Below are 109437 nucleotides of genomic sequence, written 5' to 3'. Positions count from 1 at the left end.
CAAAGTAATCGAAATGATTATTACATCCAACTTTTTCCTATAGCTGCGGTCTGCTAAGGTCTGCGCATAGCGGAGGAGGACTGGCCGGAGAAGGCGGAAAATGGGTGCGGAAGCACCCGACGAATCCGCCCCGGCATGTTATCCTTCCCGCATGAAGCCTGACCGTTCGCAATCCCCCGCGTTTTCGCGTGGGGAAGACATTCGCGATCAACAATGAAAGGGAGATTCAAATGGACGGTAGCAATCCCAAGGCCAGCGGCTGCCCCGTTGCCCACGGCACCACCAACTTCGGCCAGCGCTCGAACAGCGACTGGTGGCCGAACCAGCTGAACCTGCGCGTTCTGCACCAGCACACGATGAAGGAAAGCCCCTTCGGCCATGACTTCAACTACGCCGAGGAATTCAAGAAGCTCGACCTCGATGCCGTGAAGGCCGACCTCACCGCGCTGATGACCGACAGCAAGGATTGGTGGCCGGCCGACTACGGCCACTACGGCGGTCTCTTCATCCGCATGGCCTGGCACGCCGCCGGCACCTACCGCACCGCCGATGGTCGTGGCGGCGCCTCGACCGGCAACCAGCGCTTCGCGCCGCTGAACTCCTGGCCCGACAACGGCAACCTCGACAAGGCCCGCCGCCTGCTCTGGCCGATCAAGAAGAAGTACGGCAACAGCCTGTCCTGGGCCGACCTCTACGTCCTTGCTGGTAACGTCGCCATGGAATCCATGGGCTTCAAGACCTTTGGCTTCGCCGGCGGCCGCGAAGACATCTACTCGCCCGAGGAAGACATCTACTGGGGTGCCGAAACCGAGTGGCTCGCCACCTCGGACCAGGAAAACAGCCGCTACTCCGGCGATCGCGAGTTGGAAAACCCGCTCGCCGCCGTGCAGATGGGCCTGATCTACGTCAACCCGGAAGGCCCCGACGGCAATCCCGACATCGAAGCGTCGGGCCGCGACGTGCGCGAGACCTTCGCCCGCATGGCGATGAACGACTATGAAACCGTGGCGCTGACGGCGGGCGGGCACACTTTCGGCAAGATGCACGGCAACGGCCCCGCAGATGCTGTTGGCCCCGAGCCGGAAGCCGCGCCGATCCACCAGATGGGCCTCGGCTGGATCTCGTCGCACGGCAAGGGCCACTCGGAAGACACCATCACTTCCGGCCTCGAAGGTGCGTGGAAACCCAACCCGACGACCTGGGACATGGGCTACCTCAAGGTGTTGTTCAAATACGAGTGGGCGCTCAGCAAAACGCCCGCCGGCGCGCATATCTGGATCGCGCAGGACGTCGAGCCGGAAGACATGGTGGTCGATGCGTTCGATCCCAACAAGAAGCACCCGCCGGCGATGACCACGGCCGACATGTCGATGCGCTACGACCCGATCTATGGGCCGATCGCGCGCCACTTCCTCGAGAACCCGGAGGAGTTCGCCGACGCCTACGCCCGCGCGTGGTTCAAGCTGACCCACCGCGACATGGGCCCCAAGTCGCGCTACCTCGGCAAGGAGGTTCCCGCCGAAGACCTGATCTGGCAGGATCCGATTCCGGCGGGCAAGCCGCTGACCGACTCGCAGATCGACAAGCTCAAGGGCGCGATCCTCGGCTCTGGCCTCAGCGTCGAAGAGTTGGTGCAGACGGCCTGGGCCTCGGCCTCGACCTTCCGCAACTCCGACAAGCGCGGCGGCGCCAACGGTGCACGCATCCGCCTTGCCCCGCAGAAGGATTGGGAAGCGAACCAGCCGGAGCAGCTGGCGAGGGTTCTGGGCGTGCTCGAAGGCATCCAGTCGGACGCCGATTTCGACGTTTCGCTCGCCGACCTGATCGTGCTCGGCGGTGCGGCGGCGATCGAGAAGGCCGCCGATGACGCGGGCTTCGACGTGACGGTGCCGGTCACCACCGGGCGCGGCGACGCGACCGAGGAGCAGACCGATGTCGAGGGCTTCGAGCCGCTGGAGCCGGAGGCCGACGGCTTCCGCAACTGGGCGCGCACGAAGTTCACCATCCCGGCCGAAGAGATGCTTGTCGACAAGGCGCAGCTTCTCGGGCTGACCGCGCCGGAAATGACGGTGCTGGTGGGCGGCCTGCGGGTGCTCGGCAACAACGTCGGCGGCTCCAAGCACGGTGTCTTCACCGACAGCGTGGGCACCCTCACCAACGACTTCTTCGTGAACCTCGTCGACATGGACACGGAGTGGAAGCCGCTGGACGAGGATGGCGACGAATTCGAAGGCCGCGACCGCGCTTCCGGCGATGTGAAGTGGACCGCCAGCCGAGTCGACCTCGTGTTCGGCTCGAACTCGCAGCTGCGCGCGCTGTCGGAAGTCTATGCCCAGGACGACGCCAAGGAAAAGTTCGTGAACGATTTCGTCGCGGCCTGGACCAAGGTGATGGACGCCGACCGCTTCGACCTCGCCTGATCCGGCGAAACCCGGCCCGGACGCTGGTTCTGCCGGCGTCCGGGTGCACAAATCCCGAGCGGCGCCTCTTCCCCGGATGAGGCGCCGCTTCGCGTTTTCAGCCCTGCCCGATCGGAAAACCGGTTGATCCCATGCGGTATCTGGCCGATCACAGGGCCGAGAGCGTTGCGCCATGCGCGAACCGCGCGGCGCAAACAGGTGGGGGGACCAGGGATGACAAGGATTGCCGATCTGCTCATGCGGGCAACCCTTACGCTGTGCATCGCCTTGCTAGGGCTGATGTTTGCAACCCAGATCATCGTTGTCTTCATGCGATACGTGATGGGCGTGGGCTTCCTCGAATTGCAGGATCTCGTCACCTATTCCTTCTCCGCCATCGTCGTGCTCGCGATCCCGCTGGCGATGCAGCGCGACCGCCATGTGCGCGTCGACATCTTCCGCGCCGGCTATTCCGCGCGCACCAACCGCCTGATCGACCGCGCCGGGCATCTTGTCTTCACCCTCCCGGTCTTCGGCTTGATGCTCTACAACGCCTGGCCCCACGTTGCCCGGTCATGGGCGATCTTCGAGGGCTCGCGTGAAACCGGCGGGCTGGGCGGCCTGTTCCTGGTCAAGACCATGGTTCTGGTGATGTGCGGCCTGATCATCCTGCTCGCGGTGATCGAGATCGTCCGGGGGCGCAACGGCAAGGAGGGGCACGATGAGCCCTGAACTTCTCTGGCTCGTGGCGATGACGGTCGCGGTGCTTGCCGGGATCCTTTCGGGCATCCCGGTGATGCTGGTGATCGCCGGCGTGCCCACCGCCGTGGCCCTGCTCGCAAGCCAGGCTGGCCATTTCGATCTGGGCTACTTCGGCGCGGTGCCGCAGCGCGTGTTCGGCACGATGCAAAACCCCCTTCTCATCGCCGTGCCGCTCTTCGTGCTCGTCGGCGTTCTGCTTGACCGTTCGAAGCAGGCCGAACGGATGCTGACCAACATCAACCGGCTGTTCGGCGGCACCCCCACCGGGCTCGCCTTCTCGGTGATCGTCGTGAGCGCGCTGATCGCGGCGTCCACCGGCATCATCGGCGCGACGATCGTGATGCTCGGCACGATCAGCCTGCCCACCCTGCTGCGCGCCGGGATCGACAAGCGCACCTCGTCGGGGCTGATCTGCGCCTGTGGCACGCTGGGCCAGATCATCCCGCCCTCGATCGTGCTGATCCTGCTCGGCGACCAGGTGTCCAACGCCTATATCGAGGCGCAGCAGGCGGTGGGCAACTTCGCACCGGAGCCGGTAACGGTGGGCGACCTTTTCGCCGGCGCGATGCTGCCCGGGTTGATGCTCGTCGCGCTCTACGCGCTGTACGTGGCATGGCGGCTCCGCGCGACGAAGCCGCCGCAGGCGGTCGAACCGCCCCCCGGCCCCGACATGTCGCTCGCCGATACGCTCGCGGGCATCCTGCCGACGCTGGCTCTCATCATTTCGGTGCTGGGCTCGATCCTGATGGGCCTTGCCACCCCGACCGAGGCCGCCGGGGTGGGCGTCGCCGGCGCGATGCTCGTTGCCGCGGCCCAGATCTCGGCCCGCCTGCGCTGGATTGCGCTGGCAACCGCGACGCTGGCCCTGGCCCTGCTCGCCGCCAGCCACTACGGCCTTGTCGGCGTCGAGTTTACCGCCGGCCTGCTCGTCGCGACCCCCGGCACACTCGTCGCCGTGGGCCTCCTCGGCCTTCTGGGCGCGGGCCTTCTCGCGGCGGCGATCGCACTCGTGAGAGCCAGGATCCTGATACCGGCGATCACCGAAACGCTCACCGTTTCGGGCATGATCTTCGGCATCATCATCGCCGCGAGCATCCTCTCGCTGGTGTTTCGCGCGTTCGGCGGCGACGAGATGGTTGCCGATGTCATGCACAACCTGCCCGGCGGCGCATGGGGCATGCTGGCGATCACCATGCTGGTGGTTTTCCTGCTCGGCTTCATCCTCGAATTCGTCGAGATCATCTTCATCGTCATCCCGATCATCGGCCCCGTCCTGCTGCAGGCCGACATCGACCCCGTCTGGTTCGCCATCCTGATCGCGATGAACCTGCAGACGTCCTTTCTCACTCCACCCTTCGGCTTTGCGCTGTTCTATTTCCGCTCGGTTGCACCACGGAGTCTGACCACCGGCGATATATATCGGGCCATCGTGCCCTTCGTCGTGATACAACTCCTCGCAATCGCCATTCTCGCCATGTTTCCCGCGTTGGCGACATGGCTTCCCGGCGTCCTGTTCTGACCGGCAGGGCGCGCCGCTTCCAACAGGAGGATACCATGAAGCGTCGTGACTTTCTGAGAACCGGGGCCCTCGCGGCCCCCGCCGCGGCCCTCGCCGCCCCCGCCATCGCCCAGGGCAAGATCGAGTGGCGCCTTCCCACCTCCTTCCCGGCGCAAGCTCCGGGCGTGGGCACCAACGCCACCACCTTCGCCAAGCGGGTGGAAGAAATGACCGACGGCCAGATGAGCCTCAAGGTATTCTCGGCCGGGGAACTGGTGCCGCCCTTCGGCGTCGAGGACGCCGTCGAACAGGGCACCGCCGAAATTGGCCATTCCACGCCCTATTACGCCGCCTCGAAAAACTCGGCGGTGCATTTCTTCTCGGCCGTGCCCTTCGGCCTCACCGCCGCCGAAACCACCGGCTGGCTGCGCTACGGCGGCGGGCAGGAGTTGTGGAACGATCTCTATGCCCAGCGCAATCTCGTGCCGCTCTACTCGGGCAATTCCGGCGTGCAGGCGGCGGGCTGGTTCAAGACGCCGATCGACAGCCTCGACGATCTCGCCGGGCTCAACATGCGCATTGCCGGCCTTGGTGGCGAGGCCATGCGCAAGGTGGGCGTCAATGCCATCCTGATGCCGGCGCAGGAGATTTTCCCGGCCTTCCAGTCGGGCGCGATCGACGCCGCCGAATGGGTCGGCCCGCTGCTCGACCAGGCCTTCGGACTTCAGAAGGCGGCCAACTACTGCTACATGCCCGCCTTCCACGAGCCCTCCGCCGGCCTGGAAGTGGTGGTCAACAAGGACGCGTGGGACAGCCTGCCGGCCAACCTCCAGGCGATCCTCGCCAACGCGGCCGAAGCGGCGGCCACCGAAACGCTGGCCCAGTTCGAGTATTTCAACGCCACCGCAATGCAGCAACTCAAGGACGCAGGCGCCGAGTTCCGCATCTTCCCCGACGAGGTTGTCGCTGCGCTGAAGACGGCTTCGGCGGAGGTGATGGAAGAGAACGCGGCCAAGAACCCCGACTTCGCCATGGTGAAGGAAAGCTACGACGCCTTCCTCGCGCTCGCGCGCCCCTACGGCATCGCGGTGAAGGCCCCGATGTTCGCCCAGCGCGCCTGAGGCGCTCAAGCACAAGGCGGCGAGGGAAAGGCTCCCTCGCCGCCCACAGCGCAAAAGCCGCCACGGCTTGCGACCAATTGGCGGATTGAGCCGCCGATCCCCGCCGCCTACTCCTTGATTCAGAAACCGACGCGGGGAGAAAGCACCCGATGCAGGCGCGCGGCCTGATATCGTTACACGCCATCGCGGGCCCGATCGCCCGCGTCGCCGCGCTGTTCGCGATGCTGGTGCAATTCGCGTTCTACGCCGACCATATCGGCGCGATGGCGGCAAAGGCCACGGGCAGCGGCGCGCCCGACGCCCGCTTCGGGTTTCTCGAAATCTGCACCGGCAACGGCATCGAGGTGATCGCCATCGGCGACGGGCCGGTTGATCCCGCACATGCGTGCCCGATCTGCGAAAACGCCTCCGTCATGGCCTTTGGCGAGCCGCCCGCCATGGCGCTGCCCGGCTTCGCACTCGTCCCCCTCGACATGGCCTGGGAATTCGCGCCCGGCGCGGATACCGCCGCCTTGCGCTTCCCCGGCAACCGGCCGATCCGGGCACCGCCTGCCATGCGTTCCTGACCCTTAGAGGGTCCGTTTCTTCGTCCCGGCGACCCGCCCGGCCCACAGCACCCGGTCACGGGGCGCCAACGGCGAAGCCTTTTCAGACAACACGCAAGATCACGGCCAGACCGCCCGGGGTTCCCCCGAGCGGCGCCGCGACATCGCGAAAGGAACGCATGATGCAACGACGCCATTTCCTTCTCACCGCCTCGACGGGCACGCTCTTCGCCGCCAGCGGCGCGGCCAACGCCCAGATGCAGACCCCGTGGGACTGGACGGCCGAGAACGGCCCCGCCAGTTTCCTCAAGGTCGATACCGCCCCGCTCGAAAACGAGTTCGAGAAATATCCCCGCTGCCCTTATTGCGGCATGGTGCGCCAGCAGTGGAGCCACACCCGCCACCTGATCGTCTACGACGACGACACCGTCGACGGCACCTGCTCGCTGCATTGCGCCGCGATCAGCCTGTCGATCAACATGGATCGCGGGCCGAAGACGATCTACGCCGGCGATGCGGGCGCGGAAGCTGAGTTCAAGCCGCTCGCCGATACGGCGGAAATGGCCTACGTCATCGACCCCGCCAAGCCGGGCACGATGACGGCGACCTCGAAATGGGCCTACGGCGATGCCGCCAAGGCCGAGGCGGCCGCCGCCGGAGCCGAGGGCGCGCGCGTTGTGGGCTTCGACGACGCCCTGCGCGCGGCCTTCGCCGACATGGCCGAGGATACCATCCGCATCCGCGCCCGCCGCGCCGAGCGCAAGGCGCGCGCCGCTTCCGGCGACTGAGCCAAGCCCGCCGCCCCGGACCATGCCCCGGGGCGGCCCCTTCCCTGAACGCGAGGATTGACCATGTGCCAATCACCCGATCACCGCGCCGACCGTCGGCGCCTGCTTGCCACGCTCTCCTCCGCCGCGCTGGTGGCGGGCGTTGGGCTGGCCCCCCGCTCCGTCCGCGCCGCCGCCGCGCCGATGGACCTGCCCCCGCCCGGCCCGCGCGATACCTGCCCGGTCTGCGGCATGTTCGTCGCCAAGTATCCCGAATGGGTCGCCACCGTGCTGTGGGACGACGGCGAGGCGGTGCATTTCGACGGCGCGAAGGACTTCTTCAAATACCTCGACGACCTCGAAAAATACGCTCCCGGCCGCAGTCGCGACCAGATCGCCGGCATGGGGGTGACGGAGTATTACGGCCTCGCACTGGTGGCGGCTCAGGACGCGCTCTATGCCATCGGTTCCGACGTGCTCGGCCCGATGGGGCACGAACTGGTGCCACTGATGACGGAAGCCGACGCCACCGACTACATGCGCGACCATCGCGGCGAACGGCTCGTCACCTTTGGCGATGTCACCGGCGAGATGCTCACCGGCCTCGATGCCGGCCGCTTCGAATGACCGCGCGCGCCCGGTTCAGGCGCTCCAGCATCGCCTTTGCGCTGCTGGGTGCCGGCGCGGCGGGGCTTGCGCTCGCGGCCCTGCACGCGGGGCTTTCGCAGACTCCCGGTCAGGCGCGCATGGAAGCTTCCGCCGCGCTGGTGCGCCACGTCGGGCTGACCGATCTCGCGCTGTTCACCGAGGCGCGCTACACCCGCCACCCGGCGATGGCCGACCTCCATTCGCCGTTTCAGGACAATCCCATGGCCTTCGAGCATTTTCCCTCGGGCACCTTCGCACCGCTCAACCGCAATTTCGGCCGGGGCACACTCGGCTTCGATGAAAGCGAGGTTGCGCGATGACCCCCGCCTTCCGCCGCCAGCGCGCGCTGGCCGATTACACCCTCGCGGCCCTCGCCCGCCGGCGCGGCAAGAACATCGGACTCGTGGCGATCTATGCCCTCGTCGTTTTCGTCGTCGCTTCGGCGCTGCTGTTTTCCTCGGCGCTGCGCCACGAGGCCGACACGGTGCTGGCCGAGACCCCCGAGCTCATCGTGCAGAACCTCGTGATGGGCCGGCACGACATGATCGAGGGCAATGCCATCGCGGCGCTCGCGGGCATTCGCGGCGTCACCCGCGCCAAGGGCCGGCTCTGGGGCTATTTCTACGACAGCGTCAACGGCGCGAATTACACCCTGATGGTGCCGCTCGATCCCGAACGCGCGCTGGCCCCCGGCGAGGCGATGATCGGCGAGGGCGTGCCCCGCGCGCGGGGGATGTTCTGGGATACCGCGCCCTTGTTTCTCAGCCGCCAGCCCGGCGACCTCGTGCGCTTCGACGTGGTGGAGCGCCTGAGCTCCGAAAGCGCCCTCGTCTCGACCGACCTCATCTTGCTGAACGAGGCGGATTTTCGCGATTTCTTTCGCCTGCCCGACGGGGTTTATACCGATATCGCCGTGACGGTGCGCAACCCGCGCGAGATCGAAACCATCATGTCCAAGGCGGGCAGGCTTCTGCCCGAGGCGCGCTTCATCACCCGCGACGACATCTCGCGCACCTACCAGAAGCTGTTTTCGTGGCGCGAGGGCATCATGGTCGCGCTCGCGGCAGCCGCGTTGCTGGCCTTCGCCATCTTCGCCGCCGAGAAGGCCTCGGGCCTGTCGGCCGAAGAGGCGCGCGAGATCGGCATTCTGAAGGCGGTGGGCTGGAACATGACCGACGTGATCGCGATGAAGCTATGGGAGGGCGCGCTGATCTCGGTGGGTGCCTTCCTGATCGGCACGCTGACGGGTTATCTGCACGTCTTCGCCTTCAAGGCCGGGCTTTTTGCGCCGATCCTCAAGGGCTGGTCTGTGATCTACCCCGATTTCGCGCTCACCCCACGGTTCGACGGGGTGCAGATCGCGGCACTCTTCCTGATCACGGTGCTGCCCTATACCGCCGCCACCCTCGTGCCGGTCTGGCGCGTCGCCGCCGCCGACCCCGACCAGGTCATGCGCTGAAAGGCCCCCGGACATGATTTCGCTTCACGCCGTCACCAAGCTCTACAACGAAGGCCGCCCCGGCGAGGTGCGCGCCGTCGACAACGTCAGCCTCGAGATCGAGCGCGACGCGGTCACCGTGTTCAAGGGCCCCTCGGGCAGCGGCAAGACCACGCTGCTCTCGATCATCGGCTGCATGGCGCGGCCCAGTGCCGGCCGGGTATTGATCGACGGCCGGCTGGTTTCGGGCCTGCCCGAACGCTTCCTCACCGAGGAGCGGCGCAGCACCTTCGGCTTCGTGTTCCAGCGGTTCAACCTGATCCGGGGGCTGAGCCTGCTTGAGAACGTCACCCTCCCGGCGGCCCCGCTGGGGGAAGACCCGCGCGAGGTCGAGGCACGGGCGCTCGCACGGCTCGAGGCCCTCGGCCTCGCGGGCAAGGCCGCCATGCCGGTGGAATACCTCTCGGGCGGCGAAACCCAGCGCGCCGCCATCGCCCGCGCGCTGATCAACGACGCGCCGATCCTGATCGCCGACGAGCCCACCGCCAACCTCGATACCGAACTCACCCACCGTTTTCTCGACATCGTCGGCGCGCTGCGCGACGAGGGCCGCACCGTGATCATGACCAGCCACGACCCGCGGATCTGGCAGGCCGATCACGTCAACGCGGTGATCTCGATGCAGGACGGGCGGATCGTGGGAGAATACGCATGATCTTTCAAACCCCGATCCTCGCACTCCTGCTCGTCTCGGCGTTGGCCAGCGCGGTGGCGCTGTGGAGCGGCTGGTTCGCCCTGCGGGTGCTCAGGCGCTGGAACCTCGCCAGCGGCAGCCGCGAGCAGTTGCGGCTCGAACGCGCGACCGAGCTTGTCTCCACCCTGTTTCGCTTCGTGATGCTGGCCGAACTGGCGGCGCTGGTGCTCTTCGTGTTCAACGCCGACCGCATGGCGCCACTCTTCGTCGGCGCAATGTGCGCGGTGGGCACGCTCAGCGCCAATGATTGGGGCTTTCCCGCGCTCTACCTCAAGATCGCGGTATTCTTCGCCGCCTCGGTCTGGCTGATGCTCGACCACGCCGACCGGCTCGGGCGCGACTACCCGCTGACGCGGCTGAAATACGGCGCCATCCTCGCCATCGCACCGCTGGTGGTGGCGAGTGCAGGCGTGCAACTCACCTATTTCCTCAACCTCGAAACCGACGTGATCACCTCCTGCTGCTCGAAGGTGTTCACCGAGGTCAACGACGGTATCGCGGCGGAGATGACCGGGATGGACCCGGGCCTGGCGCTCTGGCTTCTCGCCGGGGCCGGTCTGGCGGTGGCGCTCACCGGGGGCGCGAGCCTGTGGCGGGGGCGAGGCCACGGCGCCTTCGCGCTGGCGGGCGGCGCCTTCTTCCTCGTCGCCCTGGCCGCCATCGTCTCGGTGATCTCGCTCTACGTCTACGACCACCCCAACCACCATTGCCCGTTCTGCATTCTAAAACCCGAATACGGCTATGTCGGCTACGCGCTCTACCTGCCGCTGTTCACCGCCACCGCACTCGCGCTCGGGGCGGGCGCGATCCGTCCCTTCGCGCGGATCGACAGCCTGAAGGCCGCCCTGCCGGGCATGTTGCGGCGGCAAACACTCAGCGCGCTGATCGGGTTCGGCCTGTTCGGCGTGGTGGTGCTGTGGTCGATCTGGCGCTCACGGTTGATCCTGTTCGGATGACCCCCCGCCCGCTTCACGGCATGGGCTTTTGTTCCGCAGCGATGGCGGGGATCTCGGTGCGCTCCTCCTCCGGCGCGCCGGTCAGCAGATCCACCGCCCGGTCGGCCGCATCCTGAAAGGGTTCAAGCACGAGGTCGGCCCCGGCCTCGAACAGGTCCTCGGTATCGCGCGCATAATGCGAGGCGACCGCGATCCGGCCACGAAACCCGGCGCTGCGGGTCAACTGGATCAGCGTGGTGCGTGCGTCTTCGTGGCTGAGGCCGGTGACGTGGATCGGCACCGTGGACACGATCCACTCGGCTTTGGAGAGCGGCAGTTCCGCCACGAATTCCGGGTCGGTCGCATCGCCGAACTCAGTTTCCAGCCCCAGCTCGCGCCAGCGCCGCACGGCTGTCGGGTTGAAATCTACCCCCAGCACCCTCACCCCGCGCTTCTTCATCCGCATCCCGATGGCGGTGCCGTAGCGGCCAAGACCGAACAGGATGGCGCCGTAACTCTCGCCCCTGTGGCTGCTCGCCTCATTCGGTTCGCGCGGCGTGCCGCGGCGTTCGAAAACGCCGAGCAAGGGCTCGAACACCACGAACAACTGGTGCGAATAGGTGATCATGTAGGTCGAGGCGGCGATGGTGACGAGGCCGACCATGGTGACGAGGCCGAGCGCGTCTTCCGCCACGTGGCCGAGCGATACCCCCATCGCCACGAAGATCAGGGAAAACTCGCTGATCTGCGCCACCGTCAGGCCGGCGAGAAAACCGGTGCGCTTGCGGTAGCCCATCGCCCCCATGATCGCGAGCACGATCAGCGGGTTGCCGATCAGCACGAAGAGCGAAAACACCACCGCCCCGGTGACATGCGCGCCGAGGAGCGAAAGATCGAGCGTCGCTCCGAGCGCGATAAAGAAGAACAGCAAGAGAAAGTCGCGCAGCGGCGCGAGCCGGGCGGCGATGGTTTCGCGGTAGGGTGTGGAGGCGAGCGAGATCCCGGCAAGCAGGCCGCCGACCTCCTTGCCGAGCCCGACCACGTCGCCGATCGCGGCGAACATCGCGGCCTGGGCGATGGCGAAGATCACCAGGAGTTCCGGCGCGCGGGCGAGCCGTTCGGTGAGCGGGTTGGCGATGTAGCGCACGAACACCACCACCAGCGCGACCATGGCGATGCCCGAGCCCAGCACCGACAGCACCGATCCGCCGCCATGCCCGTCGGCCGCCGCGCCGATGCCGATGGCCGAGAGCACGATCATGGCGAGCACGACGACGAGATCCTGCACGATCAGGAAGCCGAGTGCGATCTGGCCGTGCAGCGAATCGATCTCGCGCTTGTCGGACAGCAGTTTCACGATGATGATGGTGGAGGAGAAGGTCAGCGCGACCGCAACGTAGAGGCTGGTGACGTGGCCAAGCCCCAGCGCGAGGCCGATCAGGTAGCCGAAGATCGAGGTAAAGGCGACTTGGCCAAGCCCGGTCATGAGCGCGACCGTGCCGAGCGAGCGGATCAGTTTCACGTCGAGCTTGATGCCGACGAGGAACAGCAGAACGGCGATGCCCAGCTCCGAAAGCAACCCGATCTGAGCGTCGGAGCGCACCACGTCGAAGGCCGAGGGGCCGGCGATGAGGCCGACGGCAATGAAGCTCACGATCAGCGGCTGTCGCAGGGCAAGGCCAACAAGCCCGATCAGCGCCGCCATGACCAGTAGCGCGGCGACTTCACCGAATGCGCTGTGAACGATCAGTTCCATGACGTCTCCTGCCGCCGCGTCCTCAGCCCCCATTCGCAGGTCCGCCCCTCCGGCGCCACGCCGCCGCGAACCCCGCTTTTCATTGCGAATGATACGGCAGTCTGGTTGATTGGGACAGGGCAAGCCGGAGCAGAACCCCGTTTTCCGACGCGGTGACGCAGCCTATGCCCGCTGAGAAGGGAACGCGATGAAGACGATCATGCTGGCAACGGATTTTTCCGAGCGATCCGACCGGGCCTTGCGCCGCGCCGCGTTGCTCGCCCGTCGGTCGGGAGCGAAAATGACCCTGGTTCATGTCGTCGACGACGACCAGCCGCGCCACATCATCGAGAATGAAAAGGCCGGGGCCACGTCGCTCCTGCGCGAGATGACCGCGACGCTGCGCAGCCACGACGGCGTTGACTGCGACGCGCGGGTGGTTCTCGATGCGCCCTTCGCCGGCATCGTGCGGGCCGCCACGGAGATCGCCCCCGACCTTCTCGTGATCGGGCCGCACCGGCGGCAGGTGCTCAGGGACGTGTTCGTGGGCACCACGGCGGAGCGCACGATCCGCTCGGTCTCCTGCCCGGTGTTGATGGTGAACGCACTTCCTGCCGGCCGTTACCGGCACGTTCTGCAAACCACCGATCTTTCCGACGAATCCCGCATCGCCGCACAACGCTTCGCCGCGCTCGGGCTGGGCGAGGATGCGCGCGCCTCGATGCTCTTCGTCTTCGACGCCCCGGCGATGCGGCTCGGCATGTCCCACAGCATCCCGAAAGACGACCAGGCGCATTACCTTGAAGGGGAGCGGACCCACGCCCTGCGCGAGCTCGGGCGCTTCATGGCGACGCTGGGAGCGGCCGTGCAGGCCGACCAGGTGGTGCGCCGTGAAGACACCGCGGCCGCGAACGAGATCCTGAAGGCGGCGGAAGAGATGAAGGCCGACCTGATCGTGGCCGCCACGCATGGCCGGGGCGGCGGCGCCAGGATGTTTCTCGGCAGCGTCACCGAGCAGGTGCTGCGCTCCGCCACCGTCGACGTTCTGGCGATCCCGCCGCAGACGACCGCCTGACCTTCCCCTGCGCCCGGCCCCGATCTACCAGGTGAACGGCGGCAGGCTGTCGAGCGCCTGTTTCAACGCCTCGCCCCAGTTCTGGGAAATCGTCAGGTAATAGGGATCGTCCGCCTCGATCCGGTGTCGCCGCCCCAGCCGCAGGGCATCGGTCTCGATCAGCTGGATATCGAATGGCGCGCCGACCGAAAGATTGGCCTTCACGGTGGAATCGAAGCTCACCACCAGGAGCTTCAACGCGTCCTCGAAGCTCATCGCCGGATCATAGGCGCGCACGAGGATCGGACGGCCGTATTTGGTTTCGCCGATCTGGAAAAACGGCGAGTCTGGTCCGGCCTCGATGAAGTTGCCCTCCGGGTAGATCAGGAAGAGCCGCGGTGATGAGCCCTTGATCTGGCCACCGAGGATCAGCGTGGCGTTGAACGTGCTGTCGGCGCGCTGACCGCAATCGGCGTGCTCCTCGATCACCTCGCGCAGCGTTTCGGCCACCATTCGCGCGGCCTGATACATCGACGGGGCGGCGAGAATCGAAGGCTCGCGCTCACCGGCCGCCTTGGTGCGTTCGTCGAGGATCGAGACCACCGACTGCGTCGTGGCGAGATTGCCCGCCGACATCAACGTCATCACCCGCTCGCCCGGCTCCTCCCAGCTCACCAGCTTGCGGAAGGTAGAGATGTTGTCGACGCCCGCGTTGGTGCGGGTATCGGACATGAACACGAGCCCCTTGTCGAGCATCATACCGACGCAATAGGTCATCCCGGCGCTCCTACTGTTGCGCAACCTCGATCGAAACGTCGAGCACCTCGCCCACACCACCGATCTGCGTTCCGATTACAGGAGCCGCCTCGCCATAGTCCAGCCCGGTCGCAACCCGGACATAACGGGCATCGGGCGAAATTCCGTTGGATGGATCGAACCCGACCCAGCCCAACCCGTCCAGATGCACCTCGGCCCATGCGTGCATGGCGTCTTGCTGCACCCGGTCGTCGAGCATGAGGTAGCCCGAGACGTAGCGGGCCGGCAGCCCGAGATCGCGCGCGCAGGCGATGAATACGTGGGCATGATCCTGGCACACCCCGCGCCCCGCGCTCAGCGCATCCTCGGCGCTCCAGTCGGGCCGGGACGCGCCGACCTCGTAGCCCACCTCTTCGGAGACCACCCGCATCAGGGCGTGCAAGCGTTCGATTTCGGTATCGCCCTGTGCACCGCGGGCCAGCGCGCGCACGGCCGGGCCCGGTTTGGTGCGCGGCGTGACCTGGCGGTAGAGCCACAGCGGCGCCAGTCCGATGTGCCGCCCGACAATGCCTTGGGTTTCGGTGATTTCGATCTCGCCGGAGGAGATGACAACCAGCTTCGTGGCGTTCTTCTCGAAGCTCAGAAGATCCACCGTGTTGTTGTGGTGATCTTCGAAACTCAACTCGATCCGCCCGCCCTCGACCTCGGTCGTCCAGGTCAGCACTTCCTGCTGGTGCGACGATTTCGGCGTCTTGCGGATCTGCTGCAAGCCGTAACTGACGGGGGTGTCGAAAACGTACTGGGTGCTGTGACGGATCTTCAGGCGCATGGCTTACTCATAGAACCGGTAGTCGATTTCGATCTGCTGACCCAGTTCCTCGATCAGCGTCAGAACCTTCTGGATGAACTCGTGCAGGCCATAATCGAGGATCGCGTCGATATCGTAGGACAGGTAGCTGCGCTCGATATGGTCGGCCATGCCGAAAGACGGCGGCCGGTGGCCATAATTGGCGACGAGATGGTTGAGGTTGGTGCGGATCGCACTGACCCCGAAGGCAAGGCTGCGCGGCATGCGCTTGTCGAGGATCAGGAATTGCGCGATGTCGCGCGGATCGGTCGAGCTGCCGTAAACCATCCGGAAGCCGCCGCGCGCCGATACCGAGCGCAGGATGGTTTCCCACTGCACGTTGTCCACCGCCGAGCCCACCGCCATCACCGAGGGCAACAGCACATAGTATTTCACATCGAGAATCCGCGCCGTGTTGTCGGCACGTTCCAGGTAGGTGCCGATCCGGGAGAAGTTGAAGATATCGTTGCGCATCATCGTGCCATGGGTGGAGCCCCGCACCAGCGCGGTGCTCTGGCGAACGGTGCCCAGCGCGGTCGCCAGATCGCGTTCGCTGACCTTGCGGCTCAGCAGATCCCTGGTCCGCATGTAGCCCCCGTTCATCGCCTCCCAGACCTCGTGGGTGAGCGCGGTGCGCACGAAGCGGGCGTTCTGGCGCGCGGCCGACATGGAAGACAGCACCGACGAAGAGTTTTCCTTCGCCCGCAGCATCCAGTCGATCGCGGAGTCCTTGGTGATGGAGTCATGCACCGCGTCGTAGCCGTCGCAGACCCCGGCGGTTTGCAGGATCGACCGCCACTCGTTATCCGACTCGGTCAGCCGGGTGAGCGCGATGCGCTGGCCGGTCTCGATCAGCCGGGCGGTATTTTCCGCCCGTTCGAGGTAGCGATACATCCAGAACAGGCCATTGGCGGTTTTACCGAGCATCGCCGCCTCCCTGTGCCGCGCGCTGGGCGGCTGCAGGCGCCGCGAAGAGACTATGGAGGGTCAACATCGCATCAATCCTCGAGCACCCATGTATCCTTCGTCCCCCCGCCCTGCGACGAGTTCACGACCAGTGAGCCTTTCTTGAGCGCCACCCGGGTCAGCCCGCCGGGGGTGATGTTGATCCCGGCCGGGCTCACCAGCACGAAGGGGCGCAGATCGACATGGCGCGGCGCGAGGCCGGAGCGGGTGAAGATCGGCACGGTCGACAGCGAGAGCGTGGGCTGGGCGATGTAGTTGCCCGGCCGCGCCTTGAGTTTCTTGCGAAACGCCGCAAGGTCTCGCTTCGTCGCGGTTGGCCCGATCAACATGCCGTAGCCGCCCGATCCGTGCACCTCCTTCACCACCAGTTCGTCGAGATGGTCGAGCACGTAGGCCAGCGCGTCGGGCTCGGCGCAGCGCCAGGTGGGCACGTTCTTCAGCAGCGGCGGTTCGCCGGTGTAGAACTCCACGATCTCGGGCATGTAGGAATAGATCGCCTTGTCGTCGGCGATGCCGGTGCCCGGCGCGTTGGCGATGGTGATGCCGCCGGCGCGGTAGACATCCATGATCCCCGGCACGCCCAGCCGGCTCTCGGGGTTGAAGTTCAGCGGATCGAGGAAATCGTCGTCGACCCGGCGATAGAGCACGTCGATCGGCTTGTAGCCCTGCGTTGTGCGCATCGCCACCCGGCCATCGACCACCCTAAGATCGCCGCCCTCGACCAGCTCGACGCCCATCTGGTCGGCCAGGAAGGCATGTTCGAAATAGGCCGAGTTGAAGATCCCCGGCGTGAGCACCGCAACGGTGGGCTTGCTCGCCGTCATCGCGGGGGCACAGGCCGCGAGCGAGCGCATGAGATCGCGCGGATAGTTCTGCACCGGCTGCACCCGGTTGTGCGAGAACAGCTCGGGGAACATCTGCAGCATCGTCTCGCGGTTTTCCAGCATGTAGCTGACGCCCGACGGCGTGCGGGCGTTGTCTTCGAGCACATGGAACTCGTCGGGCCCGGTGCGCACGAGGTCGATCCCGACGATGTGGGTATAAACCCCACCCGGCGGCGAAACCCCGATCATCTGCGGCAGGAACGCCTCGTTGCCCGAGATCAGCGCCTCGGGGATGCGACCCGCCCGGATGATCTCCTGCCGGTGATAGATGTCGTACAGAAAGGCGTTGATGGCACGCACCCGCTGCTCGATCCCGCGTGACAGCTTCTGCCACTCGTGGCCCGATATGATCCGGGGGATGATGTCGAACGGGATCAGCCGTTCCTCGGCCTCGGCCCGCCCGTAGACGTTGAAGGTGATGCCGGTGAGGCGAAACAGGTCTTCCGCCTCGCGCTGCTTGGCGCGCAGGTGCCTCGGGTCTTCGCCGTCGAACCAGTTATTGAACTGCGCGTAGGGCCCGCGCAACTGCGCATCGCTCCCCCACATCTCGTCGAAAATGCGCTCGTCGTCCATGCAACGAGATTACCCGGACCTTGCGGGCGATGGCCACACTTGTGCTCGCTCAAGCGGCAGAAAGCCCACGGAATCGGCGCAAATTGGCGGCGCCACCATGGGAAACGCCCGTTTTTTAAGCAAGTGCGGGTTGAAAAGGTGAAGCGTCTCCGGGCGCCTCACCCGGCCCCGGCGACGCTTCACCTCTATTCCTTCACATACGGCCTGCCGTCGGCGGCCGGGGGCCGCGCTTTGCCGATCAGACCGGCCACCACGATGATCGTGGCGATATAGGGCGCCATCGCGAGGAACTCGGAGGGAATCGGCGTATTGAGCAGCGCGAGCTTCTGCTGGAGCGAATCCGCGAAGCCGAAGATCAGCGCCGCCGAGAGCGCGCCCACCGGGTGCCAGCGGCCGAAAATCATCGCCGCGAGGCCGATGAAGCCGCGCCCCCCGGTCATGTTCTCGTCGAAGCGCCCGACCGAGCCCAGCGTGAACCACGCCCCGCCGAAGCCCGCGACCATGCCGGCCAAGGTGACGTGCAGATAGCGGGTGAAATAGACATCCACCCCCAGCGTATCGGCCGCGCGCGGGTGTTCGCCCACGGCCCGCGCCCGCAGCCCGCCCTTGGTGTGGAACAGGTAATATGTCGCAACCGCCACGAGGATCAGCGCGCCGTAGACAAAGATGTTCTGGTTGAACAGCGTCGGCCCGAGCACCGGGATATCGCCGAGGATCGGGATTTTCCAGGATCGGAAGATCTCGGCGTTGTTGAGATATCGGTGTTCGGCGAAAACCTGGGATGTGACGTAACTGGTTAGCCCCAGAACGAAGAGGTTGATCACCACCCCCGCGATGATCTGGTCCATTCGGAAGGTCACCACGAGGGCGGCGAGGATCATCCCGAACATGCCCCCCACCAGCACCGCCATCACCAGGCCACCCCAGCCGCCGAGCAGCGACCCCATGAGCGCGCCGGTGAAGGCGCCGGCGAGCAACATGCCCTCGATCGCGATATTGATCACGGCGACGCGCTCGGAGAGCACGCCGGCAAGCCCGCCCAGCGCAATCGGCACCGCGCGCACCATCGTGGCCTGCAACATGCCGGTGAGCGAGAAGCTCTTGCCCGCGGTCGCCCAGACGAGGAAGGCCATGATCACGAGGGCAATGCCGATGCCGAGGGAAAGCGAGGTCCAGCGTCCGCCACCGCGCAGGAACTGGCGCACGCCGAGGAAGGCCAGCAGCGCCGCCGCGATGGTGTTGAAGGCGCCCGGCACAACGAGATCGGGCAACACCCAGGCGTCGCGTGGGCGCGAGAGCTTGAACGTCGCCACCTCGCTCGCCGCCACGTCGAGCAGGAACAGCACCAGAAGCGAAAGGCCGATCAGGATGCCGCCGGTGATCCGCGCCTGGCGGGCCTTGGCGCTGGCGATCTTCTCGGCGCTGGTGTCGGTCGTCACGGCGCTCATGCCTTGCCCCCCTTCGTCTCTTTGCGGAAGCCCCACGGGAAGATCGCACGCACCAGCAGCGGCGCGGCGATGAACACGATGATCAGCGCCTGGATGATGCCGATCAGGTCGATCGAAACGCCCGCATCCACCTGCATCTGCCGCCCGCCCGCTTCGAGCCCGCCAAACAGGATGCCCGCGAACAGGATGCCGACGGGATGCGAGCGGCCAAGCAGGGCCAGCGCGATGGCGTCAAACCCCATCTGCGCCGAAAAGCCGGGGCTTGCGCGACCGAGCACGCCCTGCACCTGCGACGCCCCCGCGAGCCCGGCGAGCGCCCCCGCCGTGGCCATCGCCGCGACGATCACGAGGCCCGAGCGCATCCCGGCGTAGCGCGCGGCGTCGGGGTTGGCACCGGAGGCGCGGAAGGCGAAGCCGATCTTGGAGCGAAACAGCAGCCACCAGACGAAGACGACCGCGAGCAACATCACGAAGACCCCGGCATGAAGCCTCAGGTTGGGGTCGAACCAGTCAAGCAGGCGCGGCAGTTGCCCCGCCTCGGGCACCGATTTCGAGATCGGATCGGAGCGCCCCTCGCGCTGGATGTAGGGCTGGCGCAGGATGTATTCGAGCAGGCGGAAACTGATCAGGTTGAGCATGATCGTCGAGATCACCTCATGCGCCCCGGTGGTTGCCTTGAGAATGCCGGCAATCGAGGCATAGGCCGCGCCCACCAGCGCACCGGCAAGCAGCCCGAAGATCATCAGGACCGGGAACGGCAGGCTGGGAAAGCTGAAGGTGAAGATCACCGCCGCCGTGCCGCCGAGCAGGAGCTGGCCCTCGGCGCCGATGTTGAACAGCCCCGCCCGGAAGCCGAGCCCGAGGCCGAGGCCCGCAAGCACCAGCGGGATCGCCGCCGTGAGGGTTTCCGACACCGCGTTGAGCGAGCCGAACGAACCCACCGCCAGCGCGACGAAGCTCTGGCCGATGGTCGGCAGGTCGACCCCGGTGGCAAGCATGATCACCGCCCCGAGAACCAGCGCGGCAACCACGGCGAACACCGGCACGACGAAAAGGTCTTCGAAGTCGCCGCGCCCGAAGGCGGCGCGCGCGAGTAGCTTGCGCATGTCTTCGTTGACATGCTTGAGGTCCTTGCCGTCCATCATGCCGCTGCCCCTTCATGCGCCCCGGCCATCGCCAGGCCCACCGCGTTGCGATCGGCCTTGCCGCCGGTGTTGTCGAACTCGGCCACGATCCGCCCGTCGAACATCACGAGGATACGGTCGGCCAGCCCCATGATCTCGTCGAGCTCGGAGGAGACGATGAGCACGCCGTCGCCCTCGTCGCGCGCCTCGATCAGGCGGGCGTGAATGTATTCGATCGACCCCACGTCGAGCCCGCGGGTGGGTTGCGAGGCGATGACCAGCTTGGTCTGGCGTTCAAGCTCGCGCGCCACCACCATCTTTTGCTGGTTGCCGCCCGAAAGGTTGCCCGCCGGCAGGAAGACGGATGGTGTGCGCACGTCGAAATCGACGCAGTATTTCGCCGCCGTCTTCTGCACCGAAGCCCAGTCGATCGCCATGCCGCGGGCAAACGCCGGCTCGTAGTAGGAATTCAGCACCATGTTCTCGGCGATGGTGAAAGTCGAGATCATCCCGTCGCGGTGGCGATCCTCGGGGATATGCGCCATGCCGCGCGAGTGGCGCTCGCGTACCGAGGCATGGGTGATGTCCTCGCCGTCGAAGATGATCTTTCCCGAGGCCACCCGTTCAAGCCCGGTGATCGCCTCGACAAGCTCGGTCTGCCCGTTGCCCTGCACCCCGGCGACGCCCACCACCTCGCCTGAGTGCACGGTGAGCGAAACCTTGTCGAGCAGGCGCTCGTCGGCATCGTCGAGCATGATCACGTCCGTCATCTCGAGCATCGCGCGCCCGGGGTTCGCCTCGGTCTTGTCGACGGTAAAGCTCACCGGGCGGCCCACCATCATCTCGGCCAGTTTCGCCTCGTCGAGCGATTCCGGAACGCCCTCGCCGGTGATCCGGCCCTGGCGCAGCACGTTGATGCGATCGGAGATCGCGAGAATCTCGTGCAGCTTGTGGGTGATGAAAACGATCGCCTTGCCGGCCTCCTTCAACGACCGCACGATCGAGAAGAAATCCTCCACCTCCTGCGGCGTGAGCACGGCGGTGGGTTCGTCGAGGATCAGCACGTCGGCTTCGCGGAACAGCACCTTGAGAATCTCGACCCGCTGCTGAATGCCCACGGGGAGATCTTCGATCAGGGCGTCGGCCGGCACGTGCAGCCCGTATTTCTTGTTGATCTCGTCGACCTGCGCGCGCGCCTTCTTCAGGTCGAGATAACCAAGCCGCTTGGTGGGCTCGACACCGAGCACCACGTTCTCGGCTACCGTGAAGACGGGCACGAGCATGAAATGCTGGTGCACCATGCCGATACCGGCGGCGATCCCATCGCCGGGGCCATCGAAGCTCACCGGCTTGCCGTCGATCAGAATCTCGCCCTCATCGGGGGAATAGAGCCCCGAGAGAATGTTCATCATGGTCGATTTGCCCGCGCCATTCTCGCCGAGGAGCCCGAGCACCTCGCCGCCACGGATCACCATGTTGACGTTGTCGTTGGCCACGACAGCGCCGAAGCGCTTGGTTATGCCACGCAGCTCGACGTCCATGGCGCTGCCCTCCCCACTCGGACAAGAACGCCGCCGGCCACGTTGGGCCGGCGGCGCTGGTTTTTCCTGATCAGCCGCCGATCGTGAGCGAGCCGTCGATGATCGCGGCCTTGATCTCTTCGATCTCGGCCTTCAATTCCGCCGGAACGGCGTCTTCGAAGCTGTGGAACGGGGCAAGGCCGACGCCGCCGTTCTCAAGCGTGCCGACGATCAGGCCACCCTCGAAGGTGTCATCCATCGCCGCCTTGATCACCGCCTGCACCGTCGCGTCCATGCGCTTGAGCACCGAGGTGAGGTAGACGTGGGCGCGGTCAGGGTCGGTCTGGGTCTGGTCGGCGTCGACGCCGATGATCTTCAGCTCATCGGTGCCCAGCTCGTTGGCGAGCGAGGCCGAGCCGAGACCCACCGGGCCGGCCACGGGCATGATGATGTCGGCGCCTTCGTCATAGAGGTTCTGGGCGAAGGCGCGGCCGTCGTCGAGGCTGTCGAAGTTGCCGGTGAAGAGGCCTTCCTGGCTCTCGGGGTTCCAGCCCAGCACGGTCACGTCGGTGCCGTGCACGCTGTTGTAGTGGTTGGCCCCGTGCACGAAGCCGTCCATGAACACCGTCACCGGCGGAATGTTGATGCCGCCGAAGGTGCCGAGCACGCCGGTTTCGGTCATGCCCGCCGCGAGGTAGCCCGCGAGGAAGGCGGCCTGGTCGGTGGCGTAGACCTGGCCGACGACGTTCGGGATCGTCGGATCATAGGCATAGTCGACGATCGAGTATTTCTGGTCGGGGTTGGCGGCGGCCGAGGTGGCGGTGGCATCGCCCATCAGGAAGCCGACGGTGATGATCACGTCGCAGGCGCCGCCGAGCAGCGAATTGAGGTTGGCCTCGTAATCGGCTTCGGCCTGGCTCTCGAGGAAGCGGCCCTCGATACCGTATTCGGCCATCGAATCCTGCACGCCTTTCCAGGCGGTCTGGTTGAAGCCCGCGTCGTCGATGCCGCCGGTGTCGGTCACCTGGCAGGCGGTGAACGCCGAAGCGGCCGTGACGGAGCCGGCGACGAGTACGGCGGCAAGCCCGGTTTTGGTCAGAAACGTCATTTAACCCTCCTTGTCAGGCCACGCCCAGACGTCGGGCGCGGCCGAAATAAAGACCCGCTATCAAAGGCAAACCGAACCCTGCGGCAGCGATTCCCCCGGCGGCCATGGCAAAGCTTAGCACGCGCCTTGGCAAGGGGTAGGCGTGAAATTTTGTCCGGATGGAATAATTTTACACCTGGGACCGACACAGGGCGTTCGCGGAGCCAAAACACGGCGCCGGCAGGCCGGAAACCACATCGGCGGTTTCATCGCGGGCCTCAAGACGCTATCGGTAAGTCATCGAAAACCGATTTGGGAGAGCCGCGCATGTGCTGGAGCGAAGGAGCCTCGCTGGCCATGGTCGGCCTTGGCGCAGCGGCGACGGTGGTGACCGTGCGGCGCGGCGAACCTGCGGCGATCCCCATCACCATTGGCTTCTTCGCGGTAATGGAGGCGCTGCAGCTCGCCGGCTACCTCGTGATCGACGAATGCTCCCTGCCCTCGAACAAGTCCATCACCGCGCTCAGCTACCTGCACATCGCGCTGCAGCCGATCTTCATCAACGCCTTCGCGATGGCGCTGGTGGCGCGGCATATCAGCCCGAGGATGCGCGCTTTCGTCTACGCCGCCTCGGCCACCGCGACGGCGGTGATCCTGCTCCGCCTCGCGCCGTTCGACTGGGCCGGACCCTGCCAGCCGGGCGATGTGCTCTGCGGCCCGCAGTGGTGCACGATCTCGGGGAAATGGCATCTCGGCTGGGAAGTGCCGCTCAACGACATGTGGGGCACGCTGTTCGGCGACTGGTTCGCGCGACAGATCGAATTTCCCGCCTACCTGCTCGCCGCCTTCGTCCTGCCGCTGTTCTACGGCGCGTGGCGGCTGGTGATCTTCCACGCCCTGTTCGGCCCGATCTTCGCCTTGCTGCTCACCGATAATCCCAACGAGATGCCGGCAATCTGGTGCCTGCTCTCGGTCGGCATCGTGCTCATCGCACTCAGCCCGATGATTCGCCGCAGCGTTGCCCCGGGAGGGCGCGTCACTCCACCTGCTGGCCGGTGAGGTATTCGTTCAACAGGATCAGCGCGCGCGGCGTGGGCGTGGCCACGCCATCAGGATCGACCCAGGTTTCGATCGGCTCTTCGAGCAGGCCACCGAACACCGGCATCACGCCGTGGGTTCGTTCACGGTCGTAACCGTCGATCGTCGACATCACGTAAACCGCCGGATAGACGCCGCCGTTGTTTTTCGCCAGCAGCGTGAGGTCGGGCGCCACCACACCGTCGATCGGCACCGACCCGCCGCGCGCATCGGCGCCGTGGCAACTGGCGCAATAGGCGGCGTAGAGCCCCGCTCCGGTCAGGGGTTCTTCCTCGCAGGCGGCCAGCGCCAGGATGCCAAGGAATGCCGCTCGCAGTTTCATGCCGTCACCTCTCGTTTTCTCCAAGACTAACTCATCCGGGCGGGCGGCGCCACGGCCAAGACCGCGCCGAACGGGGTTGCGCGAAGGCGCGCCGCGGCGCAGGATCGCAGCATGGACCCCGAGATCGCCAATGGCTGGCTTGAAGAGTATTTCGCCGACTGGGTGCGCGCGCTTGCGCCCCGCGTCGAGCGCATGGCCTGCACCGGCGCGGTGCTGACCATCCCGGTCACCCCGGCGATCGCCCGTGTCGGCGGGATCGTCTCGGGCCAGGCCCTGGCCACGCTCGCCGACACCGCCATGGTGATCGCCTGCGCCGGGCATTTCCGCGAGTTCCGCCCCGTCGCCACCACCAATCTCGACGTGCAATTTCTGCGCCCGGCCAGCGGCGAGCGGGTGGAATGCACCGCGACCATCGTGCGCGCCGGAAAGTCGCTGATCTTCACCCGCGCCGTGCTCACCGCCGAGCCCTCGGGCAAGGAAGTGGCCACCGCCACCGCCACCTTCGCGGTGCCCTGAACGGCCCCGCGCCCGCAGGTTACTCGCGCACGATGATCGTGGTGTTCCTCAGGCCCACATCCTCCACCATCCGGTAGAAAACTTCCGCCTGCGCGGGATGCAGCCGCACACAACCGTTGGAGGCGCGCTGTCCGAGCATCCGGGTATCGGGATCGCCATGGATCGCGATATTGCCGTTGAAGAACACCGACCACGGCATCGGCACGTTGTAGATCGAAGAAACGTGCGTCGGAGAGAGGAAATCGGGGTAGAAGGCGCCGAGCGGCGTGGGCTTGCGCTCGATCCCGCTGGAGGCCACCCAATGATGGGTTTCCGGCGGACGGCCGTCCGCATAGCCGCGCACCGCCGTCACCCGCTGGTCGGAGATGTCGACCACCGCGAGCACCTTGTCGGGCCCCGGCGAGGGCAGCGGCTGCACCCGCTCGGCAACCGGCGGCGGCGGCAGGGTTTGCCCGGCGCCAGCGCCGGAGCTGCTGGTGGTCGCACCGGGCGCGCCGGGCGGCGTTTCGCAGCCCGCGAGCAGACCGACCGCCAACACCGCCACAACAGAACCGAAAAGTTTCATCACGATACCCCCCTATTGCACCACCGAGATCACGGTATTGGCCATGCCCACTTGCTGCACCTGCCGGAAGAAATGTTCGGCATGGGTCGGGTGCAATCGCACGCAGCCATGCGATGCGGGCTGGCCGAGATCGGCGATCTCGTAGCTGCCATGGATCGCCACATCGCCGTTGAAGAACACCGACCACGGCATCGGTGCGTCATCATACAGCGAGGAGCGGTGGTTTTTCGACAGCAAGAAGGGCCGGAACGTGCCAGTGGGTGTGGCGTATCCCGGCCGGCCCGTCGACACCGGCCAGCGCCAGACCTCCGCTTGCCCGCTCATCCGCGCGCGGGTCACCTCCACCTGCTGGTCGGAGATGTCGATCACCGCCGTCAATTCATCGGCCGAGCGCGCAGCTGCGGGCCGTGCGATCGGCTCGGTGCAGGCGGCGAGCGCCACAAGACCGAGCAGAAGGGCCAGGCCGCGCGGGGGGCGGAGGCGCATCGCCACGTCACGCCCTCCCCATCACTCCTGGACCACGATGTAGGTGTTGTCCTTGCCGTGGGCATAGACCATCTCGTAGAGCGTGCGCGCGCTTTCCGGGTGCAATCGCACGCAGCCGTTCGAGGCCGGTCGGCCCAGCGCCGCCGTCGAATAGGTGCCGTGGATAGCGTAATTGCCATCATAGAAGATCGAGAACGGCATCGGCGCGTCGTCGTAGAGCGACGAGCGATGGTTGCGCGAGAACCATTGCGGCTGATAGGTGCCCGCGGGCGTGATCTTGCCCCGCTTGGCGGTGGACACCGGCCAGGAATAGAGCCGGCGCCCGCCCTGCATCACCGTCATTTCCTGGTCGGACACATCAACGCGGATCACGATCTGGTTTGAACGGTTCGAGGTGGAAAGCCGCTCACTCGCCGGTGCGGCTGCGGCGAGGGCCGCGAGTATGGCGGTGGCGGCAAACCCGAGGCGCGCGGCGGACACAATACGGCTGGCAATGAAAATCATCTTGCAGACATCCCAAATTCCCCGGCCCAATGCTTAGGGGCCAGGGGCGGAATATCAACCGGTTTCAGGCCCGCGTGACGCCGAGGTGATCGCACCGTTGCCGAGCCGCAGCACCCGATCCATCCGCGCGGCAAGCTCGAGGTTGTGGGTGGCAATGAGCGCGGCCAGCCCGGTTTCACGCACCAGATCCATCAGCGTGGCGAAGACCGTTTCGGAGGTTTCGGGGTCGAGGTTGCCGGTGGGCTCGTCGGCCAGCAACAGCCGCGGCGCGTTGGCCAGCGCCCGGCAGAAGGCCACGCGCTGCTGTTCGCCGCCCGAAAGCTCGGCCGGGCGATGGCCCGCGCGCGGCGCCACGCCGACGCGCTCAAGCAGCATCTCGCCGCGCGCCCGCGCCTCGCCCATGCCTGCGCCGTTGACCAACTGCGGCAACACCACGTTTTCGAGCGCGGAGAACTCGGGCAGCAGGTGGTGGAACTGGTAGATGAACCCCACCTTCTCGCGCCGCACCCGGGTGCGCGCCCGGTCGGAAGCGTCGGTCATGTCGTCGCCGGCGATCCGCACCCGGCCCGCGTCGGGCGTATCGAGAAGCCCGGCGATGTGCAGAAGGGTGGACTTGCCTCCGCCCGAAGGCGCCACCAGCGCCACCACCTCGCCGGGCGCCAGCGCGAGCGACGCCCCGCGCAGCACGTTCACCTCCCCGGGCTTGCCCCGGTTGTAGATCTTTTCTACACCGTCGAGCGCCAGCACCGGTTCACTCATAGCGCAGCGCCTCCACCGGGTTCATCCGCGCCGCGCGCCGGGCGGGCAGCAGCGTGACGAGGAACGACAAGGTGAGCGAAAGCGCCACCGCCGAGCCCACGTCGCCCAGTTCGACCTTGGCCGGCAGGTTGTAGATGCCGCGCACGGAAGGATCCCACACCCCGCCGCCGGCGAGGTAATCGACGAGCGCGAAGATCGGGTCGATGTAAACCGCGAAGAGCACGCCCAGCACCACCCCGAAGGCGGTGCCGACAAGCCCGGTGGACGCGCCGACCAGGAAGAACACCCGCAACACCGAGCCCTCGGTCAGCCCCATGGTACGCAGGATCCCGATGTCGCGCCCCTTGTTCTTCACCAGCATCACCAGGCCGGAAATGATGTTCATCGAGGCGATCAGCACCAGCACCGAGAGGATGACGAACATCACGTTGTCCTCCATTTCGAGCGCGCGCAGGAATGACCCGGCAGAATCCTGCCACGTCCAGATCGCCGCCGTCTGCCCCACCGCCGCGACGATCGGGCCGACCAGCCGGTCGATCGCCTCGGGCTCGGCCACCATCACCTCGATCTCGTCGGCCAACCCCTCCTTGTTGAAAAAGCTCTGCGCTTCCTCGAAGGGCAGGTAAACCCGGGTCTGGTCGATGTCCCAGCGCCCCGCGGTGAAGACATAGACCACCTCGTAGGCGTTGACCCGGGGCGTGGTGCCGAAGGCAGTTTTCACCCCGTCGGGCGAGATGATGCGGATCCGGTCGCCCAGCGATACGCCGAGCTCGCGCGCCACCCCCGAGCCGATGGCGATACCCTCCCCGAAATCGTCGAGGTTGCCGAGACTGTCGTCGGGATTGGCGATGCGCGGGATGGTGGCAAGATCGGCGGGGCGGATGCCGAACACCTGCACGCCCGCGTTGGCGGCCTCCTTGTTGGCCATGACCTGGCCCTTGATCAGGGGAGCGGCGCGGATCACGCCGGGCACCGCGGCGATCTGCCCGGCCCAGAGATCGAAATCCTCGACCGCCCGGCTCGGCTGCCCCGCCTCGTTCATGTGCAGGCGCGAATAGACCGTCACGTGGGCATTGGCGCCAAGGATGGTATCGACGAACTCCGCCCGAAATCCGGTGCGCACCGCCAGCGTGATGATCAGCGCGGCCACCGCCAGGGTGATGCCGACGAGGCTGATCCACGTCATCACGCTCACGCCCCCCTCGGCGCGGCGCGCGCGCAGGTAGCGCCAGGCGATCATCCACTCGAAACGCGAGAACGGGGCGGTGCTCTTGGCCAAGATCATACCTTTCAGGTTTGCGGCAACCTGCGGCGCGGGCGCGCGAAGGTCAAGCGGGCGGTGCTCCTGGCGCCGCCGGGAGCGGGGGTTTCCCACCCCCGCACCCCCGGGAGGTATTTGAGCCAGGATGAAGCAGCAGGAATGAACCCCGCCCCCAAAAAAAACGACCCCGCCCCATCGGGCCGGTCTGCTGGCAGCGTGGGGCGGGGCTTCACCTTGGGCGGTCATCGGCTCTCCAGCCTGTCCCGCAATGCCGGTATGGACCCGTTAACCTTAATGCACGGTTAAGGCGCCCCTTCATCTTGGCGGAAATACTCCGGGGGGTGCGGGGGGCTGGCCCCCCGCCGGCGCCTAGGCCAATCGCCTGAGCGGCCTCAGGGCGAGGCCGAGGAGCAGCGTCACCAGCCCCCAGCCGGCGGCGAAACCGATCCCGGCGGCGACGAAGCCTTCCGTGGTCATCGGCATCGCGGGTTCGAAATCATCCCAGGTGCGCCGGGCGAGATCGGCGTCGCGGATGCGGTAGGCCTTTGCCAGCCGTTCGAGGGGTGCGGCGGCGGCGAGGGCCTGGTAATCGGCGTTGAGCCGTTCGTAGCGGTAGATCCGGCTGCGCATGTCGTCGCGCAGCCGGTTCTGGAACTCCGAGCCCCCCATCAGGCCCAGCGCCTCCTCGCGCGACAACCCCGCCACCCGCGCGGTGGTATCGAATGCGATGGTGACGGCTCGCAATTCGTCCACCGCGCCGGAGAGGCGCTGGACATATTGCTGCGAGAACGTCGGAAACTGCGACATCGCCACCGCGCCCGCGATGCCGCCCGCCAATGCCAGGATCCGCATCAGACTGCCCTTTCGACCTGCGCTTTTCTCCAACCTTGCGGCCCCCGGCCACGCCGGTCAAGCGCGGTGCCGCTCGCGGGCGCGAGCCTGCCGACGGGCGCGGGTCAGAGGTGGCCGGCGTAGATTTCCTTCAGACGCGTCACCGCCAGTTCGGGCGCCAGTTCCTCGCTCTCGCCCGAGCGCCGCGAGGTCAGTTCCACCACACCGTTCTTCATACCGCGCGGACCGACGGTGATCCGCCACGGCACCCCGACCAGGTCCATGGTGGCGAATTTCGCGCCCGCGCGTTCCTCGCGGTCGTCGTAAAGCGGCTCCAGCCCGGCGCTGACGAGGGCGGCGTAGAGGTCTTCGCAGGCGGCGTCGGCCTCGGCGTCACCCTGCTTGAGGTTCACGATCCCGGCGTGGAAGGGCGTGACGCCCTCGGGCCAGATGATCCCCTTGTCGTCGTGGTTGGCCTCGATGATCGCGCCCACCAGGCGCGAAACGCCGATGCCGTGGCTGCCCATGTGGACGGCGACCTTGTTGCCTTCGCGATCCTGCACCGTCGCGCCCATCGGCTCGGAATACTTGGTGCCGAAATAGAAGATCTGCCCCACCTCGATGCCGCGCGAGGTCTTGCGCCGCTCGTCGGGCAGCGCGTCGAACTGGGCCGCGTCGTGGGTTTCGTCTGTGCGGGCGTAGGGCGTCGTCCATTCCTTGCAGATCGCGGCGACCTCGTCCCAGTCGTCGTAGTCGATCTCGCGGTCGCCGAGGCGCAGATCGGTGATCGCGCTGTCATAGAACACTTCCGACTCGCCGGTATCGGCCAGCACCAGGAACTCGTGGGTGTCGTCGCCGCCGATCGGCCCGGAATCAGCGCGCATCGGGATCGCCTGAAGCCCCATTCGTTCGTAGCTGCGCAGGTAGCTCACCATGTGGCGGTTGTAGGCGTGCATCGCGCTTTCATAGTCGAGATCGAAGTTGTAGCCGTCCTTCATGAAGAACTCGCGCCCGCGCATCACGCCGAAGCGCGGGCGGATCTCGTCGCGGAACTTCCACTGGATGTGGTAAAGGGTGAGCGGCAGATCCTTGTAGGAACCGACGTGGGCGCGGAAGATGTCCGTGATCATCTCCTCGTTGGTCGGGCCGTAGAGCATGTCGCGGCCATGACGGTCGCGGATCCGCAGCATTTCCTCGCCGTAATCGTCGTAGCGGCCGGACTCGCGCCACAGGTCGGCCGGTTGCAGCGTGGGCATCAGCATCGGGATGTGGCCGGCGCGAATCTGCTCCTCGTGGACGATCTGCTCGATCCGGCGCAGCACCTTGAAGCCCAGCGGCAGCCATGAGTAGATCCCTGCGGTCTGCTGCTTGATCATCCCCGCCCGCAGCATCAGCCGATGCGAGGCGATCTGGGCCTCGGAAGGCGTTTCCTTCAGGACCGGCAGAAAATAGCGGGACAGGCGCATGGGAGCCTCACGTGGCTGGGGTTTCAATTCGCGGGCATCCTTAGCCGGGCGCGACAGGGCGGGCAAGAGCGGCGACGTGGGACCGCAGGCATACGAGCCGATCACGGCGCGTAACAGCCACGTGATGGCGGTGATCCCTTGTCACATCCCCCGGCGTAGCACTTGCATCTGACACACATTCCAGGAGGAAAACAGATGCTCAAGGTCAAGACCACCCTCGCCGCAACCGCCTTCGCGATCGCCGGCTCCGCCGCCTTCGCCGATAACCACGGCGGCATGGGCACCATCGTCGACATCGCCGCGGCCGACGAACGCTTCACCACCCTCGTCGCCGCCGTGACCGCCGCCGACCTCGTCGAGACCCTGTCGAGCGAAGGCCCGTTCACCGTCTTCGCCCCGACCAACGATGCCTTCGCCGCGCTGCCCGAGGGCACCGTCGAAGGCCTGCTCGAGCCCGACGCCAAGGGCGATCTGACCAACGTGCTGCTCTATCACGTGGTCTCCGGCAAGGTGATGTCGGGCGACATCGCGATCGGCACCACTGCCGTTCCCACCGCGCTCGAAGGTTCGAACGTCTGCGTCACCCTCGACGGTGGCGTGATGCTCGACGACGGCTCAGGCATGATGGCCAACGTGATCATCGCCGACATCGAAGCCTCAAACGGCGTGATCCACGTGATCGACAAGGTGATCCTGCCGGGCAACGACGTGAGCTGCGATTAAGTCCGGCTCTGCTGGCGCGGCTTCCCCTCGCCGCGCCATGACCGGGGCGTGTCCCGCGCCCCGGTCGCACCCCCAAACCGTCATGAAAATACGGTCACACCCCAGGGAGACACCATGAAATCCATCATCAAATCCGCCCTCGCCGCGCTCGCCCTCACCGGCGCCACCGCCTCGATGGCCAAGGCCGAAAACATCGTGGAGATCGCCGCCGCGGATGAGCGGTTCTCCACCCTCGTCGCCGCCGTGACCGCGGCCGGCCTCGCCGAGACCCTCTCCGGCCCCGGCCCCTTCACCGTTTACGCGCCGGTCAACGACGCCTTCGCCGCGCTGCCGGACGGCACCGTCGAGAGCCTGCTCGAACCCGAGAACAAGGGCCAGCTGACCAACGTGCTGCTCTACCACGTCGATGACCGCAAGCTTACCGCCGGGATGATCCCGCACGGCTCGAACTACTTCAAACCGATCCTCACCTCACACCGGCTGTGCATCACCAAGGATGCCTCGGGCGTGTCGATCGCCGATGGTTCGGGCGAGAGCGCCAACGTGGTGATCGCCGACATCATGGCCGACAACGGCGTGATCCACGTGATCGACAAGGTGCTTCTGCCCGGCGACCGGCCTGCCTGCCACTGACCATATCGGGCGACCCTGCCCTTCCTGTCGCCCGATCGGGGCGCGGACCACCTCCTCAGGGTCCGCGCCCCTCCTTTTCGAGGCGCGGCACGTGCCGCCCACGCCGCCCCGATCTCGGTGAAATGCTTGCGCCGTCAGCCCAAACAGGCGATGAGAGGGCAATGCTTTGAAGCGGGGCGCGCATGGCACTGCCGGTCGACAAACAGATGAGATACTGGGGCATCGCGACGGCCCTCTTTCTCGCCGCGTTGTGGTTTCTCGGCGACGTGATGCTGCCCTTCGTGCTCGGGGGCGCCGTTGCCTATTTTCTCGACCCGGTGGCCGACAGGCTTCAGCGCCTCGGCCTGAGCCGGATCCTTTCCACCGTCGTCATCACCCTCATCGCGGTGCTCGTCTTTGCCGCCGCCGCGCTGCTCGTGGTGCCCACACTCGTCAACCAGTCGATCGCCCTGGTCAACGTCGCCCCCTCCGTCGCGCGCGATGTGCAGGCCTTCCTCACCGAGCGATTCCCCTCGCTGATGGACGAGGGCTCGATCCTGCGCCAGTCGTTGAACACCCTCGGCACGACGATCCAGGAACGCGGCGGCGAGTTGATCAACGCCGTGGTTTCCTCGGCGCGCAACGTTCTCGGCGTGGTTTTTCTGATCGTGATCGTTCCGGTGGTGGCCTTCTACATGCTGCTCGACTGGGATCGCATGGTCGCAAAGATCGACGATCTGCTGCCGCGCGATCATGCGCCAACGATCCGTCGCCTTGCCAAGCAGATCGACATGACGCTTGCGAGTTTCATTCGCGGGCAGGTCACCGTCGGCCTGATCCTCGGCACCTACTACGCCATCGCGCTGATGCTGATCGGACTCGATTTCGGCGTGGTGATCGGCTTCGTCGCCGGGATCATCAGCTTCATCCCATACGTCGGCGCACTGGTCGGCGGCGCGCTCGCCATCGGACTGGCCCTGTTCCAGTTCTGGGGCGAGTGGTGGATGATCGGCGGCGTCGTGGCCATTTTCGTGGCAGGCCAGTTCTTCGAGGGCAACATCCTGTCACCCAACCTCGTTGGCTCGTCTGTCGGGTTGCACCCGGTCTGGCTGATCTTCGCGCTCGCAGCCTTCGGCTCGCTGTTCGGCTTCGTCGGGATGCTGGTGGCGGTGCCGGTCGCGGCCGCCATTGGCGTGATCGTCAGGTTCCTCGCGGAACGCTACAAGGAAGGGCGGCTCTACAAGGGGCTGTCGGACGGGTCGCTCACCATCGGGCAGGAAGACCAAACGCCCGGGGACGACGCCTGACCATGGCTCGCCAGCTCACCTTCGACCTTCCCCAGCGCGAAGCCCGGGGACGCGGCGACTTCTTCGTTTCCGCCGCCAACGCCGCGGCCCTCGCCGCGATCGACGGCTGGCGCACATGGCCGGGCCGCAAGCTCGTGATCACAGGTCCGCCCGGCGCCGGAAAAAGCCATCTCGCCGCGCTCTGGGCCGAGGAGGCCGGGGCCGAGGTGATCCCCGCCGAGGCACTGAGCGCCACCAACCCCGCCATTCTGGCCGGGCGCAACGTGGTGCTCGAAGACGCCGAGGCGCTGGCGGGCAACACCGAGGCCGAGGCCGCCGCCTTCCACCTGCACAACATCGTTCTGGCCGAGGGCGGCAGCCTTCTGGTCACCGCCGCCACCGCGCCGAGCCGCTGGGGGCTTGCGCTGCCCGATCTCGCCAGCCGGATGGAAGGCACGCCCGTGGTGGCGATAGAACCACCCGACGAGGCGCTGCTGGCCGCCGTTCTGGTGAAGCTTTTCACCGACCGCCAGATCGACCCGCCGGAAACCCTGATCCGCTACCTCCTGCCCCGGATCGACCGCTCCTTCGCCGCCGCACGCGCCATCGTGGAGGCGCTCGACACCACGGCGCTTGCCGAAGGCAAGCCGGTGAGCCGCGACCTCGCCCGCCAGATCCTCGAAGCCCAGGACGAGCTGTTCTGAACGCCGAAAGCGGCGCGCCGCCGGTGGCGTATCGACCCCTTACGGCACGCTGGATTTCCCCCCGGCAAAAGCGCATAACGTCACCTGACCGTTACGAAAACACGCGATACGGAGCCATGACCATCGAGACCGCATCCCCCCCGCTCAGCGCCGACTATCTCGAAACCGATTTCCCCGACCCGGTCGCGCTGGACCCGGAGGAGATCGCCGGGCCGAAACGCTTCTTCAATCGCGAGCTGAGCTGGCTCGGGTTCAACTGGCGCGTGCTGGAAGAAGCCGAGAACCCGCGCGTGCCGCTGCTGGAACGGCTGCGCTTTGTCTCGATCTCGGCCACCAACCTCGACGAGTTCTACACCGTGCGCGTCGCGGGTCTGCGCGAGCTGGCCAAGGAGGGCAACATGACCCCCTCGATGGATGGCCTCACCCCGTCGGAGCAACTCGTGCTGATCAACGCCGACGCGCGGCGGCTGATGGCGCATCAGCAGGTGGTGTTCGATCAGCTTTCGTCGGAGATGCAGCGCGAGGGGATCGTGCTGTGCACCCGCGAGACGCTCTCGGACGAAGATCACGCGCATCTCGAACAGGTTTTCCTCAACCGCGTCTTCCCGGTGCTCTCGCCCCTGGCGATCGACCCGGCTCACCCCTTCCCCTTCATTCCCAACACCGGCTTCGCGCTGGCGCTGCAGCTCGAACGCAAGTCCGACAAGCGCAAGCTGCAGGCGCTGCTGCCGGTGCCGCACCAGATCAACCGCTTCGTGCGGCTCCCCGCCGCCGAGGGCGTGGCGCGGTTCCTGCCGCTGGAGGAACTGCTGCTGCTGTTCCTCGACACCTTGTTTCCCGGCTATGTCGAGAAAGGCAATTGCGCCTTCCGCGTGCTGCGCGACAGCGATCTGGAAGTCGAGGACGAGGCCGAGGATCTCGTGCGCGAATTCGAGACCGCGCTGAAGCGCCGCCGCCGGGGCGAGGTGGTGAGGATGAAGATCAGCACCGGCGCACCCGCCGACCTGCGCGAAATGGTGCGCCGGGAGCTGCACGTGATCGAGGAGGAGATCGTCGAGGTCGAGGGGCTGATCGGCATGGCCGATCTTGCCGAACTGGTGCTCGACGAGCGCCCCGACCTGCTCTGGCCCTCCTACACCCCGCGCGTGCCCGAGCGCGTCGAGGATCACGGCGGCGAGATGTTCGCCGCGATCCGGCAGAAAGACCTGCTGCTGCACCACCCTTACGAGACCTTCGACCTCGTGGTGCGCTTCCTCGCCCAGGCCGCGCAGGATCCCGACGTGGTGGCGATCAAGCAGACGCTCTACCGCACCAGCCGGGATTCCCCCATCGTCTCGGCGCTGTGCGAGGCCGCCGAGGCGGGCAAGAGCGTCACCGCGCTGGTCGAGCTCAAGGCCCGGTTCGACGAGGCCGCCAACATCCGCCAGTCGCGCCGGCTGGAGCGGGCGGGGGCGCACGTGGTCTACGGGTTCATGAACTACAAGACCCACGCCAAGATCTCGACGGTGGTGCGCCGCGAGGGTGACGACCTTGTCACCTATACCCATTTCGGCACCGGCAACTACCACCCGATCACCGCGAAGATCTACACAGACCTCAGCCTCTTCACCTGCGATACGGCGCTCGGCCGCGACGCCACCCGGGTGTTCAACTACCTCTCCGGCTACGCCCAGCCCGAAAAGCTCGAGAAGCTCGCGATCAGCCCGCTGTCGCTGAAATCGACGCTGATCGAGCGGATCGAACGCGAGGCGAAATATGCCGAGGACGGCAAACCCGCCGAGATCTGGGCCAAGATGAACAGCCTGATCGAGCCCGACGTGATCGACGCGCTCTATGCCGCGAGCCAGATGGGCGTGAAGATCACCCTCGTGGTGCGCGGAATCTGCGGGCTCAGGCCCGGGATCAAGGGGCTATCGGAGAATATCCGGGTGAAATCCATCGTCGGCCGCTTCCTCGAACACAGCCGGATCGTCTGTTTTGGCAACGGTCACGGGCTGCCGTCGAAAAAGGCGAAGGTCTACATCTCGTCGGCCGACTGGATGGGCCGCAACCTCAACCGCCGGGTGGAGACGCTGGTGGAGGTATCGAACGCCACGGTGAAGGCGCAGATCGTAAGCCAGGTGATGGCGGCGAACCTGCACGACGAGGCGCAATCCTGGGTGATGCAGCCCGACGGTTCGTTCCTAAGACCAGACCTCACCGGCAACGACACGCCCTTCAACTGCCACCGCTTCTTCATGGAATACCCCTCGCTCTCGGGCCGTGGCTCGGCCGGCGCAGCGGACGTGCCAGAACTGGCCCACAGCCACGATTGAAGCGGCGAGAGCGGGCACTGGCCTGAAGTGGTCCCCTTCGCACGCCGGCCGGACCCGCGCCGAAGCGGCTGCCATGCCTTTTTTGCCCGCACCGCCCCAGCATATCACCGACGCCAGCGCAAGGACGCACGCATTGCCCCACGCGGCTTCGTTTGCGATAACCGCTCTGGACAGTCCCGGGGGAATCATGGACGGAACCGACGAACAGCATTGGGGCCCATTCGGCCGGCCCCTGTTCGAGGATCCCTCGGCGCGGGCGCTTTCCCGTGTGGGCGTGCTTGACGTTGGCTCGAACTCGGTGCGCCTGGTGGTGTTCGACGGCGCGGCGCGGTCGCCGGCCTATTTCTTCAACGAGAAGATCCTCTGCGGCCTTGGTGCCGGGCTTTCCGAAACCGGGCGGCTCAACCCCGAGGGGCGTGTGCGCGCCATGGCGGCGATCAAGCGGTTCAAGCTTCTGGCCGAGGGCATGCACCTGCCGCCGCTCTCGGCCGTGGCCACCGCTGCGGTGCGCGACGCCGAAGATGGCGCCGAATTCCGAGCCGAGGTGGAACGAGAAACCGGCATCCGGCTCTACGTCATCGACGGCGAGGAGGAGGCCCGGCTTTCGGCGCAGGGCGTGCTGCTCGGCTGGCCGGAAGCGGATGGGCTGATGTGCGACATCGGCGGCTCGTCGATGGAACTGGCCGAGATTTCCGGCGGGCAGGTCGGCCGGCGGCTCACCTCCGATCTCGGGCCGCTCAAACTCTCCGGCATGAAGGGCGGCAAGAAAGGGCTGAAAGCGCATATCAAGGCGGTGATGGAGGGCCTCACCGGCGAGATCGGCATCCGGCCCAAGCGCCTCTACCTCGTGGGCGGCTCCTGGCGCGCGATCGCCAAGCTCGACATGCTCCGCCGCGACTACCCGCTCTGGGTTCTGCACGAATACCGGATGACACCCAAGGAACTGGGCAAGACGCTCGACTGGATCGCCCGGGCCGATCTTGAGGAGTTGCGCCAGAAAACCGGCACCTCCGGCGCGCGGATGGCGCTGGTGCCGATCGCCGCGCTGGTGCTCAAGCGGCTCGTGCGCACCTTCCAGCCGCGCGAGATCGCGATCTCGGCCTATGGCATCCGCGAAGGGCTGCTTTACGAGCAGATGCCCGACCGGCTGCGCATGCGCGACCCGCTGATCGAAGCCTGCCGCTTCGCCGAGCAGAAAGACGCCCGCATCCCCGGCTTCGGCAAGGGACTCTACGAGTTCCTCTCGCCGCTCTACAACGGCGCCAGCCCGTCGCGGCTCCGGATCGTGCACGCCGCCTGCCTGCTGCACGACGTCAGCTGGCGCGCGCATCCCGACTACCGCCACGAGGTCACCTTCGAGGCCGCCACCCGGGCCAATCTCGGCGGACTCACGCACCAGGAGCGGGTGTTTCTCGGCGTCGCGCTCCTGCATCGCTACAAGTCGAGCCGCGCGAATTGTCATTTCTCGGATGTCTTTACCATCCTGCCCGAAAGCGAACTGGCCAAGGCAGAGGTTCTGGGCAAGGCGATGCGGTTCGGCGCGATGCTGGCGGTCGACAAGCCGCACGAGAAGGCGGCGCTGCGCTGGCGGCCGAAGAAGCGAGAATTGCACCTCGAGATCGACCGCGACGCCGCCGACCTGCTCGGCGAGGTGGCGCGGGCACGGTTCGACGCTCTGGCACAGGCGCTCGGCGCCGAAGCGGTGGTGAAAATCCGCGGCTGAGCCCTCAGATCTCGGTTTCGTCCGGTCCCGGCGGCGGCTTGCGGCGGATGATGATGTCGCCGTTCGGCAGGCGCTCGGGCGGTTCGTATTGGCTGAGGTCGTCCAGCCAGTCCACCAGCTTGCTCCAGCCTTCCGCGCTTTCGGCCAGGAGCCCGCGCAGGAGCAGCTTCATACCTTCCGACAGCATCTCTGCGCCCTCGGACAATTCGGGGCTGGCCGGGGGCGGCGCGTCGTCCTGCGCCCAGACCCCGGCCGGCGCGATCACGAGCGTGGCCGCCATGGCGGCGGCAAGGATTGGCGAGGAGCGTTTCATGGATTGAATGTGGGTACGGCCGGCCCGCCTGTCAAATCGCAATCGGTCTACAGCGCGAGATCCAGCGTGACGGGGAAATGATCGGAGGCCGCAAGCAATGCCTCGCGCAACTCGGGCGTCTTGTAGCAATCGGGGTCGTCGAACGGGTGCCAGATCCGCCAGCGGGGGTCGGCCTTGGCGCGCAGGTCGGGCGAAACCATCACGTAATCGAGCAGCGCCTCGAGGTAACGCTCCTCCTGGTGGATGTAGAAGCGCGCGGTGACGGGAACCGCCCCGACGCGCCGGGAAAACGCAAGCCGGGCGTTCGGGTCGTAGAGCCTCAGGCTGCCTTCCTCGCCCATCACCACTTCCACCCCGGAACGGCCGAACAGCTTTTCGTATTCGTCGAGCCCGGGGCCGTCGTTGAAATCGCCCAGAACGATCAGCGGTTCCCCGGCTTCGAGGTGCTGGACCACCCGCTGGCGCAGCCAGACGCATTGCGCAAGCTGCTTGCGGCGATTCTCGATCCCGAGCCGCATCGCCTCGTCGGGCGTTTCCGCGCCGATCGGGGCTTTCGACTTCATGTGCACCCCGATCATCCGAAACCGGCGGCCGGTTTCCTTCAGCGTCATCAGCGCCTCGAGCGGCGGTTTGGAGAAGCGGATCAGCTCCGGCTGCGCGTCGGCGTCGATGTCGAAGCGAAACACCCCGTCGAAGCGCGGGGCGTCGCGCGCGCCCTTCTTGCCGGTCTCGTCGCCCTGCGGATCGTGCACCGCGTCGAACACATCGGGATTGTAGAGCAACGCGATTTCCTGCTGGGTGTCGTTGCGGAAACCGAGCAGCGCCTTGCGCGCGCGCAAGCCATAGTGATGTGCGAAAGCCTCCAGCGCGCGCACGGTGGACCGGCGGCGGTTGTCGTCGGGGGCTTCGATGACCATCACCGCATCGGCGTCCATCGCGGTGAAGACGATCCCGAGCGAGGCGAGTTGGTCGCCGCGCTTCACGTCCTGCCGGGCAGACCAGTCGTGATCTTCCAGAAGCCCGCCATCGTCATCGAACAACGAATTGAACCACTCGATGTTGTAGGTCGCGATACGCAGCATGGTTCAGGCCCCGGCCCCGACGCGCCCGCTCTGCCGGGCTGCATTCGAGTAGAAGGCTAGGGAACGCCACGGCCCATGGCAAGGACGGCCGCCTGTCGGTTGCCCCGCCGCGATCAGGATTGCAGCGCCCGCCGCACCGCCTCCACGTGCGGCGCGACCGCGCCGCCGCGGGTTTCGACGTTGAGCCGGAGCAGCGGCTCGGTGTTGGACAGGCGCAGGTTGAACCGCCACGCGCCCATGTCGAGGCTCAGCCCGTCGGTTTCATCCACGCCATGCGCCCGGGGCTCGAACGCGGCCCGCACCCGGGAAAGCGCCGCCTCGGGATCGTCGAGGCGGAAATTGATCTCGCCGGAAGACGGGTGGGCCGCCCGTCGCGCCGCCACGAGCGGGGCCAGCGGCCCGTTCCGGCTGACCAGTTCGGCGATCAGAAGCCAGGGGATCATCCCCGAATCGCAATGCGAGAAATCGCGGAAATAGTGATGCGCCGACATCTCGCCGCCGTAGATCGCGCCCTCGGCGCGCATCGCCCGCTTGAAAAAGACATGGCCCGTCGGGGTCGCCACCGCCCGCCCGCCGGCGCGGGCGACGATCTCGCGCGTGTTCCAGATCACCCGGGGGTCGTGCAGGATGGTCGCCCCGGCCTCGCGCGACAGGAACACCTCCGCGAGCAGGCCGACCACGTATTCGCCATCGACGAAGCCACCGAGATGGTCGAAGAAAAAGCAGCGGTCGAAGTCACCATCCCAGGCCACCGCGAAATCCGCGCCATGGGCGACGACGGCCGCCGCGGTGTCGGGCCGGTTTTCGGGCAGGAGCGGGTTCGGTATGCCGTTCGGAAAGCGCCCGTCGGGGGCGTGATACATGCGGGTGAACCTGAGCGGCGCGCCGCGCGCGGCAAGCGCCTGCGCGATGGCGTCGAAGGTCGGCCCCGCCGCGCCGTTGCCCGCGTTGACGAGGATGTGCAGGGGGGCGAGGCGAGCGACGTCGACGAACGAGAGCACCCGCTCGACGTAGGCGCTGCGCGCTTCGCGCGCCACGTCGCGCAAGGCGCCTCCCGGCCGGGCCGGGCCGAAGTCGTTTTCCTCGGCCAGCGCCTTGATCCGGGCCAGCCCGTTATCCTGCGCAAGCGGGGCGGCCCCTCGGGCCACCATCTTCATCCCGTTGTAATCGAGCGGGTTGTGCGAGGCGGTGACGCAGATCCCGCCGTCGGCGCCGAAATGATCGGTCGCGGCATAGGTCTCCTCGGTGCCAGACAGGTCGAGATCGAGCACCTCCACGCCCTCGTCGCGCAGCGCCCGCGCCACCGCGTCGGCGAGCATCTCGGACGAGGGCCGCACGTCGCGCCCCAGAACCACCCGCCGGGCATCGAGCACCCGGGCAAAGCCGCGCCCGATGCGATAGGCGATGCCCGCATCCAGCTCGTCCCCGAGCCGGCCGCGGATGTCGTAAGTCTTGAAACAACTCAACCCGGCCATCAGCCCGCCTCGGCGCGGAGCCGCGCCGCCGCCGCCTGCAACGTCGCATCCGCGAGGTCGGGCAGCTCGAACGTGGCCATCCGTGGCGCATCCGCGCGCGAGATCCGGGCATAACGCGGATCGTAATGCTCCACGATCAGCGCCTTGCACAGATCGGTGAACGCGCCGGCGCCGGCTAGCGCGCGCCATTCGTCGACACGCTTGTGCCCGTGATAGCGCACGAGCTTCGAGAGCACCGCGTCAAGCTTCTCCGGGTCGCGGACCATGTCGTCGTATTCGTCCACGAGATGCCCGGCGCGCGCCTCGAGCGGAGCGGATATGTCGACCCGCGGTGCGGTGATCATCGCGGTCCAGAGCGAGGGCGGCAAACGCAACGCACCGATCTTCGAGCTTTCGGCCTCAACGAACACCGGCCGCGCGGGATCGAACCCGATGATGCGCGTTGCCAGCGCGCTCTCGAAGCCCTTCTGCGCCGGCTGTCCGCCCGCCATCGCGCCGAACACGGACCCCCTGTGCGCCGCGAGGCCCTCGAGGTCGATCACCTGCGCCCCCTGCCCCGCGAGCGCGTGGAGGAGGCGGGTCTTGGCGGTGCCGGTGCCGCCGTCGACCACCACCAGCCTGAGCGGCAGCGGAGTTTCGTAGAGCATCCGCACCACGAGCGCGCGGTAGGACTTGTAGCCGCCCTTGATGGTGTCGACGCGCCAGCCGATCTCGCGCAGGATCGCCGCGAAAGATCCCGAGCGCTGCCCGCCGCGCCAGCAATAGAGCAACGGCCGCCAGCCACCGGGCTTTTCGGCGAGCGCCCCTTCGAGATGCGCCGCCGCATTGCGCGCCACCAGGGCCGCGCCGACCTTGCGGGCGCGAAACGGCGCCTCCTGCACGTAGATCGTGCCCACCCGCGCGCGCTCCTCGTCCGACAGCACCGGCAGGCTGAGCGCGCCGGGCACATGGTCTTCGGCGTATTCGGCGGGCGAGCGCACGTCGATGATATCGTCGAAGGGGAGGCTGGCGAGATCGCTCAGCGCGGTGAGGGTGATCGGCATGAGCCATGGCCTGTGCTGGGGTTTGGCCAGTCCTAGCGCGTCGCGCCCGGCTTCGCCAGTGCCGCTTCCCCTCCGCGCACGGTTCGGGTATGGGGAGGCCAAAGGAGATCACCGATGCGCCTTGCCCTCGCCACCGCCCTTGCCTGCCTGGCCCTGCCCGCCTTCGCCCAGACGTCCGGCGCCGGGGGGTGGACGCTGATCTCGGTGGGCGGGATCGCCGCCGAACCCGGTGGCAGCATCGCGTTCGCGGCCGATGGGTCGGCGTTCGGCTCGACCGGGTGCAACCGGTTCCAGATCAAGGCCGTCGCGGCGCTGGGGGTTCTGACCTTTTCGGAAATCGGGGCAACCACCAAGATGGCCTGCCCCGGCGCGCTCGATGAGCAGGAAGAACAGGTGCTCTCGGCGCTCAGCGGCACCGTGGCCGTGGCCTATGACCCGGTTGGCGAGCGCATGATGCTGATCCCGCAGGAAGGTGCGCCGGTGCTCGGCTTCGTGCGCGCCGAATAGGCCCCCGCGCAGACCCGCGCCCATGGCGCCAGGTTCACCGCAGCACCGCCCCGGCTTCGTCATAGACGCGTTGCAGCGTGATCACCTCGCCGCGCGTGCCCCACGGCATGATCGTGAAGCCCTGCGCCGAGAACCCGTCGAAGATCCGTTTCACCACGCGGGGCGGGTATTTGCCGGTGTGGATCTCGAGGATCAGAAGCCGCACGCAGTCGGGCCAGTCCTGCTCGCAGAACTCCGCTTCGGCGCCTTCCACATCCATCACCACGATCGTCGGCCGGCACTCGGCCAGCAGTTGCGAGAGTTTCAGCGCCGGAACCGTGACCATCTCCGCCTGCCCGGCCTCGTGCCCGGCGAGCGCCGAGGCCCAGAACGCGCCGGTGACCGCGAAGCTGACCGTATCGCCTTCATGGCCGTCGGGCACCACCGCGGCATGGATCAACCGCGCGGCCCGCGCGCCGTTTTCGTCGAGATTGCTGCGCAACACCTCCTGCAGCACCGGCGAGGCCTCGACCGAGACCACAGCCTCGCCGCCGACCACCTGCGCCGCCAGCGACGAGATGAATCCCACGCCCGCGCCGATATCGAGCACACGATCCTCGGGTGTGACGTGGCGGGTGAGCGCAAGGCGCTCGTTCCACTCGTAATTTCCGCTTTCCAGCGCCTGCCGGAGTTCGGCGTTCATCGCCTTTCCCGGCACCCTGAGCTTGACCCCGTGCACCTCGTAACGCGCCATTCCCACCGCCCTTCGCCCGCCGCCTTGGCATTCCCTTCGGGCTCGCCTAGTTTGTCTCTGCCCGATCCTAAGGGGCGGGGTGTGAAAGTCCAGCCGGAGGCGGAATGAAACTCTTTGTCGGTCTCGGCAATCCCGGCGCGAAATATGCGCAAAACCGGCACAACATCGGCTTCATGGCCGTTGACCGGATCGCCGAGGATCACGGCTTTGCGCCGTGGCGGGCGAAGTTCCAGGGGCAACTCAGCGAGGGGCGGCTCGGGCGCGAGCGCGTGGTGCTGCTCAAGCCCGAAACCTTCATGAACCTCTCCGGCCAGTCGGTGGGCGAGGCGATGCGCTTCTTCAAGCTCGAACCGGGCGACGTGACGGTGTTTCACGACGAGCTCGACCTTGCCCCCGGCAAGCTCCGGCTCAAGCAGGGCGGCGGCCATGCCGGGCACAACGGGCTGCGGTCGATCCATGGCCATATCGGCCCCGATTATGCTCGCGTGCGGCTGGGCATCGGACATCCCGGCCACAAGGACCGGGTGGCGCATTACGTGCTCACCGATTTCGCCAAGGCCGATGCCGACTGGCTCGACGATCTGTTGCGCGGCATTTCCGACGGGGCGGCGCACCTGGCCGAAGGAGAAGGGGCGAAGTTCACCAATGCGGTGGCGCTGCGCACGGCGCCGCCGAAGCCAGCCCCCAAGCCGAAGCCCGACGCCAGGGCCACCGAGCCGGAGGTCGTGCCGGACGACAGCCGCTCGCCGCTTCAGAAACTCGTGGACAAGTTCCGTTGACGCTCGAAGACGCCTTTCTCGACCAGGCCCGTTCCAACCGGGCGCTTGGCTCCCCCTTCACCGCGCGGGTGCTGTCCCTCGCCGCAACCCGCCTCGTCCCCGGCAACCCGGTGGCGGATCGGATGCGCGGCTGGCAGGGCGATATCGGCAGTCGCGGCGCTTCGCTGCCGCTGCGCTTCCTCGGCGGTCTGCACGCGCTGGTGCTCACCGGCGATTGCCCCGAGCTCGCGGCCTGCTACCCGCCGAACCCGCGCCCCGACGACGCCACCCTTGCCGCCGCGCTCGACACCGCGCTGGGCCGCCACCAGCCCACCCTGATGCGCTGGCTCGATCTGCCGCCGCAAACCAACGAGGTGCGCCGCGCCGCCGTGATGATCGCGGCCGCCCATTGGCTGGCCGTCCATTTCGGGCTGTCGCGATTCGTCGCCTCGGAACTGGGGGCCTCCGCCGGGCTGAACCTGATGTGGGACCGTTTCCGCCTCGATCTCGCCTGCGGCATCTTCGGGCCGCGCGCCTCGGGGGTGCGGCTCGATCCCGAGTGGCGTGGCCCCTGCCTGCCGGAGGCCGATATCGAGGTGATCGACCGGCGCGGCGTCGATATTGCCCCGCTGAACCCGCATGATCCTGACGACGCGCTGCGCCTGACCTCCTATCTCTGGTCCGATCAGCCGTGGCGGATCGAGCGCACCCGTGCCGCGATAGAGATTGCCGAGGCCGACGTCGACAAGGGCGACGCGGGCGACTGGCTCGCCCGCCGGCTCGCCACCGAACACCCCGGGGCGATCCACCTCGTGACCCACACCGTCGCCTGGCAGTATTTCCCGGAGAACACCTGTCAAACCTGCCTCGACGCCTTCGCGGAAGCCGGCGCGCGGGCCACCCGCGACGCCCCCCTCGCCCGGCTTTCGATGGAAGGCGACACGCGCAGGGGCGAAGGCGCGCCGATCGAGCTGACGATCTGGCCCGGCGGTCGCACCCACAAGCTCGGGCGGGTCGATTTTCATGGCCGCTGGGTTGATTGGAAACCGCCAGCCGATCCGCGCCGTAAGACCTAGACAGACAACCCTGCAAACGAGGAATTCCCGATGACCGATACCCCCGAGATCGCCCAGAAAGCCCCCTTCGCCGTCGATGTGGAGGAGGGCAAGAACTACTTCTGGTGCGCCTGCGGCCGTTCCAAGACCCAGCCGTTCTGCGACGGATCGCACAAGGGAACCGGGCTCGCACCGGTGAAGTTCACCGCCGACGCCTCGAAGAAGGTGTTCTTCTGCGGCTGCAAGCACAGCCAGAAGGCCCCGATGTGCGACGGAACGCACAGCAGGCTCTGAGATGCGCCCGCGTCCGGTCCTGATTGCCGTTGCCGCTTTTGTCGCCGTCACGGCGCTTGCGGGGATGGCAAAGCGCGAGGAGATCACCCGTCTCCTCGCGGTCAACGCGCTGTTCGAGCCCGACCGGATCGTGCACAACTTCTCGAACATGGGCACGATGTTCCACACCACACCGATGCCTCTTGCGGCGCATCAGGCCGAGCCTTTGCCCACTGCGCCGCGCCCGGCCACCCTGCCGCCCGGGCTGGAAGACTGGATCGCCGCGCGCGGCGTGACCTCGCTTGTGGCGCTCCACCGCGGCGAGGTGGTGTACGAAGGCTATTTCCGTGGCACCGGGCGCGACGATCTGCGGGTGAGCTGGTCGGTGGCCAAGAGCTTCCTCGCCGCGCTCTTCGGTATCTTCGTCGAAAACGGCGCGATCGCCTCGCTCGACGATCCGGTGACGAAATACGCGCCCGCTCTGAGCGGTTCGGCCTATGACGGGGCGAGCATCCGCAACGTGCTCAACATGGCCTCGGGCGTGGCCTTCAACGAGGATTACGCCGACTTCTGGTCCGACATCAACCGCATGGGCCGGGTGATCGCGCTCGGCGGCTCGCTCGACGACTTCGCCGCCAGCCTCACCGAGCGGCGGGCGGAGCCGGGTGCCGCGTTCCACTACGTCTCGATCGACACGCACGTGCTTGGCATGGTGCTGCGCGGTGCCACCGGGCGCAGCGTGCCCGAGCTGATGGCCGAGCACATCTTCGCCCCGCTCGGGCTGGAGGCCGATCCGTATTTCCTCGCCGATGGCACCGGCGCGGCCTTCGTGCTGGGAGGGCTCAACATGACAGCGCGCGACTATGCCCGCTTCGGCCAGCTTATCCTGCAGGGCGGGCGCTGGGGCGAGGTACAGGTCGTGCCGGAAAACTGGGTGATGGAAATGACGGCGGAAAGCGCGCCGGGCGAGCGCCCGCGCTATGGCTACCAATGGTGGCTGCCCAACGACGGACGCCCCGGCGAGGTTTTCGCCCAGGGTCTCTACGGCCAGTACATCTGGATCGATCCGCGCAACGACGCGGTGGTGGCCATGACCTCGGCCGACCTCGGCTTTCTCGACCCCGGGGTGCAGCAGGACAGTATCGAAAAACTTCGCATGATCGGGGAGACACTGCGATGAAACCGGTTCCCGACCGCCCGCTCAACGTGCTTGGCGGCACCCTGCTCGCCTGCTCCGACGATCCGATCACCGGTTTTTTCCGCGATGGTCATTGCAACACCTGCGATGCCGATATTGGCCGGCATACGATCTGCGCGGTGATGACGGCGGAGTTTCTCGCCTTCCAGAAATACGTCGGCAACGATCTCAGCACGCCCCGGCCGGAGTGGGACTTTCCCGGTCTCAAACCGGGCGACCAATGGTGCGTGGTCGCCGCCCGTTTCCTCCAGGCCCATGACGAAGGCTGCGCCCCTCGGGTCCGGCTGGAGGCCACCCATATCCGCGCGCTCGAGGTGGTGCCGCTCGACGTGCTCCAGCAATACGCGCTCTGAGCGCCGATTGCCGCTTCACATCGCCCCGGCCCTCGCCTATCGGGGCAGGCGAAGGCTGGTTTGGGAGGCCGACCGATGGACCGCGACACGCTGAATGCCCTGTGCTGGGCCTCGGGGATCACCACCCACTACGGTGCCCGCGAAGTGCCCGACGCCACCAAGCGCGCGCTGCTCGCGGCGCTCGGCGTGAGCGAAACCGTCTCGCCCGAAGCGGCGGGCGTGCCTGATTTCCACGCCCGGCCCGATGCTGTCTGCGCCCTGCCCGATTGGCTCATGGAAGCGCCCACCTGGGGGCTGTTCTGCCAGCTTTACGAACTGCGCTCGGCGGCCTCGTGGGGCATCGGCGATTTCGGCGATCTCGCCCGCCTCCTGCGCGTCGCTGCCGAGGCGGGGGCGGACTTTCTCGGCATCAACCCGGTGCACGCGCTGTTTCTCGCAGCCCCCGACCGGCGCAGCCCGTTCATGCCCTCGAACCGCCGTTTCCTGAACCCGCTCTACATCGCGATGGACGCGCTCCCGGGCCGCACTCCCCCCGACGAGGCGGCCCTCGCCGCCGTCGAGGCCGCGGATTTGATCGACTATCCGGGCGTTGCCGCGCTGAAACTCAACGGGCTGCGCGCCGTGTTCGCCGAAAGCCCCTTCGGCCCCGATCACCCGGAAGCGGTTTTCGAGGCCTACCGCACCGAGGGCGGCGCGGCGCTGACCCGCCACGCGCTGTTCGAGGCGCTCTCGCTCGACATGGTGGCGCGCGGGCACGAAGCCGGGTGGCGGACTTGGCCCGAAGAGTTCCAAAGCCCCGAAAGCCCCGCCGTCAGGGCCTTCGCCGAACAGAACGCCGGCGAGGTGCGCTTCCACGTCTGGCTGCAATGGATCGCCCATCGCCAACTCGCCGCCGCCCAGGCCACGGCGAAGGCGGCGGGGATGCGCATCGGGCTCTATCTCGATCTTGCGGTCGGCGAGGCGCTCGACGGGTCGGCAACGTGGAGCACCCCCGGCCTCGCGCTGCCCGGCGTCGTGGTCGGCGCGCCGCCGGACGTGTTTTCGCAAGACGGGCAGAACTGGGATCTTGCCGCGCTCTCGCCCACCACGCTGGCGGCCGAGGATTACGCCTCGCTGCGCGCGCTGATCAAGGCCCAGCTCGACCACGCCGGTGCGCTCCGGATCGACCACGCGATGGTTCTGCGCCAACTCTTCCTCATTCCCGAAGGTGCGCCGGCCAGCGCCGGCACCCACATGGCTTATCCCTTCGCCGAGATGCTTCGGGTGGTGGCGGAGGAAAGCCGGAGCCACGGTTCGGTGATGATCGGGGAAGACCTCGGCTTCGTGCCGGACGGTTTTCGCGAGGCGATGCACGCGGCGAATATCCTCGCCTACCGCATCCTCTATTTCGAGCAGGAATGGGGGCTGTTTTCGCGCGCGTCCGCCTGGCCCGAAATGGCGCTCGCCTGCATCTCGACCCACGATCTGCCCACGCTCAAAGGCTGGTGGCGAGGCGAGGATATCGAGGCGCGGCGCGCTTTCGGGCTGATCTCGCCGGACTATGCCACCGAGCAGGAAACGCGGCGGGGCGAGGAGCGGGAGGCACTGGTGAACGCTTTCATCGACGGCGGCCAGCTTCCCGAGGGGGCCCGCGACTGGGAGGCATCCGAGCTTCCGCCGCGCGTACTCGCCGCCGCCCATCGCTTCCTCGGGCAAACGCCCTCCCGGCTCGCAGGCGTGCGGCTGGCCGATCTCGTCGGGCCCGAGGCGCAGACCAACGTGCCCGGCACGCTCGACGAGCACCCGAACTGGCGCCGCCGCGCGCCGCTGCGGATCGAAGATATCGCCTCCGTCCCGGCTTTCGAAGAGATCACGGCATTGATGCGCGCTGTGCGTCCGCGAGGCCAGACGTTCGATCAGCCTCTGCCGGGCGCGAAGGCTCCAGGATCAGGGCATCGTCGATCAGGTCTTCTATGAACTGGCTCAACAGCTGGCTGCGCCCGCTCACACCCGCCTTGCGGTAGATCGCGTTGGTCTGGGCCTTGATCGTGCCTTCCGAGGTGCCGCGCAACCCGGCGATCTCCGCCGTGGAGAACCCCTTGATCGAAAACAGCGCGACTTCGCGTTCGGCCGGCGTCAGCCCCCAATCGACGAAGGAGTCCTCGACCAGTTCCATGAAAACCCCGGAGGCGACCCGCAGCTTGGCTTCCGCGCGCTGGTGGCGCTGGCGGGACCGGTAGAGCGCGACAGCGCCCAGCACGAAGCCGAGCACCAGCCCGAACGCGGCGCCGATCTCGATGATTTCGCGCAATCGCCATGCGATCGGCGTGGACCGAAGCCCGATATAGGCCGAAAGAATATCGCCGATGAAGAAGAAGGCGCAAAATGCCTGAACGACGAGTGCGGCGAGAATGATGTGGCGGTCACGCACCGCAAAGCCCACCGCTGACTAGCACCTTTCGAGTTGAGAAGGGTTCAACGCGGGCTCCGGCCATCAATCATCGTCTCCGTCGTCGTCATCATCGCCGCTATCGTCGCTATCGTCACGATCGTCGTCATCGTCGTCACGATCATCATCGCGATCGTCGTCATCGTCGTCGTCGTCATCGTCACGATCATCGTCACGGTCGTCATCATCGTCGTCGCGCGCTGGAGATGCCGAACCGGATTCTCCCCCGAAGGGCGAAACGATTCGCGGCGAAACCCGCTCTTCCTCATCCAGATCATCCCAGTAGTCGCGCAGGATTTCGCCGGTGCGCGGGTTGAAAATGATCTCGCGGGACCGCGTATCCGATGTCGCCACGATCCGGACCCGGCCAAGGAATGTCGTGTTGATCCTGATCCGGTGGAACCCCTGGTCAACCAGTTGCTGGACGATCACGTCCTGCATGCTCTGCGCCATCGCGGGCGTTCCCGAAACGGACAGGGCAATCAGGCAGGCGTAGATAAGGTTTCTTGTCATCCGGGGCATCCATTCGCAAAACTCAGACTGCCCGCATCCGGGCCGGCAATCAACCGGCCCGGTGTGAGGACGAGGCATATTCAGTCGTCGTCGCCGTCATCGTCGTCGTCGCTGCCGCTGTCGCGATCATCATCGTCATCATCGTCGTCGTCGTCGTCGTGATCATCATCGTCGTCGTCGTCGTCATCGCGATCATCATCGCGGTCATCGTCGTCATCATCGCGGTCGTCGTCGCGGTCATCATCGCGGTCGTCGTCATCATCGTCATCGTCGTCGTCGTCTTCATCGTCGAAGAGATCGTCGAGGTCGTCCTCATCCACCGCGCGGGTTCTCTCCGAGGCGACCGAGCCATCTTCGTTGAACCGGCGTTCGATTTCGCCTTCAGGAGTCAAGATCTCTTCCTTGCGGATGTTGCCGTCGAGGTCAAAACTGCGCTCGACCTTGATGCCCGGGCCCTTTGCCTCCACGTCCACGGAGAACCGCGAGATCAGGACTTCGATCTTGGTGTAGGCTTGGCCTTCGCTCTTGAAGTCGGCAATGATCCTGTCGATCACCGCCTGGTCGGCAGCAATGGCTGCGGTGCCGATCAAGGCCGCGGTCGCAGTCGAGAAAACGAAATTCTTGAAACGCATGGTCTGTATCCTTCGATGTTTACGGATGTGGAGGCTGCCGGACGGAGCCGACACCCGTCACCCTCTGCGCATCGAAGGCCCCGCACCATTGACCTTCGGTTTAGCCCGGCCCGGCTAAACCTTGCTCATAGGCGCATAAACCTAAGTTTAGGGCCTGTGGCCGAGCGCAACACGGCATTGCCGGACCGCGCGCGATGGCACAACACCCCCTGTGTGGGCGCACCGCGTGCAGGGGCCGCACCCAGTCGTTCGCGGACTTGCGCGAGTAGACCGTCAGGAACCCAGGGCCTAGGGTCAGGTGAGCCCCGACATATCCGTGCCAAGCGCCTTGGCGACGGTGAAGATGTCCTTGTCGCCCCGGCCGCAGAGGTTGGCCACGATGATATGGTCTTTCGGCAACTCGGGGGCGATCTTCATCACGTGGGCCATCGCATGAGACGGTTCCAGCGCGGGAATGATTCCCTCGGTGCTGCACAGAAGCTTGAACGCCTCCAGCGCCTCGGCATCGGTGATCGCGACGTATTCGGCGCGGCCGATATCGTGCAGCCAGGAATGTTCCGGACCGATGCCGGGATAATCCAGCCCCGCCGAGATCGAGTAGCCTTCGAGGATCTGGCCGTCGTCGTCCTGAAGCAGGTAGGTGCGGTTGCCATGCAGCACGCCGGGGCGCCCGCCGGTGAGCGAGGCGCAATGCTCCATCTTCTCGTTCACGCCCTTGCCACCGGCCTCGACGCCGATGATGCCCACGTCCTTGTCGTCGAGGAACGGGTAGAACAGGCCCATCGCGTTCGACCCGCCGCCGATCGCGGCGATGATCGTATCCGGCAGCCGGCCCTCGGCCTTGAGGATCTGCTCCTTGGCCTCCTTGCCGATGATCGACTGGAAATCGCGCACCATCGCCGGGTAGGGGTGCGGGCCCGCCACCGTGCCGATGCAGTAGAAGGTATCGCGCACGTTGGTCACCCAGTCGCGCAGCGCGTCGTTCATCGCGTCCTTGAGCGTGCCGCGCCCGGAGGTGACCGGCACCACTTCGGCGCCAAGAAGCTTCATGCGGAAGACGTTGGGCGCCTGCCGCTCGACGTCATGCGCGCCCATGTAGACGATGCATTGCAGGCCGAACTTGGCGCAGACCGTCGCCGTGGCCACGCCGTGCTGCCCCGCGCCGGTTTCGGCGATGATGCGGGATTTGCCCATGCGGCGGGCGAGGATGATCTGGCCCAGCACGTTGTTGATCTTGTGCGCGCCGGTGTGGTTCAACTCGTCACGCTTGAGGTAGATCCTGGCCCCACCGAGATGCTCGGTGAGACGTTCGGCGAAGTAGAGCGGGCTGGGGCGGCCGACATAATGCGTCCACAGATCTTCCATCTCGGCCCAGAAATCGGCATCGTCCTTGGCCTTTTCGTATTCCGCCTGCAGCTCGAGAATGAGCGGCATCAGCGTTTCCGAGACGAAGCGGCCGCCGTAGTTGCCAAAACGGCCTTTCTCGTCGGGACCGTTCATGAAGGAATTGAAAAGATCGTCGGCCATGGTCTGCGCTCCAGGTTGGTCGGGTTCGTCCTAATCGTTGACGCCGCGCAGAGCAAGCGCGGACGCGGGCGCGCGCCCGCGTCACTCGCCCGCGCGCGCGGGCGAGTTCCCTCCCCGAACTCTCCGGATCGGCTGGGCGTTGCAGCAGACGATGAAATGGCGGCCGTTTTCCAGCGCCTGCCAACCCCGCCGCTCGACCTCAGCGAGAAACGCGGCGCGCCCGACGATTCGCTCCACGTCTCGCACCTGCCTTTTGAACACGCCCCCGCAACGCGCATCGCGCGACGCGAAGACGCTGCGCAACCATTTGTCGGGTTCGATTTCATCCGGGCGTCCAACCATGGGCCGAGCCTGCCCGATCCTGGTAAACGAAAGGTTAGCTCCCCTGCGCCGCCGCAATGAAATCCCGGATCATGCCTTCGTCCTTCTCCCCCGGCGCGCATTCCACGCCGGACGAGACATCCACCTGCCGCGCCCCGGTCAGCTTCACCGCGAGGCCCACGTTTTGCGCCGTGAGTCCGCCCGCGAGCATCCACGGCTTGCCCCAGTGCCGCCCGGCGATCAGGCGCCAGTCGAAGGGCACGCCCATGCCGCCGGGCAGATCGGCCCCCTTGGGCGGCTTGGCGTCCACGAGGATCTGGTCGGCCACCGGCATGTAGGCATCGAGCTTGTCAAGGTCGGCCGCCTCCCCGATTCCCACCGCCTTCATCACCGGCAGGCCATAGCGGGCGCGAATTTCGGCCACCCGCGCCGGGCTTTCGGCGCCGTGCAACTGCAGCATGTCGACCGGCACATGGGCGGTGATTTCGTCGAGCAGGGCATCGTCGGCATCCACTACCAGCGCCACCTTCGCCACACCGGGCGGCACGTCCAGAGCCAGGGCCGCGGCGGCGTCGATGCGCAGGTTGCGAGGCGATTTGGGGAAGAACACGAATCCCAAGTAGCCGGCGCCGGCCGCGACGGCGGCGCGCACATGCTCAGGCCGGGTCAGCCCGCAGATCTTGACGCGGATCCCGTCCATCCCCGGGCCTAGCGCCCGTCCTCCAGAAGCTCCAGCACGTCATCACCGGGCTTGGCCGCTTCATGCTTGAGGCTCTGCACCTCTTTCGACAATGCCACCGCCGCGCGCTCGGCCCGCTTGCCCTTGGCGCGCAGCTTGTATTCGCGCAGCCATTCCCAGACGAAGCCGATCATGACGCCCGCGACGATGCCAAGGAAGATGATGATGAACAGCGGCATCGGAACCTGCCAGCTGAAGCCGAGGAAGCCGGCAAGCTCCTCGGGCAGAAGCCGCAGCACCACCACCTCGCGGTTGGCCAGCGCAACGGTTATGAGAACGACCGCGAGAGCGGCCAGGAAGGCGTAGCGAACATAGCGCATGTGACGGACCCTTTACTTGCCGTTCAGCCGGTCGCGCAGATACTTGCCTGTCTTGAAGAAAGGCACGTGTTTTTCCTCGACCTGCACCGCCTCGCCGGTGCGCGGATTGCGCCCCACGCGCGCGTCGCGCTTTTTCACCGAGAAGGCGCCGAAACCACGAAGTTCCACCCGGTCGCCCCGGGCCATGGCCTCGATGATCTCCTCGAAGATGGTGTTGACGATGCGCTCAACGTCGCGCTGGTAGAGATGCGGGTTTTCGTCCGCGATCTTCTGGATCAGTTCCGACCGGATCATCCAAGCCCCCCGATTTCCACACGGCGCTTTCTTTCGCAGTGCACCGTTCGAACATGACTATAGGCCCAAAGCTTCGCCCGCGAAACATCTTCGGGCAGGGCGATCGGCGGAAATCCCCGGCAAATGCCAGAATTTTCCCCGCAAAACCGGCCCGTTAGACGAAAGCTGCCTGCCAGGGCCCACCCGGGGGCGCCAGAACCCACCCGGATGTGTCCTTGATTCGCTGCCTGCGCGCCTTCGGCGCATGGCTGGTGGATTGCGCGTTTCCGCCGCCCCTGCCACCATCGCCCCTGAGGAGATCGAGCCATGAAAAATGCCGACCTGCAGATGCAAATCGCCCCGCTCCGGCGCCATTTTGAAGCCGGGGCCACCCGTTCGCTGAGCTGGCGTCGCGCCCAGCTCAAGGCGCTGGTGGCGATGAGTCGGGAGCGCGAGGGCGAGATTGCCGCCGCCCTCGCCGAAGATCTCGGCAAATCCGCCTTCGAGGCTTACGTGAGTGAAATCGGCTTCATCGCCAGCCATGCCCGCCATGCGCTGAAGCGCCTGCGCCGCTGGGCGCGGCCACGGCGCAGGCCGGTCGATCTGCTCAACCTGCCCGGCCGGGCCTGGCTCCAACCCGAACCGCGCGGTGTGGTGCTGATCCTCGCGCCGTGGAACTACCCCTGGCACCTTGCACTGAGCCCGCTGATCGGCGCGCTCGCGGCGGGCAATTGCGCGGTGTTGAAACCGTCCGAATTCGCCCCCGCCACCTCGGCATTGCTCGCCCGGCTGCTGCCGGAATATCTCGATGAAGCGGCGGTGCGGGTGATCGAGGGCGACGCGGACGTGGCCCAGGCTCTGCTCGCCGAGCCCTTCGATCTCGTCTTCTTCACCGGCAGCACCGCCGTGGGGCGTAAGGTGATGCAGGCGGCCAGCGCGCACCTTGCCCCGGTGGTGCTGGAGCTTGGCGGCAAGAGCCCCACCATCGTGACGCGCGACGCCGATCTCGCGGTCGCCGCCCGCCGCATTGCGTGGGGCAAGAGCGTGAACGCCGGGCAAACCTGCGTCGCCCCGGATTACCTGCTGGTCGAGAGCGCCGTGGCCAAACCATTCCTCGACGCGCTCACCACCGAGTTCCGCCGCCAGCTCGGCAAGGCCCCGCGCAACAGCCGCGATTATGGCCGGATCGTCAGCCGCCGCCACTTCGACCGCCTCAGCGCGATGCTGGGGGAAGGCGAAACCCCGTTCGGCGGCCAGACCGACGCCGAGGCGCTGTTCATCGCGCCGACACTGCTGCGCAATTTGCCCGCGGACGCAGCCGCGATGAACGAGGAGATCTTCGGTCCGATCCTTCCGGTGATCGAGGTCGAAAGCATCGACGCGGCCATCGCCCATGTCCGGGCCGGGCCGAAACCGCTCGCGCTCTACCTGTTCAGCAAGAACCGCGACACGCAGCGCCGGGTGATCGCCGAGACAAGCTCGGGCTCGGTTCTGATCAACGACGTGATGATGCAGGTTTCGCCGCCGGGGCTGCCCTTTGGCGGGGTCGGCGCGAGCGGCATGGGCACCTACCACGGCGCCGCCTCCTTCGACAGCTTCAGCCATCTCAAGCCGGTGCTGCGCAAGTGGACCTGGGGCGACATTGCCGTGCGCTACCCGCCCTATTCGGCCCGCGCCCGGCGCTGGCTGCGCCGGCTGTTCTGACCGGGGCAAAGAAAAAAGGCCCCGCCAGAGTATCTGGCGGGGCCTTCGATTCGTGACTGGCCGGGGCGGCTTATTCGTCGCCCTTCAGCGCGGCGCCGAGAATGTCGCCGAGCGAAGCGCCGGAGTCGGACGAGCCATACTGCTGCACGGCTTCCTTCTCTTCGGCGATCTCGCGGGCCTTGATCGAAAGGCCGAGGCGGCGCGACTTCGCGTCCACGTTGGTAACACGCACATCGACGTGATCACCCACCTGGAACCGCTCGGGACGCTGTTCGGCCCGGTCGCGCGAGAGGTCGGAGCGGCGGATGAAGGACTTCATGCCCTCGTATTCCACCTCGATGCCGCCATCCTCGATCGCCGTCACGGTGACGGTGATGATCGAACCGCGCTTCACGCCGCCAACGGCTTCGGCAAACTTGTCGCCGCCGAGGGCCTTGATCGAGAGCGAGATCCGCTCTTTCTCCGTGTCGACCTCCGACACGACCGCCTGAACCACGTCGCCCTTGCGGTAGTTCTGGATGGCTTCCTCGCCGCGCTGATCCCAGCTGAGATCGGAGAGGTGAACCATGCCGTCGATGTCGCCCTCGAGACCGATGAACAGGCCGAACTCGGTGATGTTCTTCACCTCGCCCTCGACCTCGGTGCCTTCGGGGTGCGTTTCGGCGAACACTTCCCACGGGTTGCGCATGGTCTGCTTCAGGCCGAGCGAGACGCGGCGCTTGGCGGCGTCGATCTCGAGCACCATGACGTCGACCTCCTGCGAGGTCGAAACGATCTTGCCGGGATGGACGTTCTTCTTCGTCCAGCTCATCTCCGACACGTGCACGAGGCCCTCGACACCGGGCTCCAACTCCACGAAGGCGCCGTAATCGGTGATGTTGGTCACGCGGCCCTTGTGCACCGAACCGATCGGGAACTTGGTGGCCACCAGGTCCCACGGATCTTCCTGCAGCTGCTTGATGCCGAGGCTGATGCGGTGGGTTTCCTTGTTGATCTTGATGACCTGGACCTTGATGGTCTCGCCGATCGACAGGATCTCGGAGGGGTGGTTGACGCGGCGCCAGGCCATGTCGGTGACGTGCAGAAGCCCGTCCACACCGCCGAGATCGACGAAGGCGCCGTATTCGGTGATGTTCTTCACCACACCGTCGACGGTCTGGCCCTCGGTCAGGTTGGCGATCACCTCGGCGCGCTGCTCAGCACGGCTCTCCTCGAGGATCGCACGGCGCGACACCACGATGTTGCCACGGCGACGGTCCATCTTGAGGATCTGGAAGGGCTGCTTGAGGCCCATCAGCGGGCCGGCGTCGCGCACCGGGCGCACGTCGACCTGGGAGCCGGGCAGGAAGGCCACGGCGCCGCCGAGATCGACGGTGAAGCCGCCCTTGACGCGGCCGAAGATCGCGCCTTCGACGCGGGCGTCGTCGGCATAGGCTTTTTCAAGACGATCCCAGGCTTCTTCGCGGCGGGCCATCTCGCGCGAGATGACGGCTTCGCCACGGGCGTTCTCGGCAGCGCGGAGAAACACCTCCACTTCGTCGCCGACAGAAATATCGGGCGCTTCACCGGGATTCGCGAATTCCTTGAGGTCGACGCGGCCTTCCATCTTGTAGCCGACGTCGATAATGGCTTGTCCCGCCTCGACGGCGATGACCTTGCCCTTGACGACAGAGCCCTCTTCGGGCGTGTCCATTTCGAAGCTTTCGTTGAGGAGGGCTTCGAATTCCTCCATGGATGCTTTAGCGCACATGCGTGTTTCGGTTCCTTTTTTTACTATTCGGGCCAGGCGGTTGTCTCCGCCGGTCTTTCATCGGTTTACAGGCGAGGCCGGATCACCCGGTGCAAAACAAAGAGGGCCGGTTGCCCGACCCTGCTCGCCCTCGTCTTGCGGCTTTTGCCCTTGCCTTCGCGCGGGGATATACGGGCTTTCACCCCGTCTGGCAAGGGGTTTCAGGGGATTTGCGCCGGTGCGCGGGGCAGGTAAGCTGATCCCCGACCCAACTGGCAGGCAGGCATGATCTCGCATCCGCACAAGACCGTTTTCGTTCATATCCCGAAATGCGGCGGGCAAAGCATCGAGGCGGCCTTTCTCGCCGATCTCGGGCTGTCCTGGGCCGAACGCGCGCCGCTGCTGCTCAGGCCCAACGACCAGCCCCGCCTCGGGCCACCCCGCCTCGCCCACCTGCTGGCGCGCGATTACGTCGGCTGCCACTACCTGAGCGCCGAGCTGTTCGAGGCCTATTTCAGCTTCGCGCTGGTCCGCTCGCCCTTCGACCGGGTGCTGTCGTTCTATCATTACCTCAAACCCACGGACTCGCTCAGCGCCTTCGTCCAAAAGACCCTCACCGCCACGTTCGAGGCCGCCGACGATCCGGCCGGGCAGTACTATTTCCTCCGCCCGCAGGCCGATTATCTCACCGATGCACGCGGCACCCCGATGCTGACGAAAACCTTCCGGCTCGAAGACCTCGCCGCCGTCGAACCCGAGATCCGCGCCCATTCCGGCCTGCGCGCGCCGATCCCCCATGCCAACCGATCCACGCCGCGCGCCACGCTGTCAGACCTCTCCGGCGACGATATCGCGATCATCCGCGCACTGTACGAGGCCGATTTCGAGCTTCTCGGCTATCCCGACGCGCCCTGAGGGTGCCGATGCCGCCACGGTTCCAGGCTTTCGCCGGCGCGCGGGCTTGGCGGCTCACGCCTTGGCGCCGCGCGCCTCCACCGCGCCGATCGCCGCCGCCACCGCCTCCTTGATCGACATCTCGGAGGTGTCGATCACCACGGCATCGTCGGCCGGCCGCAACGGCGCTGTCGCGCGCTCGCTGTCGCGCGCATCGCGAGCCTTCACGTCATCCAGCACCGCCTCGCGCGTCGCCTCGTGGCCACCCTCGACCAATTCGAGATATCGCCGCTCGGCCCGCACCTCGGGGCTGGCGGTGACGAACAGCTTGGCCTGCGCCTCGGGGCAGATCACCGTTCCGATATCGCGCCCGTCAAGCACCGCGCCGCCCGCCCGCGCGGCGAAGGCACGCTGGAAATCGACGAGTGCCGCGCGCACCTGCGGGTTCACCGCCACCCGGCTCGCGGCCTCGGCCACCGCCTGCGTGCGCAACCCCTCGGCGTTCAGGTCCTCCGCCCGCAACGCCTGCGCGGCTTCCAGCGGATCGGCCCCTTCCGTCACCTTCGCCCCGACCGCGCGATAAAGCAGCCCGGTATCGAGATAGGCAAAACCGAAATGCGCCGCCACCGCCCGGGCGATCGTGCCCTTGCCCGCCGCCGCCGGCCCGTCGATCGCCACCGTGAATGCCATTGGTCCCTTGCCCTTTTTCCTGCCACGGCCCAGCGCCCTCTCGCCCGCTCGCGCGGCCAGAGCCACCAATGCCACCGCCACCGCCGCCCTCAGCGCCTCGGCCTTGGCCACGGTGTACCGGCTCGCCGTTTCGGCCATCGTGTCACTCGGCGCGGGCGCGCGCAATATCACCGCCACCTGCGCGTTCTCCAGCATGTCGAAGGCAAAGTAGACCAGCGGCACCAGCGCCAACGCCGCCCCGATCCACCAAGACCAGCGCGCCACCAGCCGGTAGATGAGCAAGCCCAGCGCCGCGGTGAGCGCCACCGGCATCAGCGTGTCGAGCACCCGTTGCGGCCCGAGATAGGCCGCCCGCCCCTCCGCGCCGAGACTGGCGAGAAAGGCGCGCACCTCGTCAGGCGTGTAACCTCCCATGCGCACATCCAGCATCGGCAGGCCCGCCGCCTCGATCATCGGCAGCGTCCAGATCCGCATCGCGATCAACCCGGCGAGGGCCGTGAGCCCGAAGAACGCAAGAAGCGGCCCCGAGCGCAGCATCGGCCTAGCCGTCCGCCCGTTCGATCCGCCCCCCGAGGCCCGCCATCAGCGGCTCGAACCCGGGAAAGCTGGTGGCGATCGGCGCACCGTCGTCCACCTGCACCGCCTCGCGCGTCGCCATGCCGAGCACGAGAAAGCTCATCGCGATCCGGTGGTCGAGCCGCGCCGCCACAGTGGCGCCGCCGGGCACACCGCCCGGCCCCATCCCGTGCACCACCATGAAATCCTCGCCTTCCTCGACTGTCACGCCGTTGGCCTCCAGACCGCGCGCCATCGCGTCGATCCGGTCGCTCTCCTTCACCCGCAACTCCTTCACGCCCACCATCTCGGTGCGCCCCTCGGCGAAGGCGGCGACCACGCTCAGGATCGGGTATTCGTCGATCATGCTGGCCGCGCGCTCCGGCGGCACGCGAATGCCCTTCATGTCGGGCGAGAACCGCGCGCGCAGGTCGGCCACCGGCTCGCCACCCTCCTCGCGCGGATTCTGGAAATCAAGGTTCGCCCCCATCTCGCGCAGCGTCTCGAACAGCCCCGCCCGGGTCGGGTTGAGGCCGATGTTGGGCACCAGCACGTCCGACCCTTCCACGATCAGCGCGGCACAGACCGGGAAGGCCGCCGAGGACGGATCGCGCGGCACGGCGATCTCCTGCGGGCGCAGTTCCGGCTGCCCGGTGAGCGTGATCACCCGGCCCTCGCCGGTATCTTCCACCCGCACTTCGGCCCCGAACCCCGCCAGCATCCGCTCGGTATGGTCGCGCGTGGCCTCGCGCTCGATCACCACCGTCTCGCCCGGCGCGTTCAGCCCCGCCAGCAGCACCGCGCTCTTGACCTGCGCGCTCGGCACCGGTGTCGTGTAATGAACCGGTACCGGATCGGCGGCCCCCACGATCGTCATCGGCAGCCGCCCGCCCGCGCGGCCCACGGCCCGTGCGCCGAACAGCGCCAAGGGGTCGGTGATCCGCGCCATCGGCCTGCTGCGGAGCGATGCATCGCCGGTGAAGGTGGCGGTGATCGGGCTCGTCGCCATCGCCCCCATGATCAGCCGCACGCCGGTGCCCGCGTTGCCGCAGTCGATCACGTCGTCCGGCTCGGCGAAACCGCCGACGCCCACGCCGTGCACCCGCCACTCGCCCTCACCGAGGCGCGCCACCTCGGCGCCGAAAGCCCGCATAGCGCCCGCCGTGCCCAGAACGTCCTCGCCCTCGAGCAAGCCGGTGATCCGGGTCTCCCCCACGCTCAGTGCGCCGAGGATCAGCGACCGATGGCTGATCGACTTGTCGCCGGGCACAAGCGCGTCGCCCTTGAGCGGCCCCGCGCGGCGCGATTTCATCGGGATAGGTTCACCGTGGCCGGACATCATGCGCCTCCAGACTGCCTCACCGGCTGATAGCGCGAAGCCCCGCGCCGGTCCACTGTCAGACCCGCCGGAAGGTGAGATAATGCGGCACCCTTCCCTCGCGCAGCGCCTTTTGCTCGTAGCGGGTCGAAATCCAGTCGGCCCAGGGCGCGCGCCAGTCAGCGGGGCCTTCAGCCAGCCAGTCGAACCCGGCGCGCGGCACCTCCTCCAACGCCTGGCGCACGTAATCGGGAATGTCGGTGGCGATGCGGAACTCCGCCCCCGGCTTCATCGCCCGCGCCAGCGGCGCAAGGTACTCGGGGGTCACGAAGCGGCGGCGGTGGTGCTTCTTCTTCGGCCAGGGATCGGGGTAGAGCAGGAAAGCCTTCTCAAGGCTCGCCTCGGGCAGCACGTCGAACAGATCACGCACGTCGCCGGGATGAACCGCGAGGTTCTCCACCCCGGCCTTGCGGATCTTGCCCAGCAACATGGCAACGCCGTTGATATAAGGCTCGCAGCCGATGATCCCCACCTCCGGGTGCAGCCCGGCCTGGTGCACGAGATGCTCGCCGCCGCCAAACCCCACTTCGAGCCACACCGGGCGCGCGCCGAACAGCGCGGCAAGGTCGAGCGGCGCGCGCTCCGGGTTCTCCTCCCAGCCCACCGGGCCGGGCGAGAGCGCCCCGAGATCCTCGTCGAGCCGGGCCTCCTGGCTCGCACGCAGGCCCTTGCCCTTGAGACGGCCATAGAAATTGCGCCACGGCGCGCCGGTGGGATGCTTGCCTTGTGTCATGAACGCGGGTTCTAAAGCGCCTTGGCGGGTGTGAAAACCTGTTTTCGTGCCGAGACGGCGGGAACTTCTTGGGTCGGCAAATACCTTCGGGGGGTGAATTGGGCCACGGGCCCAAGAGGGGGGCGGACAGCCCCCCTCCGGGTCGGATTGCGCAGCAATTCGACCCCCCGGTGCGCCCCTCAGACCGCCGCCTTGAGCGCCTCGACCAGGTCGGTTTTCTCCCAGGAAAACCCGCCATCCGTCTCCGGGGCGCGGCCGAAATGGCCGTAGGCCGCGGTGCGCTGGTAGATCGGGTGGTTGAGCCCAAGGTGCTCGCGGATCCCGCGCGGGGTGAGGTCCATCGCGGCGCGCGCCGCCTTCTCGATCGCCTCTTCCGAAACCTCGCCGGTGCCGTGGGTATCGGCATAGATCGACAACGGCTCGGCCACGCCGATGGCATAGGAAAGCTGCAGCGTGCAGCGCTTGGCGAGCCCCGCCGCCACCACGTTCTTGGCAAGGTAGCGCGCGGCATAGGCCGCCGACCGGTCGACCTTTGTCGGGTCTTTCCCCGAGAACGCCCCGCCGCCGTGCGGCGCCGCGCCGCCGTAGGTGTCGACGATGATCTTGCGCCCGGTCAGTCCGGCGTCGCCATCGGGGCCGCCGATCACGAACTTGCCCGTCGGGTTCACGTGCCAGACGGTCTCGGGCGTGATCCAGCCCTCGGGCAGCATCTCGCGGATATAGGGGGCCACCTTTTCTTCCACCTGCTTCGGCGTCATGTGCTCGTCGATATGCTGGGTGGAGAGCACGATCTGGCTCACGCCCACCGGCCGGCCGTCCTCGTAGCGCACCGAAAGCTGGCTTTTCGCGTCCGGCCCCATCCAGGCCTCGGTGCCGTCCTTGCGCACTTCGGCGAGCCGCTTCAGGATCGCGTGGGCATAGAGGATCGGTGCCGGCATGAGCTGCGGGGTCTCGTCCACGGCGTAGCCAAACATGATGCCCTGGTCGCCCGCGCCTTCGGCCTTTTTCTTTTCCTCGTCGGAATCCACGCCCCGCGCGATATCGCGGGACTGGGCGTGCAGCAGGTTGTCGATGTTCACGTTCTGCCAGTTGAAACCGGACTGATGTTCTTCATCGTAGCCGATTTCCCTGATGCACTCGCGCGCCACCGCGTGCACCCGGTCCTTGATCTCCCAGACGCGGTCTTCATGCGCCGTGCGCACCTCGCCGCCGATCACGACACGGTTGGTGGTGGCGAGGGTCTCGCAGGCCACCCGCGCCTGCGGGTCCTCCGCGAGGAAGAGATCGAGAACCGCATCCGAAATCCGGTCGCAGACCTTGTCGGGGTGGCCCTCGGAAACCGATTCCGAGGTGAAGGTGTAGTCGTGCCGTGCCATGAGAAGTGCTCCATTGAAAAATCCCCGCCACGTCAGGAAGCCGTTGTGACGGTTGTGAAAGATAGCCGATACGCGGGGCCGAGGGCTTGGTCAACGTCTTTTGCGCATCCGCATGGCGATCAGCCCGAGCCCGGCGAGGGCCAGCACGAGTCCCAGGGGCGCATCGCCGAAGCGCGCGTAGAGCGTGGCCGGCAGCGCCCCGGGCAGGTCGACGTCGAGCTTTCCGTCCTGTCCGAGCGGCAGGGTGGCCAACAGGCCGCCGCGCGCGTCGATCACCGCGCTCACCCCGGTGTTGGCGGCTCGCGCCAGCGGCAGACCGAACTCGATGGCCCGGAACCGCGCCTGCACCAGATGTTGCTGCGGCCCCGAGAAGGTGCCGAACCAGGCGTCGTTGGTGAGCTGCAGGATCCAGTCCGCCCGCCCCGGCGCAGCGCGCAGATCGCGCGGGAAAATCGCCTCGTAGCAGATCAGCGGCAGGGCGCGGCCAAGCCCGCCGGGCAGCTCCATCAGCGCGGCCCCCGGACCGGCGGAATAGCCATAGCCCTCGCGCGCCGCCAAGCCGTGGATGCCGAAGCGGTCGAGCAGGTCGCCAAGCGGCATGTATTCGCCGAAGGGGACGATGTGGTGCTTGTCATACACCTGTTCCGCCGCGCCATCCGGGCCGAAAAGCACCAGCGAGTTGTAGCCGCGCCGCCCCTCGAGCCGCCGTATCCCGGTGATCACCCGCGCGGGCGCGGCGGCGGCGGCCACCTGCGCCTGAACCTCCGGGTTCGCGCCCAGCAGGGTCGGCACCGATGTTTCTGGCCAGATCACGAGGTCGGGCGGCACCTCCGCCTCGGCCGCACTCAGCGCCAGTGCCCGGTCGAAGAACACCCCCACCCAGGCGGGATCCCATTTCTGTTGCTGCGACGCGTTGGGCTGGACGAGGCGCAAGCGCACCGGCTCTGCTCGCTCCGGCACCGGCTGGCGTTCGAGCCAGGCTCCGCCGCCCAGCGCGAGCACCGCCGTAATCGCCAGCACCCCGGCGCCGGCAAGGCTGCGGCGCACGAACGCCACCCAGAGACCAGCCGCCCAGCCGGCCGTCAGCACCGAGAGCCCGAAAGCCCCGACCAGCGCGGCCCATTGCGAGATCGGCGCGTCGATCCAGGCAAGCCCCGGCCCGCCCCAGGGAAAGCCGGTGAAAATCCGGCCGCGCAGCGCCTCCGCCGCCCCGAGCGCCACGACGAAGCCGAGCCAGCCCCGGCACCCGTCCGGGCTCAGCCAATGCGCCAGCGCGAAGGCCCCGCCCCAGAAAAGCGCCATGCCGCCCGCCATCAGGAACAGCGCGAACGGCGCCATCCAGCCGTGCCGCTCGACATCGACGAGAAAGGGCTGGACGATCCAGACCAGCGAAAGCGTGAAATAGCCAAGGCCGAAGGCCCAGCCGGTGAGCGCCGCCTTGCGCGGCCGCGGGGCTGCCGCCAGAAGCGCGTACGCCCCGGCAAAGCCCAGCAAGGTTGCGGGCCACATGTTCAGCGGAGCCTGGCCCAGCGCGGCCAGAAGTCCCAGCGCGAGGCCAACGGCCAAAACCCGCCACCAGCGCCGCTCCAGCCAGCCGGGGAGCTGGCGTAGCCATCCGCCGGGGAAGCGATCAGCCATTCGCACCGGACTTCGGCAAACGCACCCTAAGCCGCTTGATCCGGCGCGGATCGGCGTCCACCACCTCGAACTCGAACCCGCCGGGATGGGCGATCACCTCGCCGCGCGCCGGCACATGGCCCGCGATCAGCGCCACCAGCCCGCCGAGCGTGTCGATCTCTTCGTCGTCGGGGTCGAAACCCCGCAGCCTCAGCCCGGCATCGGCCTCGAACTCGTCGAGCGGCGTGCGGGCTTCGGCCAGGAAACTGCCCGCCTTTTCCTGCGCCCAGAGCGCACCCTCTTCGAGATCGTGCTCGTCCTCGATCTCCCCGATCACCTGTTCGATCAGGTCCTCGATCGTGGCCAACCCGTCGACCCCGCCATATTCGTCGATCACCAGCGCCATGTGGGTGCGATCGGTCTGCATCTTCTGCAGCAGCACCCCGATCGGCATCGACGGCGGGGCATAGAGCAGCGGGCGAAGCAGCTCTTGCAGGTTGTAGCGCTCGCCCTTGCCGTTGAAGCCGTGGGTCAGCGCGAAATCCTTGAGGTGAACCAGCCCCACCGGGCTGTCGAGCGTGCCTTCGAAGACGGGCAGCCTCGACATGCCCGAGCTGCGAAACACTTCGACCAGATCCGATTTGCCGATATCAAGGGGGACGGAGATGATTTCCGCCTTCGGGATCATCACGTCTTCCACGCGCATCCGTCGCAGGTTGCCCATTCCCGGCATCGTGCTGGCCAAGCCCCCCGCTCCGGCCGCAACTGGCGCCAACACGCTTTCCCCACCTGTTTCGGAGGGGCTGAGCGCCCCGATGATCCGGCTCAGAAAGGTGCCGCCGTGTTCCTCGTTTTCTTCCTCGCGCGCGCCCTGCGCCGCGCTAGAAGAGCCTTCGATATTGTCGCCCATCAGTCCTTCCAAACAACCGGGCCATCTTCGCCCGCCCCCTCATATGGGTCTGAAATCCCGAACTTGCCAAGTATTTCCACTTCGATTCGTTCCATCAGCGCCGCATCTTCATCGTCGATGTGATCATATCCCAACAGGTGCAGCGTGCCATGAACCAGAAGATGGGTGACGTGGTGCGCCAACTCGCGCCCCGCCTCCTCCGCCTCGCGCGCGCAGGTTTCGAAGGCGATGGCGATATCGCCAAGTTCGGGATCGGCCGGCGCGCGCGGCCGCTCGCCCGGCACTTCGGCGCCGCGCTCTTCCGAGGGCCACGACAGGACGTTGGTGGCAGCCGCCTTGCCGCGGAAATCCGCGTTCAGCGCGCTGATCCGGGCGTCGTCGCAGGCCAGCAGGCTGATACTGGCGCCGGCCATGCCCCGATTCGCCAGCACCGCGCCACAAGCCCGCTCGGCCAACGTGGCCAGGTCCAGCGCTTCCCAGCGCGCATCCTCGATGATGAGATCGACAATCATGGATTCTTTCTTGGGTCAAAAAACACTTCGTGGGCGCCGCGCCGCAGGCCTGCGGCAGGAACGACGCGGCAGCGCCCCGGCCAGCCTTTTCGCCATTTGCGCGGCCGGAAGTCAGCCCTGCTGGTCCGCCGCGTCATACGCCTCGATGATCTTGGCTACAAGCGGATGGCGCACCACGTCTTTCGCGGTGAAATAATTGAAGCTGATATCGTCGATCCCCTTGAGCAGCGTTTCCGCGTCGCGCAGCCCCGAGGCCACGCCGCGCGGCAGGTCAACCTGGCTGCGGTCGCCCGTCACCACCATGCGGCTGCCTTCACCGAGGCGGGTGAGGAACATCTTCATCTGCATCGTGGTGGCGTTCTGCGCCTCGTCGAGCACCACGAAGGCATTTGACAGCGTGCGCCCGCGCATGAAGGCGAGCGGCGCGATCTCGATGCGCTTTTCCTCGATCAGCTTGGCCACCTGCTTGCCGGGCAGGAAATCGTTCAGCGCGTCGTAGAGCGGCTGCATATAGGGATCGACCTTTTCCTTCATGTCACCGGGCAGGTAGCCGAGCTTTTCGCCGGCTTCCACCGCCGGGCGGCTGAGAATGATCCGGTCGACATGGCCGCCGATGAACAGGTTCACCCCCACCGCCACGGCGAGGTAGGTTTTCCCGGTGCCCGCGGGACCGATGCCGAAGGCCAGTTCGTGCTTGAACAGGTTTTTTACGTAAGCGGCCTGCGCCGCGGTGCGGGGCTCGACAAGCTTCTTGCGGGTCTTGATCTCGACGCGGCCACCCTTGAACAGCTCCATCTGCCCGCCGACCGGCGCCTCGCTTTCGCCGCCCAGCCTGATCTCGCCGTCGATATCGCCCGCCTCGATCGCCCGCCCGGTCTCCAGGCGGGTGTAGAGCGCCGCCAGCACCTCGGCCGCGCGCGCCCTGGCGGCAACCTCGCCGTGGATCGCCAACTGGTTGCCGCGGCGCAGGATCTGCACCTCGAGCTGGTGTTCGATCTGGGCAAGGTTCCGGTCGAACTGGCCGCAAAGGTCGATGAGCAGTCGGTTGTCGGGAAACTCCAGCAGGGTTTCGTGGCTGTCTTCGGGTCTCGGCGGGGTGCTCAACGCATCAATGCCCAAATCTGTCTCCGTGAACTGGGTGCCAGTAGGTCGATGGTGCACACCACCCCAGCCTCACGCAAGATGTTGTGTTCCGATTTCATTGTCCTGATACATTTTTGGCCGCGGGTGATGCCCCGCGGCCAGTTTCTGCGCATGCGCGCAATCGCTTTCGTGTTCCTGCCGATCAGGGCAGGTAATCCGGGAAGTCACTCGACACCCGGTGATCGCCAATCACCGATCCCGGCGGGATCTCGCTGGAGCAGCGCGGCAGGCCCGAGCGCGGGTCGGAGCGGGTCGAGGCGTAGCCCTCGACGCCCTCGTCGACGATCCAGGCTTCGCAGCCATCCGGGGTGACGGCCACCGCGGCCTGGCCGTCACGCGGACCGGGCTGGTCGCCGAAGGTCCGGTCGGTATTGGTGGCGATGAGCTTCGGCGCGCCGCCGTCATAGGTGGTCGACTGGCAACCGGCGACGGCGATGGGCGCGATCAGCGCGAGAAGAACGAGTTTCCTGGTCATTGCGGGTACCTGTAGCAAACGATTTCAACGCGGCGGTTCTTCTGCATGTTTGCAGCCGAGTCATTCGGGGCGATCGGGCGGCGCTCGCCGAAACCGGCGACCCGGTCGACCACCGCGCCGGTGGAACGGGCCACACCGGCAACGGCATCGGCCCGGCGCTGCGACAGGCGCATGTTGTATTCGTCCGAGGCGCGGCTGTCGGTATGGCCGTAGACGGCATAGGCAAAGGCCCCGGCGGAGGTGAAGAACTGTTGCAGCCACTGGCGGCCCGTGGACGTGAGCTGATGGCTGTCGGTGGCGAAGAGCACATCGGTGTTGGGCACCGCGCAGGTATTGCGCTCAAGGCACATGTGCTGGCCGGTTTTCGGATCGCGACGCGGCGTCATGTAGCCTTCGAGGCCGCCATCGGCCCACCAGTGCATGCAGCCATCGGGATCGACCCAGAGGCCCCAGTTGATCTTGCCGGTGACGGTCACCTCTTGCTGGGCGCTGGCAGCTGTTCCCGACAAGGCAACGGAAGAAATGCCCAGAACCACGGCAAGCGCAGTCGTTCTGAGACTCGAGTAAAATCGGTTTGGCACGCTATATCCCCCAATACAGCCGCGTAATTCGCGACAAAGTGCTTTATCCGTGAGAGGTTAGCCCGAAGGGAAAGCCGCTGTAAATGGTAACGCCCGCGTTCGCGTCGCCAAAGCGGAAACAATCTGTATCCCAGATGTGAATAAACTGTGGATAAGTCGGGCCGTCCGGCGCACGCCCGGCCTGCCGCGACGAATCAGGCCAGCGCGCCCGAAAGCGAGTTCGGGCCGGCGCCGGTGATTCTGACCCGGCGCAGGTCGCCCGGCGCGATGCCCTCGGCGCTCACGTGCACCGCGTGCAGGTAATCCGATTTGCCGACCATCTGCCCCGGCATCCGCCCCGGCTTTTCGAACAGCACGCCAACCTCGCGCCCGACCATGTCCTGCATGATCGCGGCCGCCTGGTCATTGATCAGCGCCTGGAGCCGCTGCAAACGCTCCGAGGCCTCGCCCGGGTCCACCTGCGTGCGCTCGGCGGCTGGCGTGCCGGGGCGGGGGCTGTATTTGAAGCTGAACGCCTGCCCATAATTCACCGCCCGGATCAGGTCCATCGTCGCCTCGAAATCCGCCGCCGTCTCTTCCGGGAAGCCGACGATGAAATCGCCCGAGATCAGGATATCGGGGCGGGCGGCACGGATGCGTTCGATCAGCCGCAGGTATTCCTCCGCCGTGTGCTGGCGGTTCATCCGCTTGAGGATGCGGTCGGAGCCCGATTGCACCGGCAGGTGAAGGTAGGGCATCAGCTTGTCGATCTCGCCATGCGCCGCGATCAGGTCGTCGCTCATGTCGTTCGGGTGCGATGTGGTGAAGCGGATGCGCTCCAGCCCGTCGATCTCCGCCAGCGCCCGGATCAGCCGCGCGAGGCTCCAAACCCCGCCCTCCCCGTTTCCGTGATAGGCGTTGACGTTCTGGCCCAGGAGGGTGATCTCGCCCACGCCCTTCTCCACCAGCTCGCGCGCCTCGCGCAGGATGCGATCAGCCGGCCGGCTCACCTCTGCGCCCCGCGTGTAGGGCACCACGCAGAAGGCGCAGAACTTGTCGCAGCCCTCCTGAACGGTGAGGAAAGCGGTGGGCCCGCGCCTGGCCTGCGGCCGCGCCTTCAATTCCTCGAACTTGTCCTCGGCTGGGAAATCGGTGTCGACGACCTTCTCGCCGCGCGCCGCCTTGGCCACCATGTCGGGCAGGCGGTGATAGGTCTGCGGCCCGACCACGAGATCGACCATCGGCTGGCGGGCGATGATCTCCTCGCCCTCGGCCTGCGCCACGCAGCCGGCCACGCCGATCTTCAGATCAGGCTTTGCGGCTTTCAGATCCTTGTAGCGGCCAAGCTCGGAATAAACCTTCTCGGCCGCCTTCTCGCGGATATGGCAGGTGTTGAGCAGGATCATGTCGGCCTCTTCCGGGCTCGCCACCTCCTCGTAGCCTTCGGCCCCGAGCGCCTCGGCCATGCGCTCGCTGTCGTAGACGTTCATCTGGCAGCCATAGGTGCGGATGAAGAGCTTTTTCGTATCGGCCATGTCGCGCGCCCCGGTTCAGGATCAGGCCGGGTTCCTACCGCAAGCGGCGCTCGCCCGCAACGGTTGCATTGCGCCGCGCGATGGGGGAGATTCCCGTCCGGAGCCCCGACGGGCAGAGGCAGGCATGCGGTATTCATCACTGAAAGATTTCGTCGCCCGCGGTGATGCGGCGCTCGCCAAGGGGCCGGTGGCGCTGATCATGGTGGAGGATCTCGTCGAGGTCGAAAGCACCATCCGCTACCACCAGATCGCCGGGTTCAAGGCGCTCGTCGTTTTCGCCCCCGAGGCGCTCGATCTGCCGCCCGCGCTGGAAGAGGGGATCCACCGCGTTGACTACTCCATGGCCGAGGATCACGCGCTGGAAACCGCCGTGAACGCCGTGATCGAGGCGGCGCCGGGGATCTGGCTCTACTACTGCTATAACACCGAATACCTGTTCCACCCGTTCTGTGAGAGCCGCAAGGTCGGCGAGATGCTCACCTTCCATACCGAGGAGCGCCGCGACGCGATGCTGGCCTACGTGGTCGACATCTATGCCGACGACCTCGCCCGCTACCCGAATGCCGTTTCGCTCGACAACACCTGGATGGACAAGTCGGGCTACTACGCCCTGGGCCGCAAAGACCCCGAAACCGGCCACGACCGGGCGCGCCAACTCGATTTCTTCGGTGGGCTGCGCTGGCGCTACGAGGAACATATCCCCAAGGATCGGCGCAAGATCGACCGGATCGCGCTGTTCCGCGCCAAGCCGGGGCTCCGGCTCAGGCCCGATCACACCTTCAACGACGAAGAATACAACACCTACGCCTGCCCCTGGCACAACAACATCACCGTCGCCATCGTCAGCTTCCGCACCGCCAAGGCGTTGAAGACGAATGCGGGCAGCACCTTCTCGATCCCTACCTTCAAATGGCACAATTCCGTGCCGTTCGAATGGACCTCGCAGCAGTTGCTTGACCTCGGGCTGATGGAACCGGGGCAGTGGTTCTGATCGCGTCAACCCCGCCGTTGCGGCGCAGGTGACATCCGGTCAGCGCCCGAGAGGCGGCGAAAGCGGTTCTCTGCCGGCATTGCCGCCTTCCCAGCAAGTTTTCGCGCACCTGTTTGGCTTCGCCAGGGTGAGTCCATATCGTCGGGGCGACCGCGGGAAACGCCGCGCGGTCGAAACCGCAATACCATGGAGTACCTCATGAAATTCCCCAAGAATCTTTACGCGTTGACCCTTGCCGGCCTGATCGGCGCCGCGACGCCTTTCGCGATCCCGGCGCAGGCGCAGGAGGCCGCGCCCTCCGCAGCAGAGGTGACCGGCGACGAGATCGACGCCTTCGTGGTGGCCTATCAGCGCGTGATCGCGATCGAGCAGCAATATGCCCCCGAGATCGCCGAGGCCGCAGACCCGGGGCAACAGGATGAACTGCGTCAGGAAGCACTGGTCGAGCAGACCGACGCGGTGGAGCAGACCCCGGGCATCGACGTCGACCGCTACGTTGAAATCATCACCATCGCCCAGGCAGATCCGGACCTGAACACCCGGATCCTCGAAAAACTCAACCAGTGAGTTCGATGACCTACTGAACGGGTTTGCGCTCCGCGCCACGGGTGCGCGGGGCGCATAAGCTCTCCCAAGGAGTCCGGCGCAGGGCTCTTGCCGCTTTGGGGCGGACCAGCCTTCACAAATTTTTCTCGGATATCAGCGCAGCGTGGCGTCGAATTCGATGACCGAAAGCTCGCTGTCGCTTTGCGCGGCAACCAGTATCTTGGCATTCAGAAGGTCATTGCCCGAAAACTCGATCGATTTGCCGAGAATGTCGTCTCGCGACTGGGTGATCCGGTAGCCCGCTTCCTGCAGCGCCACTTCCCACTCGGCCAGAAGTTCCTCGCCATCGCGCGCGGTGCTGAACGAGAACATCCTGATCGACGAGCCGATCGACCGTTCGGACAGAATTTCCATGTCGGCCGGAAGTTCGAGACCTTCAGGCATCCATTCCTGCAACCCCTCCTCTGCCAACGCCGCGAGGCTCGCGGCGAGAACAAGGAAGGCGACGAGCAGCGCGGATCGCAGATGCGCGCGCAGGCCGGCCAATCCGGGCAACGCCGGCTTGCGCCATGTCATCGTGGGACGAAAGGCGGCGATGGGGGCGGGGGTGCAAATCATGGCTGTCATGGCAAAACACTTATTGGCCGGATATCCAAAGCGCAACCGAACCATCACAGCCAACGGCGCGCATCGGCGGAATCCGGCTTCGGGCGCACCCGCCCGCGGCGCGGCTGCAACACGGCCCCCCGGGGCCGGCCGGCCCCGTCTTTACATCCCGGCCTCAAGCCCCCACATTGGGTCAAACCCCGCAAGCACCCGCCCCTCGCGGCCTTGCCAAACTCACCTTCCCCACCAGAGAGATTTACCATGTCCCAAGTCAAAGAGGGCGATACCGTCCGTATTCATTACAAGGGCACGCTGACCGACGGCACCGTGTTCGACACATCCGAGGGCCGCGAGCCGCTCGAATTCACCGTCGGGTCGGGCCAGATCATCCCCGGACTCGACTCGGCCATGCCCGGCATGGCCGTGGGCGACCAGAAGCGCGTGGAGATCAACATGATGGAGGCCTATGGCCCGCGCCATGACGACCGCGTTCTCGAAGTGCCGCTCGATCAGCTCCCGGCCGATATCCCGCGCGAAGAGGGAATCATGCTGGCGATGCGCGGTGAAGACGGGCAGGAGATGCCGGTGCGCGTTGCCGCCGTGTCCGACACCACGATGACGCTCGACGCCAACCACCAGCTGGCGGGCGAAGATCTCGTCTTCGAGGTGGAACTGGTCTCGATCGCCTGAGCCAAAACGGCAGAAAACGAAAAGGCCGCGCTCCCGGGCGCGGCCTTTTTCAATTCCGTGGGACGCGGATCACACCTTGCGCAGGCGGATGACCACGTCGACCCGGTCGATCTCGGTGCCCTCGGGCGGCTCGGGCAGATTGCTCACCCGCACCTCGCCCGCGTCGGCATCCGACAGGGCGTCGTTGTCGCCGCAGTAGAAGTGGGCGTGGTTGGTGGTGTTGGTGTCGAAATAGCTCTTCGAGCCGTTCACCGTGATCTCGCGCAGAAGCCCGGCGTCGGAGAAGGCGCGCAACGTGTTGTAGACGGTGGCGAGCGACACCCGCTCACCGCTGGAACGCGCCGCGTCGAACAGGCTTTCGGCGGTCACGTGGCGGTGCTGCCCGTCGCCCACGAGAAGCTTGGCCAGCGTCACGCGCTGACGTGTCGGCCGCACGCCGCCGCTCTCGAGCCACCTGGCCCCGGTCTGTTTCGCTTCGGTCATCGACATGGTGAAACCCCGTTCGCGTTCTGACATTGCAGTATAAACGTAAACTCGTTGCGGTTTCAAATAATTTCAAGTCCACGCCGCCCCCGGGCCGGGCCCTGCTCTTGCCAGCGCCGAGGCCCGGGTGCTAGAGGATGCCGACAACCAGGCAGCACAGAGGCAGGCGGGGGCCAGATGGCGGATTATCCGACGAGTTTCACCAAGGAAGACCTTCTGAAATGCGCCGCCGGCGAGCTGTTCGGCCCCGGCAATGCCCAGCTTCCCGCGCCGCCGATGCTGATGATGGACCGGATCACCGACATCTCCGGCGACGGCGGCAAGCACGGCAAGGGCCACGTGGTGGCCGAGTTCGACATCACGCCAGACCTGTGGTTCTTCGACTGCCACTTCCCCGGCAACCCGATCATGCCCGGCTGCCTCGGCCTCGATGGGCTGTGGCAGCTCACCGGCTTCAACCTCGGCTGGCGCGGCTGGCAGGGGCGCGGCTACGCGCTCGGCGTGGGCGAAGTGAAGCTCACCGGCATGGTGCGCCCCGACCGCAAGATGCTCACCTACTACGTCGACTTCACCAAGGCGATCCAGACGCGGCGTCTGACGATGGGCGTGGCCGATGGCGTCGTCGAAGCCGACGGCGAGGTGATCTACGTGGTCAAGGATATGAAAGTGGCGCTGTCGGAGGGCTGAGGCGCTCCGAACATCACGACCGCAAGGCCGTTCCCCGATTGTGCAGCATGGTCTTTTGACCCCACTCAGAATGGCCGCACGACGTTGCCGCTGTAGAAGAACACGCCCATCCCCACGGTGAACAGGATATTGCCCGCGATTGCGTGCAGGATCACCGCCATCGGGAACGAGCGCCGCTCCTCGTAGGCCCATGCGAACACCAGCCCGCCGGCGAAGGTCATCGTCGCGACGATCCAGTTCCAGTAGAGCAGGTGAGCCAGCGAGAAGAACGCGGCATTGAGCACCAGCGCGGCCCGCGCCGGCGGCAGGATCGCCCCGTAGCGACGGAAGAACAGCGGCCGGAACACGATCTCCTGCGGCAAGGCCGAGACGAGGGGGTAGAATACCATGATCGCCAGCCACAGCCAGGGATCGAGACGAAACACCATCAGGAAAGCCTCTGGCCGCATTGCCAGGAGCACGGCGAGAGACACCGCCGTTGCGATGAGCGCGAATACCGCCACCGCCCGCCAGTCGATCCCGTGCCAACCGCGCAACAGGTCGCGCCAGCGAAAACCGGGCGTGAGGTGCAGAAGCACGATCCCGATCATCGTCGAGAAAAACAGGACCGGGAACATCGCGGTCGCCGGCAGCAAAACCGCCACGGAAACCGGCAAGACAAGGAAGAAGCCGAGGAACTCGGCCCAGAGCCGCCGACGCGGCAGATCTCTGGAAACGACGGTTTCGCTCACCACCAGCATACTCCCCATGCCCGGCCGACCGAACTCAATCTCGTGCCGACGCGCCCCGGGTTCAAGGTGACTCAAACCCACAGGCTGGCGATCGGGGGGCGGATGGCGTTTTCGAAGCCAACGGCGAGGTGATCTACGCGGTCATGGACATGAAGGTGGCGTTGAGCGAGAGTTGAGGGGGGGCATCAGAGTCGGGCGCGATGGCAACTCAACTTCTTAGCTTGAAATTAACGTTTTCATCGCTATTTTGGTTTGTAAAGGTTCCCCTCCGATGACAAGAACCCAAGGGGTTCTCCGGAAACGGTAGTCGGAGGGGTCGAATTACTCAGTAATAGCGCCGCACGCCACTTCTGAAGATGTCGAACTCACTGCGGAACTGCGCTGCGACGATCGAGTGAGCCGAGTCATCTCCAAGCTCCCACTTTCGAAAAACCGCCCAATTCAGATAGTCTGCGACCTGCAACCCATAATGCGAGCGCGAAGCGTGGTGCATCACTCGATACGGAACTCCATGTGAGAGCATGCTGGCCAACACGGTTTTCACCGCCTTTTCAACTGCCCTCCGCTTTTTTGCTACCGGGATACTGTCCGTCACAACAATCACCTCCCCGACACCTCCAGCGACCTTACCTACCGCAAACCTGAGCAAATACCCTAACATCCGTGGGTAGAACTTTTCAGGGACTTGGAGCGCAGGTCCTGTTTTGCATTTCTCAACTATAACAGAGTCAACTGAATCTGGAGGAATCGACGCAGCAAGCATCGAAAACACACGATTTCGGACATGCCTGTTGTCGTCCGCACAGTGAAAATACTCCATTTCAATGCGAGGTTTGATCCTGTGCTCAATCAGGTCGTACTTGTAAGTGTCCAAGGTTGTATGGAGCTTGAAGGGACGAAACAAACTCACGCCAGACAGCGTGAAATACTTAGTCCCGGACGGCGAGAAATCGAAGTTCCCACCTTCATCAAGAAAAACGTAGAGCGTGGGTAGGGCGCGGGCGGGCAATTGGGTCATGCACCTCTTGGTTGAAGTGATTAATGCGGCTCCCACATACTACCTCAGCCGCTTTTCGACAATGCAAGCCAAGTCCGCCATAATACTTGGTACCATTGGAGGTCGAATGACGCTTACCGTTTGACGTGATCTAACACGCACGGGAACGAGCCAATTCCACATTCCTTCCCCTTCGCCCCTCCCCCCTTGCCCCGCCCCGCCCGCCTGCACTACACACGATCCCAGCCAAAACAGGGAGAACGCCATGCGTCGCGTCGTCGTTACCGGGTTGGGGATCGTCTCCGCCATCGGCAATTCCGCCGAGGAGGTGCTTGCAAGCCTCAAGGCGGGCAAATCCGGCATCACCGCCAACGCCGACATGGCCGAGCGAGGCTTTCGCAGCCAGGTTGCCGGGGCGCCGGATATCGACATCAAGGCGCATGTCGACAAGCGGGCCTTGCGCTTCATGGGGCCGGGCGCGGCCTACGCCCATATCTCGATGCAGCAGGCCATCGCCGATGCCGGGCTTGACGAGGCGCTGATCTCGAACCCGCGCACCGGGCTGATCGCGGGCTCCGGCGGGCCGTCCACCTCCGCGATGTTCGCCGCCCACCAGAGCGTGCTCGAAACCGGCGCCACCAAGCGCATCGGCCCCTTCGCGGTCCCGAAGTGCATGGGGTCCACGATCAGCGCCAACCTTGCGACGGCCTTCAAGATCAAGGGCATCAACTACTCGATCACCTCCGCCTGCTCCACCTCGCTGCACTGCATCGGCAGCGCCGCCGAACAGATCATGATGGGCAAGCAGGACGTGATGTTCGCCGGCGGCGGCGAGGAACTCGACTGGACGCTGTCGTGCCTGTTCGACGCGATGGGCGCGATGAGCTCGAAATTCAACGACACTCCCGAGAAGGCGAGCCGCGCCTTCGACGCCGACCGCGACGGCTTCGTGATCGGCGGCGGCGGCGGCATGGTGGTGCTCGAAAGCCTCGAACACGCGCAAGCGCGGGGTGCGAAGATCTACGCCGAGGTCACCGGCTTCGCCGCCACCTCCGACGGGCACGACATGGTCGCCCCCTCCGGCGAGGGCGGCGAGCGGGCGATGCGGCTGGCGCTGGCCACCCTGCCCGAAGGCCGGAAAGTGACCTACATCAACGCCCACGGCACATCGACGCCGGTGGGAGATGTCGGCGAAGTGGAAGCGGTGCGCCGGGTGTTCGGCGAAGGCACCACCCCGCCGATCAGCTCCACCAAGTCGATGACCGGCCACAGCCAGGGCGCCACCGGGGCGCAGGAGGCGATCTACTGCCTGCTGATGCTTCGAGACGATTTCATCGCCCCCTCGATCAACGTCGAAACCCTTGACCCGGCGATCAGCCCGGGCGAAATCGCCACCACCTTGGTGGAAAACGCCGGGCTCGACACGGTGATGACCAACAGTTTCGGGTTCGGCGGCACCAACGGCTCGATGCTTCTGTCGAAGTTCAAGGAGTAACGCCGATGGCGAATCTGTTGACCGGGAAGCGCGCGCTGATCATGGGCGTGGCGAATGAACGCTCGATCGCGTGGGGCGTAGCGAAGACCTTCGCCGAAGAGGGCGCGGAACTGGCGTTTTCCTACCAGGGCGACGCCTTCGGCAAACGGGTCGAACCGCTCGCGGCCTCGGTCGGCTGCGATCTGCTCGTCGACATGGACGTGACCGACGACGCAGCCCTCGACGCCGGCTTCGCCGCGCTCTGGGATCGCTGGGACCGGATCGACATCCTCGTCCACGCCATCGCCTATTCCGACAAGACCGAGTTGACCGGGCGGTTCATCGACACCAGCCGCCAGAACTTCAAGACCTCGCTCGATATCTCGTGCTATTCCTTCATCGAAGTCGCCCGACGCGCCCGCGAGAAGATGACCGAGGGCGGCACCATGCTTACCATGACCTACGGCGGCTCGAACCGGGTTACGCCGTTCTACAACGTCATGGGCGTGGCCAAGGCGGCGCTGGAGGCCAGCGTGCGCTACCTCGCCAACGATCTCGGCCCCGACGGCATCCGGGTGAACGCGATCAGCCCCGGCCCGATGAAAACGCTCGCAGGTGCCGCCATCGGCGGCGCGCGCAAGACCTACCGCCACACCGAGGCCAACGCCCCCCTGCGCCACAACGCCACGCTCGAGGCGATCGGCGGCACGGCGGCCTACCTCGCCTCGGACTACGGAAATTGCACCACCGGCGAGATCATCACGGTGGATTCGGGCTTCCACGTGCTCGGAATGCCGCAATCGGAAAACATCTGAGGTTTGCACCGAAGCGGGCGCGGCGCGGTTTTATTCGCCGCGCCCCCGCAGTCCCATCCAGATCACGAAGCCGCCAACCAGGATGAGCGACACGGGCACGAGAAAGCCCTGCGCCAGGGCTTCGAGGCTCGCCTCGGCCCGCCACAATTCCATCGCGCCGGCAAAGGCAATGCCCCCCAGAACGATCAGCCCCGCACCGATCACAAACGCCAAAATCCGCACCTGATTGCCTCCGCTTTCGTTTTTTCCGATCCGACCACGCGGCCCCGCCGCGCGCCATGCGCCCTTGCGTCACGCCTCTTTTTTGCACCTGCGCGCACGCCGCATCCTGACGGCGCCGGCGCGGAATGACCAGCGCCATCGCCGCGAAATGAAGACGCCGGGAACACACGGAAACAGACTTTTTCCGCCACAATACTTGTTCCTCCGCCATCTTTTCGGCACATGAAACCCACGGGCGGCGCGTTGATCCTTCCGAGTTTCATCTCTCCGCGCCGCCCCCTGTGACTCAGCCCAGCCGACCTGTTCCGATCCGGGGGTCAATGGCCTTTCTTCTGCTCTCGATCAGCCTGCTGATCGCCACGTTCGCCGTGGTGCGGCCCGCGCTGATCGAGGGGCCGCGCATCACGCTCACGCATTTCGACGGCAAGGGCGTGCTCATCGCCGTCGTCTTCGTGATCGGCGCTACGATGGTGCTCGGCGCGGGGCTTGCCGCGGCATTGCTCCTGGCGCTGATGGTGAAGGACCTCGGCCATGTGATCGGCCGCCGCCTCGCTGGACATGCCGACACGAAGCTGCGCCTGCTGCCCCTGCCCGGCGGCCCGGCGATCTGTGACCGCGCGCCGCGCTCCGATCTCGAAGCCTTCTTCATCCTGTTGATGGGGCCGGGCCTCGGCTTTGCGCCGATGGCCACGGCCTTCGCCAACGCCACCGCCTTCGCCGCCCATTTCTCCACCCTCGGAGCCTTCCTGCTCGGCGGCTGGTGGGTGCACAGGCTCTTGCCGCCGGGGTTCTGACCCCTTTCCTCCCCGCACCGGCCGTGCCATCGTCTCGGGCGTGAGACCGACCGGAGGCCCCATGCCCATCACCGCCTGCATCTTCGACGCTTACGGCACCCTGTTCGACGTGTCCGCCGCCGCGCGCAACGCCGCCGCCCTGCCCGAGAACGGCGCCATCGCCGAAAGCTGGCAAAGGCTCGCCGCGGACTGGCGCCACAAGCAGCTCGAATACAGCTGGCTGCGCGCGATCACCGGCGAACACCGCGATTTCTGGGCCGTCACCAAGGATGGGCTCGATTGGGCCCTCGCCGCGCAGGGCCTCGCGGGCGAAGCGGAGCTGCGCGAGCGCCTGTTGGCGCTCTACTGGCAACTGGCAGCGTATCCCGAGGTGCCCGAAGTGCTCGCCCGGCTGAAACAGGCGGGGATTGCCACCGCGATCCTTTCGAACGGCTCACCCGCGATGCTCGACGCCGCGGTGCACTCGGCCGGAATCGAGGCGCTGCTCGACGACGTGCTCTCGGTCGAAAGCGTCGGCATCTTCAAGCCCGCGCCACAGGTCTACGAGCTGGTCACCACCCGGTTCGACTGCCGGCGCGATTCGGTGCTCTTCGTCTCGGCCAACGGCTGGGATGCCGCCGCCGCCTCGGGCTTCGGCTTTCTCACCGCGTGGATCAACCGGGCGGGCGCACCGCCGGAGCGCTTGGGCCACCCGCCACACGAGGAACTGCCCGATCTCACCACCATTCCCGAGATCGCCGCGGCGCTATGACCGAACCGCAGTTCTTCACCGCAGAAGACGGGCTGCGCCTCGCTTACCGCGACGAAGGCACGGGCCTGCCACTGATCGCGCTCGCCGGGCTCACCCGCAACGGCGACGATTTCGACTTTCTCGCCCCGCACCTCCCAAGCGTTCGCCTGATCCGCCCCGATTATCGCGGCCGCGGGCGCTCGCAATGGGGCGATCCGGGCAGCTACACCATCGAGCAGGAGGCCCGCGACGTGCACGGGCTGATGGATCACCTCGGCCTCGCCCGCGCCGCCATCCTCGGCACCTCGCGCGGCGGGCTGATCGCGATGCTGCTGGCGGCCACGGCGAAGGAGCGGCTGCTCGGCGTCTGCCTCAACGATATCGGCCCCGAGATCGCCCCCGAGGGCCTCGCAAGCATCGCCGCCTACATCGGGCGCAACCCGGGCGCGGACAGCTACGAGGCCGCCGCCGAAGCTCGGGCACGCACCGCCGTGGGATTTGCGAACGTGCCCCGCGAACGCTGGCTCGCCGACGTGAAGAACCTCTTCACCGAAACCGAAACCGGCCTTGCAATCACCTACGACCCGGCGCTCGCCCACGGCTTCGCCGACGGCGCCGAAATCCCGCCGCTCTGGCCGCTGTTCGACGCGCTCGATGGCCTGCCCGTCGCCCTGATCCACGGCGCAGGGTCCGACATTCTCGCGCAGTCCACCGCCGACGAGATGCGCCGCCGCCGCCCCGACATGGGCTATGCCCGGCTGGAAGATCGCGGCCACGTGCCTTGGCTCGACGAGCCCGACGCGCTCGCCGTGATCCGGGCCTGGCTCGCCGAGATCACCAACGCCTCCCAAACACGAGACCCCGCATGAACATCGACATGATCCGCGCCGCCGGCCGCCGCCTCGAAGGCCATGCCCGCCGCACCCCGCTGCTCGCCTCGCCCTTCCTCGACGAGATCGCCGGCCGCCGCGTGCTGGTGAAACCCGAATGCCTCCAGCATACCGGCAGCTTCAAGTATCGTGGCGCGCGCAATGCGCTGGCGGCGATGGACGCGGCCACCCGCGCCCGCGGCGTCATCGCCTTTTCCTCCGGCAACCACGCCCAGGGCGTGGCGCTGGCGGCGCGCGAATTCGGCGTGCCGGCGGTGATCGTGATGCCCGCCGACGCGCCGGCGCTGAAGATCGCCAACACCCGCGCGCTCGGCGCCGAGGTGGTGCTCTACGATCGCGCCAGCGAAGACCGCGACGAGATCGGCGCGCGGCTGGCCACCAAGCGCGGGCTGATGCTGGTCAAACCCTTCGACGAGCCCGAGGTGATCGCCGGGCAGGGCACGACGGGGCTGGAGATCGCCGCGCAGGCCGCCGAACTGGGCGTGCACGAGGCGGAGGTGCTGGTGCCCTGCGGCGGCGGCGGGCTGACGTCCGGGATCGCTCTCGCCTGCGAGGCCGACGCCCCGGGAATGCGGGTGCGCCCGGCCGAACCCGCGGGCTTCGACGATACCGCCCGCTCGCTCGCCGCCGGCCATATCGTGGCAAACGACCGCCTCACCGGCTCGCTCTGCGATGCCATCGTCACGCCTTCGCCGGGGCAGCTCACCTTCCCGCACATGGCCCGCCTCTGCGGCCCCGGCTTCGCGGTGCCCGACGACGACGCCCTGCGCGCCATGGCGGCGGCCTTCACCCGGCTTAAAATCGTGATCGAGCCGGGTGGCGCGGTGGCGCTGGCGGCGGCGCTCTACCATGGCGCGGCGCTCGAAGCCGATACGGTGATCGTGGTGGCCTCCGGCGGCAACGTCGACGCGCCGCTCTTCGCCGAGGCGCTCACCCGCTTCGGCTGACCCCCTTGGCAAAACGCGCCACCGGGTCACTTTCACGCCCGCCCACGGCCTCCCATTCCGCCGTCAAGGCGGCGCGCTCGGCCTCCACCAGCGCGCCCGCATCCTCGATCCGCGCGCCCTGCCCGCGCATGTGGTCCATCAGCCGGTGCGAATGCAGGATCGTCGGCACCGCATCCCCCGGCTCCCAGGCGTCGAGCAATGTCACCCGGCGCAGGTTGAACTCCGGCGGCAGCACGTAGAAGCGGATATCCGAACGCCACAGAAGATCCTTCAGGATCGGCTGGTCGCGCCCGCTCCCCGCCTCGGCATAACGCCGCGCCCACTCGGAGAGAAACCCAAGCATAACTTCTGACCGCCGGTACAGCACCACGCCCGAGTTGAGCTGCGGAAAGGCATAAGGTGTCACCTCTTCCCGGCCCTCGCGGATCAGCGCCGTCGCCCGGCGCACGTCATGAGCCAGCGCCAGCTCGAACCGGTCGAGAATGTCGAAAAGATCGGCCAGCGGGTTCACCACCAGCGTGTCGGCATCCAGAAACAACGTCCGCTCGAACCGCGTGGCGGCCATGCAATCGAGCTTCGAGCGCGAATGCGGGGTCTCGATCCGGTGCACCGCGTCGAACAGCCCCGGCGCCGCCGCGTCCGGATCGTCGGTGAACAGGTCCACCGCCAGCCCCGGCTCTACCGCCCGCAATGAGCGCGCCGAGGCCTCAGCCAACGCGCGGTAATCCGACCCCGTGGCCACGTAGATCACACCCTTGTCCATACGGTGCAGAAAGCCGCAAAGCCGCATCCGGCACAAGCCATCTTCTTGGGTCCGGAAATACCTCGGGGGGCGCGGGGGGCAGCGCCCCCCGCCCCGCTCGCCGCAGGCGCGCTCCCGGAATGCTTGACTCACCCCCCGCCCGCGCGTAAATGGCCGTCAAACCCCGGAAGCCGTGTCTTCCGGTCCCATGGGCACAAGCCCGGGATCGCCCCCCGTCAGCGCGGATGCGCCCACGGGGGCGCTCGCCGTTTGGAGCCCACCGCGCGCGGCCCTATCTTGGGGAAAACAACGGCAAAGGAGCCGAAAGATGTTCGAAAGCCTATCAGACCGCCTCTCCGGCGTCTTCGACCGGCTGACCAAGCAGGGCGCGCTCTCCGAGGACGACGTCAAGACCGCGCTGCGCGAGGTCCGTGTGGCGCTGCTCGAGGCCGATGTCTCGCTGCCCGTCGCGCGCGATTTCGTCAAGAAGGTGCAGGAAAAGGCCACCGGCCAGGCGGTGACCAAATCGGTGACCCCGGGCCAGCAGGTGGTCAAGATCGTGCACGACGAGCTTGTCGCCGTGCTCACCGGCGAGGGCGACCCGGGCGCGCTCAAGATCGACAACCCGCCCGCGCCGATCCTGATGGTCGGCCTGCAGGGCGGCGGCAAGACCACCACCACCGGCAAGCTCGCCAAGCGGCTCAAGGACCGCGAGGGCAAGCGCGTGCTGATGGCCTCGCTCGACGTCTACCGCCCCGCCGCGATGGACCAGCTTGCCATCCTCGGCCAGCAGATCGGGGTCGACACCCTGCCGATCGTGCCCGGCGAAAAGCCGGTCGACATCGCCAGGCGGGCCAAGACCCAGGCTTCCCTCGGCGGCTACGATGTCTACCTGCTCGACACCGCCGGCCGGCTCCAGATCGACGAAGTCCTGATGCAGGAAGTCGAGGACGTCTCCAAGGCGGTTTCCCCGCGTGAAACCCTGCTGGTCGTCGACGGCCTCACCGGCCAGGTCGCCGTCGAGGTGGCGCAGGAGTTCGACGCCAAGGTGGGCATCACCGGCGTGGTGCTGACCCGGATGGACGGCGACGGGCGCGGCGGCGCCGCGTTCTCGATGCGCGCCGTCACCGGCAAGCCGATCCGCTTCGTCGGCCTCGGCGAGAAGATGGACGCGCTCGAAACCTTCGAGCCCGAGCGCATCGCCGGCCGCATCCTCGGCATGGGCGATATCGTCGCCCTCGTCGAGAAGGCGCAGGACACCATTGAGGCCGAGCAGGCCGAACGGATGATGCGGCGCTTCCAGAAGGGCCAGTTCAACATGAACGACCTGCGCATGCAGCTCGAACAGATGGTCAAGATGGGCGGCATGGAAAGCGTGATGGGCATGATGCCCGGCATGGGCAAGATGGCCAAGCAGATGGAGGGCGCCGGCGTCGACGACAAAATGCTGAAGCGCCAGATCGCGCTGATCGATTCGATGACGAAGAGGGAACGCGCCAACCCCGCCCTGCTCCAGGCCAGCCGCAAGAAGCGCGTGGCGCGCGGCGCCGGCCAGGAGGTATCGGAGCTCAACAAGCTTCTGAAGATGCATCGGCAGATGTCGGACATGATGAAGAAGATGGGCAAGATGGGCAAAGGCGGGATGCTCAAGCAGGCGATGAAGGGCATGTTCGGCAAAGGCGGCGGCATGCCCGGCGGCATGCCCGATATGAACGACCCCAAGGCGATGGAAGAGGCCGCCAAGATGCTCGGCCAGCAGCGCGGCGGCATGCCCGGCCTCGGCGGCGGCGGCATGCAACTGCCCTCGGGTCTCTCCGGTTTCGGAAAGAAGAAGTGATGGTCCGCCGTCCGCCTCATATTGCTCAGCCGGCGGGGGGCGCGTCCTCACGACCGCGCCACGCGCCCCGGCAGGAGGCGCGGGCATGACGGCGTTCACGATTCCCTCGATCGAGACCCAGCGGTTGACGCTCCGCGCGGCACAACGCGAAGATTTCGCCACCTTCGCCGCTGAGCTAGCCAAGCCGCGCAGCCGCTACATGGATGGCCCGTTCGACCGCGATGCGGCATGGTCTTTCTTCGTCAACGATCTCGCCAGCTGGGCGCTCCTCGGCGTCGGCGGGCTGATGCTGGAACGCGACGGCGAAGTCGTCGGCCAGGTCGCGATCGCGCAGCCTCCGCACTTTCCCGAGATCGAACTGGGCTGGTTCACCTACGAAGCCCACGCGGGCCACGGCTACGCCGCCGAGGCCGCCTTCGCGCTGCGCGACTGGGCCTATGCCCATGCCGGGCTTTCCACCCTGGTGAGCTACATCCACCCCGAAAACGCCGCCTCGATCAGGCTTGCCGAAAAGCTCGGCGCGCTCGCCGACCCGGCAGCAGCCCTGCCCGAAGGCGACACCGAGGCCGACACGATCGTCTTCCGCCATCCCTCCCCCGAGGCGATGGCCGACGGCGGCATGGAGGCCTACGCATGAGTGCCCTCGAGCTTGCCCCCACCAGCATTCACATCCCGACGCTCGAAACCGAACGGCTGTTCCTGCGCGCGCTGATCGAGGCCGATATCGACGACGAGGCCGCGTTTTTCGCCTCCGAGCGCTCCGTCTTCGTCGGCGGCCCGCTGGCGCGCGACCAGGTCTGGCGCGCGGTGGCCGGGATGATCGGCCATTGGGCCTTGCGCGGCTTCGGATTCTGGGCGCTGGAGGAAAAGGTGAGCGGGCGCTACATGGGCCGCGTCGGGCTCTGGGCGCCCGATGGCTGGCCCGAGCCGGAACTGGGCTGGACGCTGATGCCCCATGCCGAGGGCCGGGGTTTCGCCTTCGAGGCGGCGCAGGCCGCCCGCGCCTTCGCCTACGATCAGGTGGGCTGGACCACCGCGATCTCGCTGATCGTCGCCGGCAACACCCGTTCGGAGGCGCTCGCCACCCGCCTCGGCGCACGGCTCGAGCGCGAATACCTTCACCCGCTGCACGGCGCGATGAACATCTGGCGCCATCCCGGCCCCTTTTCGCAGGAGGCCGGGGCATGACCGACGCACCAGACAAGGAGACCGCCATGAGCGACACCGCCCGGCGCGCCGCCGAAATCCTCAAGGAGCACCGGGCCTCGATCGACCGGCTCGACGCGATCCTCGTCTACACCCTCGGCGAGCGTTTCAAGCACACCCAGGCGGTGGGCAAGCTCAAGGCCGAACACGACCTTCCCCCGTCCGATCCGATGCGAGAAGCGCAGCAGATCGCGCGGCTCGAAGACCTGGCGAAACGGGCCGACCTCGACCCGGAATTCGCCAAGAAGTTTCTCAACTTCATCATCGCTGAAGTGATTCAGCACCACGAAAAACACAAGGAACAGCAGGACTGACCCCTGCGATAGCTCAGCAAACAGGAGAAAACCCATGGCTATGAAAATTCGTCTCGCCCGTGGTGGCTCGAAGAAGCGCCCGCACTACTCGATCGTCGCCGCCGACAGCCGCATGCCGCGTGACGGTCGCTTCATCGAGAAGCTCGGCATCTACAACCCGCAGCTTCCCAAGGACAGCGAAGAGCGCGTGAAGCTTGACCTCGACCGCGCGAAAGCCTGGCTCGAAAAAGGCGCCAAGCCGACCGACCGCGTCGCCCGCATGCTCGAAGCCGCCGGCATTCTGGAGAAGAAAGAACGCTCGAACCCGAAGAAGGGCACGCCGGGCAAGGCCGCCCAGGAGCGCGCCGCCGCGCGTGCCGAGAAGGAAGCCGCCGCCAACGCGCCGGCCGAGGAAGAAGCCCCCGCCGAGGAGGCCGTGGCCGAGGAAAGCGCCGAGTAATCGGCCTTTCCTGGTTATACTTCAGGCGCGGGGCCAGCCGGTCCCGCGCCGCTTTTCATTGCGAGGTCAGCCATGAATGACGAGCGGATCTGCGTCGGCGTGATCGCGGGCGCTTTCGGGGTCAAGGGCGAGGTGCGGCTGAAAAGCTTTTGCGCCGAGCCGGAGGATATCGCAACCTACGGCCCGCTCTGGACCGAAGACGACAGCCGGTCTTTCACCGTCGAGATCGCGCGGCCGGTCAAGAACGGCTTCGCCGCGATGGTGTCCGGCGTCGCCACCAAGGAGGCCGCCGACGCGCTCAGGGGCACCCGCCTCTTCGCCGACCGTGCCGCCCTGCCCTCGCTGCCGGACGACGAGTATTACCACGCCGACCTGATCGGCCTCGACGTGGTCGATACCGGCGGCGCGCCGCTTGGCCGGGTCACCGCGGTTCACAACCACGGCGCGGGCGACCTGCTCGAAATCGCGGGGCCGGGGTTGAAAAACCCCGCGCTCCTGCCCTTCACCCGCGCCGCCGTGCCCACGGTCGATCTCGCCGCGCGCCGAATCGTCGTCGACCCGCCGGAAGGCGTCTTTCCCGAATAAACCGCTGTTGCGGGCCGAACCGCCGCGCTTTCCCGGTGGAACCGCGCGCGATTTTGCCGTTTCCTGAGCGGTGAACGCGGCCGGGTTCGCGCCCGCTACCGGAGGGAGGCCCGTCAGCATGATCAACCGCCACGGACACGCCGGGCTCGTGCTCTTCGCCGCCGCGCTCTACGGCGGGCCGGTGCTCGCCGGGATGGCAGGCCACGGCGCGCAGGCGCTGCCGGTGTTCGCCGCGCTGTTCCTGCTCTACATGGCTGCCTCGCGCAAACCCGATCTCGCCACCGGCGCCGGGTGGGCGGGGCTCGCGATCATGGCCGTCGTGCAGGCGGGGATCGTTGTCGCGAGTTGGGGCCTCGGGCTGGGGGCCGCGCAGCTTCTCGGCCCCGTCGCCCTGCCGCTCTGGGCGCCGCTCGCGATCACCGGGTTGGCGGCGGGCGTTGGCACCTGGGCCTTGCGCGACGCCGCCGAGATGAACGTGATGCTCGACCACGCGATCCGCGAGATCGAAGCATTGAAGGCGACGCCCGCGCCAGGCACCCCGCCGCCCTGGCCGGAGGCGTCCGCCGCAGCGCGGGCGGCCTACGACCGCTTCCGCGCCGCATTGGCGCAAGGCGACGGGGTTTCGGTGTCACAGATCGACCCGCTGGTGCAGCGGCTCGAAATCGAGGCCGGGATCGAGGCGTTCGATCTGCTCTTTGATGATGTATGCACCGACACCGCCGACCCGCGGCTCGATTTCGCCGCGCTTCGGTTCATCGCTTCGCCCGCCCTGCTGCGCGCGCTGGTCGAACGCGGCGAGGGCGGAGTATTGCCCGCGTTCCTGCTGAACGCAGCCGCCCCCAGCACACGCCACGAGGCGCGCGGCCGGGTGCTCGACATGATCGAGGCCGGCGCCCCGGCCGACCAACTGCCCGATCCGGCATGGCTCGACGAACTCGATGCCGCGTTTCCCGGCGAGGGCTACGGCTCCCTGCTCGCAGACCGGCTCGCGCCGGAGACGCCTTGAAGAAAGCCGTTCTCAGCCGCGCGGCTTTTGGGTAGGAACGCGCCATGAGCGACAAACCCAAGAGCCACGGGCGGCTCAAGATCGCCCCCACCCTCACGCCGCGCGCGCTGATGGACGACACGCCCCGCCTGGCCAACGCCTGGGAGGCGCGGGTGATCACGCTGTTCCCTGCCGCCTTTCCCGGCGTTCTCGGCGAAAGCCTCACCGGGCGGGCGCTCGACGAGGGGCGCTGGCGGCTCGAAACCGTGGAACTGCGACAGTTCGGCGAGGGCAAGCACCGCAACGTCGACGACACGCCGGCGGGCGGCGGCGCGGGCATGGTGCTGCGCGCCGACGTGCTCGCCCGCGCAATCGACGCCGCCGCTGAAGGCGTGCCGGGCGACCGCGGACGCTGGCCGCTGGTCTACCTCAGCCCGCGCGGGCGGCGGTTCGACCAGACCATGGCTCATCGTTTCGCCGCCTGCGACGGGATCACGCTGATCTGCGGGCGTTTCGAGGGCGTCGACGAGCGGGTGCTGGAGGAATACGACATCGAGGAGGTGAGCTTGGGTGATTTCGTCATGACCGGCGGCGAGATTGCGGCGCAGGCTCTGCTCGACGCCACCGTGCGGCTGCTGCCCGGCGTTCTCGGCAATGCCGCCTCGACCGAGGAGGAGAGCTTTTCGCACGGATTGCTCGAACATCCGCAATATACCCGGCCCGCCGAGTGGCGCGGCCGCGCGATCCCGCCGGTGCTGATGTCGGGCCACCACGGCGAGATCGAACGGTGGCGGCGGGCGCAGGCCGAGCAGATCACCCGCGCGCGCCGGCCCGATCTCTGGGCCGCCTACCTCGCCCGCAAGGGCGAGCAAGATAAGGCTTGATCGCCCCGCCCCCCGGCCCTATACCCCGCCCGTCCGGGGCCGGAATCGGCCATCGGACCGCTGTTGTTTTCGCCCGCCTTCTTCGGCGGACCTTCGCGAGGCAAAGCGTGCAAAGCAAAGACGACCTGAATCTCCTGCGGGCGCCCCCTTTCCTGAAAGGCGATGCGGACCCGATCGAAGACGAGGAGCTCTGGGGCGGCACATCTTCGCGGAGATAACCGCGAGCCAGCATAGGAGTGACGGGCATGGACCTGATCGCACAACTCGAGGCCGAACAGATCGCCTCGCTGGGGAAAGAGATCCCCGACTTCAAGGCCGGCGACACCATTCGCGTCGGCTACAAGGTGACCGAGGGCACCCGTTCGCGGGTGCAGAACTACGAGGGCGTCTGCATCGCCCGCAACAACGGCAAGGGCATCGCCGGCTCGTTCACCGTTCGCAAGATTTCCTTCGGCGAGGGCGTCGAGCGCGTCTTCCCGCTGTATTCGACCAACATCGACACGATCGAGGTGGTCCGTCGCGGCAAGGTTCGCCGCGCCAAGCTCTACTACCTGCGTGCGCGCCGCGGCAAATCGGCCCGCATCGCGGAAGACGGCAACTACAAGCCGCTGGCCGACAAATAAGGAGAGACGCGATGAAAAAGGACATCCATCCCGACTACCACCTCATCGACGTCAAGCTGACCGATGGCACGGTGGTGCAGATGAAATCGACCTGGGGCGCAGAAGGCGACTCCATGAGCCTCGAGATCGATCCCTCGGTGCACCCGGCCTGGACCGGCGGCTCCTCGCGCCTGATGGACACCGGCGGGCGCGTGTCGAAGTTCAAGAACAAGTACGCGGGCCTGGGCTTCTGAACCCACCCCACGCCAAACAGGAACGCCGCCCCAAGGGGCGGCGTTTTTCGTTTGTCTCTCGCACCCTCGGATGCACAATGGCGGCGCAGCGAAAGACACCCGCCCAGCCATGACCCTCGCCTCGATCCTCCTTCTGCTCGGTGCCCTGTTTCTCGCAGGCCTAGTCGCCGACGTGATCGGTGAGCGGACCCGGCTGCCGCGCGTCACGTTTCTGCTCCTTCTCGGCGTCGCGATCGGCGAGGCGGGCTTCGGCCTTCTGCCCGAAGGGTCGCAGGACTGGTTCGGGTTTCTCTCGACCGTGGCGCTTTCGATGGTCGCGTTCCTGCTCGGCAGCAGCTTCACGCTCCGGCTGTTGCGGCGATCCGGGCGCGAGATCGTGGTCATCTCGCTGGTGCTGGTGGCGGTCACCTTCGCGCTCGTGGCCGGCGGGCTGCTGGTGGTCGGCGCCGGCGTGACGCTGGCGCTGGTGCTGGCGGCGCTGGCCTGCGCGACCGATCCCGCCGCCACGCAGGACGCGATCCGCCAGGCCGGCGGCAGCGGCGGCTTCTCCGAAAAACTGCGCGGCATCGTTGCGCTTGACGATGCCTGGGGGCTTCTGGTCTTCGCCCTCGCCATCGCCGTCGCGCGCAGCCTCGACGGCACGCCGGATCTCGGCCTTCTTGTCGAGGCGCTGCGCGAGATCGGCGGCGGGCTGGCCCTTGGCGCGGTTTTGGGTGTGCCCGGTGCCTACCTCACCGGGCGGGTGCAGCCCGGCGAACCGCTTCAATCCGAGGCGCTTGCTCTGGTCTTCCTCACCGCGGGTCTGGCGCTGTGGCTCGAGGTTTCGTTCCTGATCGCGGCAATGACCGTGGGCGCGGTAATCGCCAATGTCGCCCGCCACCACACCCGCGCCTTCCACGAGATCGAACGGATCCAGTGGCCGTTCATGCTGCTGTTCTTCATCCTCGCCGGGGCAACGCTGGATCTCGAGGGCCTCGCCAAACTCGGGCCGCTGGGCGCGGCCTACGTGGTCTTGCGCATCGCAGGGCGCGCCCTGGGCGGCTGGCTCGGCGCCCGTGCCGGTGGCGCCCCGCGCGCCGAAGCGCCCCTGTTCGGCCCGGCCCTGCTCGCGCAGGCAGGCGTGGCGGTGGGCATGGCACTGGTGGCGGCCGAAACATTCCCCGAGATCGCCAACACGATCCTGCCGTTGACCATCGGCGCCACCGTGTTATTCGAGATCCTCGGGCCGGTTGGCGCGTTCTGGGCGGTGCGCCGCAACAGGGCGTCTTCCCTCCGGCGGAACCACAACATATAGTAAACAAGAGCGCCCAGAGCGGTGCAGAAGAGGTGGGGGGCGCAGTTGGCTCATATCGTCGTCGTGGGAAACGAGAAGGGGGGCGCGGGCAAGTCGACCGTTTCGATGCACGTGGCCACCGCGCTCGCCCGCATGGGTCACCGCGTCGGCGTGCTTGACCTCGACCTTCGCCAGAAATCCACGGCGCGCTATATCGCCAACCGCGCCGCGACGATGAAACGCCACGGGCTCGATCTTCCCAGCCCCAGTTTCCGCGAACTGCCCGAGATCGACCAGGCCGCGCTCGGCCCCGGCGAAAACGCCTATGACCGGCGCCTGAGCCAGGCGGTGGCCGGGCTGGAGGCGACCAGCGATTTCATCGTGATCGATTGCCCCGGCTCGCACACCCGGCTCAGCCAGGTCGCCCACACGCTGGCCGACACGCTGATCACCCCGCTCAACGACAGTTTCGTCGATTTCGACCTGCTCGCCCATGTCGATGGCGAAACCGGCGCGATCATGGGTCCGTCGGTCTACTCCGAGATGGTCTGGCACGCCCGCCAGCTGCGTGCACAAGCCGGGCTGAAACCGATCGACTGGATCGTGGTGCGCAATCGTCTGGGTGCCCAGGCGATGATCAACAAGGAGAAGATGGGCAAGGCGCTCGAGGAGCTTTCCCGCCGGATCGGCTTCCGCACCGCGCCGGGATTCAACGAACGGGTGATCTTCCGCGAATTGTTCCCCCGCGGGCTGACCCTGCTCGATCTGCGCGACGTGGGCGTGGTGGGACAGATGAACATCTCCAACGTCGCCGCGCGCCAGGAATTGCGCGACCTGATCAAGGCCCTGCGGCTGCCGGGTGTCGAGGTGGATTTCTGAGGCTTGCGCCGGCGGGTCGATCAGACGATCGGACCGCCGTCCATGTCGTCGCCGGTCTCGTTGATGAGAAGTTCAAGCGAGGGAATCACCACCTTGCGCTTGCCGTCGAGCTCGATGATCCCGGCCTTCTTGAGCGCCGAGATCTGCCGACTCACCGTTTCCAGAGTCAGCCCGAGATAATCGGCCATCGCCTCGCGCGTCAGCGGCAGATCGAAATACATGCCATCCTTCGGCGCGTGCTTTTTCAGCGCCGCATCGCGCCGGGCGATGATCGCGAGCAGCGAGGCGATCTTCTCCCGCGCGGTCTTGCGGCCAAGCACCAGCATCCACTCGCGTGCCGAATCGAGTTCGTCGAGCGTCATCTCGAGCAGTCGCGCACCGATGTGCGGCGTCGTCGTCATCAGCTCTTCGAACGGTTTCTTGCGGAAACAGCAGATCGTGAGGTCGGAGACGGCCACCACGTCGAACGGTGCCGAATCGCGGCCCGGTCGGCCGATGAAGTCAGACGGCAGCAAAAGCCCGACCATCTGGGTGCGGCCGTCTTCCATCGTCTGGCTGAGAGAGGCGATCCCGGTCACCACCGACGCGACGAATTCCATGTGGTCGCCCGACCAGATCACCGGCTGGCCGGCCTCGTAATTCCTGTAATACTTTATATCCTCGAGCCGGGCGAGCTCGTCGGGCTCACAGCGCGCGCAAACCGCCTGATGCTTGATCGGGCAGTTCCAGCACTCCTTGGTGTCGAGGGCCATTTCCATTTTCAACTTCATGCCGGGTACCCGGTTTGATCCTGATCAAAGTCACGCGCGTCGTTTCGTTTAGAGCGTAGTCGAATGCAGACACTCACGCAACTTCGCAAACTCGGACTCTTTGACGCCCGGGTGCCCCGCTATACGAGCTATCCCACCGCGCCGCAGTTCAAGCTTGGCGTGGGGAGCGGTCATGTCGGCGACTGGCTCGCCGCGATCCCTGCGGGCGGCACGGTTTCTGTCTATGTCCATGTGCCGTTCTGCCGTCGTCTGTGCTGGTTCTGCGCCTGCCGGACCCAGGGCACGAAAACGGCCGAGCCCGTGGGCGCCTATGTCGAAACGCTCAAGCGGGAGCTTGCGCTGGTGAAGGCCCGCCTGCCGGAGGGCGTTGCGATCGAGCACCTGCACTGGGGCGGTGGCACGCCCACGCTGCTCGAACCGTCGATGATCTCCGATCTGTCCGCAGCCGTCTTCGACATGGCCCCGCTCGCCGAGGGCGCGCAGTTCTCCGTCGAGATCGACCCGACGGAGGTTGACGGCCCCCGGCTCGACGCGCTGGCGAAAGCCGGGCTCAACCGCGCCTCTATCGGCGTTCAGGATTTCGACCCGATGATCCAGGAGGTGATCGGGCGTCCGCAGAGCTACGAGATCACCCGCGACGCGGTCGAGATGCTGCGCGCGCGCGGCATCGGCTCGCTCAACGTCGATCTGCTCTACGGCCTGCCGCACCAGACCAAGGCGCGGATCACCGACTCGGTGGAAAAGGTGATCTCGCTCGGCCCCGACCGGATCGCGCTGTTCGGCTACGCCCACGTGCCGTGGATGTCGAAGCGCCAGCAGCTGATCCCGACCGAGGCGCTGCCCTCGCCCGAGGCCCGGCTGGAACTCTACAACACCGCGCGCGACCTGTTCGTGGCCGCCGGCTTCGAAGAGATCGGCATCGACCATTTCGCAAAGCCCGATGATGGCCTCGCCATCGCGCACCGCAACGGCACGATGCACCGCAATTTCCAAGGCTACACCGAAGACAGATCGCGTGTGCTGATCCCGATCGGCGCCTCCTCGATCGGCCGTTTCCCGCAAGGCTACGCCCAGAACGAACCCGCCACCTCGAAATACCAGGAGCGGGTGCGGGCCGGCGAATTGCCCGTCGCCAAGGGCCATATCTTCACCGGCGACGACCTGTTGCGCGGGCGGATCATCGAGAAACTGCTGTGCGATTTCCGCGCCGATCTCGGCGCCATCGCCGCCGAGCACGGGGTTGCGCCGCAAGTGGCCATCGCCATGGCCGACGGGCTTGATGCGGCACTGCCGGGAACGACGATGCTCGAAGACGGGGTGCTTACCATCCTCGAGGACTCGCGGCCCCTCGCCCGGATCATCGCGCGTTTTTTCGACGCCTACGAGATGTCGGCATCCGGCCACAGCCAGGCGGTGTAGCGAGAATGCGCGGGCCGTGACGGCCTGCCCGCCTCGCACCAGGCGCGCGTGGAGGCCTCTTCTTCTCCTGACGGGTTGCGAAAAACCGCGATCGTGGTGGTGTTGCGCGCGCAGGCCATCGGGCACACCCGGCATCTTTCTCGCCCTGACGAAGCGGAGTAGGGTGCCCCCCACGGAGGGACCCCATGACATTCATCGAACAGGCTCTGGCCATCCTTGGCGACGCCCAGGTGCTGACCGGCGCCAATGCCACCCGCTACGCCACCGACTGGACCGGGAAATACACCTCCGCCCCACTCTGCGTGCTGCGCCCGGGCAACGCCGCTGAGGTCTCCGAGCTTCTGAGGGCGGCGAACGCGACCGGCACCGCCATCGTGCCCGTCTCCGGCAACACCGGGTTGTCGGGCGGCGCCTTCGCGGACGGCGCGGCGCTGCTCTCGCTCGAACGGATGAACCGCATCCGCGCGATCCGGCCCGAGGCGCGGGTGGCGGTGGTCGAGGCCGGGGTGGTGCTCGCCGATCTGCACGAGGCAGCCCGCGCCGAGGGCCTCGCCTTCCCGCTCACCTTCGGCGCGCGCGGCTCGGCGATGATCGGCGGCGTGCTCTCCACCAACGCCGGCGGCTCCAACGTCTTGCGCTACGGCAATACCCGCGCGCTCTGCCTCGGGCTCGAAGTCGTGCTCCCCGACGGCGCGCTGATGGATCTGATGAGCGAGCTGCACAAGGACAACTCCGGCTATGACTTGCGGGATCTGTTCATCGGCGCCGAGGGCACGCTGGGGGTGATCACCGCCGCGGTTCTCAAGCTCGCGCCGCTGCCGCGCGCCACCGCCACGGCGATGCTGGCGCTGCCCTCCCTCGGCGATGCGCTCGGGCTGCTGAACCGGCTGCAGGAGGCCACCGGCGGCGCCGTCGAGGCCTATGAATACATGCCGCGCGCCCATTTCGAGCGACTGGCCGAGCTGCGCCCGGAGCTGCGGCCGCCCTTCGACGCGGCGCACGAGGCCAACATCATGCTGGAAATCGGCGCCACCGCGCCGCGTGATGCGACGCCGGGGCCGGACGGAACGCTCCCGATCGCCGCCTATCTCGAATCGGTGCTGGCCGAGGAACTCGAGGCCGGCCGCCTGCTCGACGCGGTGATCGCGCAGAACGAGGCCCAGCGCGCCGAGATGTGGGCGCGGCGCGAGGCCGCGGCCGAGGTCGCCTTTTCGCGCAAGCCCTTCGTCGCCAACGATATCGCCCTGCCGCTCGACCGGCTCGAAACCTTTTTCGCCCGGATGGCGGCGGCCCTTCCGCGCCTCGATCCGGGGGCCGACGATCTCTCGGTGGCCCATCTTGGCGACGGCAACATCCATTACACCGTCTACCCCTCGCATGACGACCCGGCCCACCTCGACGCGGTGATGCAACTGGTGGAAACACAAGTGCGTGACCTCGGCGGCAGCTTTTCCGCCGAACACGGCATCGGGCTGTCGAAGAAACCCTCGATGGCACGGCACAAGAACCCGGTGGCCCTTGTCGTGATGCGCCGGATCAAGACCGCGCTCGATCCTTCGGGCATCATGAACCCCGGCAAGGTGCTTCCCGACTGAGCCACACGGGCTCTGGAAACTTCCGGCGCCGGGGCATAACTTGCGGACGCGAACAGGAGGGTTTTGCCAGTGACATCCATCGTATCGGTCCAGGGGCTCACCAAGGTCTTTCCCGGCGGGCTGCAAGCCCTGAAAGGCATCGATCTGGAGATCGAGGAGGGCGAGGTTCTGTCGCTCCTCGGCCCGAACGGCGCGGGCAAGACCACGCTGATCTCGATCATCTGCGGGCTGACCACGGCCAGCGGCGGCCGCGTCACCGTTGGCGGCCATGACATCGCCCGCGATTTTCGGGCCGCGCGCGAGTTGATCGGCCTCGTGCCGCAGGAACTCCACGTCGAGAGCTACGAGAAGGTGATCAACACCGTCCGGTTTACCCGTGGCCTCTTCGGCAAGAAGCCCGACGACGCGCTGATCGAGCGGATTCTCAGGGATCTGACGTTGTGGGACAAGCGCGACGAGAAAATCCTCGCGCTCTCGGGCGGGATGAAGCGCCGCGTGATGATCGCCAAGGCGCTGGCGCACGAGCCGCGCGTGCTGTTTCTCGACGAGCCCACCGCCGGGGTCGACGTGGAATTGCGCCAGTCGATGTGGCAGGTGATGCGCAAGCTCAAGGAACGCGGCGTCACGATCATCCTCACCACCCATTACATCGAGGAAGCCGAGGCGATGGCCGACCGGGTTGGCGTGATCAACCACGGCGAGCTGCTGCTGGTGGAAAAGACCGGGCAACTGATGACGCGGATGGGCCGCAAGACCCTCACCGTCGAACTCGCGGCACCGGTCTCGGATCTGCCCGAAACGCTCGCCCGCCGCGGCGTCACCCTCGGGGAGGATGGTAGCAGCCTCGTCTACACCTACGACACCGCCGCCAAGCAAACCGGCATCACCGATCTTCTGGCAGACATCCGTGAGGCCGGCCTGCACCTCGCCGATCTGCGCACAACGCAATCCAGCCTCGAAGATATCTTCGTCGGCCTCGTGACCGGGAGCACGCAATGAACCTGCACGCGATCCGCGCGATCTATCTTTTCGAGATGGCCCGCACCTTCCGCACGATCTGGCAGAGCGTCGTCTCGCCGGTGATCTCCACCTCGCTCTATTTCGTCGTCTTCGGGGCCGCCATCGGCAGCCGGATCGAAACCGTCGAGGGCGTGAGCTACGGCGCCTTCATCGTGCCGGGGCTGATCATGCTCACGGTGCTGCAACAATCCGTCACCAACGCCGCCTTCGGCATCTACTTCCCGAAATTCGTGGGCACGATCTACGAAATCCTCTCCGCCCCCGTCACCGTTGTCGAGATCGTCATCGGCTATGTCGGCGCGGCCGCCACCAAGGCGCTGATGATCGGCCTCATCATCCTGGGCACGGCAAACCTTTTCGTCGATCTGCCCATCGCCCATCCGGTCTGGATGCTTGCTTTCCTGGTGATGACCACCTTCTCCTTCGCCATGCTCGGATTCATCCTCGGCATCTGGGCGAAGAACTTCGAGCAGCTGAACCTCGTGCCGATGCTGGTGATCACGCCGCTCGTCTTTCTCGGCGGGTCGTTCTACTCGATCTCGATGCTGCCGCCGGTCTGGCAATCGATCACGCTGTTCAACCCGGTGGTCTACCTGATTTCCGGTTTCCGCTGGTCGTTCTTCGGCATGGCCGACGTTCCGGTGGCCGCCTCGCTCGCCGCCATCGCGCTGTTCGCGGGGCTCTGCCTCGTGGCGATCTGGGCGATCTTCCGCACCGGCTGGCGCCTGCGTAGCTGAGGCAGGAAAACAACGCGTCAAGGAAAGGTCGCGCGGCACCTTGTCGCCGTCTCCCCCCGCCTCTACATGGCGCCCATGATGCGCTTTATCCCCTTCGCCGGCGGCGCCCCCCGCGTCGCCGTGATCCGCCTGCACGGCGCGATCTCCACCGGCCCGCGCGGGCAGCTCAATGACGAAACCGTGGCACCGCTGATCGAGAAGGCCTTTCGCCGGGGCAAGCCCGCAGCGGTGGCGCTCAGCATCAACTCGCCCGGAGGCTCGCCGGTGCAAAGCTCGCTCATTGCCGCCCGCATCCGCAGGCTGGCCGATGAAAAGCACGTGCCGGTCTATGCCTTCGTCGAAGACGCCGCCGCCTCCGGTGGCTACTGGCTCGCCTGCGCCGCTGACGAGATCTATGCCGACCGCGCCTCCATCGTCGGCTCCATCGGCGTGATCATGGCCTTCTTCGGGTTGCAGGATTTCATCGCCCGCCACGGCGTCGAGCGCCGGATCTACACCTCGGGCGAAAGCAAGTCGCAGCTCGATCCCTTCGCGCCCGAGAATCCCGAGGACGTGGCCCGCATCAAGGCGATCTCCGAGACCATCCACACCGCCTTCATCGACCACGTGAAAACCGCGCGCGGGTCCAAGCTCGCCGACGACGACCGGCTGTTCACCGGCGAATTCTGGACCGGCGCACAGGCGCTCGATCTCGGGCTGATCGACGGCATCGGCCATGTCGTGCCGAAGATGAAAGAGGTCTTCGGCGACAAGACGCGCTTCGTGGTCTACGGGCCGAAACGCTCGCTGTTCAAACGCTTCGGCACCGCCATCGTCGGCCAGGCGCTCGGCGCGGTGGAAGAGCGGGCACTGTGGTCGAGGCTTGGGCTCTAGATGTATTTCAAGCTGATAACCCTGTTTCTCGTCGCTATGATGGTGCTCGCCTTTTTCGGCAAGTTGCGCTTTCCCGGCCAGAAGCGGATCGCGCAGATGAAATGCCCCAAATGCGGCCGGTACCGCATCGGCAAGGGCCCCTGCCCCTGCGAAAAAAAGGGCTGAACCTTGGATTTCTTCTACGCTACACTCGGGCTTGTGATCCTTTTGCTCGCCGGCGACAGCCTCGTGCGTGGCGCGGTGAACCTCAGCCTGCGCCTCGGCGTGCCGGCGATGATCGTTTCGCTCACCATCGTCGCCTTCGGCACCTCGGCGCCGGAACTCCTGATCTCGGTCGAGGCGGTGCTGGGGGGCGTGCCGGGGCTGGCGCTCGGTAACGTGGTCGGCTCCAACACCGCCAATATCCTTCTCGTCCTCGGTGTGCCCGCGCTGATCACCGGGCTCGCCACTGCCGGCACCGATACCCGGCGCAACTACATCGCGATGATGGCCGCCACGGTGCTGTTCATGTTGCTCGCCGCGGCCGGGGGCGTTTTCGGCTGGGTGCAGGGCATCGTGCTGCTTGCCGGGCTCGCGCTGATGCTCTCTTCCGCTTTCCATGAAGCGCTCACCCACCGCCGCGAAATGGCCGCCCAGCGCGCCGCCGAACTGGCGGCAAAAGGCGAACAGCCCGACCCGGCGACGCTGCTGGCCGAGGTCGGGGCCGAAGCCGACGAGGAAGAAGAGATCGAGGGCGTCGATCCCGAGATGCCCTGGCGCAAGGTCATTCTCTTCCTGGCGCTGGGGCTTATCGGCCTGCCGTTCGGCGCCAATGTGCTCGTCGATGCCTCCACCAATATCGCCCGCACCTACGGGGTGAGCGAAACCGTGATCGGCCTTACCCTGGTCGCCATCGGCACCTCGCTGCCCGAGCTTGCCACCACGGTTATGGCCGCGATCCGCCGCCAGGCCGATGTCGCCCTCGGCAATGTCATCGGCTCGAACATGTTCAACCTGCTCGCGATCATCGGCGTCGCCTCGCTCGTCGGGCCGATCCCGGTGGAGCCGTCGATGCTGAAGCTCGACATGTGGGTGATGTTCATGGCCTCGCTCCTCATCGCCCCCTTCGTTTTCCGGGGCTGGCACATGGGCCGCGCCTGGGGCATCATCTTCGTCGCACTTTACGTGGGCTACATGGTTTGGCTGCTGGGGGCTTGAGATGGAACCGGGACGGGCACTGGTAACCGGCGCGGGCGCGCGGTTGGGGCAGGCGATGGCGGTTTACCTCGCCGGGCGCGGCTGGGACGTGGCCGCGCATTATGCCGGCAGCGCCGAGGGCGCGCGCGAAACCGTGGCGCTCTGCGAGGCACAAGGGGTGCGCGCCGTCGCTCTGCAGACCGACCTGCTCGATCCCGAAGCCGCCGAGGGGCTGGTGCCCCGCGCATCGCAGGCCCTGGGCGGCCCGCTGACCCTGCTCATAAACAACGCCAGCATCTTCGAATACGACCGGCTCGAAACCGCAACGCCGGAAAGCTGGGATCGCCATATCGGATCGAACCTGCGCGCGCCCTTCTTCCTCGCGCAGGCCTTCGCCGCGCAAGCGCCCGACCATACCCACTGCGAGGCGGGCGAGCCCCGCGCCACCGGCCTTGTCGTCAACATGCTAGATCAGCGGGTCTGGAAACCGACACCGGAATTCATGACCTACACCATCGCCAAGATGGGGCTCTGGGCCTTCACCCGCACCGCCGCGCAGGCGCTGGCGCCCCGCATCCGCGTCAATGCCATCGGCCCCGGACCCACCCTGATCGGCGCCCGCCAGAGCGATGACCACTTCGCCCGCCAGCGCGCCAGCACCGTGCTCGGACGCGGCGCGGACGCGGCCGACATCACCGCCGCACTGGGCTACCTGATCGACGCCAAGGCCGTTACCGGCCAGATGATCGCGGTCGACGGCGGCCAGCACCTCGGCTGGAAAACCCCCGACGTGCTCGGCCTGGAATAGCCACTCAAGCCGCAGCTCGCGATAACTTGTGCACTTCGCGGTCGACTTATCAGAATCCCACACCTTTTCGTGAATGATTTCAGAAGTTTACATAAAAGTCATATTTTTTCTCCTTGATTTCAATAACTTGAAATGTTGCCTAAAATTTAGGCAGCCCGTCGAAGCCAACCGCTTACAAGGCAAAATCCGCGTCACCCCAAAGCAATCCACGGAGTTATCCACAGATTCTGTGGGCAGGTTTGATCTTGAACTCGTCTGCGCAAGATTGCAGCGGGCGGCGGGAATCAATAGTCAGACCGCATGAGCGACGCGACCGACCAGAGCGAAACCACCAGCCCCAGGCGCGGCCACGGGGTGATCGCGGATTACGTCAAGCGGCTCGACGGCTCGCCCGGGGTTTACCGGATGCTCGACGAGAAAGGCCGGGTGCTCTACGTCGGCAAGGCCAAGAACCTCAGGAAGCGCGTGGCGAACTACGCCAAGCCCACCGGCCACTCCGCCCGGATCGCGCGGATGATCAGCCAGACCACCTCGATGATGTTCCTCACCACGAAATCGGAAACCGAGGCGCTGCTGCTCGAACAGAACCTGATCAAGCAGCTCAAGCCGCATTTCAACGTGCTCCTGCGCGACGACAAGTCGTTCCCCAACATCCTCGTCACCGATCACCCCTTCCCGCAGATCCGCAAGCACCGCGGCGCGAAAAAGGACAAGGGGCACTACTACGGCCCCTTCGCCAGCGCCGACGCGGTGAACCGCACGCTCAACCAGTTGCAGAAGGTCTTTCTTCTGCGCAACTGCTCGGACGCGATGTTCGAAAGCCGCACCCGGCCCTGCCTGCTCTACCAGATCAAGCGCTGCGCCGGGCCCTGCACCGGCAAGATCGAGAAAGCCGAGTATGCCACCCTCGTGCGTGATGCCGAACGCTTCCTGTCAGGGCGCACCTCCAAGGTGCAGGAACAGCTCGCCGCCGAGATGCAGGCCGCCTCCGACGCGATGGAATTCGAGCGTGCGGCGAGCCTGCGCGACCGCATCCGCGCGCTCACCCAGGTGCAAAGCTCGCAAGGGATCAACCCGCGCGGGGTGGCCGAGGCCGATGTCATCGCGCTGCACATGGAAGGCGGGCAGGCTTGCGTGCAGGTGTTTTTCATCCGCGCGCACCAGAACTGGGGCAACCGCGATTTCTACCCCCGCACCGGCGCCGGCGCGGGCGAGGCCGAGGTGCTGCAAGCCTTCATCGGCCAGTTCTACGACCAGAAAGACCCGCCTCGCCTCTTGCTGCTCAGCCACCCGATCGACGATCTCGATCTCATGGCCGAGGCGCTCGCCGAACGCGCCGGCCGCAAGGTCGAGATCGCGGTGCCGCTCAGGGGCGAGAAGGCCGAGCTGGTTGCCGGCGCCGCGCGCAACGCCCGCGAGAGCCTTGGCCGCAAGATGGCCGAAACGGCAACGCAGGCGCGGCTGCTCGAAGGGCTCGCAGCGGCCTTCGATCTCGACCAGCCGCCGCGCCGCATCGAGGTTTACGACAACTCCCACATCCAGGGCGCCCATGCCGTCGGCGCGATGATCGTGGCCGGGCCGGACGGCTACATGAAGAGCCAGTATCGCAAGTTCAACATTCGCGGCGACGACCTCACCCCCGGCGACGATTTCGGGATGATGAAAGAGGTGCTCACCCGCCGCTTCAAACGGCTGCTCAAGGAAGACCCCGACCGCGAGAGCGAGCACTGGCCCGATCTCCTGTTGATCGACGGCGGCGCCGGGCAGGTTTCGGCGGTGAACGGGATTCTCGAGGATCTCGGGGTAGAGGATATCGCCATGGTCGGCGTCGCCAAGGGCATCGACCGGGATGCCGGCAAGGAAGAGTTCTATCGAACCGGCCGCCGCCCCTTCGCGCTCAAGCGCGACGATCCGGTGCTCTACTTCGTCCAGCGGCTGCGCGACGAGGCCCACCGCTTCGCCATCGGCACCCACCGCGCCAAGCGCGCCAAGGCGATCGGCGCCACGCCCCTCGACGAGATCCCCGGCGTCGGCGCCAGCCGCAAGCGCGCGCTGCTCAGCCATTTCGGCTCGGCCAAGGCGGTGGCGCGCGCGAGCCTTGACGATCTCAAGGCCGTGCCCGGCATATCGGCGGCGCTGGCCGAAACGATCCACGGCCATTTGCAGGATCACGGCTGACCCGACGGGCGGGGGGCAGAGCGCCGGTCCCGCCTGCGGGACTGGCGCGGCGGAAACACTCCGCGCCCGGCTGTCATCACCGTGGCGCACTCTTTCCCCCCGGACCGGAACCGGATATTCATGGTTCATGAGATGGACCTTGCCCAATATCCTCACCATTGCGCGCCTCTTGGCGGTGCCGCTTCTGCCGGTGATGTTCCTGTTTTTCGACAGGCCCTGGGCCGATTGGTACGCGATGTCGCTATTCATCATCGCCGCGATCACCGATTACCTCGACGGCTATCTCGCCCGCGCCTGGCGGCTCGAAAGCCTGTTTGGCGCGGCGATGGATCCGATCGCCGACAAGGCGCTGGTGATGATCGCGCTTTTGGTGATCAACGGCTACGCCGGGCTCACGCCCTGGATCCTGCTGCCCTCGGCGATCATCATCTACCGCGAGGTCTTCGTCGCGGGGCTGCGAGAGAGCCTCGGCGGCAAGGCGCGGGCGCTCAAGGTGACCAACCTCGCGAAGTGGAAGACCACCAGCCAGATGATCGCGATCACGCTGATCTTCGCCAAGGGCGTCTTCGAGCACCACGCCCGGATGGAAAGCGGCAGCGAGCGGGCTTGGCTCATGGGCTGGGCCGACTGGGCGGGCAACGCCGGGATCGCGCTGCTCTGGGTCGCCGCTCTCATGACCATCGTCACCGGCTGGGATTATTTCCGCAAGGCGATGCCATTTCTGAAGGAGGAGCCGGATGCTTGACGTTCTTTATTTCGCATGGGTGCGCGAACGCATCGGCGAGCCGCGCGAGCGCGTCGAGACCGGGGCCGCCACCGTCGCCGATCTCGTCGACGAATTGCGCGCCCGGGAGGATCGCTACGCGCTCGCCTTCTCGGACCTGTCGGCGCTGCGCGTCGCCGTCGACCAGGAACTCGCCGAATGGGACAGCCCGCTGCAGGGCGTCCGCGAGGTGGCCTTCTTTCCCCCGATGACGGGGGGCTGATGCGCGTCCGGGTACAAAGCGAGCCGTTCGATCTCGGGGTCGAGCTTGCAGGCTTCGGCGCCGAGGGCGATGTCGGCGCCCAGGTCACCTTCACCGGGATCGTGCGCGCCACCGGCGGGCTGACCCGGATGGAGATCGAGCATTATCCCGGCATGACCGTGAAGGCGATCGAGAAGATCGCCGCCGAGGCCATGTCGCGCTGGGCGCTCGACGATTGCCTGGTGATTCACCGCTACGGCCCCTTGGTCCCGGGCGATCGGATCATGATGGTCGCCACCGCCAGCCGCCACCGGGCGGCCGCCTTCGAAGCGGCCGAGTTCCTGATGGATTACCTCAAGAGCCGCGCGCCGTTCTGGAAGAAGGAATACGGGCCGGACGGTGCCGAATGGGTGGCGGCCAAGGACGAAGACGAGGACGCGCTTTCGCGCTGGTAGCTCAGCTCGGCCCGATCACGCGGCAACTGGTGTTGCGCGCCGACAATCTGCGGCAGGCAAGATCGGCCCCGTCCTCGGTGAGCCCGACGAAATTCGCCTCGAACCCCTGCGGGCCGCGCGCCACCTTGCGCAAGGCTTCTCCCAGCGTGGCGAGCTCGACCAGCGCGGTCTTGAGCAGGATGCGCTCGGCTTCGTATTCCGAGGCATAGCGGCCGACGTTGATCCCCCAGTGCCGCCCGCCCGCGCTGGAGAGCCGGGTGATGACCTCGGGGGCCTCTGCTTCCGCCGGCGCTTCCGGCTCGACGTTCGCGAGGATGATCTCCGCCGGGCGCGGTTCCGGCGGCGGGGCTGCCCTCGGCGCGAGCGCGGTTGCGACCACCGCTTCGGCGTTGACGGCGGGATCGGGTTTGGGCGCCGTGGCCGCTTCGGCCGCGCTGGCCGTCACCACGTCTTCGATCACGGTCTCGATCTCCGCGCCCAGCGCCGCAACCACCGCCGCAACCACGGACTCGTCCGGCACGGCCGGAAGCGGGCGCGGCTGCGGGCGGATGGATTTCTGCGGCGCGCGCACAACCCGGATCACCTTGCCCGCAACGCTTGGCGCGGCGCTACCGGCGGCAACCACGACCGGCGCCGTGCCACCCGGGCCGACATAGGCGGGCTTCGATGGCGGCCGAAGCGCCACTCGCGTCGGCACCTTGCGAAAGCCCAGATCGAGCAGTTCCGCCACCTGCTTGTTGCGCGCCGCGGTGGACTGGCCGCCGAACACGGTGGCGATGATCCGTTTGCCGCCGCGTTCGGCCGAGGCCACGAGGTTGAAGCCGGCGGCGCTGGTGTAGCCGGTCTTGATCCCGTCCGCGCCCTTGTAGGCGTCGAGGAAGCGGCGGTTGGTGTTGGGCACCTGCGCCACCCCGGCGTCGGCGGTGCGGCGGGAGAACAGGTTATAGTATTCCGGGTAGTCGAAAAAGACGTGGCGGCCGAGGAGGGTCATGTCGCGCGCGGTCGACATGTGGCCGGCCCGGGTCAGCCCGTGCATGTTCTTGAACTGGGTGCGCGACATGCCCAGCGCCTTCGCGGTGCGGGTCATCCGCGCGGCATAGGCCGCTTCGGACCCGGCAATCGCCTCGCCGATCGCGGTGGCCGCGTCATTGGCCGACCGCACCGCGGCGGCGCGGATGAGATAGCGCAGCTTGATCTTCTGGCCCGCCCGGAGCCCAAGTTTCGACGGTGGTTCGGCGGCAGCATTGGCGGAAACGGTGACCAGCGTGTCGAGACTGATCTCGCCGTTCTCGATCGCCTCGAAGGCGACGTAGAGCGTCATCATCTTGGTGAGCGAGGCGGGGTGCAGCTGGGTATCGGCGTTGCGCGCGTGAATCACTTCGCCGTTGCGCATGTCCATCACCATCGCGGCGTATGGCGCGGCAACGGCCCGCAGGCCAAGCACCGCCAGCACGAACGACAATAGCACTAATCGGGCAAGCTGCCCCGCGCGCGGTTTCACGTCGTCACCTGTCTCTGCCTCGATATGCCGGGTTCTTTGCCCGGTCACATTCTCATTAGATCAAGGCTAGCAGAAAGGACGCCGCCAGAAAATACCCAATTTTCAATGTCTTTCGGGGGCCGGCTGATCTGTCGCAGGAAGATGTTGAGCGCGATTCCGGCCCAGCCACAAGATCGGCGATTCCGCCGAAAGCCGGGCGTCGCTCAGCCGATACGGGCAATCACGCCGGCAAGCTCGCCAAGCTCCGAAATCTCGAAAAAGCGCGGATGCGCCCGCGGCGGCTCGGCGTGTTCGAGGGTCCATGTCAGGTTGTGCGGCACGTGGACGCCGAAGGCCCCCGCCTCCAGCGCGGGGATCACGTCGGATTTCAGCGAATTGCCCACCATCATCGCCGTGTCCGCACCTTCGCCGTGGCGGGCGAAGGCCGAGGCATAGGTCGCCAGCGTCTTGTCGGAGACGATCTCGACCGCGTCGAACATTTCCCCCAGCCCCGATTGCGCCAGCTTGCGCTCCTGGTCGAGCAGATCGCCCTTGGTAATGAGCACCAGCGTGAACCGGGGCGCGAGCGCCTCGATCGCCGCGCTGGCCCCGGGCAGAAGCTCGATCGGGTGGTCGAGCATCTCCTGCCCGGCCTCGATCAACTGTCGGATCACCCGGGCCGGCACGCGCTCGCCGGTCACCTCGATCGCGGTCTCGATCATCGAGAGAACGAACCCCTTGATGCCGAAGCCATAGCGCCCGAGGTTGCGCCGTTCCGCCGCCTCCAGCCGCTCGGCGAGGTGATCCGGCTCCGCGTAATCGGCAAGCAGCGAGGCGAATCGCTCCTGCGTCATCTGGAACAGAGCCTCGTTTTGCCAAAGCGTGTCGTCGGCATCGAAGCCGATGGTAGTGAGGTTTTGCACCAGTATCGCCCTTCCCGGTCACGTCGATGTCAGCCGGGCCTTTTTCCTCCCCGGCTTTGGCGCTATATAGTCCGGTCTGAATATGACTGAACAGAGCAGCGAAAGGATCATCGTGTCGCAAGACCGGATCAACCCGTTTCTGATGGCTGGCGAGGGCGATGACGGCACTGGTGTCGCCATCCAGACCAAGACCCGCACGCAGCGGCCGCCGATGTACAAGGTGCTGTTGCTGAATGACGATTTCACGCCGATGGAATTCGTCGTGATGGTGCTCGAGCGGTTCTTCGGAATGAACCACGCCCAGGCCTTCGAACTGATGCTCACCGTGCACAAGAAAGGTCTTGCCGTGGTCGGCGTGTTCACCCACGAGATTGCCGAAACCAAGGTGACGCAAGTGATGGAAGCCGCCCGCCAGCACCAGCACCCGCTGCAATGCACGATGGAAAAGGAATGACGCGCGCCCGACGCGCCACCTTGCCATGACCGCCTCCCGCATCTCCCTCGCGCGCGACTCGGGCGCGCTCGACCTGCCCGACGGGCCGGTTGCCGTATTCTCCCCGCCCGCGGGTTACGATCTTTCGGCCCTGCCGCGCGAGCGCGTCACCGTCGTCAGCCATTTCGCGCCCGACCTGGCCCACTGGACTGCCGCCGGTTACAGCGTCACCCGCGAGGCCCCCAGGGCCGCCACCGCAATCGTGGTGCTTCCCCGCTCGAAGGACGCCGCGCGCGCCCTGATCGCCGAAGCCGCCGCCTGCGCGCCGCTGGTGCTGGTCGATGGCCAGAAGCACGACGGGATCGATTCGGTGCTGAAGGCGGTGAAGGCGCGCGTCACCCCCGGCGGCGTGATCTCGAAGGCGCATGGCAAGCTGTTCTGGATCTCGGGCGGCGACTTTTCCGACTGGGCCGCCACCGACCGCGTGGTGGACGGCTTCGTCACCCGCGCCGGCGTGTTTTCCGCCGATGGGCCCGACAAGGGTTCGCTGGCGCTCGCGGACGCGCTGCCGCCGCTCAAGGGCCGGGTGGCCGACCTCGGCGCAGGCTGGGGCTTTCTCGCCCGCCAGATCCTCGCCTCCGAGGCGGTCACCCACCTCGATCTCGTCGAGGCCGACGCCGTGGCGCTCGATTGCGCCCGCCGGAACATCACCGACCCGCGCGCCGCCTTCCAATGGGCGGACGCCACCAGCTTCCAACCCGATCAACCCTATGACGTTGTGGTATCCAACCCGCCCTTCCACGTCGGGCGGGCTGGCGATCCCGGGCTCGGGCAGGCCTTCATCGCCGCCGCAAGGCGGATTCTCACCCCTCAGGGCAGCTTCTGGATGGTCGCCAATCGCCACCTGCCCTACGAAGAGGCGCTCGGGCGCGCCTTCGCCCATGTCGAAGAAGTCGGCGGCACGCCGGGCTTCAAGGTGATCCACGCCACGAGGCCGCATCGCCTCCGGGGATGATCCCCGCAAGGCTCGGCGCAGGGAATCAGGAGCCAATCCCATGTCGTTTTCCATTTCCGGCAAGACCGCCATCGTCACCGGCGCCGCCAATGGCGTTGGCCTTGCCATCGCGCTCCACTTCGCCGAGCAAGGCGCCAACGTGGTTTGCGCCGATATCGACGAGGCCCGGCTGATCGACGAATTCGGGCCCAATCCCGAAAGCTCGAACGGCGGGTCGGCCGACGAGGACGAGGCGCGCAACATCCGCATTTTCGCCGGCGATCTGCGCAAGAAGCTCACGATCAAGAACCTGATCTCCACAACCGTCGACGCCTTCGACCGGGTCGACATTCTCGTGAACGCGTCGCGGCAGGTTTGCGCCTCCGACCCGCTCGACATGTCCGACAACACGATCGAGGTGCTGCTCGACCAGAACCTGATGACCGCGCTGCGGCTGTCGCAGGCGGTGGCGAAGCGGATGATCCGTCAGGGCGAGAGCCTGCCCGAAGACAGCGACGCGCCGCTCGGCGCGATCATCAACCTCTCCTCGATCGCCGCCACCCGCACCCAGCCGGGTCTGATGGCCTTCTCGATCGCCGCGGCGGCGCTCGAACAGATGACGCGCGCGCTCGCGGTGGCGCTGGCGTCGCATCGCATTCGCGTCAACGCGATCAGCTTCGGCTCGGTGATGAGCGCCAGCCTGCGCGATGCCCTGCGGGCACACGATGACATGCGCGGCATGATCATCGACGGCACCCCGCTCGGCCGCATCGCCGGCGCCAACGAAGTGGCGGAAACCGCCCGCTTCCTCGCCTCCGAGGGCGCGGGCTTCATGACCGGCCAGATCCTCACCGTCGACGGCGGGCGCACGCTGGTGGATGCCGTCGGCGCCCCGGCGCACTGAACCGCGCCGCAGAGCTTACTCGGGGAATTGCACCGCGCATTGTGCAATCGCGCGCGACAGCCTCAGCCGCTCGGCTTCTAGGGCGTTCAGCTTGGCCTGTTCTCCCGCGCGGTTGATCGGGCGCTTGTCGAACATCGGCTTGCCGTCTTCGGCGGTGCACAGCCCGACGAACCCGCTTGGCTCGACGCAGTAGTGCACCCCGTGCTCCCAGCGCGCGGGCACCAGCCGGAACCCCCGGCGCAGGATCTCGCGGGTTTCGCGCAGCTCGGCATCGACGGTGCGCAACTCCGCCCGGTAGGGCGCTTCGCATTGCTGGCGCGGGGTGACCTCGCAGGCGGCGAGCAGGAACGGAAGGGCGAGGGCGGCGACGAGGGGCAGGCGCATGGAAGATCTCCTTCTCGGCGCAGGATAGCGCACAGCGCGCCACGAAGAAATCGCCCTTTTCCCGAAGACCGCTTTCCTGCTAGCCATCGGCGAATCCAAAGGGAGTGCGAGATGAGCGAAACCATGACCGACGAAAAGGCCCGCGCCGCCACCTGGTTTCGCGCCCTGCGCGACGAGATCGTGGAGGCATTCGAGGCGCTGGAACTGAGCCACGACAGCGGGCCCTTCGCCACTGCCGCCCCCGGACGCTTCGACGTGACCGAGACGAAACGCGCCTCCGACGATGGCAGCGATGCCGGCGGCGGGTTGATGAGCGTGATGCGCGGCGGGCGGGTGTTCGAGAAGGTCGGCGTGAACGTGTCCACCGTCCACGGCACGCTCGGCGAAGCGGCGCAGAAGGCCATGGCCGCGCGCGGCGTGCCCGGGATCGAGACCGATCCGCGCTTCTGGGCCTCGGGGATCAGCCTCGTGGCCCACATGCAGAACCCGCACACCCCGGCGGTGCACATGAACACGCGGATGTTCTGGACCCCCTCGGCCTGGTGGTTCGGCGGCGGCGCCGATCTTAACCCCTGCATCCCGTATGACGACGACACCGCCCATTTCCACGCGGCGTTGAAAAAGGCCTGCGACGCGCACGATCCGGCCTATTACGATCGCTTCAAGGCCTGGGCCGACGAGTATTTCTTCATCCCCCACCGCGGCCGCGCGCGCGGCGTCGGCGGGATCTTCTACGACGACCTCAACACCGGCGACTGGGAGGCTGATTTCGGCTTCACCCAGGACGTGGGCCGGGCCTTCCTGCCCGCCTTCCTGCCGGTCACCGAACGCCGCCGCGATCTTCCCTGGACCGAAGCCGACAAGGACAGGCAGCTCGTTCACCGCGGGCTCTATGCCGAATACAACCTCGTCTACGACCGCGGCACGAAGTTCGGCCTCGCAACCGGGCACGACGCCGACGCGGTGCTGATGAGCCTGCCGCCGCTGGCGAAATGGGTGTGAGGTTTCGCCCCGGCTGACGCCGGGGCGACCGGCCGGGGGGCGCTGCCCCCCGGACCCCCCGAGGTATTTTTGCCAGGATGAAGGGGCAGCCTATGCGCCCCGCACGGTATCGATCATCAGTTGCACGTTCTCGGGATCGGCATCCGGGGTGATCCCGTGGCCGAGGTTGAAGATGTGCGGCCCGTTCCGGAACGCCTCGACAACCTCGCGCGTGGCCCGCACCAGCGCCTCGCCGCCGGTGACCATGTGCTTCGGGTCGAGGTTGCCCTGCACACAGCCGTCGACCTGCACGTGCTCGGCCGCCCATTTCGGCGAAACCGAATTGTCGATCG

General features: G+C 66.7%; 120 protein-coding genes, 1 pseudogene and 1 riboswitch (1 of these 122 only partly in view). Of the genes and pseudogenes, 68 read left to right on the top strand and 53 right to left on the bottom strand.

Features of this window, described 5'->3' with window-relative positions; translation table 11 throughout:
- Positions 1-230: 230 nt before the first annotated feature.
- The 11 genes from katG to IEW01_RS11630 all read left to right on the top strand — a co-directional run bounded on the left by katG (position 231) and on the right by IEW01_RS11630 (position 10888).
- Positions 231-2420 carry a catalase/peroxidase HPI gene (gene katG, locus IEW01_RS11680; RefSeq protein WP_188527812.1) on the top strand — a complete coding sequence of 730 codons (2190 nt, stop codon included), beginning with the start codon at positions 231-233 and terminating at the stop codon, positions 2418-2420.
- Between the two features lie 213 nt (positions 2421-2633).
- Entirely contained in the window at positions 2634-3131 is a 498-nt protein-coding gene (locus IEW01_RS11675) for a TRAP transporter small permease subunit (RefSeq protein WP_188527810.1), read from the top strand.
- Entirely contained in the window at positions 3121-4680 is a 1560-nt protein-coding gene (locus IEW01_RS11670; RefSeq protein ID WP_188527808.1) for a TRAP transporter large permease, read from the top strand. Before IEW01_RS11675 ends, IEW01_RS11670 begins: the two co-directional genes overlap by 11 nt.
- 35 nt (positions 4681-4715) lie before the next feature.
- Entirely contained in the window at positions 4716-5780 is a 1065-nt protein-coding gene (locus tag IEW01_RS11665) for a TRAP transporter substrate-binding protein (protein ID WP_188527806.1), read from the top strand.
- Positions 5781-5929: 149 nt separating this feature from the next.
- Positions 5930-6346 carry a hypothetical protein gene (locus IEW01_RS11660; protein WP_188527804.1) on the top strand — a complete coding sequence of 139 codons (417 nt, stop codon included), beginning with the start codon at positions 5930-5932 and terminating at the stop codon, positions 6344-6346.
- Positions 6347-6507: 161 nt separating this feature from the next.
- The gene (locus tag IEW01_RS11655) at positions 6508-7113 is read left to right on the top strand and encodes a nitrous oxide reductase accessory protein NosL (protein WP_188527802.1); all 606 of its coding nucleotides are present in this window, start codon (positions 6508-6510) and stop codon (positions 7111-7113) included.
- A 63-nt stretch (positions 7114-7176) separates the two neighbouring features.
- The gene (locus IEW01_RS11650; RefSeq protein WP_188527799.1) at positions 7177-7719 is read left to right on the top strand and encodes a nitrous oxide reductase accessory protein NosL; all 543 of its coding nucleotides are present in this window, start codon (positions 7177-7179) and stop codon (positions 7717-7719) included.
- Positions 7716-8060 carry a hypothetical protein gene (locus IEW01_RS11645; RefSeq protein WP_188527997.1) on the top strand — a complete coding sequence of 115 codons (345 nt, stop codon included), beginning with the start codon at positions 7716-7718 and terminating at the stop codon, positions 8058-8060. Before IEW01_RS11650 ends, IEW01_RS11645 begins: the two co-directional genes overlap by 4 nt.
- Positions 8057-9199, top strand: a complete 1143-nt coding sequence (locus IEW01_RS11640; RefSeq protein WP_188527797.1) for an ABC transporter permease — start codon at positions 8057-8059, stop codon at positions 9197-9199. Before IEW01_RS11645 ends, IEW01_RS11640 begins: the two co-directional genes overlap by 4 nt.
- Before the next feature lie 13 nt (positions 9200-9212).
- Positions 9213-9893, top strand: coding sequence for an ABC transporter ATP-binding protein (locus tag IEW01_RS11635; RefSeq protein WP_188527795.1), 681 nt, complete (start codon positions 9213-9215; stop codon positions 9891-9893).
- Positions 9890-10888, top strand: coding sequence for a hypothetical protein (locus IEW01_RS11630; RefSeq protein WP_188527793.1), 999 nt, complete (start codon positions 9890-9892; stop codon positions 10886-10888). The genes IEW01_RS11635 and IEW01_RS11630 overlap by 4 nt, the downstream gene beginning before the upstream one ends.
- Positions 10889-10901: 13 nt before the next feature.
- Here IEW01_RS11630 and IEW01_RS11625 read toward each other — a convergent pair whose 3' ends face one another.
- A complete protein-coding gene (locus tag IEW01_RS11625) occupies positions 10902-12623 on the bottom strand; it encodes a cation:proton antiporter (RefSeq protein WP_229738220.1) in 1722 nt (573 codons plus the stop codon).
- Positions 12624-12810: 187 nt separating this feature from the next.
- Between IEW01_RS11625 and IEW01_RS11620 the strand changes: the two genes are divergently transcribed.
- Positions 12811-13677, top strand: a complete 867-nt coding sequence (locus tag IEW01_RS11620) for a universal stress protein (RefSeq protein ID WP_188527791.1) — start codon at positions 12811-12813, stop codon at positions 13675-13677.
- Between the two features lie 24 nt (positions 13678-13701).
- On the opposite strand, the gene IEW01_RS11615 is transcribed toward IEW01_RS11620, so the two are convergent.
- The 8 genes from IEW01_RS11615 to IEW01_RS11580 all read right to left on the bottom strand — a co-directional run bounded on the left by IEW01_RS11615 (position 13702) and on the right by IEW01_RS11580 (position 22882).
- A complete protein-coding gene (locus tag IEW01_RS11615; protein ID WP_188527790.1) occupies positions 13702-14433 on the bottom strand; it encodes a proteasome-type protease in 732 nt (243 codons plus the stop codon).
- A 10-nt stretch (positions 14434-14443) separates the two neighbouring features.
- Positions 14444-15241: a transglutaminase family protein gene (locus IEW01_RS11610; protein ID WP_188527789.1), complete on the bottom strand. Its 798-nt coding sequence runs from the start codon at positions 15239-15241 to the stop codon at positions 14444-14446.
- A 3-nt stretch (positions 15242-15244) separates the two neighbouring features.
- A complete protein-coding gene (locus tag IEW01_RS11605) occupies positions 15245-16186 on the bottom strand; it encodes an alpha-E domain-containing protein (protein WP_188527788.1) in 942 nt (313 codons plus the stop codon).
- A 71-nt stretch (positions 16187-16257) separates the two neighbouring features.
- Positions 16258-17682 carry a circularly permuted type 2 ATP-grasp protein gene (locus IEW01_RS11600; protein ID WP_188527787.1) on the bottom strand — a complete coding sequence of 475 codons (1425 nt, stop codon included), beginning with the start codon at positions 17680-17682 and terminating at the stop codon, positions 16258-16260.
- 185 nt (positions 17683-17867) lie between these two features.
- Complete coding sequence (locus IEW01_RS11595; protein WP_188527786.1) at positions 17868-19130, bottom strand: ABC transporter permease; 1263 nt, start codon at positions 19128-19130, stop codon at positions 17868-17870.
- On the bottom strand, positions 19127-20275 hold the full coding sequence (locus IEW01_RS11590) for an ABC transporter permease (protein WP_229738218.1): 1149 nt from the start codon (positions 20273-20275) through the stop codon (positions 19127-19129). The genes IEW01_RS11595 and IEW01_RS11590 overlap by 4 nt, the downstream gene beginning before the upstream one ends.
- On the bottom strand, positions 20272-21795 hold the full coding sequence (locus tag IEW01_RS11585) for an ABC transporter ATP-binding protein (protein ID WP_188527785.1): 1524 nt from the start codon (positions 21793-21795) through the stop codon (positions 20272-20274). The genes IEW01_RS11590 and IEW01_RS11585 overlap by 4 nt, the downstream gene beginning before the upstream one ends.
- A 70-nt stretch (positions 21796-21865) precedes the next feature.
- Positions 21866-22882, bottom strand: a complete 1017-nt coding sequence (locus tag IEW01_RS11580) for a BMP family lipoprotein (RefSeq protein ID WP_188527784.1) — start codon at positions 22880-22882, stop codon at positions 21866-21868.
- Between the two features lie 306 nt (positions 22883-23188).
- Between IEW01_RS11580 and IEW01_RS11575 the strand changes: the two genes are divergently transcribed.
- Entirely contained in the window at positions 23189-23920 is a 732-nt protein-coding gene (locus IEW01_RS11575; RefSeq protein ID WP_188527783.1) for a DUF5765 domain-containing protein, read from the top strand.
- On the opposite strand, the gene IEW01_RS11570 is transcribed toward IEW01_RS11575, so the two are convergent.
- Positions 23898-24281 (bottom strand): c-type cytochrome, encoded by a 384-nt coding sequence (locus IEW01_RS11570; protein ID WP_229738216.1) that lies wholly within the window; start codon positions 24279-24281, stop codon positions 23898-23900. The genes IEW01_RS11575 and IEW01_RS11570 overlap by 23 nt on opposite strands.
- A gap of 111 nt (positions 24282-24392) precedes the next feature.
- Here IEW01_RS11570 and IEW01_RS11565 point away from each other — a divergent pair, with 111 nt between their 5' ends.
- Positions 24393-24797, top strand: a complete 405-nt coding sequence (locus IEW01_RS11565) for a PaaI family thioesterase (protein WP_188527782.1) — start codon at positions 24393-24395, stop codon at positions 24795-24797.
- A gap of 19 nt (positions 24798-24816) precedes the next feature.
- On the opposite strand, the gene IEW01_RS11560 is transcribed toward IEW01_RS11565, so the two are convergent.
- The 7 genes from IEW01_RS11560 to proS form a co-directional block, all read right to left on the bottom strand.
- Positions 24817-25362 carry a L,D-transpeptidase gene (locus IEW01_RS11560; protein WP_188527781.1) on the bottom strand — a complete coding sequence of 182 codons (546 nt, stop codon included), beginning with the start codon at positions 25360-25362 and terminating at the stop codon, positions 24817-24819.
- A gap of 12 nt (positions 25363-25374) precedes the next feature.
- Positions 25375-25848, bottom strand: coding sequence for a L,D-transpeptidase (locus tag IEW01_RS11555; RefSeq protein ID WP_188527983.1), 474 nt, complete (start codon positions 25846-25848; stop codon positions 25375-25377).
- Positions 25849-25869: 21 nt separating this feature from the next.
- Positions 25870-26352, bottom strand: a complete 483-nt coding sequence (locus IEW01_RS11550; RefSeq protein WP_188527780.1) for a L,D-transpeptidase — start codon at positions 26350-26352, stop codon at positions 25870-25872.
- Between the two features lie 54 nt (positions 26353-26406).
- Positions 26407-27111, bottom strand: a complete 705-nt coding sequence (locus tag IEW01_RS11545; protein ID WP_188527779.1) for an ABC transporter ATP-binding protein — start codon at positions 27109-27111, stop codon at positions 26407-26409.
- A complete protein-coding gene (locus IEW01_RS11540; protein WP_188527778.1) occupies positions 27104-28390 on the bottom strand; it encodes a lipoprotein-releasing ABC transporter permease subunit in 1287 nt (428 codons plus the stop codon). The genes IEW01_RS11545 and IEW01_RS11540 overlap by 8 nt, the downstream gene beginning before the upstream one ends.
- Before the next feature lie 351 nt (positions 28391-28741).
- Positions 28742-29224 carry a DUF2937 family protein gene (locus IEW01_RS11535; protein ID WP_188527777.1) on the bottom strand — a complete coding sequence of 161 codons (483 nt, stop codon included), beginning with the start codon at positions 29222-29224 and terminating at the stop codon, positions 28742-28744.
- 104 nt (positions 29225-29328) lie between these two features.
- The gene (gene proS / locus IEW01_RS11530; protein ID WP_188527776.1) at positions 29329-30669 is read right to left on the bottom strand and encodes a proline--tRNA ligase; all 1341 of its coding nucleotides are present in this window, start codon (positions 30667-30669) and stop codon (positions 29329-29331) included.
- 195 nt (positions 30670-30864) lie between these two features.
- Between proS and IEW01_RS11525 the strand changes: the two genes are divergently transcribed.
- From IEW01_RS11525 to IEW01_RS11500, 6 genes are all read left to right on the top strand, one after another.
- Entirely contained in the window at positions 30865-31392 is a 528-nt protein-coding gene (locus IEW01_RS11525; RefSeq protein ID WP_188527775.1) for a fasciclin domain-containing protein, read from the top strand.
- A gap of 114 nt (positions 31393-31506) precedes the next feature.
- On the top strand, positions 31507-32025 hold the full coding sequence (locus tag IEW01_RS11520) for a fasciclin domain-containing protein (protein WP_188527774.1): 519 nt from the start codon (positions 31507-31509) through the stop codon (positions 32023-32025).
- A 182-nt stretch (positions 32026-32207) separates the two neighbouring features.
- Positions 32208-33311: an AI-2E family transporter gene (locus tag IEW01_RS11515; RefSeq protein ID WP_188527773.1), complete on the top strand. Its 1104-nt coding sequence runs from the start codon at positions 32208-32210 to the stop codon at positions 33309-33311.
- Between the two features lie 2 nt (positions 33312-33313).
- On the top strand, positions 33314-33994 hold the full coding sequence (locus IEW01_RS11510; protein WP_188527772.1) for a P-loop NTPase family protein: 681 nt from the start codon (positions 33314-33316) through the stop codon (positions 33992-33994).
- 116 nt (positions 33995-34110) lie between these two features.
- Entirely contained in the window at positions 34111-36309 is a 2199-nt protein-coding gene (locus IEW01_RS11505) for an RNA degradosome polyphosphate kinase (RefSeq protein WP_188527771.1), read from the top strand.
- Positions 36310-36496: 187 nt separating this feature from the next.
- Positions 36497-38032, top strand: coding sequence for a Ppx/GppA family phosphatase (locus IEW01_RS11500; RefSeq protein ID WP_188527770.1), 1536 nt, complete (start codon positions 36497-36499; stop codon positions 38030-38032).
- Between the two features lie 4 nt (positions 38033-38036).
- Here the strand turns inward: IEW01_RS11500 and IEW01_RS11495 are convergent, their stop codons facing one another.
- The 4 genes from IEW01_RS11495 to mnmH all read right to left on the bottom strand — a co-directional run bounded on the left by IEW01_RS11495 (position 38037) and on the right by mnmH (position 41945).
- Positions 38037-38345 (bottom strand): AAA+ family ATPase, encoded by a 309-nt coding sequence (locus IEW01_RS11495; RefSeq protein WP_188527769.1) that lies wholly within the window; start codon positions 38343-38345, stop codon positions 38037-38039.
- A 47-nt stretch (positions 38346-38392) separates the two neighbouring features.
- On the bottom strand, positions 38393-39427 hold the full coding sequence (locus IEW01_RS11490) for an endonuclease/exonuclease/phosphatase family protein (RefSeq protein ID WP_188527768.1): 1035 nt from the start codon (positions 39425-39427) through the stop codon (positions 38393-38395).
- A 113-nt stretch (positions 39428-39540) separates the two neighbouring features.
- A complete protein-coding gene (locus tag IEW01_RS11485; protein ID WP_188527767.1) occupies positions 39541-40902 on the bottom strand; it encodes a phosphohexomutase domain-containing protein in 1362 nt (453 codons plus the stop codon).
- The gene (gene mnmH, locus IEW01_RS11480) at positions 40902-41945 is read right to left on the bottom strand and encodes a tRNA 2-selenouridine(34) synthase MnmH (RefSeq protein ID WP_188527766.1); all 1044 of its coding nucleotides are present in this window, start codon (positions 41943-41945) and stop codon (positions 40902-40904) included. Before mnmH ends, IEW01_RS11485 begins: the two co-directional genes overlap by 1 nt.
- A gap of 114 nt (positions 41946-42059) precedes the next feature.
- Here mnmH and IEW01_RS11475 point away from each other — a divergent pair, with 114 nt between their 5' ends.
- On the top strand, positions 42060-42452 hold the full coding sequence (locus tag IEW01_RS11475; protein ID WP_188527765.1) for an META domain-containing protein: 393 nt from the start codon (positions 42060-42062) through the stop codon (positions 42450-42452).
- A 34-nt stretch (positions 42453-42486) separates the two neighbouring features.
- Here the strand turns inward: IEW01_RS11475 and IEW01_RS11470 are convergent, their stop codons facing one another.
- Complete coding sequence (locus IEW01_RS11470; RefSeq protein ID WP_188527764.1) at positions 42487-43185, bottom strand: FkbM family methyltransferase; 699 nt, start codon at positions 43183-43185, stop codon at positions 42487-42489.
- A 104-nt stretch (positions 43186-43289) separates the two neighbouring features.
- Between IEW01_RS11470 and pth the strand changes: the two genes are divergently transcribed.
- From pth to malQ, 6 genes are all read left to right on the top strand, one after another.
- A complete protein-coding gene (gene pth / locus IEW01_RS11465; RefSeq protein ID WP_188527763.1) occupies positions 43290-43964 on the top strand; it encodes an aminoacyl-tRNA hydrolase in 675 nt (224 codons plus the stop codon).
- A complete protein-coding gene (locus IEW01_RS11460; RefSeq protein WP_188527762.1) occupies positions 43961-45019 on the top strand; it encodes a DUF2332 domain-containing protein in 1059 nt (352 codons plus the stop codon). Before pth ends, IEW01_RS11460 begins: the two co-directional genes overlap by 4 nt.
- 30 nt (positions 45020-45049) lie before the next feature.
- The gene (locus IEW01_RS11455; RefSeq protein ID WP_188527761.1) at positions 45050-45292 is read left to right on the top strand and encodes a CDGSH iron-sulfur domain-containing protein; all 243 of its coding nucleotides are present in this window, start codon (positions 45050-45052) and stop codon (positions 45290-45292) included.
- Positions 45293-45356: 64 nt separating this feature from the next.
- Positions 45357-46451 carry a serine hydrolase domain-containing protein gene (locus IEW01_RS11450; RefSeq protein ID WP_229738215.1) on the top strand — a complete coding sequence of 365 codons (1095 nt, stop codon included), beginning with the start codon at positions 45357-45359 and terminating at the stop codon, positions 46449-46451.
- Positions 46448-46822 carry a DUF2237 family protein gene (locus IEW01_RS11445; protein ID WP_188527759.1) on the top strand — a complete coding sequence of 125 codons (375 nt, stop codon included), beginning with the start codon at positions 46448-46450 and terminating at the stop codon, positions 46820-46822. The genes IEW01_RS11450 and IEW01_RS11445 overlap by 4 nt, the downstream gene beginning before the upstream one ends.
- A 75-nt stretch (positions 46823-46897) precedes the next feature.
- Positions 46898-48778: a 4-alpha-glucanotransferase gene (malQ, locus tag IEW01_RS11440; protein ID WP_188527758.1), complete on the top strand. Its 1881-nt coding sequence runs from the start codon at positions 46898-46900 to the stop codon at positions 48776-48778.
- Here the strand turns inward: malQ and IEW01_RS11435 are convergent.
- The 8 genes from IEW01_RS11435 to ihfB all read right to left on the bottom strand — a co-directional run bounded on the left by IEW01_RS11435 (position 48672) and on the right by ihfB (position 53596).
- On the bottom strand, positions 48672-49244 hold the full coding sequence (locus tag IEW01_RS11435) for a helix-turn-helix transcriptional regulator (RefSeq protein WP_229738214.1): 573 nt from the start codon (positions 49242-49244) through the stop codon (positions 48672-48674). The two genes, malQ and IEW01_RS11435, sit on opposite strands and share 107 nt — an antisense overlap.
- 51 nt (positions 49245-49295) lie before the next feature.
- Positions 49296-49763: a hypothetical protein gene (locus IEW01_RS11430; RefSeq protein ID WP_188527756.1), complete on the bottom strand. Its 468-nt coding sequence runs from the start codon at positions 49761-49763 to the stop codon at positions 49296-49298.
- A gap of 80 nt (positions 49764-49843) precedes the next feature.
- Positions 49844-50395: a hypothetical protein gene (locus IEW01_RS11425; protein ID WP_188527755.1), complete on the bottom strand. Its 552-nt coding sequence runs from the start codon at positions 50393-50395 to the stop codon at positions 49844-49846.
- A 294-nt stretch (positions 50396-50689) separates the two neighbouring features.
- The gene (gene trpB / locus IEW01_RS11420; protein WP_188527754.1) at positions 50690-51922 is read right to left on the bottom strand and encodes a tryptophan synthase subunit beta; all 1233 of its coding nucleotides are present in this window, start codon (positions 51920-51922) and stop codon (positions 50690-50692) included.
- Positions 51923-52003: 81 nt separating this feature from the next.
- On the bottom strand, positions 52004-52264 hold the full coding sequence (locus IEW01_RS11415; RefSeq protein ID WP_188527753.1) for an N-(5'-phosphoribosyl)anthranilate isomerase: 261 nt from the start codon (positions 52262-52264) through the stop codon (positions 52004-52006).
- 34 nt (positions 52265-52298) lie between these two features.
- Complete coding sequence (locus tag IEW01_RS11410; RefSeq protein WP_188527752.1) at positions 52299-52943, bottom strand: phosphoribosylanthranilate isomerase; 645 nt, start codon at positions 52941-52943, stop codon at positions 52299-52301.
- Positions 52944-52951: 8 nt separating this feature from the next.
- Entirely contained in the window at positions 52952-53302 is a 351-nt protein-coding gene (locus IEW01_RS11405) for a lipopolysaccharide assembly protein LapA domain-containing protein (protein ID WP_188527751.1), read from the bottom strand.
- Between the two features lie 12 nt (positions 53303-53314).
- A complete protein-coding gene (ihfB, locus tag IEW01_RS11400; protein WP_188527750.1) occupies positions 53315-53596 on the bottom strand; it encodes an integration host factor subunit beta in 282 nt (93 codons plus the stop codon).
- Positions 53597-53902: 306 nt separating this feature from the next.
- Between ihfB and IEW01_RS11395 the strand changes: the two genes are divergently transcribed.
- Positions 53903-55279: an aldehyde dehydrogenase family protein gene (locus IEW01_RS11395; RefSeq protein ID WP_188527749.1), complete on the top strand. Its 1377-nt coding sequence runs from the start codon at positions 53903-53905 to the stop codon at positions 55277-55279.
- A 70-nt stretch (positions 55280-55349) separates the two neighbouring features.
- On the opposite strand, the gene rpsA is transcribed toward IEW01_RS11395, so the two are convergent.
- Positions 55350-57029, bottom strand: coding sequence for a 30S ribosomal protein S1 (gene rpsA / locus IEW01_RS11390; protein ID WP_188527748.1), 1680 nt, complete (start codon positions 57027-57029; stop codon positions 55350-55352).
- A 264-nt stretch (positions 57030-57293) separates the two neighbouring features.
- On the opposite strand from rpsA, the gene IEW01_RS11385 reads away from it, so the two are divergent.
- On the top strand, positions 57294-57923 hold the full coding sequence (locus IEW01_RS11385; RefSeq protein ID WP_188527747.1) for a sulfotransferase family 2 domain-containing protein: 630 nt from the start codon (positions 57294-57296) through the stop codon (positions 57921-57923).
- Positions 57924-57977: 54 nt separating this feature from the next.
- On the opposite strand, the gene cmk is transcribed toward IEW01_RS11385, so the two are convergent.
- The 11 genes from cmk to miaB all read right to left on the bottom strand — a co-directional run bounded on the left by cmk (position 57978) and on the right by miaB (position 69386).
- Positions 57978-58592 carry a (d)CMP kinase gene (gene cmk / locus IEW01_RS11380; RefSeq protein WP_188527981.1) on the bottom strand — a complete coding sequence of 205 codons (615 nt, stop codon included), beginning with the start codon at positions 58590-58592 and terminating at the stop codon, positions 57978-57980.
- Positions 58593-59133: 541 nt separating this feature from the next.
- A complete protein-coding gene (aroA, locus tag IEW01_RS11375; RefSeq protein WP_188527746.1) occupies positions 59134-60486 on the bottom strand; it encodes a 3-phosphoshikimate 1-carboxyvinyltransferase in 1353 nt (450 codons plus the stop codon).
- A gap of 58 nt (positions 60487-60544) precedes the next feature.
- Entirely contained in the window at positions 60545-61258 is a 714-nt protein-coding gene (gene trmB, locus IEW01_RS11370; protein WP_188527745.1) for a tRNA (guanine(46)-N(7))-methyltransferase TrmB, read from the bottom strand.
- Between the two features lie 179 nt (positions 61259-61437).
- The gene (gene metK, locus IEW01_RS11365) at positions 61438-62634 is read right to left on the bottom strand and encodes a methionine adenosyltransferase (RefSeq protein WP_188527744.1); all 1197 of its coding nucleotides are present in this window, start codon (positions 62632-62634) and stop codon (positions 61438-61440) included.
- 6 nt (positions 62635-62640) lie between these two features.
- Positions 62641-62689, bottom strand: a riboswitch (SAM-SAH riboswitch).
- Positions 62690-62724: 35 nt separating this feature from the next.
- On the bottom strand, positions 62725-64272 hold the full coding sequence (lnt, locus tag IEW01_RS11360; protein ID WP_188527743.1) for an apolipoprotein N-acyltransferase: 1548 nt from the start codon (positions 64270-64272) through the stop codon (positions 62725-62727).
- On the bottom strand, positions 64265-65161 hold the full coding sequence (locus tag IEW01_RS11355; protein WP_188527742.1) for a hemolysin family protein: 897 nt from the start codon (positions 65159-65161) through the stop codon (positions 64265-64267). Before IEW01_RS11355 ends, lnt begins: the two co-directional genes overlap by 8 nt.
- A complete protein-coding gene (ybeY, locus tag IEW01_RS11350; protein ID WP_188527741.1) occupies positions 65161-65673 on the bottom strand; it encodes an rRNA maturation RNase YbeY in 513 nt (170 codons plus the stop codon). The genes IEW01_RS11355 and ybeY overlap by 1 nt, the downstream gene beginning before the upstream one ends.
- A 111-nt stretch (positions 65674-65784) precedes the next feature.
- Positions 65785-66792: a PhoH family protein gene (locus IEW01_RS11345; RefSeq protein ID WP_188527740.1), complete on the bottom strand. Its 1008-nt coding sequence runs from the start codon at positions 66790-66792 to the stop codon at positions 65785-65787.
- Between the two features lie 166 nt (positions 66793-66958).
- Complete coding sequence (locus IEW01_RS11340) at positions 66959-67291, bottom strand: hypothetical protein (protein WP_188527739.1); 333 nt, start codon at positions 67289-67291, stop codon at positions 66959-66961.
- On the bottom strand, positions 67288-67800 hold the full coding sequence (locus IEW01_RS11335) for an OmpA family protein (RefSeq protein WP_229738213.1): 513 nt from the start codon (positions 67798-67800) through the stop codon (positions 67288-67290). Before IEW01_RS11335 ends, IEW01_RS11340 begins: the two co-directional genes overlap by 4 nt.
- A 266-nt stretch (positions 67801-68066) precedes the next feature.
- A complete protein-coding gene (gene miaB, locus IEW01_RS11330) occupies positions 68067-69386 on the bottom strand; it encodes a tRNA (N6-isopentenyl adenosine(37)-C2)-methylthiotransferase MiaB (RefSeq protein WP_188527737.1) in 1320 nt (439 codons plus the stop codon).
- Between the two features lie 124 nt (positions 69387-69510).
- On the opposite strand from miaB, the gene IEW01_RS11325 reads away from it, so the two are divergent.
- Both IEW01_RS11325 and IEW01_RS11320 read left to right on the top strand, forming a co-directional pair.
- The gene (locus IEW01_RS11325) at positions 69511-70377 is read left to right on the top strand and encodes a hypothetical protein (protein WP_188527736.1); all 867 of its coding nucleotides are present in this window, start codon (positions 69511-69513) and stop codon (positions 70375-70377) included.
- Between the two features lie 198 nt (positions 70378-70575).
- Entirely contained in the window at positions 70576-70944 is a 369-nt protein-coding gene (locus IEW01_RS11320) for a DUF4168 domain-containing protein (protein WP_188527735.1), read from the top strand.
- Positions 70945-71076: 132 nt separating this feature from the next.
- Here the strand turns inward: IEW01_RS11320 and IEW01_RS11315 are convergent, their stop codons facing one another.
- Complete coding sequence (locus IEW01_RS11315; protein WP_188527734.1) at positions 71077-71550, bottom strand: hypothetical protein; 474 nt, start codon at positions 71548-71550, stop codon at positions 71077-71079.
- Positions 71551-71790: 240 nt separating this feature from the next.
- Here IEW01_RS11315 and IEW01_RS11310 point away from each other — a divergent pair, with 240 nt between their 5' ends.
- Positions 71791-72219, top strand: coding sequence for an FKBP-type peptidyl-prolyl cis-trans isomerase (locus IEW01_RS11310; RefSeq protein WP_188527733.1), 429 nt, complete (start codon positions 71791-71793; stop codon positions 72217-72219).
- A 69-nt stretch (positions 72220-72288) separates the two neighbouring features.
- Here the strand turns inward: IEW01_RS11310 and irrA are convergent, their stop codons facing one another.
- Positions 72289-72702, bottom strand: coding sequence for an iron response transcriptional regulator IrrA (gene irrA, locus IEW01_RS11305; protein ID WP_188527978.1), 414 nt, complete (start codon positions 72700-72702; stop codon positions 72289-72291).
- A gap of 177 nt (positions 72703-72879) precedes the next feature.
- Here irrA and fabA point away from each other — a divergent pair, with 177 nt between their 5' ends.
- Positions 72880-73389 (top strand): bifunctional 3-hydroxydecanoyl-ACP dehydratase/trans-2-decenoyl-ACP isomerase, encoded by a 510-nt coding sequence (gene fabA / locus IEW01_RS11300; protein ID WP_188527732.1) that lies wholly within the window; start codon positions 72880-72882, stop codon positions 73387-73389.
- Between the two features lie 65 nt (positions 73390-73454).
- On the opposite strand, the gene IEW01_RS11295 is transcribed toward fabA, so the two are convergent.
- Complete coding sequence (locus IEW01_RS11295) at positions 73455-74138, bottom strand: CPBP family intramembrane glutamic endopeptidase (RefSeq protein WP_229738212.1); 684 nt, start codon at positions 74136-74138, stop codon at positions 73455-73457.
- A gap of 45 nt (positions 74139-74183) precedes the next feature.
- Here IEW01_RS11295 and IEW01_RS11290 point away from each other — a divergent pair.
- A pseudogene (locus IEW01_RS11290) lies at positions 74184-74296 on the top strand (beta-hydroxydecanoyl-ACP dehydratase); the annotation flags it as partial.
- Positions 74297-74445: 149 nt separating this feature from the next.
- On the opposite strand, the gene IEW01_RS11285 reads toward IEW01_RS11290, so the two are convergent.
- The gene (locus IEW01_RS11285) at positions 74446-75138 is read right to left on the bottom strand and encodes a DUF3800 domain-containing protein (protein WP_188527731.1); all 693 of its coding nucleotides are present in this window, start codon (positions 75136-75138) and stop codon (positions 74446-74448) included.
- A gap of 244 nt (positions 75139-75382) precedes the next feature.
- Between IEW01_RS11285 and fabB the strand changes: the two genes are divergently transcribed.
- Together fabB and IEW01_RS11275 are read left to right on the top strand one after the other, a co-directional pair.
- Positions 75383-76612, top strand: a complete 1230-nt coding sequence (fabB, locus tag IEW01_RS11280; RefSeq protein ID WP_188527730.1) for a beta-ketoacyl-ACP synthase I — start codon at positions 75383-75385, stop codon at positions 76610-76612.
- A gap of 5 nt (positions 76613-76617) precedes the next feature.
- On the top strand, positions 76618-77406 hold the full coding sequence (locus IEW01_RS11275) for an enoyl-ACP reductase FabI (RefSeq protein ID WP_188527729.1): 789 nt from the start codon (positions 76618-76620) through the stop codon (positions 77404-77406).
- 30 nt (positions 77407-77436) lie between these two features.
- Here IEW01_RS11275 and IEW01_RS11270 read toward each other — a convergent pair whose 3' ends face one another.
- Entirely contained in the window at positions 77437-77619 is a 183-nt protein-coding gene (locus IEW01_RS11270; protein WP_229738211.1) for a hypothetical protein, read from the bottom strand.
- A 329-nt stretch (positions 77620-77948) separates the two neighbouring features.
- Between IEW01_RS11270 and IEW01_RS11265 the strand changes: the two genes are divergently transcribed.
- From IEW01_RS11265 to IEW01_RS11250, 4 genes are all read left to right on the top strand, one after another.
- On the top strand, positions 77949-78422 hold the full coding sequence (locus tag IEW01_RS11265; protein WP_188527727.1) for a hypothetical protein: 474 nt from the start codon (positions 77949-77951) through the stop codon (positions 78420-78422).
- Positions 78423-78483: 61 nt separating this feature from the next.
- A complete protein-coding gene (locus IEW01_RS11260; protein WP_188527726.1) occupies positions 78484-79173 on the top strand; it encodes a haloacid dehalogenase type II in 690 nt (229 codons plus the stop codon).
- Positions 79170-80021, top strand: a complete 852-nt coding sequence (locus IEW01_RS11255; protein ID WP_188527725.1) for an alpha/beta fold hydrolase — start codon at positions 79170-79172, stop codon at positions 80019-80021. The genes IEW01_RS11260 and IEW01_RS11255 overlap by 4 nt, the downstream gene beginning before the upstream one ends.
- Positions 80018-80989 carry a threonine ammonia-lyase gene (locus IEW01_RS11250; protein ID WP_188527724.1) on the top strand — a complete coding sequence of 324 codons (972 nt, stop codon included), beginning with the start codon at positions 80018-80020 and terminating at the stop codon, positions 80987-80989. The genes IEW01_RS11255 and IEW01_RS11250 overlap by 4 nt, the downstream gene beginning before the upstream one ends.
- Here IEW01_RS11250 and IEW01_RS11245 read toward each other — a convergent pair.
- Positions 80973-81752 (bottom strand): glycosyltransferase family protein, encoded by a 780-nt coding sequence (locus tag IEW01_RS11245; RefSeq protein WP_188527723.1) that lies wholly within the window; start codon positions 81750-81752, stop codon positions 80973-80975. The two genes, IEW01_RS11250 and IEW01_RS11245, sit on opposite strands and share 17 nt — an antisense overlap.
- 307 nt (positions 81753-82059) lie before the next feature.
- Between IEW01_RS11245 and ffh the strand changes: the two genes are divergently transcribed.
- From ffh to IEW01_RS11185, 12 genes are all read left to right on the top strand, one after another.
- Positions 82060-83568 carry a signal recognition particle protein gene (ffh, locus tag IEW01_RS11240; protein ID WP_188527722.1) on the top strand — a complete coding sequence of 503 codons (1509 nt, stop codon included), beginning with the start codon at positions 82060-82062 and terminating at the stop codon, positions 83566-83568.
- Between the two features lie 85 nt (positions 83569-83653).
- Positions 83654-84205 carry a GNAT family N-acetyltransferase gene (locus IEW01_RS11235; protein ID WP_188527721.1) on the top strand — a complete coding sequence of 184 codons (552 nt, stop codon included), beginning with the start codon at positions 83654-83656 and terminating at the stop codon, positions 84203-84205.
- Positions 84202-84756: a GNAT family N-acetyltransferase gene (locus IEW01_RS11230; protein WP_188527720.1), complete on the top strand. Its 555-nt coding sequence runs from the start codon at positions 84202-84204 to the stop codon at positions 84754-84756. The genes IEW01_RS11235 and IEW01_RS11230 overlap by 4 nt, the downstream gene beginning before the upstream one ends.
- A gap of 26 nt (positions 84757-84782) precedes the next feature.
- Positions 84783-85088: a chorismate mutase gene (locus IEW01_RS11225; protein ID WP_188527974.1), complete on the top strand. Its 306-nt coding sequence runs from the start codon at positions 84783-84785 to the stop codon at positions 85086-85088.
- 34 nt (positions 85089-85122) lie between these two features.
- Positions 85123-85527, top strand: coding sequence for a 30S ribosomal protein S16 (rpsP, locus tag IEW01_RS11220; protein WP_188527719.1), 405 nt, complete (start codon positions 85123-85125; stop codon positions 85525-85527).
- A 72-nt stretch (positions 85528-85599) separates the two neighbouring features.
- On the top strand, positions 85600-86112 hold the full coding sequence (gene rimM / locus IEW01_RS11215) for a ribosome maturation factor RimM (RefSeq protein WP_188527718.1): 513 nt from the start codon (positions 85600-85602) through the stop codon (positions 86110-86112).
- Between the two features lie 118 nt (positions 86113-86230).
- Positions 86231-87118, top strand: a complete 888-nt coding sequence (locus tag IEW01_RS11210) for a hypothetical protein (protein ID WP_188527717.1) — start codon at positions 86231-86233, stop codon at positions 87116-87118.
- Positions 87119-87162: 44 nt separating this feature from the next.
- On the top strand, positions 87163-87981 hold the full coding sequence (gene trmD / locus IEW01_RS11205) for a tRNA (guanosine(37)-N1)-methyltransferase TrmD (protein WP_188527716.1): 819 nt from the start codon (positions 87163-87165) through the stop codon (positions 87979-87981).
- 245 nt (positions 87982-88226) lie between these two features.
- A complete protein-coding gene (gene rplS, locus IEW01_RS11200) occupies positions 88227-88604 on the top strand; it encodes a 50S ribosomal protein L19 (protein ID WP_188527715.1) in 378 nt (125 codons plus the stop codon).
- Positions 88605-88615: 11 nt separating this feature from the next.
- A complete protein-coding gene (rpmE, locus tag IEW01_RS11195; protein WP_188527714.1) occupies positions 88616-88837 on the top strand; it encodes a 50S ribosomal protein L31 in 222 nt (73 codons plus the stop codon).
- 109 nt (positions 88838-88946) lie between these two features.
- Entirely contained in the window at positions 88947-90131 is a 1185-nt protein-coding gene (locus IEW01_RS11190; RefSeq protein ID WP_188527713.1) for a cation:proton antiporter, read from the top strand.
- Positions 90132-90176: 45 nt separating this feature from the next.
- Positions 90177-90989 (top strand): division plane positioning ATPase MipZ, encoded by an 813-nt coding sequence (locus IEW01_RS11185; RefSeq protein WP_188527712.1) that lies wholly within the window; start codon positions 90177-90179, stop codon positions 90987-90989.
- Between the two features lie 20 nt (positions 90990-91009).
- On the opposite strand, the gene fnrL is transcribed toward IEW01_RS11185, so the two are convergent.
- A complete protein-coding gene (gene fnrL, locus IEW01_RS11180) occupies positions 91010-91759 on the bottom strand; it encodes a transcriptional regulator FnrL (protein ID WP_188527711.1) in 750 nt (249 codons plus the stop codon).
- Positions 91760-91822: 63 nt separating this feature from the next.
- Here fnrL and hemN point away from each other — a divergent pair, with 63 nt between their 5' ends.
- From hemN to IEW01_RS11120, 12 genes are all read left to right on the top strand, one after another.
- Positions 91823-93178 carry an oxygen-independent coproporphyrinogen III oxidase gene (gene hemN / locus IEW01_RS11175; protein WP_188527710.1) on the top strand — a complete coding sequence of 452 codons (1356 nt, stop codon included), beginning with the start codon at positions 91823-91825 and terminating at the stop codon, positions 93176-93178.
- Between the two features lie 185 nt (positions 93179-93363).
- The gene (locus IEW01_RS11170) at positions 93364-94773 is read left to right on the top strand and encodes an FAD-binding oxidoreductase (RefSeq protein WP_188527709.1); all 1410 of its coding nucleotides are present in this window, start codon (positions 93364-93366) and stop codon (positions 94771-94773) included.
- Positions 94774-94842: 69 nt separating this feature from the next.
- Positions 94843-95772, top strand: coding sequence for an ABC transporter ATP-binding protein (locus IEW01_RS11165; protein ID WP_188527708.1), 930 nt, complete (start codon positions 94843-94845; stop codon positions 95770-95772).
- Positions 95769-96530: an ABC transporter permease gene (locus IEW01_RS11160; RefSeq protein ID WP_188527707.1), complete on the top strand. Its 762-nt coding sequence runs from the start codon at positions 95769-95771 to the stop codon at positions 96528-96530. The genes IEW01_RS11165 and IEW01_RS11160 overlap by 4 nt, the downstream gene beginning before the upstream one ends.
- A gap of 75 nt (positions 96531-96605) precedes the next feature.
- The gene (locus tag IEW01_RS11155; RefSeq protein ID WP_188527706.1) at positions 96606-97403 is read left to right on the top strand and encodes a S49 family peptidase; all 798 of its coding nucleotides are present in this window, start codon (positions 96606-96608) and stop codon (positions 97401-97403) included.
- Positions 97404-97568 carry a hypothetical protein gene (locus IEW01_RS11150; protein ID WP_188527705.1) on the top strand — a complete coding sequence of 55 codons (165 nt, stop codon included), beginning with the start codon at positions 97404-97406 and terminating at the stop codon, positions 97566-97568.
- Positions 97569-97571: 3 nt separating this feature from the next.
- On the top strand, positions 97572-98600 hold the full coding sequence (locus IEW01_RS11145) for a calcium/sodium antiporter (RefSeq protein WP_188527704.1): 1029 nt from the start codon (positions 97572-97574) through the stop codon (positions 98598-98600).
- Between the two features lies 1 nt (position 98601).
- Positions 98602-99387, top strand: coding sequence for an SDR family oxidoreductase (locus tag IEW01_RS11140; RefSeq protein WP_188527703.1), 786 nt, complete (start codon positions 98602-98604; stop codon positions 99385-99387).
- A gap of 300 nt (positions 99388-99687) precedes the next feature.
- Complete coding sequence (gene uvrC / locus IEW01_RS11135) at positions 99688-101565, top strand: excinuclease ABC subunit UvrC (protein ID WP_188527702.1); 1878 nt, start codon at positions 99688-99690, stop codon at positions 101563-101565.
- 127 nt (positions 101566-101692) lie between these two features.
- A complete protein-coding gene (gene pgsA / locus IEW01_RS11130; RefSeq protein WP_188527701.1) occupies positions 101693-102310 on the top strand; it encodes a CDP-diacylglycerol--glycerol-3-phosphate 3-phosphatidyltransferase in 618 nt (205 codons plus the stop codon).
- Positions 102303-102551 carry a molybdopterin converting factor subunit 1 gene (gene moaD, locus IEW01_RS11125; protein WP_188527700.1) on the top strand — a complete coding sequence of 83 codons (249 nt, stop codon included), beginning with the start codon at positions 102303-102305 and terminating at the stop codon, positions 102549-102551. The genes pgsA and moaD overlap by 8 nt, the downstream gene beginning before the upstream one ends.
- A complete protein-coding gene (locus IEW01_RS11120; protein ID WP_188527699.1) occupies positions 102551-102985 on the top strand; it encodes a molybdenum cofactor biosynthesis protein MoaE in 435 nt (144 codons plus the stop codon). The genes moaD and IEW01_RS11120 overlap by 1 nt, the downstream gene beginning before the upstream one ends.
- Before the next feature lies 1 nt (position 102986).
- Here the strand turns inward: IEW01_RS11120 and IEW01_RS11115 are convergent, their stop codons facing one another.
- Positions 102987-104390, bottom strand: coding sequence for a D-alanyl-D-alanine carboxypeptidase family protein (locus tag IEW01_RS11115; protein ID WP_188527971.1), 1404 nt, complete (start codon positions 104388-104390; stop codon positions 102987-102989).
- A gap of 299 nt (positions 104391-104689) precedes the next feature.
- Entirely contained in the window at positions 104690-105391 is a 702-nt protein-coding gene (locus tag IEW01_RS11110; protein WP_188527969.1) for an HAD family hydrolase, read from the bottom strand.
- A 139-nt stretch (positions 105392-105530) separates the two neighbouring features.
- Between IEW01_RS11110 and clpS the strand changes: the two genes are divergently transcribed.
- Genes clpS through IEW01_RS11095 form a run of 3 tightly spaced genes read left to right on the top strand, consistent with a single transcriptional unit; the run spans position 105531 to position 107719 of the window.
- On the top strand, positions 105531-105842 hold the full coding sequence (clpS, locus tag IEW01_RS11105; RefSeq protein ID WP_188527967.1) for an ATP-dependent Clp protease adapter ClpS: 312 nt from the start codon (positions 105531-105533) through the stop codon (positions 105840-105842).
- Between the two features lie 25 nt (positions 105843-105867).
- Entirely contained in the window at positions 105868-106836 is a 969-nt protein-coding gene (locus IEW01_RS11100; RefSeq protein ID WP_188527698.1) for a class I SAM-dependent methyltransferase, read from the top strand.
- 40 nt (positions 106837-106876) lie between these two features.
- Positions 106877-107719, top strand: coding sequence for an SDR family NAD(P)-dependent oxidoreductase (locus IEW01_RS11095; protein WP_188527697.1), 843 nt, complete (start codon positions 106877-106879; stop codon positions 107717-107719).
- Between the two features lie 15 nt (positions 107720-107734).
- Here the strand turns inward: IEW01_RS11095 and IEW01_RS11090 are convergent, their stop codons facing one another.
- A complete protein-coding gene (locus IEW01_RS11090; RefSeq protein WP_188527696.1) occupies positions 107735-108103 on the bottom strand; it encodes a hypothetical protein in 369 nt (122 codons plus the stop codon).
- 111 nt (positions 108104-108214) lie between these two features.
- Between IEW01_RS11090 and hemF the strand changes: the two genes are divergently transcribed.
- A complete protein-coding gene (gene hemF, locus IEW01_RS11085; protein WP_188527695.1) occupies positions 108215-109105 on the top strand; it encodes an oxygen-dependent coproporphyrinogen oxidase in 891 nt (296 codons plus the stop codon).
- Between the two features lie 90 nt (positions 109106-109195).
- On the opposite strand, the gene hemE is transcribed toward hemF, so the two are convergent.
- Positions 109196-109437: the 3' portion of a uroporphyrinogen decarboxylase gene (gene hemE / locus IEW01_RS11080; protein ID WP_188527694.1), read on the bottom strand. The gene runs 787 nt beyond the window's last position; the window shows 242 of its 1029 coding nt (coding positions 788-1029); its start codon lies off the right edge, out of view; it ends in the stop codon at positions 109196-109198.

Origin of the sequence: Sinisalibacter lacisalsi (assembly GCF_014640115.1) — a bacterium.
Lineage (GTDB): Bacteria > Pseudomonadota > Alphaproteobacteria > Rhodobacterales > Rhodobacteraceae > Sinisalibacter > Sinisalibacter lacisalsi.
The sequence above is the reverse complement of the archived record's forward strand: the minus strand, read 5'-3'. Positions and strand labels throughout refer to the sequence as shown.

Bases quoted from the DNA above. Each gene is read 5' to 3' on its own strand.
- katG (WP_188527812.1), top strand. From the start codon at position 231: ATGGACGGTAGCAATCCCAAGGCCAGCGGCTGCCCCGTTGCCCACGGC.
- IEW01_RS11675 (WP_188527810.1), top strand. From the start codon at position 2,634: ATGACAAGGATTGCCGATCTGCTCATGCGGGCAACCCTTACGCTGTGC.
- IEW01_RS11670 (WP_188527808.1), top strand. From the start codon at position 3,121: ATGAGCCCTGAACTTCTCTGGCTCGTGGCGATGACGGTCGCGGTGCTT.
- IEW01_RS11665 (WP_188527806.1), top strand. From the start codon at position 4,716: ATGAAGCGTCGTGACTTTCTGAGAACCGGGGCCCTCGCGGCCCCCGCC.
- IEW01_RS11660 (WP_188527804.1), top strand. From the start codon at position 5,930: ATGCAGGCGCGCGGCCTGATATCGTTACACGCCATCGCGGGCCCGATC.
- IEW01_RS11655 (WP_188527802.1), top strand. From the start codon at position 6,508: ATGCAACGACGCCATTTCCTTCTCACCGCCTCGACGGGCACGCTCTTC.
- IEW01_RS11650 (WP_188527799.1), top strand. From the start codon at position 7,177: ATGTGCCAATCACCCGATCACCGCGCCGACCGTCGGCGCCTGCTTGCC.
- IEW01_RS11645 (WP_188527997.1), top strand. From the start codon at position 7,716: ATGACCGCGCGCGCCCGGTTCAGGCGCTCCAGCATCGCCTTTGCGCTG.
- IEW01_RS11640 (WP_188527797.1), top strand. From the start codon at position 8,057: ATGACCCCCGCCTTCCGCCGCCAGCGCGCGCTGGCCGATTACACCCTC.
- IEW01_RS11635 (WP_188527795.1), top strand. From the start codon at position 9,213: ATGATTTCGCTTCACGCCGTCACCAAGCTCTACAACGAAGGCCGCCCC.
- IEW01_RS11630 (WP_188527793.1), top strand. From the start codon at position 9,890: ATGATCTTTCAAACCCCGATCCTCGCACTCCTGCTCGTCTCGGCGTTG.
- IEW01_RS11625 (WP_229738220.1), bottom strand. From the start codon at position 12,623: ATGGAACTGATCGTTCACAGCGCATTCGGTGAAGTCGCCGCGCTACTG.
- IEW01_RS11620 (WP_188527791.1), top strand. From the start codon at position 12,811: ATGAAGACGATCATGCTGGCAACGGATTTTTCCGAGCGATCCGACCGG.
- IEW01_RS11615 (WP_188527790.1), bottom strand. From the start codon at position 14,433: ATGACCTATTGCGTCGGTATGATGCTCGACAAGGGGCTCGTGTTCATG.
- IEW01_RS11610 (WP_188527789.1), bottom strand. From the start codon at position 15,241: ATGCGCCTGAAGATCCGTCACAGCACCCAGTACGTTTTCGACACCCCC.
- IEW01_RS11605 (WP_188527788.1), bottom strand. From the start codon at position 16,186: ATGCTCGGTAAAACCGCCAATGGCCTGTTCTGGATGTATCGCTACCTC.
- IEW01_RS11600 (WP_188527787.1), bottom strand. From the start codon at position 17,682: ATGGACGACGAGCGCATTTTCGACGAGATGTGGGGGAGCGATGCGCAG.
- IEW01_RS11595 (WP_188527786.1), bottom strand. From the start codon at position 19,130: ATGAGCGCCGTGACGACCGACACCAGCGCCGAGAAGATCGCCAGCGCC.
- IEW01_RS11590 (WP_229738218.1), bottom strand. From the start codon at position 20,275: ATGATGGACGGCAAGGACCTCAAGCATGTCAACGAAGACATGCGCAAG.
- IEW01_RS11585 (WP_188527785.1), bottom strand. From the start codon at position 21,795: ATGGACGTCGAGCTGCGTGGCATAACCAAGCGCTTCGGCGCTGTCGTG.
- IEW01_RS11580 (WP_188527784.1), bottom strand. From the start codon at position 22,882: ATGACGTTTCTGACCAAAACCGGGCTTGCCGCCGTACTCGTCGCCGGC.
- IEW01_RS11575 (WP_188527783.1), top strand. From the start codon at position 23,189: ATGTGCTGGAGCGAAGGAGCCTCGCTGGCCATGGTCGGCCTTGGCGCA.
- IEW01_RS11570 (WP_229738216.1), bottom strand. From the start codon at position 24,281: ATGAAACTGCGAGCGGCATTCCTTGGCATCCTGGCGCTGGCCGCCTGC.
- IEW01_RS11565 (WP_188527782.1), top strand. From the start codon at position 24,393: ATGGACCCCGAGATCGCCAATGGCTGGCTTGAAGAGTATTTCGCCGAC.
- IEW01_RS11560 (WP_188527781.1), bottom strand. From the start codon at position 25,362: ATGAAACTTTTCGGTTCTGTTGTGGCGGTGTTGGCGGTCGGTCTGCTC.
- IEW01_RS11555 (WP_188527983.1), bottom strand. From the start codon at position 25,848: ATGCGCCTCCGCCCCCCGCGCGGCCTGGCCCTTCTGCTCGGTCTTGTG.
- IEW01_RS11550 (WP_188527780.1), bottom strand. From the start codon at position 26,352: ATGATTTTCATTGCCAGCCGTATTGTGTCCGCCGCGCGCCTCGGGTTT.
- IEW01_RS11545 (WP_188527779.1), bottom strand. From the start codon at position 27,111: ATGAGTGAACCGGTGCTGGCGCTCGACGGTGTAGAAAAGATCTACAAC.
- IEW01_RS11535 (WP_188527777.1), bottom strand. From the start codon at position 29,224: ATGCGGATCCTGGCATTGGCGGGCGGCATCGCGGGCGCGGTGGCGATG.
- proS (WP_188527776.1), bottom strand. From the start codon at position 30,669: ATGCGCCTGTCCCGCTATTTTCTGCCGGTCCTGAAGGAAACGCCTTCC.
- IEW01_RS11525 (WP_188527775.1), top strand. From the start codon at position 30,865: ATGCTCAAGGTCAAGACCACCCTCGCCGCAACCGCCTTCGCGATCGCC.
- IEW01_RS11520 (WP_188527774.1), top strand. From the start codon at position 31,507: ATGAAATCCATCATCAAATCCGCCCTCGCCGCGCTCGCCCTCACCGGC.
- IEW01_RS11515 (WP_188527773.1), top strand. From the start codon at position 32,208: ATGGCACTGCCGGTCGACAAACAGATGAGATACTGGGGCATCGCGACG.
- IEW01_RS11510 (WP_188527772.1), top strand. From the start codon at position 33,314: ATGGCTCGCCAGCTCACCTTCGACCTTCCCCAGCGCGAAGCCCGGGGA.
- IEW01_RS11505 (WP_188527771.1), top strand. From the start codon at position 34,111: ATGACCATCGAGACCGCATCCCCCCCGCTCAGCGCCGACTATCTCGAA.
- IEW01_RS11500 (WP_188527770.1), top strand. From the start codon at position 36,497: ATGGACGGAACCGACGAACAGCATTGGGGCCCATTCGGCCGGCCCCTG.
- IEW01_RS11495 (WP_188527769.1), bottom strand. From the start codon at position 38,345: ATGAAACGCTCCTCGCCAATCCTTGCCGCCGCCATGGCGGCCACGCTC.
- IEW01_RS11490 (WP_188527768.1), bottom strand. From the start codon at position 39,427: ATGCTGCGTATCGCGACCTACAACATCGAGTGGTTCAATTCGTTGTTC.
- IEW01_RS11485 (WP_188527767.1), bottom strand. From the start codon at position 40,902: ATGGCCGGGTTGAGTTGTTTCAAGACTTACGACATCCGCGGCCGGCTC.
- mnmH (WP_188527766.1), bottom strand. From the start codon at position 41,945: ATGCCGATCACCCTCACCGCGCTGAGCGATCTCGCCAGCCTCCCCTTC.
- IEW01_RS11475 (WP_188527765.1), top strand. From the start codon at position 42,060: ATGCGCCTTGCCCTCGCCACCGCCCTTGCCTGCCTGGCCCTGCCCGCC.
- IEW01_RS11470 (WP_188527764.1), bottom strand. From the start codon at position 43,185: ATGGCGCGTTACGAGGTGCACGGGGTCAAGCTCAGGGTGCCGGGAAAG.
- pth (WP_188527763.1), top strand. From the start codon at position 43,290: ATGAAACTCTTTGTCGGTCTCGGCAATCCCGGCGCGAAATATGCGCAA.
- IEW01_RS11455 (WP_188527761.1), top strand. From the start codon at position 45,050: ATGACCGATACCCCCGAGATCGCCCAGAAAGCCCCCTTCGCCGTCGAT.
- IEW01_RS11450 (WP_229738215.1), top strand. From the start codon at position 45,357: ATGGCAAAGCGCGAGGAGATCACCCGTCTCCTCGCGGTCAACGCGCTG.
- IEW01_RS11445 (WP_188527759.1), top strand. From the start codon at position 46,448: ATGAAACCGGTTCCCGACCGCCCGCTCAACGTGCTTGGCGGCACCCTG.
- malQ (WP_188527758.1), top strand. From the start codon at position 46,898: ATGGACCGCGACACGCTGAATGCCCTGTGCTGGGCCTCGGGGATCACC.
- IEW01_RS11430 (WP_188527756.1), bottom strand. From the start codon at position 49,763: ATGACAAGAAACCTTATCTACGCCTGCCTGATTGCCCTGTCCGTTTCG.
- IEW01_RS11425 (WP_188527755.1), bottom strand. From the start codon at position 50,395: ATGCGTTTCAAGAATTTCGTTTTCTCGACTGCGACCGCGGCCTTGATC.
- trpB (WP_188527754.1), bottom strand. From the start codon at position 51,922: ATGGCCGACGATCTTTTCAATTCCTTCATGAACGGTCCCGACGAGAAA.
- IEW01_RS11415 (WP_188527753.1), bottom strand. From the start codon at position 52,264: ATGGTTGGACGCCCGGATGAAATCGAACCCGACAAATGGTTGCGCAGC.
- IEW01_RS11410 (WP_188527752.1), bottom strand. From the start codon at position 52,943: ATGGACGGGATCCGCGTCAAGATCTGCGGGCTGACCCGGCCTGAGCAT.
- IEW01_RS11405 (WP_188527751.1), bottom strand. From the start codon at position 53,302: ATGCGCTATGTTCGCTACGCCTTCCTGGCCGCTCTCGCGGTCGTTCTC.
- ihfB (WP_188527750.1), bottom strand. From the start codon at position 53,596: ATGATCCGGTCGGAACTGATCCAGAAGATCGCGGACGAAAACCCGCAT.
- IEW01_RS11395 (WP_188527749.1), top strand. From the start codon at position 53,903: ATGAAAAATGCCGACCTGCAGATGCAAATCGCCCCGCTCCGGCGCCAT.
- rpsA (WP_188527748.1), bottom strand. From the start codon at position 57,029: ATGTGCGCTAAAGCATCCATGGAGGAATTCGAAGCCCTCCTCAACGAA.
- IEW01_RS11385 (WP_188527747.1), top strand. From the start codon at position 57,294: ATGATCTCGCATCCGCACAAGACCGTTTTCGTTCATATCCCGAAATGC.
- cmk (WP_188527981.1), bottom strand. From the start codon at position 58,592: ATGGCATTCACGGTGGCGATCGACGGGCCGGCGGCGGCGGGCAAGGGC.
- aroA (WP_188527746.1), bottom strand. From the start codon at position 60,486: ATGTCCGGCCACGGTGAACCTATCCCGATGAAATCGCGCCGCGCGGGG.
- trmB (WP_188527745.1), bottom strand. From the start codon at position 61,258: ATGACACAAGGCAAGCATCCCACCGGCGCGCCGTGGCGCAATTTCTAT.
- metK (WP_188527744.1), bottom strand. From the start codon at position 62,634: ATGGCACGGCACGACTACACCTTCACCTCGGAATCGGTTTCCGAGGGC.
- lnt (WP_188527743.1), bottom strand. From the start codon at position 64,272: ATGGCTGATCGCTTCCCCGGCGGATGGCTACGCCAGCTCCCCGGCTGG.
- IEW01_RS11355 (WP_188527742.1), bottom strand. From the start codon at position 65,161: ATGGGCGACAATATCGAAGGCTCTTCTAGCGCGGCGCAGGGCGCGCGC.
- ybeY (WP_188527741.1), bottom strand. From the start codon at position 65,673: ATGATTGTCGATCTCATCATCGAGGATGCGCGCTGGGAAGCGCTGGAC.
- IEW01_RS11340 (WP_188527739.1), bottom strand. From the start codon at position 67,291: ATGACCAGGAAACTCGTTCTTCTCGCGCTGATCGCGCCCATCGCCGTC.
- miaB (WP_188527737.1), bottom strand. From the start codon at position 69,386: ATGGCCGATACGAAAAAGCTCTTCATCCGCACCTATGGCTGCCAGATG.
- IEW01_RS11325 (WP_188527736.1), top strand. From the start codon at position 69,511: ATGCGGTATTCATCACTGAAAGATTTCGTCGCCCGCGGTGATGCGGCG.
- IEW01_RS11320 (WP_188527735.1), top strand. From the start codon at position 70,576: ATGAAATTCCCCAAGAATCTTTACGCGTTGACCCTTGCCGGCCTGATC.
- IEW01_RS11315 (WP_188527734.1), bottom strand. From the start codon at position 71,550: ATGACAGCCATGATTTGCACCCCCGCCCCCATCGCCGCCTTTCGTCCC.
- IEW01_RS11310 (WP_188527733.1), top strand. From the start codon at position 71,791: ATGTCCCAAGTCAAAGAGGGCGATACCGTCCGTATTCATTACAAGGGC.
- irrA (WP_188527978.1), bottom strand. From the start codon at position 72,702: ATGACCGAAGCGAAACAGACCGGGGCCAGGTGGCTCGAGAGCGGCGGC.
- fabA (WP_188527732.1), top strand. From the start codon at position 72,880: ATGGCGGATTATCCGACGAGTTTCACCAAGGAAGACCTTCTGAAATGC.
- IEW01_RS11295 (WP_229738212.1), bottom strand. From the start codon at position 74,138: ATGGGGAGTATGCTGGTGGTGAGCGAAACCGTCGTTTCCAGAGATCTG.
- IEW01_RS11285 (WP_188527731.1), bottom strand. From the start codon at position 75,138: ATGACCCAATTGCCCGCCCGCGCCCTACCCACGCTCTACGTTTTTCTT.
- fabB (WP_188527730.1), top strand. From the start codon at position 75,383: ATGCGTCGCGTCGTCGTTACCGGGTTGGGGATCGTCTCCGCCATCGGC.
- IEW01_RS11275 (WP_188527729.1), top strand. From the start codon at position 76,618: ATGGCGAATCTGTTGACCGGGAAGCGCGCGCTGATCATGGGCGTGGCG.
- IEW01_RS11265 (WP_188527727.1), top strand. From the start codon at position 77,949: ATGGCCTTTCTTCTGCTCTCGATCAGCCTGCTGATCGCCACGTTCGCC.
- IEW01_RS11260 (WP_188527726.1), top strand. From the start codon at position 78,484: ATGCCCATCACCGCCTGCATCTTCGACGCTTACGGCACCCTGTTCGAC.
- IEW01_RS11255 (WP_188527725.1), top strand. From the start codon at position 79,170: ATGACCGAACCGCAGTTCTTCACCGCAGAAGACGGGCTGCGCCTCGCT.
- IEW01_RS11250 (WP_188527724.1), top strand. From the start codon at position 80,018: ATGAACATCGACATGATCCGCGCCGCCGGCCGCCGCCTCGAAGGCCAT.
- IEW01_RS11245 (WP_188527723.1), bottom strand. From the start codon at position 81,752: ATGGACAAGGGTGTGATCTACGTGGCCACGGGGTCGGATTACCGCGCG.
- ffh (WP_188527722.1), top strand. From the start codon at position 82,060: ATGTTCGAAAGCCTATCAGACCGCCTCTCCGGCGTCTTCGACCGGCTG.
- IEW01_RS11235 (WP_188527721.1), top strand. From the start codon at position 83,654: ATGACGGCGTTCACGATTCCCTCGATCGAGACCCAGCGGTTGACGCTC.
- IEW01_RS11230 (WP_188527720.1), top strand. From the start codon at position 84,202: ATGAGTGCCCTCGAGCTTGCCCCCACCAGCATTCACATCCCGACGCTC.
- IEW01_RS11225 (WP_188527974.1), top strand. From the start codon at position 84,783: ATGAGCGACACCGCCCGGCGCGCCGCCGAAATCCTCAAGGAGCACCGG.
- rpsP (WP_188527719.1), top strand. From the start codon at position 85,123: ATGGCTATGAAAATTCGTCTCGCCCGTGGTGGCTCGAAGAAGCGCCCG.
- rimM (WP_188527718.1), top strand. From the start codon at position 85,600: ATGAATGACGAGCGGATCTGCGTCGGCGTGATCGCGGGCGCTTTCGGG.
- IEW01_RS11210 (WP_188527717.1), top strand. From the start codon at position 86,231: ATGATCAACCGCCACGGACACGCCGGGCTCGTGCTCTTCGCCGCCGCG.
- trmD (WP_188527716.1), top strand. From the start codon at position 87,163: ATGAGCGACAAACCCAAGAGCCACGGGCGGCTCAAGATCGCCCCCACC.
- rplS (WP_188527715.1), top strand. From the start codon at position 88,227: ATGGACCTGATCGCACAACTCGAGGCCGAACAGATCGCCTCGCTGGGG.
- rpmE (WP_188527714.1), top strand. From the start codon at position 88,616: ATGAAAAAGGACATCCATCCCGACTACCACCTCATCGACGTCAAGCTG.
- IEW01_RS11190 (WP_188527713.1), top strand. From the start codon at position 88,947: ATGACCCTCGCCTCGATCCTCCTTCTGCTCGGTGCCCTGTTTCTCGCA.
- fnrL (WP_188527711.1), bottom strand. From the start codon at position 91,759: ATGAAGTTGAAAATGGAAATGGCCCTCGACACCAAGGAGTGCTGGAAC.
- hemN (WP_188527710.1), top strand. From the start codon at position 91,823: ATGCAGACACTCACGCAACTTCGCAAACTCGGACTCTTTGACGCCCGG.
- IEW01_RS11170 (WP_188527709.1), top strand. From the start codon at position 93,364: ATGACATTCATCGAACAGGCTCTGGCCATCCTTGGCGACGCCCAGGTG.
- IEW01_RS11160 (WP_188527707.1), top strand. From the start codon at position 95,769: ATGAACCTGCACGCGATCCGCGCGATCTATCTTTTCGAGATGGCCCGC.
- IEW01_RS11155 (WP_188527706.1), top strand. From the start codon at position 96,606: ATGATGCGCTTTATCCCCTTCGCCGGCGGCGCCCCCCGCGTCGCCGTG.
- IEW01_RS11150 (WP_188527705.1), top strand. From the start codon at position 97,404: ATGTATTTCAAGCTGATAACCCTGTTTCTCGTCGCTATGATGGTGCTC.
- IEW01_RS11140 (WP_188527703.1), top strand. From the start codon at position 98,602: ATGGAACCGGGACGGGCACTGGTAACCGGCGCGGGCGCGCGGTTGGGG.
- uvrC (WP_188527702.1), top strand. From the start codon at position 99,688: ATGAGCGACGCGACCGACCAGAGCGAAACCACCAGCCCCAGGCGCGGC.
- pgsA (WP_188527701.1), top strand. From the start codon at position 101,693: ATGAGATGGACCTTGCCCAATATCCTCACCATTGCGCGCCTCTTGGCG.
- moaD (WP_188527700.1), top strand. From the start codon at position 102,303: ATGCTTGACGTTCTTTATTTCGCATGGGTGCGCGAACGCATCGGCGAG.
- IEW01_RS11120 (WP_188527699.1), top strand. From the start codon at position 102,551: ATGCGCGTCCGGGTACAAAGCGAGCCGTTCGATCTCGGGGTCGAGCTT.
- IEW01_RS11115 (WP_188527971.1), bottom strand. From the start codon at position 104,390: ATGGTGATGGACATGCGCAACGGCGAAGTGATTCACGCGCGCAACGCC.
- clpS (WP_188527967.1), top strand. From the start codon at position 105,531: ATGGCTGGCGAGGGCGATGACGGCACTGGTGTCGCCATCCAGACCAAG.
- IEW01_RS11100 (WP_188527698.1), top strand. From the start codon at position 105,868: ATGACCGCCTCCCGCATCTCCCTCGCGCGCGACTCGGGCGCGCTCGAC.
- IEW01_RS11095 (WP_188527697.1), top strand. From the start codon at position 106,877: ATGTCGTTTTCCATTTCCGGCAAGACCGCCATCGTCACCGGCGCCGCC.
- IEW01_RS11090 (WP_188527696.1), bottom strand. From the start codon at position 108,103: ATGCGCCTGCCCCTCGTCGCCGCCCTCGCCCTTCCGTTCCTGCTCGCC.
- hemF (WP_188527695.1), top strand. From the start codon at position 108,215: ATGAGCGAAACCATGACCGACGAAAAGGCCCGCGCCGCCACCTGGTTT.